Origin of the sequence: Streptomyces fildesensis, assembly GCF_016107395.1 — a bacterium.
Lineage (GTDB): Bacteria > Actinomycetota > Actinomycetes > Streptomycetales > Streptomycetaceae > Actinacidiphila > Actinacidiphila fildesensis.
In genome coordinates, this window is sequence record NZ_JAAIKO010000014.1 from 1 (window position 1) to 113,827 (window position 113,827).

Annotated in this window: 100 protein-coding genes, 3 tRNA genes and 3 pseudogenes (1 of these 106 cut by a window edge); 67 read left to right on the forward strand and 39 right to left on the reverse strand. The window is 72.4% G+C overall.

The window, feature by feature from the left end; all coding sequences use genetic code 11:
- Positions 1-114 precede the first annotated feature (114 nt).
- Entirely contained in the window at positions 115-1,341 is a 1,227-nt protein-coding gene (locus C6N31_RS20175) for an MFS transporter (RefSeq protein ID WP_198357939.1), read from the forward strand.
- A 131-nt stretch (positions 1,342-1,472) separates the two neighbouring features.
- On the forward strand, positions 1,473-1,934 hold the full coding sequence (locus tag C6N31_RS20180) for a hypothetical protein (RefSeq protein WP_138357437.1): 462 nt from the start codon (positions 1,473-1,475) through the stop codon (positions 1,932-1,934).
- Between the two features lie 70 nt (positions 1,935-2,004).
- On the opposite strand, the gene C6N31_RS20185 is transcribed toward C6N31_RS20180, so the two are convergent.
- From C6N31_RS20185 to C6N31_RS43950, 4 genes are all read right to left on the reverse strand, one after another.
- Positions 2,005-2,084 (reverse strand) — tRNA-Tyr (locus tag C6N31_RS20185).
- A 4-nt stretch (positions 2,085-2,088) separates the two neighbouring features.
- Positions 2,089-2,180: transfer RNA gene (locus tag C6N31_RS20190), tRNA-Ser, on the reverse strand.
- A gap of 19 nt (positions 2,181-2,199) precedes the next feature.
- Positions 2,200-2,284, reverse strand: a tRNA-Ser gene (locus tag C6N31_RS20195).
- A 260-nt stretch (positions 2,285-2,544) separates the two neighbouring features.
- Positions 2,545-2,766 carry a TetR/AcrR family transcriptional regulator gene (locus tag C6N31_RS43950; RefSeq protein ID WP_232485433.1) on the reverse strand — a complete coding sequence of 74 codons (222 nt, stop codon included), beginning with the start codon at positions 2,764-2,766 and terminating at the stop codon, positions 2,545-2,547.
- Positions 2,767-2,853: 87 nt separating this feature from the next.
- Between C6N31_RS43950 and C6N31_RS43955 the strand changes: the two genes are divergently transcribed.
- Both C6N31_RS43955 and C6N31_RS20205 read left to right on the forward strand, forming a co-directional pair.
- The gene (locus tag C6N31_RS43955) at positions 2,854-3,003 is read left to right on the forward strand and encodes a hypothetical protein (protein ID WP_232485434.1); all 150 of its coding nucleotides are present in this window, start codon (positions 2,854-2,856) and stop codon (positions 3,001-3,003) included.
- 205 nt (positions 3,004-3,208) lie between these two features.
- Complete coding sequence (locus C6N31_RS20205; RefSeq protein WP_138358080.1) at positions 3,209-3,523, forward strand: SAV_915 family protein; 315 nt, start codon at positions 3,209-3,211, stop codon at positions 3,521-3,523.
- Positions 3,524-3,560: 37 nt separating this feature from the next.
- Here the strand turns inward: C6N31_RS20205 and C6N31_RS20210 are convergent, their stop codons facing one another.
- On the reverse strand, positions 3,561-4,403 hold the full coding sequence (locus tag C6N31_RS20210) for a GntR family transcriptional regulator (RefSeq protein ID WP_138358078.1): 843 nt from the start codon (positions 4,401-4,403) through the stop codon (positions 3,561-3,563).
- Positions 4,404-4,703: 300 nt separating this feature from the next.
- Between C6N31_RS20210 and C6N31_RS20215 the strand changes: the two genes are divergently transcribed.
- The 5 genes from C6N31_RS20215 (at position 4,704) to C6N31_RS20235 (ending at position 11,009) form a co-directional block, all read left to right on the forward strand.
- On the forward strand, positions 4,704-5,978 hold the full coding sequence (locus C6N31_RS20215) for an extracellular solute-binding protein (RefSeq protein ID WP_198357941.1): 1,275 nt from the start codon (positions 4,704-4,706) through the stop codon (positions 5,976-5,978).
- 80 nt (positions 5,979-6,058) lie between these two features.
- On the forward strand, positions 6,059-7,039 hold the full coding sequence (locus C6N31_RS20220) for a carbohydrate ABC transporter permease (protein ID WP_381586134.1): 981 nt from the start codon (positions 6,059-6,061) through the stop codon (positions 7,037-7,039).
- On the forward strand, positions 7,036-7,866 hold the full coding sequence (locus C6N31_RS20225) for a carbohydrate ABC transporter permease (RefSeq protein WP_138358074.1): 831 nt from the start codon (positions 7,036-7,038) through the stop codon (positions 7,864-7,866). Before C6N31_RS20220 ends, C6N31_RS20225 begins: the two co-directional genes overlap by 4 nt.
- A 65-nt stretch (positions 7,867-7,931) precedes the next feature.
- Positions 7,932-9,512 carry a beta-N-acetylhexosaminidase gene (locus C6N31_RS20230; RefSeq protein ID WP_138358072.1) on the forward strand — a complete coding sequence of 527 codons (1,581 nt, stop codon included), beginning with the start codon at positions 7,932-7,934 and terminating at the stop codon, positions 9,510-9,512.
- A gap of 93 nt (positions 9,513-9,605) precedes the next feature.
- Positions 9,606-11,009: a cellulose binding domain-containing protein gene (locus C6N31_RS20235; RefSeq protein ID WP_138358084.1), complete on the forward strand. Its 1,404-nt coding sequence runs from the start codon at positions 9,606-9,608 to the stop codon at positions 11,007-11,009.
- 22 nt (positions 11,010-11,031) lie between these two features.
- On the opposite strand, the gene C6N31_RS20240 is transcribed toward C6N31_RS20235, so the two are convergent.
- The 6 genes from C6N31_RS20240 to C6N31_RS20265 form a co-directional block, all read right to left on the reverse strand.
- Positions 11,032-12,135, reverse strand: coding sequence for a winged helix DNA-binding domain-containing protein (locus tag C6N31_RS20240; protein ID WP_138358070.1), 1,104 nt, complete (start codon positions 12,133-12,135; stop codon positions 11,032-11,034).
- A gap of 61 nt (positions 12,136-12,196) precedes the next feature.
- The gene (locus tag C6N31_RS20245; RefSeq protein ID WP_138358068.1) at positions 12,197-13,363 is read right to left on the reverse strand and encodes an XdhC family protein; all 1,167 of its coding nucleotides are present in this window, start codon (positions 13,361-13,363) and stop codon (positions 12,197-12,199) included.
- Between the two features lie 14 nt (positions 13,364-13,377).
- Positions 13,378-14,844, reverse strand: coding sequence for an NCS2 family permease (locus C6N31_RS20250; protein ID WP_138358066.1), 1,467 nt, complete (start codon positions 14,842-14,844; stop codon positions 13,378-13,380).
- A 282-nt stretch (positions 14,845-15,126) separates the two neighbouring features.
- Positions 15,127-17,514 (reverse strand): xanthine dehydrogenase family protein molybdopterin-binding subunit, encoded by a 2,388-nt coding sequence (locus C6N31_RS20255; RefSeq protein WP_187145053.1) that lies wholly within the window; start codon positions 17,512-17,514, stop codon positions 15,127-15,129.
- A 2-nt stretch (positions 17,515-17,516) separates the two neighbouring features.
- On the reverse strand, positions 17,517-18,122 hold the full coding sequence (locus C6N31_RS20260; RefSeq protein ID WP_138358064.1) for a (2Fe-2S)-binding protein: 606 nt from the start codon (positions 18,120-18,122) through the stop codon (positions 17,517-17,519).
- Entirely contained in the window at positions 18,113-19,000 is an 888-nt protein-coding gene (locus tag C6N31_RS20265) for an FAD binding domain-containing protein (RefSeq protein ID WP_138358062.1), read from the reverse strand. The genes C6N31_RS20260 and C6N31_RS20265 overlap by 10 nt, the downstream gene beginning before the upstream one ends.
- Positions 19,001-19,264: 264 nt before the next feature.
- Here C6N31_RS20265 and C6N31_RS20270 point away from each other — a divergent pair, with 264 nt between their 5' ends.
- Complete coding sequence (locus tag C6N31_RS20270) at positions 19,265-20,935, forward strand: PucR family transcriptional regulator (protein WP_164295216.1); 1,671 nt, start codon at positions 19,265-19,267, stop codon at positions 20,933-20,935.
- Between the two features lie 140 nt (positions 20,936-21,075).
- Positions 21,076-21,813 (forward strand): hypothetical protein, encoded by a 738-nt coding sequence (locus tag C6N31_RS20275; protein WP_138358058.1) that lies wholly within the window; start codon positions 21,076-21,078, stop codon positions 21,811-21,813.
- A gap of 70 nt (positions 21,814-21,883) precedes the next feature.
- Here C6N31_RS20275 and C6N31_RS20280 read toward each other — a convergent pair whose 3' ends face one another.
- A complete protein-coding gene (locus tag C6N31_RS20280; RefSeq protein WP_138358056.1) occupies positions 21,884-22,657 on the reverse strand; it encodes a GntR family transcriptional regulator in 774 nt (257 codons plus the stop codon).
- A gap of 118 nt (positions 22,658-22,775) precedes the next feature.
- Here C6N31_RS20280 and C6N31_RS20285 point away from each other — a divergent pair, with 118 nt between their 5' ends.
- Together C6N31_RS20285 and C6N31_RS20290 are read left to right on the forward strand one after the other, a co-directional pair.
- On the forward strand, positions 22,776-23,600 hold the full coding sequence (locus tag C6N31_RS20285) for a (2Fe-2S)-binding protein (RefSeq protein ID WP_138358054.1): 825 nt from the start codon (positions 22,776-22,778) through the stop codon (positions 23,598-23,600).
- Between the two features lie 133 nt (positions 23,601-23,733).
- On the forward strand, positions 23,734-24,825 hold the full coding sequence (locus C6N31_RS20290; protein ID WP_164295219.1) for a DUF2637 domain-containing protein: 1,092 nt from the start codon (positions 23,734-23,736) through the stop codon (positions 24,823-24,825).
- 23 nt (positions 24,826-24,848) lie between these two features.
- On the opposite strand, the gene C6N31_RS20295 is transcribed toward C6N31_RS20290, so the two are convergent.
- Positions 24,849-25,331 carry an ATP-binding protein gene (locus C6N31_RS20295; protein ID WP_381586120.1) on the reverse strand — a complete coding sequence of 161 codons (483 nt, stop codon included), beginning with the start codon at positions 25,329-25,331 and terminating at the stop codon, positions 24,849-24,851.
- 183 nt (positions 25,332-25,514) lie between these two features.
- On the opposite strand from C6N31_RS20295, the gene C6N31_RS20300 reads away from it, so the two are divergent.
- A complete protein-coding gene (locus tag C6N31_RS20300) occupies positions 25,515-28,622 on the forward strand; it encodes an alpha-mannosidase (RefSeq protein ID WP_138358048.1) in 3,108 nt (1,035 codons plus the stop codon).
- 36 nt (positions 28,623-28,658) lie between these two features.
- Here C6N31_RS20300 and C6N31_RS20305 read toward each other — a convergent pair whose 3' ends face one another.
- Entirely contained in the window at positions 28,659-30,401 is a 1,743-nt protein-coding gene (locus C6N31_RS20305) for a pyruvate dehydrogenase (protein WP_198357942.1), read from the reverse strand.
- An 87-nt stretch (positions 30,402-30,488) separates the two neighbouring features.
- Positions 30,489-32,003: a protein phosphatase 2C domain-containing protein gene (locus C6N31_RS20310; RefSeq protein ID WP_198357943.1), complete on the reverse strand. Its 1,515-nt coding sequence runs from the start codon at positions 32,001-32,003 to the stop codon at positions 30,489-30,491.
- Positions 32,004-32,244: 241 nt separating this feature from the next.
- Here C6N31_RS20310 and C6N31_RS20315 point away from each other — a divergent pair, with 241 nt between their 5' ends.
- The 3 genes from C6N31_RS20315 (at position 32,245) to C6N31_RS20325 (ending at position 34,268) form a co-directional block, all read left to right on the forward strand.
- Positions 32,245-33,228, forward strand: a complete 984-nt coding sequence (locus C6N31_RS20315) for a helix-turn-helix transcriptional regulator (RefSeq protein ID WP_138358042.1) — start codon at positions 32,245-32,247, stop codon at positions 33,226-33,228.
- Positions 33,229-33,282: 54 nt separating this feature from the next.
- On the forward strand, positions 33,283-33,765 hold the full coding sequence (locus C6N31_RS20320; RefSeq protein WP_198357944.1) for a DUF456 domain-containing protein: 483 nt from the start codon (positions 33,283-33,285) through the stop codon (positions 33,763-33,765).
- A gap of 89 nt (positions 33,766-33,854) precedes the next feature.
- Positions 33,855-34,268 carry a PPOX class F420-dependent oxidoreductase gene (locus tag C6N31_RS20325; protein WP_138358038.1) on the forward strand — a complete coding sequence of 138 codons (414 nt, stop codon included), beginning with the start codon at positions 33,855-33,857 and terminating at the stop codon, positions 34,266-34,268.
- On the opposite strand, the gene C6N31_RS20330 is transcribed toward C6N31_RS20325, so the two are convergent.
- On the reverse strand, positions 34,251-34,784 hold the full coding sequence (locus C6N31_RS20330; protein ID WP_232485435.1) for a methylated-DNA--[protein]-cysteine S-methyltransferase: 534 nt from the start codon (positions 34,782-34,784) through the stop codon (positions 34,251-34,253). The two genes, C6N31_RS20325 and C6N31_RS20330, sit on opposite strands and share 18 nt — an antisense overlap.
- The gene (locus C6N31_RS20335) at positions 34,781-36,184 is read right to left on the reverse strand and encodes a bifunctional transcriptional activator/DNA repair enzyme AdaA (protein WP_198357945.1); all 1,404 of its coding nucleotides are present in this window, start codon (positions 36,182-36,184) and stop codon (positions 34,781-34,783) included. Before C6N31_RS20335 ends, C6N31_RS20330 begins: the two co-directional genes overlap by 4 nt.
- Positions 36,185-36,341: 157 nt before the next feature.
- On the opposite strand from C6N31_RS20335, the gene C6N31_RS20340 reads away from it, so the two are divergent.
- Both C6N31_RS20340 and C6N31_RS45200 read left to right on the forward strand, forming a co-directional pair.
- Complete coding sequence (locus C6N31_RS20340; RefSeq protein ID WP_138354343.1) at positions 36,342-37,388, forward strand: LacI family DNA-binding transcriptional regulator; 1,047 nt, start codon at positions 36,342-36,344, stop codon at positions 37,386-37,388.
- A 170-nt stretch (positions 37,389-37,558) separates the two neighbouring features.
- Positions 37,559-37,687 (forward strand): hypothetical protein, encoded by a 129-nt coding sequence (locus tag C6N31_RS45200; protein WP_269276532.1) that lies wholly within the window; start codon positions 37,559-37,561, stop codon positions 37,685-37,687.
- A gap of 87 nt (positions 37,688-37,774) precedes the next feature.
- On the opposite strand, the gene rsgA is transcribed toward C6N31_RS45200, so the two are convergent.
- Positions 37,775-38,881, reverse strand: a complete 1,107-nt coding sequence (rsgA, locus tag C6N31_RS20345; protein ID WP_232485436.1) for a ribosome small subunit-dependent GTPase A — start codon at positions 38,879-38,881, stop codon at positions 37,775-37,777.
- Positions 38,882-39,173: 292 nt separating this feature from the next.
- Here rsgA and C6N31_RS20350 point away from each other — a divergent pair, with 292 nt between their 5' ends.
- Positions 39,174-39,590 carry a VOC family protein gene (locus C6N31_RS20350; protein WP_381586108.1) on the forward strand — a complete coding sequence of 139 codons (417 nt, stop codon included), beginning with the start codon at positions 39,174-39,176 and terminating at the stop codon, positions 39,588-39,590.
- On the opposite strand, the gene C6N31_RS20355 is transcribed toward C6N31_RS20350, so the two are convergent.
- Both C6N31_RS20355 and C6N31_RS20360 read right to left on the reverse strand, forming a co-directional pair.
- The gene (locus C6N31_RS20355; protein WP_138354341.1) at positions 39,509-40,303 is read right to left on the reverse strand and encodes a helix-turn-helix domain-containing protein; all 795 of its coding nucleotides are present in this window, start codon (positions 40,301-40,303) and stop codon (positions 39,509-39,511) included. The genes C6N31_RS20350 and C6N31_RS20355 overlap by 82 nt on opposite strands.
- 4 nt (positions 40,304-40,307) lie before the next feature.
- A complete protein-coding gene (locus tag C6N31_RS20360) occupies positions 40,308-41,462 on the reverse strand; it encodes a YihY/virulence factor BrkB family protein (RefSeq protein ID WP_138354340.1) in 1,155 nt (384 codons plus the stop codon).
- Between the two features lie 122 nt (positions 41,463-41,584).
- Between C6N31_RS20360 and C6N31_RS20365 the strand changes: the two genes are divergently transcribed.
- On the forward strand, positions 41,585-43,222 hold the full coding sequence (locus tag C6N31_RS20365) for an acyl-CoA dehydrogenase family protein (protein WP_138354339.1): 1,638 nt from the start codon (positions 41,585-41,587) through the stop codon (positions 43,220-43,222).
- A 539-nt stretch (positions 43,223-43,761) separates the two neighbouring features.
- Positions 43,762-45,051: a GAF domain-containing protein gene (locus C6N31_RS20370; protein WP_381586102.1), complete on the forward strand. Its 1,290-nt coding sequence runs from the start codon at positions 43,762-43,764 to the stop codon at positions 45,049-45,051.
- A 560-nt stretch (positions 45,052-45,611) separates the two neighbouring features.
- Here C6N31_RS20370 and C6N31_RS20375 read toward each other — a convergent pair.
- A complete protein-coding gene (locus C6N31_RS20375; RefSeq protein ID WP_198357947.1) occupies positions 45,612-46,565 on the reverse strand; it encodes a carbohydrate kinase family protein in 954 nt (317 codons plus the stop codon).
- 177 nt (positions 46,566-46,742) lie between these two features.
- On the opposite strand from C6N31_RS20375, the gene C6N31_RS20380 reads away from it, so the two are divergent.
- The 13 genes from C6N31_RS20380 (at position 46,743) to C6N31_RS20440 (ending at position 57,713) form a co-directional block, all read left to right on the forward strand.
- Positions 46,743-47,393 carry a class F sortase gene (locus tag C6N31_RS20380; RefSeq protein ID WP_198357948.1) on the forward strand — a complete coding sequence of 217 codons (651 nt, stop codon included), beginning with the start codon at positions 46,743-46,745 and terminating at the stop codon, positions 47,391-47,393.
- 42 nt (positions 47,394-47,435) lie between these two features.
- Entirely contained in the window at positions 47,436-48,008 is a 573-nt protein-coding gene (locus tag C6N31_RS20385) for a GNAT family N-acetyltransferase (protein ID WP_198357949.1), read from the forward strand.
- Positions 48,009-48,100: 92 nt separating this feature from the next.
- The gene (locus C6N31_RS46115) at positions 48,101-48,184 is read left to right on the forward strand and encodes a putative leader peptide (RefSeq protein WP_331283982.1); all 84 of its coding nucleotides are present in this window, start codon (positions 48,101-48,103) and stop codon (positions 48,182-48,184) included.
- A gap of 167 nt (positions 48,185-48,351) precedes the next feature.
- On the forward strand, positions 48,352-50,049 hold the full coding sequence (locus tag C6N31_RS20390) for a nitrite/sulfite reductase (protein WP_198357950.1): 1,698 nt from the start codon (positions 48,352-48,354) through the stop codon (positions 50,047-50,049).
- Positions 50,046-50,240, forward strand: coding sequence for a hypothetical protein (locus C6N31_RS20395; RefSeq protein ID WP_138354334.1), 195 nt, complete (start codon positions 50,046-50,048; stop codon positions 50,238-50,240). The genes C6N31_RS20390 and C6N31_RS20395 overlap by 4 nt, the downstream gene beginning before the upstream one ends.
- Entirely contained in the window at positions 50,237-50,941 is a 705-nt protein-coding gene (locus C6N31_RS20400; RefSeq protein WP_138354333.1) for a phosphoadenylyl-sulfate reductase, read from the forward strand. Before C6N31_RS20395 ends, C6N31_RS20400 begins: the two co-directional genes overlap by 4 nt.
- A complete protein-coding gene (gene cysC / locus C6N31_RS20405; RefSeq protein ID WP_138354332.1) occupies positions 50,941-51,531 on the forward strand; it encodes an adenylyl-sulfate kinase in 591 nt (196 codons plus the stop codon). The genes C6N31_RS20400 and cysC overlap by 1 nt, the downstream gene beginning before the upstream one ends.
- Entirely contained in the window at positions 51,528-52,454 is a 927-nt protein-coding gene (gene cysD, locus C6N31_RS20410) for a sulfate adenylyltransferase subunit CysD (RefSeq protein ID WP_138354331.1), read from the forward strand. Before cysC ends, cysD begins: the two co-directional genes overlap by 4 nt.
- Positions 52,455-53,813 carry a sulfate adenylyltransferase subunit 1 gene (locus tag C6N31_RS20415; RefSeq protein WP_138354330.1) on the forward strand — a complete coding sequence of 453 codons (1,359 nt, stop codon included), beginning with the start codon at positions 52,455-52,457 and terminating at the stop codon, positions 53,811-53,813.
- A gap of 211 nt (positions 53,814-54,024) precedes the next feature.
- Positions 54,025-55,149 carry an aliphatic sulfonate ABC transporter substrate-binding protein gene (locus C6N31_RS20425; protein ID WP_138354328.1) on the forward strand — a complete coding sequence of 375 codons (1,125 nt, stop codon included), beginning with the start codon at positions 54,025-54,027 and terminating at the stop codon, positions 55,147-55,149.
- A 110-nt stretch (positions 55,150-55,259) separates the two neighbouring features.
- Positions 55,260-56,069 (forward strand): ABC transporter ATP-binding protein, encoded by an 810-nt coding sequence (locus C6N31_RS20430; RefSeq protein WP_138354327.1) that lies wholly within the window; start codon positions 55,260-55,262, stop codon positions 56,067-56,069.
- The gene (locus tag C6N31_RS20435) at positions 56,056-56,964 is read left to right on the forward strand and encodes an ABC transporter permease (protein WP_138354326.1); all 909 of its coding nucleotides are present in this window, start codon (positions 56,056-56,058) and stop codon (positions 56,962-56,964) included. Before C6N31_RS20430 ends, C6N31_RS20435 begins: the two co-directional genes overlap by 14 nt.
- Positions 56,964-57,713, forward strand: a complete 750-nt coding sequence (locus C6N31_RS20440; protein WP_198357951.1) for a sirohydrochlorin chelatase — start codon at positions 56,964-56,966, stop codon at positions 57,711-57,713. Before C6N31_RS20435 ends, C6N31_RS20440 begins: the two co-directional genes overlap by 1 nt.
- Before the next feature lie 4 nt (positions 57,714-57,717).
- Here the strand turns inward: C6N31_RS20440 and C6N31_RS20445 are convergent, their stop codons facing one another.
- A complete protein-coding gene (locus tag C6N31_RS20445) occupies positions 57,718-60,348 on the reverse strand; it encodes a fibronectin type III domain-containing protein (RefSeq protein ID WP_138354324.1) in 2,631 nt (876 codons plus the stop codon).
- Positions 60,349-60,717: 369 nt separating this feature from the next.
- Between C6N31_RS20445 and C6N31_RS20450 the strand changes: the two genes are divergently transcribed.
- Entirely contained in the window at positions 60,718-62,946 is a 2,229-nt protein-coding gene (locus tag C6N31_RS20450; RefSeq protein WP_138354352.1) for an MMPL family transporter, read from the forward strand.
- 109 nt (positions 62,947-63,055) lie between these two features.
- Here the strand turns inward: C6N31_RS20450 and C6N31_RS43960 are convergent.
- Positions 63,056-63,379 (reverse strand): annotated as a pseudogene (locus C6N31_RS43960) (CGNR zinc finger domain-containing protein); the annotation flags it as partial.
- Positions 63,380-63,665: 286 nt separating this feature from the next.
- On the opposite strand from C6N31_RS43960, the gene C6N31_RS20460 reads away from it, so the two are divergent.
- Entirely contained in the window at positions 63,666-64,625 is a 960-nt protein-coding gene (locus C6N31_RS20460; protein ID WP_138354322.1) for a phosphotransferase enzyme family protein, read from the forward strand.
- Between the two features lie 225 nt (positions 64,626-64,850).
- On the opposite strand, the gene C6N31_RS20465 is transcribed toward C6N31_RS20460, so the two are convergent.
- Positions 64,851-65,639 carry a 3'-5' exonuclease gene (locus C6N31_RS20465; RefSeq protein ID WP_198357952.1) on the reverse strand — a complete coding sequence of 263 codons (789 nt, stop codon included), beginning with the start codon at positions 65,637-65,639 and terminating at the stop codon, positions 64,851-64,853.
- A gap of 126 nt (positions 65,640-65,765) precedes the next feature.
- Complete coding sequence (locus C6N31_RS20470; RefSeq protein WP_187145341.1) at positions 65,766-67,007, reverse strand: SAV2148 family HEPN domain-containing protein; 1,242 nt, start codon at positions 67,005-67,007, stop codon at positions 65,766-65,768.
- A gap of 284 nt (positions 67,008-67,291) precedes the next feature.
- On the opposite strand from C6N31_RS20470, the gene glgX reads away from it, so the two are divergent.
- Both glgX and treY read left to right on the forward strand, forming a co-directional pair.
- Positions 67,292-69,412 carry a glycogen debranching protein GlgX gene (glgX, locus tag C6N31_RS20475; RefSeq protein ID WP_138354319.1) on the forward strand — a complete coding sequence of 707 codons (2,121 nt, stop codon included), beginning with the start codon at positions 67,292-67,294 and terminating at the stop codon, positions 69,410-69,412.
- 51 nt (positions 69,413-69,463) lie between these two features.
- Entirely contained in the window at positions 69,464-71,809 is a 2,346-nt protein-coding gene (gene treY, locus C6N31_RS20480) for a malto-oligosyltrehalose synthase (protein WP_138354318.1), read from the forward strand.
- Here the strand turns inward: treY and C6N31_RS20485 are convergent.
- A complete protein-coding gene (locus C6N31_RS20485) occupies positions 71,799-72,764 on the reverse strand; it encodes a LysR family transcriptional regulator (protein ID WP_138354317.1) in 966 nt (321 codons plus the stop codon). The genes treY and C6N31_RS20485 overlap by 11 nt on opposite strands.
- A 28-nt stretch (positions 72,765-72,792) precedes the next feature.
- Positions 72,793-73,554 carry an SDR family oxidoreductase gene (locus C6N31_RS20490; RefSeq protein ID WP_138354316.1) on the reverse strand — a complete coding sequence of 254 codons (762 nt, stop codon included), beginning with the start codon at positions 73,552-73,554 and terminating at the stop codon, positions 72,793-72,795.
- A 148-nt stretch (positions 73,555-73,702) separates the two neighbouring features.
- Here C6N31_RS20490 and C6N31_RS20495 point away from each other — a divergent pair, with 148 nt between their 5' ends.
- The 4 genes from C6N31_RS20495 (at position 73,703) to C6N31_RS20510 (ending at position 78,274) form a co-directional block, all read left to right on the forward strand.
- On the forward strand, positions 73,703-74,542 hold the full coding sequence (locus C6N31_RS20495) for a helix-turn-helix transcriptional regulator (RefSeq protein WP_138354315.1): 840 nt from the start codon (positions 73,703-73,705) through the stop codon (positions 74,540-74,542).
- 132 nt (positions 74,543-74,674) lie between these two features.
- On the forward strand, positions 74,675-75,598 hold the full coding sequence (locus C6N31_RS20500) for a zinc-binding dehydrogenase (RefSeq protein ID WP_138354314.1): 924 nt from the start codon (positions 74,675-74,677) through the stop codon (positions 75,596-75,598).
- Positions 75,598-77,025 (forward strand): MFS transporter, encoded by a 1,428-nt coding sequence (locus tag C6N31_RS20505; RefSeq protein WP_138354313.1) that lies wholly within the window; start codon positions 75,598-75,600, stop codon positions 77,023-77,025. Before C6N31_RS20500 ends, C6N31_RS20505 begins: the two co-directional genes overlap by 1 nt.
- 100 nt (positions 77,026-77,125) lie before the next feature.
- The gene (locus C6N31_RS20510; protein WP_164295243.1) at positions 77,126-78,274 is read left to right on the forward strand and encodes a low temperature requirement protein A; all 1,149 of its coding nucleotides are present in this window, start codon (positions 77,126-77,128) and stop codon (positions 78,272-78,274) included.
- Here C6N31_RS20510 and C6N31_RS20515 read toward each other — a convergent pair.
- Entirely contained in the window at positions 78,217-78,726 is a 510-nt protein-coding gene (locus tag C6N31_RS20515) for a GNAT family N-acetyltransferase (protein WP_138354311.1), read from the reverse strand. The two genes, C6N31_RS20510 and C6N31_RS20515, sit on opposite strands and share 58 nt — an antisense overlap.
- A 175-nt stretch (positions 78,727-78,901) precedes the next feature.
- Between C6N31_RS20515 and C6N31_RS20520 the strand changes: the two genes are divergently transcribed.
- The 3 genes from C6N31_RS20520 (at position 78,902) to C6N31_RS20530 (ending at position 81,902) form a co-directional block, all read left to right on the forward strand.
- Positions 78,902-79,810, forward strand: a complete 909-nt coding sequence (locus C6N31_RS20520) for a GNAT family N-acetyltransferase (RefSeq protein WP_138354310.1) — start codon at positions 78,902-78,904, stop codon at positions 79,808-79,810.
- A gap of 146 nt (positions 79,811-79,956) precedes the next feature.
- Positions 79,957-81,717 carry a malto-oligosyltrehalose trehalohydrolase gene (treZ, locus tag C6N31_RS20525; protein WP_187145048.1) on the forward strand — a complete coding sequence of 587 codons (1,761 nt, stop codon included), beginning with the start codon at positions 79,957-79,959 and terminating at the stop codon, positions 81,715-81,717.
- Positions 81,714-81,902, forward strand: coding sequence for a hypothetical protein (locus C6N31_RS20530; RefSeq protein ID WP_138354309.1), 189 nt, complete (start codon positions 81,714-81,716; stop codon positions 81,900-81,902). Before treZ ends, C6N31_RS20530 begins: the two co-directional genes overlap by 4 nt.
- Positions 81,903-81,938: 36 nt before the next feature.
- On the opposite strand, the gene C6N31_RS20535 is transcribed toward C6N31_RS20530, so the two are convergent.
- Together C6N31_RS20535 and zapE are read right to left on the reverse strand one after the other, a co-directional pair.
- Positions 81,939-82,883, reverse strand: coding sequence for a polyphosphate kinase 2 family protein (locus C6N31_RS20535; protein WP_138354308.1), 945 nt, complete (start codon positions 82,881-82,883; stop codon positions 81,939-81,941).
- Positions 82,884-82,902: 19 nt separating this feature from the next.
- Positions 82,903-84,027, reverse strand: coding sequence for a cell division protein ZapE (gene zapE / locus C6N31_RS20540; protein ID WP_138354307.1), 1,125 nt, complete (start codon positions 84,025-84,027; stop codon positions 82,903-82,905).
- 237 nt (positions 84,028-84,264) lie between these two features.
- On the opposite strand from zapE, the gene C6N31_RS20545 reads away from it, so the two are divergent.
- Positions 84,265-85,020, forward strand: a complete 756-nt coding sequence (locus C6N31_RS20545; RefSeq protein ID WP_138354306.1) for a pyrimidine reductase family protein — start codon at positions 84,265-84,267, stop codon at positions 85,018-85,020.
- 127 nt (positions 85,021-85,147) lie between these two features.
- The gene (locus tag C6N31_RS20550) at positions 85,148-85,615 is read left to right on the forward strand and encodes an indole-3-glycerol phosphate synthase (RefSeq protein WP_138354305.1); all 468 of its coding nucleotides are present in this window, start codon (positions 85,148-85,150) and stop codon (positions 85,613-85,615) included.
- Between the two features lie 54 nt (positions 85,616-85,669).
- On the opposite strand, the gene C6N31_RS20555 is transcribed toward C6N31_RS20550, so the two are convergent.
- Both C6N31_RS20555 and C6N31_RS20560 read right to left on the reverse strand, forming a co-directional pair.
- Positions 85,670-86,368, reverse strand: coding sequence for an ABC transporter ATP-binding protein (locus tag C6N31_RS20555; protein WP_138354304.1), 699 nt, complete (start codon positions 86,366-86,368; stop codon positions 85,670-85,672).
- Positions 86,365-87,435, reverse strand: coding sequence for an FtsX-like permease family protein (locus C6N31_RS20560; RefSeq protein WP_138354303.1), 1,071 nt, complete (start codon positions 87,433-87,435; stop codon positions 86,365-86,367). The genes C6N31_RS20555 and C6N31_RS20560 overlap by 4 nt, the downstream gene beginning before the upstream one ends.
- Before the next feature lie 191 nt (positions 87,436-87,626).
- On the opposite strand from C6N31_RS20560, the gene C6N31_RS20565 reads away from it, so the two are divergent.
- The 6 genes from C6N31_RS20565 (at position 87,627) to C6N31_RS20590 (ending at position 93,474) form a co-directional block, all read left to right on the forward strand.
- Positions 87,627-88,940: a sensor histidine kinase gene (locus C6N31_RS20565; RefSeq protein WP_244809487.1), complete on the forward strand. Its 1,314-nt coding sequence runs from the start codon at positions 87,627-87,629 to the stop codon at positions 88,938-88,940.
- A complete protein-coding gene (locus C6N31_RS20570; protein WP_138354302.1) occupies positions 88,937-89,572 on the forward strand; it encodes a response regulator in 636 nt (211 codons plus the stop codon). Before C6N31_RS20565 ends, C6N31_RS20570 begins: the two co-directional genes overlap by 4 nt.
- Before the next feature lie 104 nt (positions 89,573-89,676).
- Positions 89,677-91,104 (forward strand): UDP-N-acetylmuramate--L-alanine ligase, encoded by a 1,428-nt coding sequence (gene murC, locus C6N31_RS20575; RefSeq protein WP_138354301.1) that lies wholly within the window; start codon positions 89,677-89,679, stop codon positions 91,102-91,104.
- An 11-nt stretch (positions 91,105-91,115) separates the two neighbouring features.
- On the forward strand, positions 91,116-91,520 hold the full coding sequence (gene msrB / locus C6N31_RS20580) for a peptide-methionine (R)-S-oxide reductase MsrB (protein WP_138354300.1): 405 nt from the start codon (positions 91,116-91,118) through the stop codon (positions 91,518-91,520).
- A 182-nt stretch (positions 91,521-91,702) separates the two neighbouring features.
- Positions 91,703-92,521 carry a GNAT family N-acetyltransferase gene (locus C6N31_RS20585; RefSeq protein ID WP_198357953.1) on the forward strand — a complete coding sequence of 273 codons (819 nt, stop codon included), beginning with the start codon at positions 91,703-91,705 and terminating at the stop codon, positions 92,519-92,521.
- The gene (locus tag C6N31_RS20590) at positions 92,518-93,474 is read left to right on the forward strand and encodes a lysophospholipid acyltransferase family protein (protein ID WP_138354298.1); all 957 of its coding nucleotides are present in this window, start codon (positions 92,518-92,520) and stop codon (positions 93,472-93,474) included. Before C6N31_RS20585 ends, C6N31_RS20590 begins: the two co-directional genes overlap by 4 nt.
- On the opposite strand, the gene C6N31_RS43965 is transcribed toward C6N31_RS20590, so the two are convergent.
- The 3 genes from C6N31_RS43965 to C6N31_RS20600 are packed head-to-tail and all read right to left on the reverse strand — an operon-like array spanning position 93,463 to position 95,700.
- Positions 93,463-94,128: an ABC transporter gene (locus tag C6N31_RS43965; RefSeq protein WP_232485438.1), complete on the reverse strand. Its 666-nt coding sequence runs from the start codon at positions 94,126-94,128 to the stop codon at positions 93,463-93,465. The genes C6N31_RS20590 and C6N31_RS43965 overlap by 12 nt on opposite strands.
- Positions 94,125-95,021 carry an ATP-binding cassette domain-containing protein gene (locus C6N31_RS43970; protein WP_232485439.1) on the reverse strand — a complete coding sequence of 299 codons (897 nt, stop codon included), beginning with the start codon at positions 95,019-95,021 and terminating at the stop codon, positions 94,125-94,127. The genes C6N31_RS43965 and C6N31_RS43970 overlap by 4 nt, the downstream gene beginning before the upstream one ends.
- 1 nt (position 95,022) lies before the next feature.
- On the reverse strand, positions 95,023-95,700 hold the full coding sequence (locus C6N31_RS20600; RefSeq protein WP_198357954.1) for an AIM24 family protein: 678 nt from the start codon (positions 95,698-95,700) through the stop codon (positions 95,023-95,025).
- On the opposite strand from C6N31_RS20600, the gene C6N31_RS20605 reads away from it, so the two are divergent.
- Together C6N31_RS20605 and C6N31_RS43975 are read left to right on the forward strand one after the other, a co-directional pair.
- Positions 95,699-96,091: a hypothetical protein gene (locus C6N31_RS20605; RefSeq protein ID WP_138354296.1), complete on the forward strand. Its 393-nt coding sequence runs from the start codon at positions 95,699-95,701 to the stop codon at positions 96,089-96,091. The two genes, C6N31_RS20600 and C6N31_RS20605, sit on opposite strands and share 2 nt — an antisense overlap.
- Positions 96,052-96,516: pseudogene (locus tag C6N31_RS43975) on the forward strand (MFS transporter); the annotation flags it as partial. The gene C6N31_RS20605 and the pseudogene C6N31_RS43975, both read left to right, overlap by 40 nt.
- A 113-nt stretch (positions 96,517-96,629) precedes the next feature.
- Here the strand turns inward: C6N31_RS43975 and C6N31_RS43980 are convergent.
- Complete coding sequence (locus C6N31_RS43980; RefSeq protein ID WP_307811500.1) at positions 96,630-97,385, reverse strand: 4'-phosphopantetheinyl transferase family protein; 756 nt, start codon at positions 97,383-97,385, stop codon at positions 96,630-96,632.
- A 115-nt stretch (positions 97,386-97,500) separates the two neighbouring features.
- Between C6N31_RS43980 and C6N31_RS20615 the strand changes: the two genes are divergently transcribed.
- The 5 genes and pseudogenes from C6N31_RS20615 (at position 97,501) to C6N31_RS20635 (ending at position 103,182) form a co-directional block, all read left to right on the forward strand.
- Positions 97,501-98,190, forward strand: coding sequence for an aminoacyl-tRNA hydrolase (locus C6N31_RS20615; RefSeq protein WP_244809482.1), 690 nt, complete (start codon positions 97,501-97,503; stop codon positions 98,188-98,190).
- Between the two features lie 137 nt (positions 98,191-98,327).
- Positions 98,328-99,654 (forward strand): annotated as a pseudogene (locus C6N31_RS20620) (MbnB/TglH/ChrH family RiPP precursor modification enzyme).
- 5 nt (positions 99,655-99,659) lie between these two features.
- On the forward strand, positions 99,660-100,688 hold the full coding sequence (locus C6N31_RS20625; RefSeq protein WP_138354294.1) for a TIGR04222 domain-containing membrane protein: 1,029 nt from the start codon (positions 99,660-99,662) through the stop codon (positions 100,686-100,688).
- Positions 100,689-100,761: 73 nt separating this feature from the next.
- Positions 100,762-101,502, forward strand: coding sequence for a TIGR04222 domain-containing membrane protein (locus C6N31_RS20630; RefSeq protein ID WP_138354293.1), 741 nt, complete (start codon positions 100,762-100,764; stop codon positions 101,500-101,502).
- Between the two features lie 108 nt (positions 101,503-101,610).
- Positions 101,611-103,182 (forward strand): alpha/beta hydrolase, encoded by a 1,572-nt coding sequence (locus C6N31_RS20635; RefSeq protein ID WP_138354292.1) that lies wholly within the window; start codon positions 101,611-101,613, stop codon positions 103,180-103,182.
- 8 nt (positions 103,183-103,190) lie between these two features.
- Here C6N31_RS20635 and hemQ read toward each other — a convergent pair whose 3' ends face one another.
- Positions 103,191-103,925, reverse strand: coding sequence for a hydrogen peroxide-dependent heme synthase (gene hemQ / locus C6N31_RS20640; protein WP_138354291.1), 735 nt, complete (start codon positions 103,923-103,925; stop codon positions 103,191-103,193).
- A gap of 4 nt (positions 103,926-103,929) precedes the next feature.
- Positions 103,930-105,372 (reverse strand): protoporphyrinogen oxidase, encoded by a 1,443-nt coding sequence (gene hemG / locus C6N31_RS20645; RefSeq protein WP_138354290.1) that lies wholly within the window; start codon positions 105,370-105,372, stop codon positions 103,930-103,932.
- Positions 105,373-105,522: 150 nt separating this feature from the next.
- On the opposite strand from hemG, the gene C6N31_RS20650 reads away from it, so the two are divergent.
- Complete coding sequence (locus C6N31_RS20650; protein WP_187145047.1) at positions 105,523-106,491, forward strand: DUF4349 domain-containing protein; 969 nt, start codon at positions 105,523-105,525, stop codon at positions 106,489-106,491.
- A gap of 9 nt (positions 106,492-106,500) precedes the next feature.
- Here the strand turns inward: C6N31_RS20650 and hemE are convergent, their stop codons facing one another.
- Positions 106,501-107,553: a uroporphyrinogen decarboxylase gene (gene hemE / locus C6N31_RS20655; RefSeq protein WP_138354348.1), complete on the reverse strand. Its 1,053-nt coding sequence runs from the start codon at positions 107,551-107,553 to the stop codon at positions 106,501-106,503.
- A gap of 81 nt (positions 107,554-107,634) precedes the next feature.
- On the opposite strand from hemE, the gene C6N31_RS20660 reads away from it, so the two are divergent.
- The 5 genes from C6N31_RS20660 to C6N31_RS20680 all read left to right on the forward strand — a co-directional run.
- Entirely contained in the window at positions 107,635-108,261 is a 627-nt protein-coding gene (locus tag C6N31_RS20660; RefSeq protein WP_138354288.1) for a DUF3000 domain-containing protein, read from the forward strand.
- Between the two features lie 219 nt (positions 108,262-108,480).
- Complete coding sequence (locus tag C6N31_RS20665) at positions 108,481-109,146, forward strand: response regulator transcription factor (protein ID WP_138354287.1); 666 nt, start codon at positions 108,481-108,483, stop codon at positions 109,144-109,146.
- 86 nt (positions 109,147-109,232) lie between these two features.
- The gene (locus C6N31_RS20670; protein WP_138354286.1) at positions 109,233-110,495 is read left to right on the forward strand and encodes an HRDC domain-containing protein; all 1,263 of its coding nucleotides are present in this window, start codon (positions 109,233-109,235) and stop codon (positions 110,493-110,495) included.
- Between the two features lie 175 nt (positions 110,496-110,670).
- Positions 110,671-111,891 carry a thiolase family protein gene (locus C6N31_RS20675; RefSeq protein WP_138354285.1) on the forward strand — a complete coding sequence of 407 codons (1,221 nt, stop codon included), beginning with the start codon at positions 110,671-110,673 and terminating at the stop codon, positions 111,889-111,891.
- A protein-coding gene (locus C6N31_RS20680; protein ID WP_138354284.1) for a 3-hydroxyacyl-CoA dehydrogenase NAD-binding domain-containing protein crosses the window boundary here: on the forward strand, positions 111,888-113,827 show its 5' portion. It continues 187 nt past the right edge of the window; the window shows 1,940 of its 2,127 coding nt (coding positions 1-1,940); the start codon lies at positions 111,888-111,890; its stop codon lies beyond the right edge, outside the window. Before C6N31_RS20675 ends, C6N31_RS20680 begins: the two co-directional genes overlap by 4 nt.

Below are 113,827 nucleotides of genomic sequence, written 5' to 3' on the forward strand. Positions count from 1 at the left end.
CCCGCAGATGCCACTACCAACGCCGAGGCCACCACCCCCACATGCGGTTGCAGTACTAGGCCGCAGCCCGCCCTTCGCGCCGGCCTGCCCGCCTCTGCCTGAGGAACAAAACCCATGTCTTCGCCACGCCCGGCGGCGTCCTACGCCGCCGTCCTGCGGGTCCCCCATGCCCGCCGCACCTTCGCCGCCGCCCTGTTGGGCCGGCTCTCCTACGGGATCGTCTCCCTCTCCCTGCTGCTCTCGCTCGCCGCGGCGACCGGCTCGTACGCCGTCGCCGGCATGATCACCACGGTCTTCGCCGCGACCAGCGTCGTCCTCGGCCCGGCCCGTGCCGGACTCATCGACCGCTGGGGGGCACGGCGCGCCCTGCCCGCCCTCGCCACCCCGTACGCGGTGGCGCTGACCGCGCTCTGCCTGGCCACCTGGCGGCCGGGTGCCCCGCTCTGGCTGCTCACCTTCCTGTCGGCGGCCGCGGGCACCCTCACCCCGCCGCTCGGCCCGACCATGCGGGCGCTGTGGAGCGCCCTCGTTCCGGACAGGCGCCTGCTGCAGCGGGCGTTCAGCCTGGACACGGTGGCGGAGGAGGGCCTGTTCATGACCGGCCCGCTGATCGCCGTCGCCGTCCGCCCCGCGCTCGGCCTCGCCCTGTCCGCCGGCCTGGTCCTCATCGGCACTCTCGCCCTGGCGGCGTCCCCGGCCGCGAAGCTGCTCACCGCGCGCGAGCCCTCCGTCCCGGCCGCGCGGCTGCGGTCGGCGGGGGTCCGCAAGGCGGCGTACGCGGCGGCCGGGCTCGGCTGCTGCCTGGGCGCCCTGGAGTTGTACGTCGTCGCCTTCACCGACCACCACGACCGCGCCTCCGCCGCCGGCTGGATCCTCGCCGCGCACGCGGCGGGCAGCGCGATCGGTGGGCTCCTCTACGGCCGGATCGCCTGGCGGCGCCCGGCGGCCGGCCGGCTGCCGTATCTGCTCGCCGCCCTCGCCCTGCTCTTCGCCCTCACCGGCGCCGCCCCGACCGTCGTCCTCTTCGCCCTCGGCATCGCCGCCGCCGGCACCGTCGTCTCCCCCACCATGGCGACCGCGTACCTCGCGGCCGACGAACTCGCCCCGCCGGGGACCGCCACCCGCGCCACCGCCTGGGTCAACACGGGTGTCAACGCGGGCTCCTCGCTGGGCTCCGGCACCGCCGGGCTCCTCGTCGACCGGCTGCCGCTACCGCTGTGCTTCCTGCTGGCGGCCGCGCCTCCGCTGCTGCTCGCGCTCGGCGCGTATCCCCGGTCCGGGCGGGACGCTCGGGGCCGGAGCGAGGCGCCGCTCGCGAAGGCTTCCGAAGGCCGGGCGTAGCGGGTCCCGGGCCGATACCTCGCGTGTCCGCCCATACCTCGCCCGCCGCGTACTTCAATCGTCAACTTCCCTATGCCACAGGCATGTTGGCGCTTACTGTGGCCCGCAGTACCAGACGTCAAGGAGCTGCGGTGGGCAAGCGCCAATTAGGACAATATCCCCAGTCCCGGTACACACATCTGCTCTCGTCCGAACGTAACAGCAACTACACACAGCACCGGCCGGCGACCTTCGAGATTCCCGTCGAACGGCCCTCGAAGGGCTGCCAGTCGCGCACCCTCGCCTGTGAGACCTGCCGTACGTCGCTCACGTACACGGTCTTCAGCATCCCCGCGACCAGGGCCCGGCGCTGGGCGTGGCTGCTCACCACGCTGGCGGGCATCGCCTCGATGCTCGTCTCGGTCCTGGCCATCCACCACCTCGGCGGCGAGCACCCCGGCGAGCCCGGCGAGGGCGTCAGCGGACTCCTCACCCTCGGCTCGATCGGCGGCTTCATCGTCGCCGCCATCGGTCTCAGCTTCTGGTGGTACGAGGACGGTGTCCGCGGCCCCGGCCGGCTGATGGGCATCGGCGGCCACACCATCAAACGCTGACGGCGCGCCCCGGCCTCGTAACCGTGGCGCGCCGCAGTGGCGTGCGTCGTTCCGCGTGCGTCGTTCCGGGTGGGCGAAGGAGGATTCGAACCTCCACAGCCGAAGCGGGGGCTTTACAGGCCCTTGGGATCACCGATTCCCAGTTCGCCCGGGACGGAGGAGGTGGGGGTCGAACCCACACGGATGCTTGCGCACCCCAACGGTTTTCGAGACCGCGGCCGGCGCCGCCTTTCGGCTGGCTCCTCCATGAACTGCAGGACGTACGCGGAGAGTGCGCGGATCGAACGCGCGCGGGCTCGCACCCGACTACGGCTTAGCAAGCCGCTGCCTTACCACTCGGCCAACTCTCCCAGCTGCAAGGACACAGCAGACGGGCGGCCACGAAAAAGCCGCCCTGGCGGGAATTCCCGCGGGCGGCCCGGCGACATCCGTCACCGATGACTACGTGGCCTGCCCGGGGCTCCCCTGCTGGGAAGGGGTACTGGAAGAGCGCTGATACGCCTGCGACAGACCGGCCTGGACGTTCATCGTGCGCTCCCCTCTCGCCTCGTTGGTGATGCCACCACTGTGCCGGGCGCCGACCGCCAGGGCAACGGATTATCCGCCGGGCTCAGCCGAGCCCCAGGACGCCGGCGATCGCCGGCGCGTAGGCGGTCTCGATCTCGTCCGGGGTGAGGGCGGCGACGGCGGGCAGGCGCAGGAGGTAGCGGGTGAGGGCGAGGCCGAGGAGCTGGGCGGAGACCAGGCCCGCCCGGCGGGCGGTGTCGGGGCCCACGGGGGCCAACGCCGGGGCGAGGGCGGGGGCCACCTGCCGGGCGAAGATGTCGCGCATGCGGGCGGCGGCCCGCTCGGCCGGGCCATCGCGGAGGACCGGCTGGACGACTACGAGGCGCGGCGCCGCCCGGTCGCCGAGCGGGTCGTGGCGTTCACCGGCCGGACGACCCGGATCGCCACCACCCGGAGCCGCGTGCTCCGCACGGCGCGCAACCTGGCCCTGCCGGTCGTCAGCCGCATCCCGGCCTTCCGTACCCGGCCGGCCACCGAACTGGCCGAGCTGAACTACCGCTGACCGGTGGCCGGCCGGCGGATGGCGGCCCCGTGTCAATTCCCCCCGGTTCAGGGTCAACCGGGCATCGACGACCGGTTCGCGAGGTGAGTGCGCACCGTGGGGGCGATACCGTCGGGAACGTCGGGGCGGCATCCGCACCGATGCCCCCGCCCCGCCCGGCCGCCCCGGCGCCGGAACCACCCGTCCGCTCCCCCGGAGGACCGCAATGCCGCGCAGCCGCGCAGAAGAGCCCGGGAACGATCTCCCGGCGGGCCCGCTGTACGTACCCGTACGGCGCGGACCCGCCGGTTTCGCGCTGCGGCTGTGCCGTACGCCGCTCGGTTCGAGGACGGCCGTCGCCTTCACCAGCGAGCAGCGGCTGCGGTCGGTCATGGGCGCCGGGCAGGCGTGGATCCGGCTCTCCGAGCCCGCGGTCCGGGCGCTGTCGGCGCCGCTGGGCGCCACCACGGTGACCGTCGACCCACTGCTCACCGCCCGCCGGGTGCGGGACCCGGAGGCCGTCGCCGTCGCCCTGTGCTGACGACGGCCGCGTCCACCACCCCCGCAACGACCCGCGCTCACACCGCGGGCTGAACGTCGCCCACCATCGAGGAGGGGACGTCGCCGCGGCCCGCCAGATCGCCCGGCGGGATGCCGGGGTGGTGCCGGACGGCCGCGTCCGGCCCCGGAGCCCCGGCCTCGCCGAGAGCGAGCCGGGAGACGATCCGGTAGCGGTCACCGCGGTAGAGCGAGTGGACGTACTCGACCGGGCGGCCGGTCTCGTCCTTGGTGAGACGTTCGAAGAGCAGGGCCGGGGAAAGCAGCGGCACGCCCAGCAGCCGGGCCTCGACCTCGTTGGTGACGGTCGGCTCGATGGACTGGACCGCCTCGTGGACCCGCACCCGGTGCTTGTCGCGCAGGAACCGGTAGAAGTCCCCGGACTCCATGTCCGCCGGCCGCAGACCCGGCACGAGCAGGGCGGGCACGTGCAGGTACTCGATGGCCATCGGCTCGCCGTCGACGAGCCGGAGCCGGGCGATGTAGGTGATCTCGGCCGCGGGTGAGATGTGCAGCTTGCGGCCCACCCTGGCACCGGCCTGGACGGTGGTCAGCTCCAGGACCTTGCTGGACCAGGTGCCGTCGGCCTTCGGCAGCGAGAACGAGTGCTCGTCCGCCACCAGCTCCTGGGTGATCTTGGCGGGCGCGACGAACATCCCGCGCCCGTGCTCGCGGACGATCAGCCCGGTGTTGACCAGTTCGTCGACGGCGGAGCGCAGCGTCGGGCGGGAGACCGACAGCTGCTCGCACAGGGTCCGCTCGGAGGGGATCGGGTCGCCGGGCACATGGGATTCGACGAGCTCCAACAGGTAGTCGCGCACCCGTTCGCGCTTGAGCGCCGACCGTGGCGACTCGCTTCCCATACCTGACTCCTTCGTGCCGTCCGGGGTCCGCCCCGGCGCGTCCGGGCAGCGTTCTGTCTGCGTCCTGTCCAGTACCTCCCCTGAAGGCTATCCAGATCCTGACCAGTACGCCAGGCCGGCCCGCGTCACGTAGGCGGACCAGTTGCGGCCGGTACCGGTGATCCGGGGGAATCCGGGGGTCAGGCCTTTGCCTGCACGACCTCTTGACGGCAGCACTGGTCTATGCCACCTTCTCCAACCAGCACCAGACCAGTTGTGAAGTGGTAAGTTCCGCCGCTCCTATTCGAGGTGACAGACCCCGTGAGAACCAGACTCCTTGCAGGCACCGCGGCGCTCGCGATCGCCGTAGCCGGCCTGAGCGCCTGTAGTTCCTCCTCCGACTCGTCGGACACCGCAGGCGACGGCAAGAGCCCCGCCGAGCTCACCGTGTGGATCATGAAGGGCAGCGTTTCCGATCCCTTCCTCCAGCGGTTCAAGACGGATTTCGAGACGACCCACTCCGGTACCACCCTGAAGATCCAGATCCAGGAGTGGGACGGTATCGGCGCGAAGATCACCAGCGCTCTGGCCAGCAAGGACGCGCCGGACGTCATCGAGGTCGGCAACACCCAGGTCGCGCAGTACGCCGCCAGCGGCGGGGTCAAGGATCTGACCGGGAAGGTCGCCGACCTCAAGGGCGCGGACTGGATACCGGGCCTGGCCGAGCCCGGCAAGATCGACGGCAAGCAGTTCGGCATCCCCTGGTACGCCGCCAACCGTGTGGTGGTCTACAACAAGGACCTCTTCACCCAGGCCGGCATCACCACCCCGCCCAAGACGCGCGACGAGTGGATCGCCGACACCACCAAGCTCAACACCGGTGGCAACGACGGGATCTATCTGACGGGGCAGACCTGGTACGCGCTGGCCGGCTTCGTCTGGGACGAGGGCGGTGAGTTCGCCGTCAAGGACGGCGACAAGTGGAAGGGCACCCTCGACACGCCCCAGGCGCAGGCCGGGATGGCGTTCTACAAGAAGCTCCAGGCGCTGGGCAAGGGCCCGAAGGACTCCGACGAGGCCAAGCCGCTGCAGGCGGAGGTCTTCGCCAAGGGCAAGAGTGCGCAGATCATCTCCGTCCCCGGTGGCGCGGCCGCGATCATCAAGGCCAACCCGGCGATGAAGGACAAGATCGGCTTCTTCCCGATCCCCGGCAAGACGGCCGACAAGCCCGGCGCGGTCTTCACCGGCGGCTCCGACCTCATCATCCCGGAGGCGTCGCAGCACCAGGACGCGGCCTACGAGGTCGTCAAGGCGCTGGCCGGCGAGAAGTGGCAGACGGACATGGCCAAGGAGATGAGCTACGTCCCCAACAGGACGTCGCTGGCCGGTGTGCTGGCGGGCAACGAGGGCGGCGCGGTGATGGCGGTCGGCGCGGCCAACGGCCACGGCACCCCCAACTCCCCCAACTGGGCGGCTGTCGAGGCGAACAACCCCATCAAGCAGTACATGACGCAGTACCTCACCGGAGCGGACCCGGCCACGGCCGCCCGTACCGCGTCCGAGGCCATCACCAAAGCGCTGAACACCGCTTCCTGAACGGGGAGCGGTCCGCGCGGGCCCGCGTGGCCGCCCCCGCCTGACGAGTCGGACCCCAACAGGACAACAGGAGAAGTGCCGTGCCCGCTGCACCCCCCGCCGCCCGTCGGCGCCCCCCTCAACAGGCCTCCGTGGATCCGCCCCCGGCCCTCCGCCGCCGCCGGCGGCCCGTGCTCGGCGCCGTCTGGCCGTATCTGTTGATCGCTCCCACCCTGGTGGGCACGGCCTTCCTCCTGCTCTACCCGCTGATCCGCAACACCGTGATGTCCTTCCAGCACTTCCGGCTGGGCGAACTGATCCGCGGCGGCGCCACCTTCGTCGGATTCGACAACTACTCGGAGGTGCTCAACGACCCCGAGTTCTGGACGGTGGTCCGCCGCACCCTGTGGTGGACCGCGCTCAATGTCGTCCTCATCATGCTGATCGGCACCCTGGTCGCCCTGATGCTGGCGCGGCTCGGCAAGCGGATGCGGCTGGCCGTGATGAGCGCCCTCGTGCTGACCTGGGCGACGCCGGTGATCGCCGCCACCACCATCTTCCAGTGGCTCTTCCAGTCCCGCTTCGGAGTGGTCAACTGGGTCCTGGTGGAGCTCGGGTTCGACTCCTACCGCGACTACTCCTGGTTCGCCGACGGGAACTCGACCTTCTTCATCCTGGTCACCCTGGTCGTCTGGCAGTCGGTGCCGTTCGCCGCGCTGACCCTCTACGGCGGGCTCACCACGATCTCCGCCGAGCTGTACGAGTCGGCCCGGCTGGACGGCGCCGGCGGCTTCCAGGTCTTCCGCCACGTCACCTTCCCCATGCTGCGGCAGCTGTTCGCCCTGATCACCTCGCTCGAAGTGATCTGGTGCTTCAAGTGCTTCGCCCAGATCTGGGTGATCAGCGAAGGCGGCCCGAACGGGGCGACCACCACCCTGCCCGTCTACGCCTTCCAGATCGCGCAGTCGCTCCACAAGTACGACGTCGGCTCGGCGGTCTCCACGCTCACCGTGCTGATCCTGCTCGTGGCGCTCGTCCTCAATCTGCGCCGGATGTTCCAGCAGGAAGGAGCGGCCCTGTGACCCGGTCGCTGCGCAAGGTCCCGCTCAACCTCGCCGCGCTGTCCGTCGTGGCGGTGTCGGTCTTCCCCGTCTACTGGATGGTGCTGACCGCCTTCAAGCCGACCGTGGACATCCAGGCCGACACCCCGTCGTTCTGGCCCCGGCACCTCACCCTCGACCACTTCTCCACCGCCGTGCACGCCGACGGCTTCGGCACCTTCTGGCGCAACAGCCTCACCGTCACCCTCGGCGCGGTGCTGCTCTCGCTGGCCGTCGCGCTGCTGGCCGCCTTCGCGGTCGGCCGGATGCGCTGGCGCGGCAGGCGGGCGTTCATCCTGATGGTGTTCACCGCGCAGATGGCGCCCTGGGAGGCGCTGCTGATCCCGATGTACGTCATCGCCCGGGACACCGACATGCTCGACAAGCTGTCGATGCTCACCCTGGTCTACTTCATGACCACGCTGCCGTTCACCATCGTGACGCTGCGCGGGTTCCTCGCCGCGATACCGGTGGAGCTGGAGGAGGCGGCCCAGGTGGACGGCTGCACCCGGCCGCAGGCGTTCCGCCGGGTGACGTTCCCGCTGCTCGCCCCCGGGCTGCTGTCCACCTCGCTGTTCGGGTTCATCACGGCCTGGAACGAGTTCGCGTTCGCCAACACGCTGATCATCAAGAACCAGGATGCCAGGACGCTGCCGGTGTGGCTCTCCTCGTTCAGCAACGTCTTCGGCACCGACTGGGGCGCCACGATGGCCGCCTCCTCACTCTTCATGCTCCCCGTCCTCGTGGTCTTCCTCGCCCTGCAGAACCGGGTCACCTCCGGGATGACCGCCGGTGCGGTCAAGGGGTGACGCGTCATGCGGGAGACGCCGTGCGAGAGCTGCCCCGATGTCCGTCCGGGCCTGGAGGCCGAGCTGTGATCATTCCCCACCCCAGTCATCTGGTCCGTATCCCGGGCCACTTCACCTTCACCACCGACACCACCGTCCGGGTCACCGAGGGCGCGGAGGGCGCCGCCCGGCTGCTGCGCACCCTGCTGGGCCCCGCCACCGGGCTCCCGCTCCGCTCCTCCCCCGACGGCAACGTCATCCTCGCCCTGGACCCGCAGCTCGGCGGGCTGGGCGCGGAGGGCTACGGGCTGACCGTCGGCCCGGACGCGATCCTGCTGCGGGCGGCGCAGCCGGCCGGGCTGCTGAACGGCGTTCAGACGATCCGCCAACTGCTGCCGCCCGAGGCGCTGTCGGCGGTGCCGGTCACCGGGGTGCCGTGGCGGCTGCCGTGCGTCCAGGCCACCGATGTGCCGCGGTACCCCTGGCGCGGGGCGATGCTCGACGTCGCCCGGCACTTCCAGCCGGTGTCGTTCCTGCGGCGTTTCGTGGACCTGCTCGCCTTCCACAAGCTCAACGTCCTGCATCTGCACCTCACCGACGACCAGGGCTGGCGGATGCCGGTACCCGGGTATCCGCTGCTGACCGAGACCGGCGGCCACCGGGCCCGCAGCATGACCGGCCGGGCCGGCAGCGCCAGCTACGACGACACTCCGCACGGCGGTGTCTACACCGCCGCCCAGCTGCGCACGCTCGTCGGCTACGCGGCCGAGCGGGGGGTGACCGTCGTCCCCGAGATCGAGATGCCGGGTCACGCCCGGGCGGCGCTCGCCGCCTATCCGCACCTGGGGAACGTCCCCGGCCGGCAGCTGGACGTGTGGACCGAGTGGGGGGTGTGCGAGAACGTCCTGGGCGTGCACGACGAGGTGCTGGAGTTCTGCCGCGCGGTGCTCGGCGAGGTCCTGGACGTCTTCCCGTCCCCGTACATCCACATCGGCGGCGACGAGTGCCCCACCGTCGAATGGGAGGACAGCCCACGGGCGCGGCAGCGGGCCGTGGCCGAGCGGCTGGCGGGGCCGAAGGCGCTGCACGGCTGGTTCCTCGGGCGGATCGGCGACTTCCTGCTGCGCGAGGGCCGCAAGCCGGTGTGCTGGGCGGAGGACGGCGGAGTGCTGCCGCCGGAGTTCACCGTCATGCCGTGGCGGGACTCGGGCCACGGGCTGGCCGCCGCCCGGCGGGGCCATGACGTCGTGATGGCGCCGTACCGCTCCACGTATCTCGACTACCCGCAGACCGACCGGCCGGGCGAGCCCTTCGGGCAGGCCGGCGCCGTCGTCGATCTGCGGGCCGTGCACGGCAACGATCCCGCGCCGCAGGACTGGGAGCCGGCGGCGGCCGCCCGGGTGCTGGGCACGCAGGGGCAGTTGTGGACGGAGTTCGCCGCCACGCCCGCGCAGGTCGAGTACCTCGCCTTCCCCCGGCTGTCGGCCCTCGCCGACAGCGCGTGGAACCCCCGCAGCGACTGGACCACCGACTTCCTCCCCGCCATGCGCCACCACGAGGCCCGGCTCGCGGCGCTCGGCACCCACGCTGACACCCGTCCCGGCACCGCCGTGCGCCTCCCCCACAGATGTTCCACCGCGCACCACCCGCAGTCGCACCAGCAGTAGTTCCTTCCAGCACTTCCCCCTGCGACACCCCCACCTGGAAAGGGATTCACCGTGTCCGCAAGATCACGTATACCCGTCCGCGTGCGTACGGCGATGGCCCTGTGCACCTCCGCCGGGCTGGCCTGCGCCGCGCTGACGGCCATGCCCGCCTCGGCCGCCCAGGACTCGCTCAGCGCGCAGTACCGCACCAGCGCGACCGGGGCCACCGCCGACCAGTCGGAACCGTGGCTGAAGGTCACCAACACCGGCAGCACGACCGTGCCGCTCAGCGGTGTGACGGTGCGCTACTACTTCAAGGCCGACACCGCCGACTCCTCGTACCGCTTCGCCTGTTCCTGGGCGGTGCGCGGCTGTGCCAACATCACCGGCACGTTCGGCACCCTGGCGCACCCCACCGCCACCGCCGACCGCTATCTGGAGATCGGCTTCACTTCGGGCGCCGGCTCGCTCACGCCCGGCGCCGACACCAGCGACATGCAGCTGCGGTTCTACCGGTCCACCTGGGCGACGCTCCGGCAGAGCGACGACTACTCGTTCAACGGCGCCCAGACGTCGTACGCCAACTGGTCGAAGGTCACCGTGCAGCGCGGCGGGACGGTTCTGTGGGGCACCGCGCCCGACGGCAACGACCCCACGCAGCCGCCGACCGACCCGCCGACGACGCCCCCCACCACACCGCCGAACCAGAACGGCCCGGCGCTCTTCGACGACTTCAACTACACCAGCAGCAGCGACCCGCTGGTGCAGCAGCACGGCTGGACCGTGAAGTCGGGGCAGGGCGGGCCCGGTGTCCCGGGGGCCACCTGGTCGCCGCAGGACGTCACCTTCGCGCCGGAGAACGGCAACAGCATCATGAACCTCAAGCTCACCACCGACGGAACGGCCGCCGGCACCAAGGAGACCGAGATCCAGACCACCGCGCGCAAGTTCCGCAACGGGACGTACGCGGCCCGCGTGAAGTTCAACGACACCCCCGCCACCGGCCCGGACGGGGACCACGTCAACCAGACGTTCTTCGCCTTCACACCGCTCGCGCACGACATGGACCCCGACTACGGGGAGCTGGACTTCGAGTACCTGCCCAACGGCGGCTGGGGCGAGACCGGCAACATCATGTACACCACGTCCTGGGAGACCTACCAGAACGACCCCTGGAACGCGGTCAACACCCACACCGAGAGCCGGCAGAGCTACGACGGCTGGCACGACCTGATCGTCACCGTCGACAACACGAACATCAAGTACTACATCGACGGGCAGCTGTTCGGGACGCACGGCGAGCCGTATCTGCCGGAGACGCCGATGTTCATCGACTTCAACCACTGGCTCATCGACCTCGCGGGACAGACCGGCAGCACGCCGCGCTCGTACAACCAGAAGGTCGACTACGTGTACTTCGCCAAGGACCAGGTGCTGAGTCCGGCCCAGGTGCAGGCCCAGGTGGCCGCCTACCGGGCGGCCCATGTCACCCAGGTGGACACCGTCCCGGCGGGCTGAACCCGCCGGAGCGGCGGCACCGTCAGCCCGCGGGTTCGATCCGGACCTCGTGGGTCTCCGCCGACGGATCGCTGACGGCCAGCAGCCGCGCGCCCTCCGCCATGAGGGCGTCGCGGTCGCCGGCCGTCAGCCGTACGAAGGGCGTGACGCTCACCACGGCGCCGGCCTTCGTACGATCGAACCGCCAGGTGCCGCCGACGAAGCCGTCGACCAGGATCGTGCCGCGGATGATGCCGTTGACCGTCATCACCCGCTTCCGGTACTCGTCGGCGAGGATCCGGGTCCGGTCGGCGTGCGACAGCAGCAGGTTGTCGAAGTCGGCGACGAAGCGGGCCGGTACGGGGACGTCCGGGTCGGGGAGCACCGCGCCGGGCAGATCGTGGAGCTCCCGGCCGTCCTCGTCACGGTATGGACGAAGGTCCAAGCCCGCCACGACCGAGCGCAGCCCGGTCAGTCCCGACCACTTCTGGATGTCGGCGACGGTCGCGGGACCGAACGCCGCCAGGTAGCGCTCGACGACGGGCCCGGGGTCGGGGTCGGCGAGCGGCGCGCCGAGATACTCCTCGACGGTGGCGTAGGTGGGCTGCCCGCTCTCTCCCCACAGCCCGCGCGGCGGCAGCTGCACCAGCGGGGCCCACAGACGCAGCGCCTTCTCCAGCGCGTCGGGCTCGACGCCGGGCCAGCGGACGGCGAGCAGCTCGCGCAGCTCACGGGGGTTGCGCGGGCGCTCGGCGAGGAGTTCGCGGCCGGCGGCCACCAGCTCGTCGCGGTCCACGTCGCGCAGCGCCGCGCCTCCCCAGGCCGCGCTCCTGACCATCCGGTCGAACACCGGCTGCAGCAGGGGCCGCAGGAGCAGCGCGTCCGCCGCGCTCACCAGGTGCACGGTGCCGCGCATGAGCGTCAGCCGCACCGCGCCACGGTCCTTCATCAGCTGCGCCAGCTCGTCGAAGGAGAAGTCCCGCAGCCGGGTCCACAGGCCGATGTACGGGGCGTTGGACGCCTGGGACTGCATGCCGAGCAGCCGCTCGATCACCTCGATCGCGGGCACCTTCGCCCGCTCCAGGAGGAGTTGGCGCTCCAGCAGAGCGCGGTTGAGCGTACGGCGGTCCAGAGTCGTCGTCGGCATACCGCCTACGCTACGACGCCTTGCGGACGGTTCCGGTCCTCAACGACGACACGAGCAGGAGCTATGCCGCGGAGGAGCCGACCCGCCGGGCTATCGGGGGTTCGGCCTCGTGGTGGATCGGCGTGTGCGCGCCCGTCAGCGGTACGCCGCTGCCGCCGCGCCGGTGGGCGACGATCTCCGCGGCGATGGACAGCGCGGTCTCCTCAGGCGTCCGCGCGCCGAGGTCGAGGCCGATCGGCGAGCGCAGCCTGGCCAGTTCGAGTTCGGTGACGCCGACCTCCCGCAGCCGCTCGAGGCGGTCCAGGTGGGTGCGGCGTGAGCCCATGGCGCCGACGAAGGCGATGGGAAGCTTCAGGGCCCGCTCCAGCAGCGGTACGTCGAACTTGGCGTCGTGGGTCAGTACGCAGATGACCGTGCGGCCGTCGACGCGTCCCGCGGCGGTGGTCTCGTCGAGGTAGCGGTGCGGCCAGTCGACGATGACCTCGTCGGCCTCCGGGAAGCGCGCGCGGGTGGCGAAGACGGGGCGCGCGTCGCAGAGCGTCACCTCGTAGCCGAGGAACTTGCCGACCTTGACGACGGCGCCGGCGAAGTCGATCGCGCCGAAGACGATCATGCGGGGCGCCGGCACGCTGGACTCGACGAGCAGCGTGAGCGGTTCGCCGCAGCGGCTGCCGTCCGCGCCGATCCCGATGGTGCCGGTCCGGCCCGCTTCCAGCAGGGCGTGGGCCTCGGCCGCCGCCGTGCGGTCCCGCTCGGGGTCGCCGAGGCTGCCCTCGTACCGTCCGTCGGCCCGCAGGGCCAGGGCCCGGCCGAGCAGCCCGGCCGGTCCCTCGACGATCCTGGCCACCGCGGCCGTCTCTCCCGCTGCGGCGGCGGCCAGGGCCGCCGTGAACTCCGGCCGCACGCCGGGGTCCACTCGCTGGACGAAGATGTCTATGACGCCGCCGCAGGTGAGTCCCACGGCGAACGCATCGTCGTCCGAGTATCCGAAGCGCTGGAGCACGGGCTCCGCCGAGTCCCCTGACTCCAGCGCTTCCTTGCAGAGCTCGTAGACAGCTCCTTCGACGCACCCTCCGGACACGCTGCCGATCGCGGTGCCGTCGGAATCGACGGCGAGCGCGGCACCGGGCTGCCGGGGCGCACTTCCGCCCACCGCGACCACGGTCGCGACGGCGAACGGACGCCCCTGGCGGCACCAGCGGTGCAGCTCGTCAGCGATGTCCAGCATGGTGAACAGCTCCTCTACTTGACGCCGAGCCAGCTCTCGATGGGGTGGAGAGCGAAGAAGACGAAGAACACCGCCGTGAGCACCCACATGAAGATGCCGGGCTCACGCCACTTGCCCTGCGCCGCCTTGATGGCGGTGTAGGAGATGACGCCCGCGGCGACACCTGCGGTGATGGAGTACGTGAAGGGCATGAGGACCACGGTCAGGAAGACCGGGACCGAGACCGAGCGGTCCGACCAGTCGACGTGCCGGGCGTTGCTCATCATCATCGCGCCGATGACGACCAGCGCCGCCGCCGCGACCTGGCCCGGGACGATCTGGGCCAGCGGGGTGAAGAACAGGCCGGCCGCGAAGAGCAGACCGGTGACGACGCTGGACAGACCCGTACGGGCGCCCTCGCCGACTCCGGTGGCCGACTCGATGAAGACCGTCTGGCCGGAGGCACCTGCGACGCCGCCGATCGCACCACCCGCACCGTCGATGAACAGTGCCTTGCTGAGGCCGGGCATCCGGCCCTGCTCGTCGGCGAGCTTGGCCTCGGTGCCGACGCCGATGATGGTGGCCATCGCGTCGAAGAAGCCGGCCAGCACCAGGGTGAAGACGATGACGCCGACGGTCATACCGCCGATGGATCCCCAGCCGCCGAACTCGACGTGTCCGAAGAGCCCGAAGTCGGGCATGGAGACCGCGCTGCCGTTCAGCTTCGGGGCCGCACCGCCCCAGTCCTTGTCGGTCAGGCCGCCGACGGAGTTGACCACGACCGAGAGGATCGTGCCGACGACGATGCCGATCAGGATCGCGCCGGGGATGTTGCGGGCCTGCAGCATGAAGATCAGGAGCAGCGTGACGCAGAAGAGCAGGACCGGCCAGCCGGAGAGCTGTCCGCCGACGCCCAGGGCGACCGGGGCGGTGCCCTTCGCGTCACCCTTGCCGACGAATCCGGCGTTCACCAGGCCGATGAGGGCGATGAACATCCCGATGCCGATGGTGATGCCGTGCTTCAGGGCCAGCGGTATCGCGTTCATGACGATCTCGCGGAGCCCGGTGACCACCAGCAGCACGATGATGGCGCCGTAGATCACACACATGCCCATGGCCTGCGGCCAGGTCATGTTGGGGGCCACCTGGGTGGCCAGCACGCCGGAGACGCTCAGTCCCGCGGCGAGTGCGAGCGGTACCTTGCCGAGGAATCCCATCAGCAGGGTGGAGACCGCCGCGGCGAGGGCCGTCGCGGTGATCAGTCCCGCATGGCTGAGCTTGTGACCGCTGGCGTCCGGGCCGGACAGCAGGAGCGGGTTGAGCAGCAGGATGTAGCACATCGCCATGAAGGTCGTGATGCCGCCGCGGACCTCGCGGGGAATCGTCGACTCTCTCTCGGAGATGTGGAAGTACCGGTCGAGCCAGGACCGTCCGGCCGGCGGGCGCGAGCCCGCGCCCGCGTCCTCCGCCGTGGTCTTCAGCTCTACAGGGGTTTGGGTCATGGTGCCGACTCCCAAGGTTCAATGGGACACCCGCACATGGTGTGCGGATTTTGGGATGCTGCTATGGCTGCACGACCCGGGGGACGGCCCGAGGCGAACGGGATGAAACGGTTTGGCCGGTGCGCGCGGCGGAAGCCGGGCAGGGGCCGGGACGGTGTCCGTCCGGCGGCCGCGGGTGCGGCCGGTCCGGTCGGATGCCGTTGCCACGGAGGCCGAGTGGTGGCGCCTGGGTGGCCCCGGACGGGGCGGGGATCGTCATTCCCCCACCCCGTCCGGAGGTCGTCACGTGCCGGTGAGGTGTTCGGGCCTGACCGGTACGCGCTTGAGTGCCAGGCCGGTCGCGGCGCGGATGGCGGCGACGACGGCGGGCGTGGAGGAGAGCGTCGGGGCCTCACCGATGCCGCGGAGCCCGTACGGGGCGTGCTCGTCCGCGAGTTCCAGCACGTCGACCGGGATGGTCGGCGTGTCGAGGATGGTGGGGATCAGGTAGTCGGTGAAGGACGGGTTCCGTACCTTCGCGTTCTTGTCGACGATGATCTCTTCCATGACGGCCAGGCCGAGGCCCTGGGTGGTGCCGCCCTGGATCTGGCCGACGACCGACAGCGGGTTGAGCGCCTTGCCGACGTCCTGGGCCGCGGCCAGCTCGATGACCTTGACCAGGCCCAGTTCGGTGTCGACCTCGACGACCGCGCGGTGGGCGCAGAACGAGTACTGGACGTGGCCGTCGCCCTGCCCGGTGACCAGGTCGAACGCCTGGGTCGGGCGGTGCCGCCACTCCAGCTCGAGGTCGATGGTCTCGCCCTCGATGACGTCCACCAGATCGGCGAGCACCTCGCCGCCGTCGGTGACGACCTTGCCGCCCTCGAGGAGGAGTTCGGCGGTGGCCCACGCGGGGTGGTAGGTGCCGAACTTCGCGCGGCCGAGTTCCAGGACCTTCTCGCGGACGGCCTCGCAGGAGTTCTTCACCGCGCCACCGGTCACGTACGTCTGCCGGGAGGCGGACGTGGAGCCGGCGGAGCCGACCTGTGTGTCGGCGGGGTGGATCGTCACCTGCGTGACGCCCAGCTCGGTGCGGGCGATCTGGGCGTGCACGGTGACGCCGCCCTGGCCGACCTCGGCCATCGCGGTGTGCACCATGGCGACCGGTTCGCCGTTGATGACCTCCAGCCGCACGCGCGCGGTGGAGTAGTCGTCGAAGCCCTCGGAGAAGCCGACGTTCTTGATGCCGACCGCGTAGCCGACCCCGCGCACGACACCCTCGCCGTGGGTGGTGTTCGACAGGGCGCCGGGCAGGTCACGGATGTCGATGGACCGGCCTTCCGCGTCACCGGCCAGCCACTGCTGCTCGGGCGGCATCGGCAGCGCCTTGACGCGGCGCAGCAGTTCGGCGACCGGGGCCGGGGAGTCGACCTTCTGGCCGGTCGGCATGATCGTGCCCTGGCTCATCGCGTTGAGCTGGCGGAACTCGACCGCGTCCATGCCGAGCGCGGCGGCGAGCTTGTCCATCTGCGCCTCGTAGGCGAAGCACGCCTGGACGGCGCCGAAACCGCGCATCGCGCCGCAGGGCGGGTTGTTGGTGTAGAGCGCGACGGCCTCGATCTCGACGTCGTCGATCACGTACGGGCCGACCGCCAGCGAGGAGGCGTTGCCGACGACGGCCGGGGAGGCCGATGCGTAGGCGCCGCCGTCCAGCACGATCCGGCACTTCATGTGCGTGATCTTGCCTTCGCTGGTGACGCCGTGCTCGTACCAGAGCTTCGCCGGGTGGCGGTGCACATGGCCGAAGAAGGACTCGAAGCGGTTGTAGACGATCTTGACCGGCTTGCCGGTGCGGAGCGCCAGCAGGCACGCGTGGGCCTGCATCGACAGGTCCTCGCGGCCGCCGAACGCACCGCCGACGCCGGACAGCGTCATACGGATCTTGTCCTCGGGCAGACCGAGGACCGGGCTGAGCTGGCCGAGGTCCGAGTGCAGCCACTGGGTGGCGATGTACAGGTCGACGCCGCCGTCCTCGGCGGGCACGGCCAGGCCGGACTCCGGGCCGAGGAAGGCCTGGTCCTGCATGCCGACCTCGTACTCACCGCTGATGACGATGTCGGCGCGTTTGGCCGCCTCGTTCGCGTCGCCGCGGATGATCGGCTGGCGGTGCACGATGTTCGGGTGCGTGACGTGGTCCGCGTGGTGGTCGTCGCGGTTCGGGTGCAGGATCGGCGCGCCGTCCGCGAGCGCCGTCTCCTCGTCGATGACCAGCGGCAGCAGCTCGAACTCGACCTTGATCTTGGCGGCCGCGCGGCGGGCGGTCTCCGGGTGGTCGGCGGCGATGATGGCGATCGGCTCACCGTGGTAGCGCACGACGCCGTCGGCCAGGACCGGGGTGTCCTTGTACTCCAGCCCGTACTTGGTGAAGGCGGGCAGGTCGTCATGGGTCATGACGGCGTAGACGCCGGAGGTGGCGAGCGCCTCGCCGGTGTCGATCGAGAGGATCTTGGCGTGGGCGTGCGGGCTGCGGAGCGTGAAGCCCCACAGCATGTCCTCGTGCCACATGTCCGAGGAGTACGCGAACTCACCGGTGACCTTCAGGGTGCCGTCCGGGCGCAGCGTGGACTCGCCGAGGCCGCCCTTGGTCTTGCTGCCCTGGGTGATGTTCGTGGGATTGCGGGTAACGCCCATGATCAGACGCCCTCTCCGGCTGTGACGGACGCGCCGCGCGCTGCCGCGAGGCGGACCGCGTCGAGGATCTTCTCGTAGCCGGTGCAGCGGCACAGGTTGCCCGAGAGGGCCTCGCGGATGTCCTGGTCGGACGGGGACGGGTTGCGCTCCAGCAGCTCGTCGGCCGCGACGAGGAGGCCGGGGGTGCAGAAACCGCACTGCACGGCGCCGGCGTCGATGAACGCTTCCTGGATCGGGGACAGGTCCCCGGCCTCGGTGCTCTCACCGGTCTGCCCGTCGGCCGGCTTGGCGGCCCACTTCTGGGCCTCGCCGAGGGGGGTGCCGCAGGCGCCGGTACCGCAGCGGCCGGCCGCGCGGTCCTTGGCGTAGTCCGCCAGGCCCTCCACGGTCACGACGTCGCGGTCCTGGACCTGAGCGGCGGCCACCAGGCACGCACACACCGGAACACCGTCGAGGCGGACCGTGCAGGAGCCGCACTCGCCCTGCTCACAGGCGTTCTTCGAGCCCGGGAGTCCCATGCGCTCGCGGAGGACGTAGAGAAGGCTCTCGCCTTCCCAGACGTCGTCGGCCTCCTGCGGGCGGCCGTTGACATTGAAGGTCACGCGCATGACTGCGTCCTCTCGTTCCCACGGTACTCGTCCCAGGTCCAGCCGAGCGTGCGGCGGGCCATGACGCCCAGCGCGTGACGGCGGTACGAGGCGGTGCCGCGTACGTCGTCGATGGGGTTGGCGGCCCCGGAGACCAGCTCCGCGAACTGCCGCGCCACGGCCGGCGGGATGATCTTGCCGTTCTCCCAGAAACCGCCCTCTTCGAGCGCGGCGGTGAGGAAGTCCTCGGCGACGCGGGCGCGGAGCGGGGTGGGAGCGGCCGAGCCGATGCCGGTCTTGACCGTCCTCGTCTCGGGGTGCAGCGCCAGGCCGAACGCGCAGACCGCGATGACCATCGCGTTGCGGGTGCCGACCTTGGAGAACTGCTGCGGCCCGTCGGCCTTCTTGATGTGCACGGCGCGGATCAGTTCATCGGCGGCGAGCGAGTTCCGCTTCACGCCGGTGTAGAACTCCTCGACCGGGATCAGCCGGGTACCGCGGACGGAGACGGCCTCGACCTCGGCGCCCGCGGCCAGCAGGGCCGGGTGCGAGTCGCCGGCCGGGGAGGCGGCACCGAGGTTGCCGCCGACGCTGCCGCGGTTGCGGATCTGCGGGGAGCCGACGGTGTGGGCGGCGAGCGCCAGACCGGGCAGCTCGGTGCGCAGGTGCTCCATGATCCGGGTGTACGGGACCGAGGCACCCAGGCGGACGGTCTCCTCGGTCACCTCCCACTCCTGCAGCTCACCGATCCGGTTCAGGTCCAGCATCACGTCGGGCCGGCGGTGGTCGAAATTGATCTCGACCATCACGTCGGTGCCGCCCGCGATGGGCACAGCTGTGGGGTGCTCGGCCTTTGCGGCGAGCGCCTCCTCCCAGCTTGCGGGGCGCAGGAAGTCCATGGGGGTTCTCTTCTCGAATCTCGAGCGGGGCTGTTCACGTGTTGTTAACGCTGCGTGGGGCCCAGTACACGGCCCACCACCCTTCCGGGTGCAGTCACTGAAAACATGAAGGACTTGGCTGGCCAGTACTCATGTCTTGTAGATTCCTATGAAAGGGCGCCGTCCGAAACCTCGCGGCATCGGACCGGCAACACCAATGGAACGAACCAGGCGCCACCCTGGTAGGGCTTTGACCAGGCAAGCGTTCGAGACAAGGCGACAACGATGCGGCTGCGCGCACTGCTGGACACCGAGGTTCTGGGCCTGCGCCTGCTCGGTGGTGAGGACGAGCTGGACCGCACGGTCCGTGGCGTGATGACCACGGATCTTCGCGATCCGAGCCGTTATCTCACGGGCGGTGAGCTGGTGCTCACAGGACTCGCCTGGCGGCACGAAGCGGAGGACTCCGAGCGATTCGTACGAATCCTCGCCTCGGCCGGTGTAGCGGGACTCGCGGCGGGCGAGGCCGAGCTGGGCTCCATCCCCGACGATCTGGTGGCGGCCTGCTTCCGCCACCGGCTGCCGCTGTTCGCCGTGGACGAGAACGTCGCCTTCGCCTCGATCACCGAGCACGTCGTCCGGCAGGTCTCCACGGAGCGGGCCGGCGATCTGGCCGCGGTCGTGGACCGGCACCGGCGGCTGATGTCGTCGGGCCCCGCGGGCGGCGGCCCCGACGCCGTGCTGGATCTGCTCGGCACCGACCTGGACCTGCGCGCCTGGGTGTTGTCCGCCACCGGACGGCAGATCGCCGGTTCGGAGCATCCGCTGCCCACCGCGGTGCGTGCCGAGCTCGCCGGCGCCCATCTGGCCGCCATGCGCACCGCCCGGCCCTCCCCGCACCGCACGTCGATCGCGTCCGGCGGCACCACCAACACGTACTCGCTCTTCCCGATCCGCACCGGCGGCACCACCCCCGTGGCCGATGTCCGGGCCACCCTGCTCTCCGACTGGTTCCTCGCCGTCGACGCCGACGCCGGGGACTGGCCCGCGGAGCGGCTCGACCTGCTGCAGGGCGTCACCCAGCTGATCGCCGTCGAGCGGGACCGCCACGACGCCGCGCGCACCGTGCGCCGCCGGCTCGCCCACGAGGTGCTGGAACTGGTCCAGGCCGGCTCGCCGCCGGCCGAGATCGCCGCCCGGCTGCGGGTCGCCGCCCCCGTCCTGGTCCCCGGGCTCAGCGCCGCGCCGCACTGGCAGGTCGTCGTCGCCCGGGTCGACTGGGCGGGCGGCGAGGTGCCCGCGGGGCCGGCCGCCCAGATGCTGCTGGAGGAGGCGCTGGTCGACCCGGCCGCCATCGGCCCCGACCCCACCGACCGCATCGCGGTGGCGCACGCGGGCGACGAGGCGATGGCCCTCGTACCGCTGCCGCCCGCCGACCCGTCCGACGGCGGCTTCACCGACGACTGGCGCGCCGACGGCCTGCTCGACACCCTGCGGGGCCCGCTCAGCAGGGGTCTGGCCGACGACGGACGGCTCACCATCGGCGTCAGCGCCACCGTGCACTCCGCCGAGGGACTGCGCGGTGCCCTGGAGGAGGCCCGGCACGCCCGCCGGGTCGCCGCCGCCCGCCCCGGGCGGGTCTGCGTGGCGGGGCACGAGGAGCTCGCCTCGCACGTCCTGCTGCTGCCCTTCGTGCCGGACGACGTCCGCCGCGCCTTCACCGCACGGCTGCTCGACCCGCTGCGCGCCTACGACCGGCGGCACCGCGCCGAGCTCATCCCGACCCTGGAGGCGTTCCTGGAGTGCGACGGCTCCTGGACCCGCTGCGCGACCCGGCTGCATCTGCACGTGAACACTCTGCGGTACCGTATCGGCCGGATCGAGCAACTGACCGGGCGTGATCTCGCGCGTCTGGAAGACAAGTTGGACTTCTTCCTCGCGCTCCGCATGAGCTGACGCCGTCCCGGCGGACCCTCGATCACTCGGATCAGGAGCAATTGATCACCGCCCTCTTGGCGCGGGCCCCTGCGGCATGCTGGACTTCGACCACTTGGCTCGACGATGCGCTTGGGGGGTAGGTTGTGGCGGATACCGCCATGCCGGAATCTGTGGTGGGCACGCCCGATGTGTGGCGCCTCAGGGCCCGCGGCTGCTGGGCGGAGGCGGCGGCGATACTCGCCCCGTACTGCGCCGACAGCCCGGATACGGCGCTGCGCCGGGCCGCCCTGCTCGTCGAGGGCTGCATGTTCACCCTCGACGGCTGGTCCGAGGCGGAGGACGCGCTGCGCTCCGCCGAGGCGCTGGCCGGGAGTGACGAGGAGCGGGGCGCCGCCGCGTGCGAGCGCGGCCATCTCGCCTACGCCGCCACGCTCTTCTCCGTCCGTGACCGCGCCGACGAGGCCCGGGCCGCGTTCGGCCGCAGCGCGGCGCTGCTGAGCCAGGTGTCGCCGGGAAGGCCGCTGCTCGACTTCCGCCGTGGTCTGTTCGCCGAGAACGTCGCCCAGAACCCCACCGCCGCCCGCGCCGCCTACCGGCGCGCCCACGCGGGCGCCGTCGCCCACGGCGACGCGCTGCTGACCTCGTTCACCTGGCGCCATCTGGCCGGACTCGCCGCCGCCGACGGCGATCTCGCCGAGGCGCACCGGGGCTTCACCGAGTCGCTCCGCATCCGCGTGGACATCGGCTATCTCGTGGGCACGGCCCCGGCCATGCTCGCCCTCGCCGAGGTGGAGCCGGAACCCGCAGCGACGGCGCTGCGGGCCGAGGCCGCCCGCCTGCACGCCCTGCTGGGCGGAATCCCGGTCTGGCTCCCCCACCCGGCGGAAAGCGCCTGATCCGGGGACCGGCTGGTCCGGAGTCCGGCTGATCCGCAGTCCGGCTGATCCGGCGGGACCGGCCGGCCCGTTAACCCCAGGCGGAGCCGGAGAAGTGTTCGCGGACGAGCGATTCGACCGTGACCACGTCTCCGGCCACCAGCGCTTCCAGCAGCACGGCATGTTCCGTCGCGTCGGCGAGCAGTTCCGCCGGGCGCGACGGAGTGCGGGACGGTCCGGACACCGGCCACTGGGAGCGCCGGTGCAGCTCGTCCGCGACGGCGACCAGTTGGTGGTTGCCGGAGAGTTCGAGCATCGCGCGGTGGAAGAGCCGGTCGGAGTCCGCGTAGGCGGCCCGGTCGCCGCGTGCGGCCGCGGCGACGGTGGCGGCGGCGAGCGGGCGCAGCGCCTCCCACCGTTCGGGGGCGATGGTGCGGGCGAGGCCGAGGACGACGGGCACCTCGATGAGGGCCCGGACCTCCGCCAGTTCCGCGAGGTCGTGCGCACTGCGTTCGGCGACCCGGAATCCCCGGTTGGGCATGGCCTCGACGGCGCCCTCCCGGGCGAGCAGCTGCATCGCCTCGCGGACCGGTGTGGCCGACACGCCGTAGCGCTCGGCGAGCGAGGGCGCCGAGTAGACGGCGCCGGGCCGCAGTTCACCGCTGACCAGGGCGCTGCGCAGCGCGTTCAGCACCTGGTCGCGCACCGAGTACCGCTCGGGCAGCCGCCGCTCGGCGGGGACGGTGTCATCGGCCGGCCCGGCGCATGCCGCGGCATGCGGGTGAGTTCCGCGGACCTGCCCGGGACGGCGGGGCGGCGGGACGGACGGGGTTCCCGCAGGGCGCGCGGCGGCGGTGTCGTTCACCGGGTCCTTCCCTCTTGGACGGCACCACTCGTGTGGCGTAGTGCCGTTAGGTTAAACCCCCACCCCATCGGATAAGGTAAGCCTTACCTCCCTTGGAACCCTTTCTGGACGGTCCGCCATGCTCGCCATGCCTGTCACCGCGCCCGCCTACGCACGCCTGACCGGGGCGTATCCCTCGCTGCGCGTGACCGAGGAAGCGCCCCGCAGCGGGGACGGCTGGGTGCGCGCCGACGAGCTGGCGGCGGGCGGAGCGGCCCTGGACGCCTTCCTGGTCTGGGACGAGCAGCAGGTGCTGCGCGACCACGGGAAGCGCGCCCGCCCCGATGTGATCGCCGGCTTCGGCCTGCACCGCTACGCCTGGCCGGCCTGTCTGCTCTTCACCGTCCCCTGGTTCCTGCACCGCAGGGTCCCGTGGCTGCCGGTGTCAGATGTGTCGTTCCACCGCACCCAGGGCCGGCTGACCGTCCGCACCCACGACTTCAGCTGCCTGCCGGACGACCCGGCCGCCGTTCTCCCCGGAGCCCGCGTCGTGCACTCCGAGGAGGCGCTGCGTTTGGAACTGCGCTCCGCGCTCGCCGAGCACCTCGGGCCGCTGCTGGACGGCTTCCAGCCCCGGCTGCGGCGCGGCCGGCGCGCCCTGTGGGGCATGGCGACCGACGAGGTCACCGAGGGACTGTGGCGGGTCGGGCAGCTGCTCGGCGAGGGCGAGCGGGCGATGTCCGAGCTGACGGCCCTGCTGCCGGGCACCAGCGCCCCGTACACCGGCGGCGCGGGCTTCCGCGAACTGCGCGCACCCCGGCCGCTGCCGGACCGCGTGCCGTCCGGCACCCGGGACCGGGTCACCTGCTGCCTGTTCTACACGGTGCGCCCCACGGAGACCTGCGGCACCTGCCCGCGTACGTGTGACGCCGATCGGATCGAACGTCTGGCCGTCGCAAGCTGACCTGTTCGACCTTTCCATCCATAGGCGTGTTATTCCGGCGAAACCTCTTCACGTCCGTGCGCCGTTCGCCAAGATGGCGCCCGTAAGCCGTCCCGCGGCCCGAGCGCGACGGAAGCGACGCTAGGAATCGCACATGAGACTTACCGACATATCGCTGGACTGGACGCTCTCGGGGGCCGTGGGCCTGGCGGTCCTCGCGGCCTCGGCGGTCGCGCTCCGCAACCGCCGTGCGCGCGGCGGCGACGAGAACGTACCCGGCAGCGATTCATGGGAGCGCAGCGAGGAACGCCGGCGCCGCAAGGAAGCGGTCTACGGAAGCGCGTCGTACGTCCTGCTCTTCTGCTGTGCGGCGGTCGCCGCGGCGCTCTCCTTCCACGGACTGGTCGGCTTCGGCCGGCAGAACCTGAACCTCGACGGCGGCTGGGAGTACCTGGTCCCGTTCGGCCTCGACGGCGCGGCGATGTTCTGCTCGGTGCTCGCGGTGCGCGAGGCCAGCCACGGCGACGCGGCGCTCGGCTCCCGGATGCTGGTGTGGATGTTCGCGGGCGCCGCGGCCTGGTTCAACTGGGTGCACGCGCCACGCGGTATCGAGCACGCCGGCGCTCCGCAGTTCTTCGCCGGGATGTCCCTGTCGGCGGCGGTGCTGTTCGACCGGGCGCTCAAGCAGACCCGCCGGGCCGCGCTGCGCGAACAGGGCCTGGTGCCGCGTCCGCTGCCGCAGATCAGGATGGTCCGCTGGATGCGCGCCCCGCTGGAGACCTACGGCGCCTGGTCGCTGATGCTGCTGGAGAACGTGCGCTCGCTCGACGAGGCGGTGGAGGAGGTCCGCGAGGACCGCAAGCAGAAGGCAGTGAACGACGTCCGCCGCCGCGACCACGACCGGCTGGAGCGGGCCCGGGTCAGGGCGCTCAACCGCCAGCACCGCGGCTGGAGCCGGGACCGGGGCGACCGTCGCCCGGAACTGCCCGGCGGAGGCGCGGGCGGCGGAGGTCAGGGCGGCACCACGGAGCCCGTCATAACCGCCGGGACGGCCGAACTGCCGGTGCGCCCGCGTCCCCCCTTCCAGCCGGAGCGCTCGGAGCGGTCCGAACTGCCGGCGGCGTCACCGGTGCCGGCGGAAGCGCCGCTCACCGTCGACCTCACGGCCGAGGACGACACGCTGACGATCCCCCGGCTGGATTCACTGGAGCGCAAACTCCAGGACCTGGAACGGCAGTTCGGCTGATCCTCGGGCGACACATCGTCATGTCAGGCGGTGTCGACGGCCAGCTCGAACCAGACGATCTTCCCGGTGCCCAGTGAGCGCACACCCCAGGAATCGGCGAGCGCCTGCACGAGCAGCAGCCCGCGGCCCGACGTGGCGTTCTCGCCCGGTGTGTGCAGCCGGGGGCGCCTGGCCGCGTGGTCGTGCACCTCGACGCGCAGCCGGTGCACCGGCCCGCCGGAGAGCGTCGCGGTGAGCACCGCTCCCTCGTCCGTGTGCTGGAGCGCGTTGGTGACCAGTTCGCTGGCCAGCAGTTCGGCGATGTCGACCAGTCCCGGCACACCCCAGTGCCGCAGCTGCTCGCGCAGCAGCCTGCGCGCCTCGGCTATCGCCGAGAGATCCGCGTGGCGCAGGGCGTGCCGCAGTTCCCGCACCTCGACGGTGCCTCGTGGTCCGTGGCCGCATTCTTCCTTCGGCTGACGCTCCATCGCTCCGCTCCGGCCGCCGCCCTCATCCCCGTCGAACATCCTGTCGGGATGCATGCCCACCGCAGGGCCATCCAGTCATGGGCCCGGGTTCCGCCGGGGGCACGGCAGTGCTGCCCACCACCGGCCGGACGGACCCTTGTTGCGGACGCGGGGGGAACGGGTAACCCCTCGCATGAGCCGATTCCGCCGGGGGGTGACCCCCGAACCCCCTCAGGAGCCGCGATGCACGACGACCGGCAGTTGGTCGAAGGACGTCTGGACCGGGCGGTCACCCAGTTCATCAGGCCCGCCCAGTACGCCGCCCGGGTGCCGCTGACCCTGTCCGTGTGGCAGGTGGCGGGTGAACCGGTCCCGGTGGAACAGGCGCTGCAGGGGGTCTTCGAACCCTTCGCGCCCGGCACCGAATGGGGCACTCCGTGGTCGACCAGCTGGTTCCGGCTGGAGGGCGCCGTGCCGCAGAACTGGGTCGGGCAGCGCGTCGAGGTGGTCATCGACCCCGGGTTCACCGGCGAGGGACCGGGGTTCCAGGCCGAGGGACTGGTCCACGACGCGGCGGGGGTGCCGGTGAAGGGCATCCATCCGATGAACCGCCATGTCCCGGTGACCGCTTCGGCGCTGGGCGGCGAGCCGGTGCACCTGCTGCTGGAGGCGGCCGCCAACCCGGCCGTGCTGCACGGCTTCGCCCCCACCCTGCTCGGCGACGTGCTGACCGCCGGGGACCGGCCGCTGTACCGTTTCGCCTCCGCCGACCTGGCGGTCCTCGACGAGCAGGTCTGGCATCTGCTGCTGGACATCGAGGTGCTCTCCGAGCTGATGGGCGAGCTGGCCCCGCACGAACCGCGCCGGCACGAGATCCTGCGGGCGCTGGAGAACATGCTGGACGCCCTGGACCTGCACGATGTGCGCGGCACCGCGCCCGCCGCCCGTGCCGAACTGGTCGAGGCGCTGTCCCGGCCCGCGCACGCCAGCGCCCACCGGATCTCCGCCGCCGGGCACGCCCATATCGACTCGGCCTGGCTGTGGCCACTGCGCGAGACCGTCCGCAAGGCGTCCCGGACGTTCGCCAACGTCACCGCGCTCGCCCAGGAGTACCCCGAGCTGGTCTTCGCCTGCTCGCAGGCCCAGCAGTACGCCTGGGTCAAGGAGCACCAGCCGCACATCTGGCAGCGCATCCAGCGGGCCGTGCGCGACGGGTCCTGGGCGCCCGTCGGGTCGATGTGGGTCGAGCCGGACGCCAACATGCCCGGCGGCGAGGCGCTGGCCCGCCAGCTCGTGCACGGCAAGCGGTTCTTCCTCGACGAGCTGGGAGTGGAGACCGAGGAGGTCTGGCTGCCGGACTCGTTCGGCTACACCGCCGCCTTCCCGCAGCTGGCGGAGCTGGCCGGGGTCCGCTGGTTCCTCACCCAGAAGCTGTCGTGGAACCAGTCCAACAAGATGCCGCACCACACGTTCTGGTGGGAAGGCATCGACGGAACGCGGGTGTTCACCCACTTCCCACCCGTCGACACCTACAACTCGCACTTCGCAGGCCACGAACTCGCCCGCGCGGTACGGAACTTCGCCGAGAAGGGCCGCGCCACCCGTTCCCTGGTGCCGTTCGGCTGGGGTGACGGCGGCGGCGGCCCGACCCGGGAGATGATGGAGAAGGCCCGCAGGCTGCGGTCGCTGGAGGGCTCACCGCGGGTCGACATCGAGAAACCGGCCGCCTTCTTCGCGGCGGCGGAACGCGAGTACGCCCGCGAGGCGCCGGTCTGGTCCGGCGAGATGTACCTGGAGCTGCACCGGGCCACGTACACCACCCAGGCGAAGACCAAGCAGGGCAACCGGCGCAGTGAACACCTGCTGCGGGAGGCCGAGCTCTGGGCCACCACCGCGGCGCTGCGCGACCCGTCGTACGGCTATCCGTACGACGATCTGGACCGGATCTGGAAGACGGTGCTGCTGCACCAGTTCCACGACATCCTGCCGGGCAGCTCGATCGCCTGGGTGCACCGCGAGGCCCGCGACACCTACGAGCGGGTGCGCGAGGAGCTGACGGGGATCACCACCGCCGCCGTCCGGTCGCTGGGCGGTGGCGCCCCCGCCGTCCTCAACGCCGCACCGTACGGCCGGGACGAGGTGGTCGAGGCCGACGCCGCCGGGCTGCCGGACGGCATCGGCGCCCAGCGGCTGGCGGACGGCCGGGCGGCGGTCGCCGTCCGGGTGCCCGCGCTCGGCTCCGCGCCGCTGGCCGGTACCGACCCCGGGCACACCCCGGTCACGGTCACCGTCAGCGGTGGCACGCACGTCCTCGACAACGGCCTGCTGCGGGTCGTCGTCGACGCGGACGGGCTGCTGGCCTCCGTCGTCGATCTGCGGGCCGGCGGACGCGAGGTGCTGGCGCCCGGCACCCGCGGCAACCTGCTGCAGCTGCATCCCGACCACCCCAACAAGTGGGACGCCTGGGACATCGACCGGCACTACCGCCGGCGGCGCACCGATCTGACGGCCGCCGAGTCGGTCGCGGCGACCGCCACCGGCCCGCTGCTCGCGGTGGTGCGCACCGTACGGGCCTTCGGATCGTCCCGGGTACGCCAGGACCTCCGGCTGCGCGCCGGCAGCTCGCGGCTGGACTTCGTCACCGAGGTGGACTGGCACGAGTCCGAGAAGGTGCTCAAGGCGGCCTTCCCGGTCGATGTGCACGCCGACCGCAGCGCGTCCGAGATCCAGTTCGGCCATGTCTTCCGCCCGACGCACACCAACACCAGCTGGGACGCGGCGCGTTTCGAGATCTGCGCGCACCGCTGGCTGCGGGTCGCCGAGCCCGGCTACGGCGTCGCGGTGCTCAACGACTCGACGTACGGCCATGACGTGACCCGCACCGTGCACGCGGGACGTACCGGAACCACCGTCCGGCTGACCCTGCTGCGCGCTCCGCACAGCCCCGACCCGGAGACCGACCAGGGCACGCACCGCTTCACCTACGCGCTGCTGCCGGGCGCCGGGACCGGCGACGCGGTGGCCGAGGGGCTGGCGCTGAATCTGCCGCTGCGGATCGCCGGGGCGCCGGCGGTGCCGTCACTGGTGTCCGCCGATCACCCGTCGATCACCGTCGAGGCGGTGAAACTCGCCGACGACCGCTCGGGCGATGTGGTGGTGCGGCTCTACGAGTCGCGCGGCGGCCGGGTGGCCGGCACCCTCTCGACGGCGTTCCCGGTCGCCGACGCGACGGTGACGGATCTGCTGGAGCGTCCACTGCGGGCCGCGGAGCGGGCCGGGGACGGCGGCGTCGCGCTGGAGCTGCGCCCGTTCCAGATCCTGACGCTGCGGCTCCGGCCCGCGCGTTCCTGAGCAACCACCGCCAGGGGCCGGGGTCAAGGGCCGGGGTCAGGGCCGCGGCACGTTGCGCAGGTTGGAGCGCGCCATCTGCAGCATCCTGCCGACCCCGCCGTCGAGCACCGTCCTGCTCATCGACAGCGCGAAGCCGCCGATCTGCTCACCCGTGATCTTCGGCGGGATGGACAGCGCGTTCGGGTCGGTGACCACGTCCACCAGTGCCGGCCCCTTGTGCCGGAACGCGCCGCGCAGCGCGTCCCGCAGCTCCTTCGGCTTCTCCACCCGGACCCCGTAGGCCCCGCACGCCCGCGCGACCGCCGCGAAGTCCGGGTTGTGGTTGGCCGTTCCGGACGCCGGCAGACCCGCCACCAGCATCTCCAGCTCGACCATGCCGAGCGAGGAGTTGTTGAACAGCACGATCTTCACCGGCAGTTCGTGCTGCACCAGGGTCAGGAAGTCACCCATCAGCATCGAGAAACCGCCGTCGCCGGACATCGCGACGACCTGGCGGCTGCGGTCCAGGAACTGGGCGCCGATCGCCTGCGGCATCGCGTTGGCCATCGAGCCGTGGGTGAACGAGCCGATCACCCGGCGCTTGCCGTTCGGGGTGAGGTAGCGGGCGGCCCAGACGTTGCACATGCCGGTGTCGACGGTGAAGACCGCGTCGTCCGCGGCCTCCTCGTCCAGGACCGAGGCCACGTACTCGGGGTGGATCGGGACGTGCTTCCCGACCTTGCGGGTGTACGCCTTGACGACGCCTTCCAGGGCGTCGCTGTGCTTCTTCAGCATCCGGTCGAGGAACTTGCGCTGCGTCTTGGCCCGCACTTTGGGCGTCAGACAGCTCAGCGTCTCGCGCACATCGCCCCACACCGCCAGATCCAGCTTGGAACGGCGGCCGAGGTGCTCCGGGCGGACGTCCACCTGCACGATCTTCACGTCGTCGGGCAGGAAGGCGTTGTACGGGAAGTCCGTGCCGAGCAGGATCAGCAGGTCGCACTCGTGCATCGCCTCGTACGCGGCTCCGTAGCCGAGCAGTCCGCTCATGCCCACGTCGTACGGGTTGTCGAACTGGATCCACTCCTTTCCGCGCAGGGCATGGCCGACCGGCGCCTTCACCCGCTCGGCGAAAGCCATCACCTCGTCGTGCGCGCCGGCCGTGCCGCTGCCGCAGAACAGCGTCACCTTGTCCGCGGCGTCCACCATCCGGGCGAGCGCGTCGAGCTCGGCGTCACCGGGCCGGACCGAGGGCCGGCGGGTGACGAGGGCGTGCTCGATGCTGCGCTGCGGGGCCGGCTGCGCCGCGATGTCGCCGGGGAGGCTGATGACGGAGACGCCACCGCGGCCGATCGCGTGCTGGATCGCGGTCTGCAGCACCCGGGGCATCTGCTGCGGGTTGGAGATCAGCTCGCTGTAGTGGCTGCATTCCTTGAACATCTGGTCCGGGTGGGTCTCCTGGAAGTAACCGGTGCCGATCTCGCTGCTGGGGATCTGCGCGGCCAGCGCCAGCACCGGGGCCATCGAGCGGTGCGCGTCGAACAGGCCGTTGAGCAGATGGGCGTTGCCGGGGCCGCAGGAACCGGCGCAGGCCGTCAGCTTCCCGGAGATCTGGGCCTCCGCGCCCGCGGCGAAGGCCGCCACCTCCTCGTGGCGCACATGCACCCATTCGATGGCCGCGTTGCGCCGGATCGCGTCGACGACGGGGTTGAGGCTGTCGCCGACGACGCCGTACATCCGCTCCACCCCGGCTCGCACCAGGACGTCGACGAACTGCTCGGCCACGGTCTGCTTCGCCATCGGGCGCACCAATCGCTCGTCGCGGGGACTTCGCTCCATCTCCCCACGACGAGGACGGGTCCGCCACTCAGGCGCGCGCGGTCGCGTTCAGGCGTCCCAGACGCCGACGGCGGTGCGGTCGTCGGCGTAGCCCTTGACGCGGGTCTGCGCCTCGGCCAGGAACGCGGTGAGGCCCGGCGGGCGGCCGCTGCCCCACTGGTGGGCCAGCCGGGCGGCGAGGGCCGGCTCGCCGCGCAGCGGTTCGGCGAGGCCACCACTGCACAGCAGCAGCGCGTCGCCGGGATGCGCGACCGAGGCCCGGAAGCGGAAGCGCTCGCCGGGCTCCGCGTCCTTGCCGACCGGGTCCAGGTCCTGCCAGCTGCCGTCGCGGATCCGGAACAGCCCGCCGTCCCCGACGCCGAAGAACAGCCGGATGCGGCAGGACGGGTCCACCGGCAGCAGCAGGCAGCGCAGCGAGGCCGTGTACTGGCCCTCCTCCAACCCGAGGTCCTCGCCCCGGGCGCGCAGCCGCCCGTAGCAGCGGTCGGTGAGCCGGTGCAGCCCGGACTTGAGCGAGCCGCGGCGGGCGGCGCGGATGTCCTCGGACAGCCGCAGCTGGCTCCGGCCGACCGCGCCGGCGATCCACCGGCAGGCGTCCTGCGCGGCCCGGGGCGCGTCATCGGCGGCCCGCGCGCCACTGGCGACCGCCAGCAGCAGGAGGCCGTCGTCGCCGGTGCCGAAGCGCGCCGTCAGCAGCGCGTCCCGCCGGGGCTGGCCCCGGTACCGCGCGGAATCCCCGCGTACGGAGGCGGTCCGCAGCGTCAGGACGCCGTACTGCGCCCCGTCCAGCACCGTGTCGGGTACGAGGCTGTCGAGCTCGTCCGGGTGCGCCACCGGCCAGGCGGTCGGCTCCGCCGCGTACGTCGGAGGGCCGTCGCCCACGAACGGGGGCGCCGCCTCGGCGGCCGGCTCCGCCGCCGCCCATCCGGGCGGCAGGTCCGGCGCCGGGCCGGGATCAGGATCGCTCCACGTCACCGGGCCTTCGCCGAAGGCGGTCGGCGCCGGTGCCTCGTAGGGCGGCTGGTACGCCTGCCGCGGTTCCTCGTAGGGCTGCTGATACGCCTGCTGCGGTGTCTCCCGCGGCCCCCACGCCTCGCCCGCGGTGGGGATCACCCCGCCGCGCGGCGGCCGGTCCGCCGGAGCCGGCTGCGGAGCCGCCTGCTGGGACGGGACGGTGGGCGATGGCGGTGCGGGCGCCGCGGGCGGTGTCTGCGGCGGTGCGGCCTGGGCGGCCGTCCGGCCGGTCCGGCGGAGCCGGAGGGTGTCCGGCGGTCCGGGGTCGTCGTGCTCGGGCGCATCCTGGTCGTACGGGCTCCGGTCGTACGGGCCCTGTGCGTACGGATCCCGGGCGGGCGGCACCCGGTCGGCGGGCGGTTCGTCCCGAACAGGTGGATCGTCCCGGACCGCCGGTTCGTCCGGGGCGCCCACGGCGGACAGGGCCGAGGCGTAGTGGTCGTCGACCGTTTCGGCCGACTCCTGTGGATCGCCCGGTTCCGGGCTCCCGTACAACTGGCGCCACCACTCGTCCTCTTGACGAGGGTGCGTCTCCCCCTGCTGGCTCATGCCCTTATTGTCCACCGCGAAAGGCCTTCGGAAACGGTGGACGGCATACCTGACGCGGGTCCGTCGGCCGGCCCTCCCCCCACGGTGGGGTCGGCCGACGGCGCTCGAGCGAAACGACCCAAGTCGTGCCAAGTCATGCCCGCATCGCCGCCACACTGGCAGAACAGGGGGGTGAGCAGGGAAGATGTCCGCGGCGGGAAACCGCCGTGGCTCATTCCCGCCACCTTGGGGAGGGGGCGCCGTGCTCGGTGCCATAGGACTCGACGACGTCCAGGAGTCCGCTTACCGCGCGTTGATCGGTCTCGGTGCGGCCGAGATATCCGACCTCGCGCAGCGCCTCGGCACGTCCGAGGAGGATGCGGCTCGCACACTGCGACGGCTGGAGGGACACGGACTGGTGGCCCAGTCCTCGGCCCGGCCGGGCCGCTGGGTCGCCGCGCCACCGGGCGTCGCGCTCGCCGCGCTGCTCACCCAGCAGCGGTATGAACTCGAACAGGCGGAACTCGCGGCGGCCGTGCTCGCCTCGGAGTTCCGGGCCGAGGCCACCGAACCCGCCGTCCACGACCTGCTGGAAGTGGTGACCGGCGCGAACGCCGTCGCCCAGCGCTTCCTGCAACTGCAGCTCGGCGCGGAGAAGGAGGTCTGCGCCCTGGTCACCGGCACCCCCGTCGCCGTGACCGGCATGGACAACAGCGCCGAGGAGCAGGCCGCCGAGCGCGGTGTCGCCTACCGCGTGGTGATCGAACGCGAGATCCTCACCAGCGCGAACGGCATCACCGAGCTCTCCGCCGCGATGAACCGCAGCGAGCAGGTACGGGTGATCGACAGGGTCCCGACGAAGCTGGTGGTGGCGGACGCGTCGCTCGCCATGGTGCCGCTGACCCGCCGCACCGGACAGCCCGCCGCGCTGGTCGTGCACGCCAGCGGTCTGCTCGAATCCCTGATGGGGCTCTTCGAGGGGGTGTGGCGCACCTCGATGCCGCTGCGGCTGAACGGCCTCGGCGTCGACGAGGTGCCGCTGGACGCGCCCGACTTCGTCGATCTGCAGATCCTCTCGCTGCTCCTCGCCGGGCTCACCGACGCCAGCGTCGCCAAGCAGCTCGATCTCGGGCTGCGCACCGTGCAGCGCCGGGTGAAGCACCTCATGGAGATCGCCGGGGTCACCACCCGGCTCCAGCTCGGCTGGCACGCCTACGAACGCGGCTGGGTCGCCCGGCACGGGTGACCACCCGGCCGATATCCGGGGGCGGGCGCGGCGACTATCCGGCAGGGTGAGCTCATGGGGACACCACAGCTGTGCCTGATCGGCCTCGTGATGCTGCTCGGGCTGCTCGGCGTACTGGTCCCCGGTGTGCCCGGATCGCTGCTGTGCTGGGGCGCCGTCCTGTGGTGGGCGACCAATCTGCACACCACGCTGACCTGGGGGGTCCTCGCCGCCGCCACCGGTCTGCTGGCGCTCAACCAGGTGGTCCAGTGGCTGCTGCCGGCCCGCCGCATCCGCGATTCCCAACTCACCTGGCGCAATGTCTTCGCCGCCGGTTCCACCGCCATCGTCGGGTTCTTCGTCCTCCCGGTGATCGGCGCGCCCATCGGCTTCGTGGCGTACATCTACGCCGTGGAACGCGTCCGGCTCGGGTCGCACGGCGGCGCCTGGACCGCCACCCGCACCGCCATGCGCGCCATCGGCCGCTCCGTCCTCGCCGAGCTCTTCGCCTGCCTCCTGGTGGCGGGCGCGTGGCTCGGCGCCGTCGTCTTCGGCTGACAGCCGGGACCGGCGCCCGGTGCCCTGGGCCCAGCGGCCTAGGTCCAAGAGCCGATGCCCCGGCGTCACCCCGGTGTGAGGCTGGCCGTATGACGATTTTCAGTGCGGGCGAGCGGGCGTATCTGGACGGGCAGAAGCTGGGCCGGCTGGCGACGGTGGACGGGAAGGGGCAGCCGCAGGCGAACGCGGTGGGGTTCGTGGTGCGGGACGACGGCTCGATCGACATCGGCGGGTATGCGATGGGGACGACGAAGAAGTGGCGGAACATCGCGGGGAATCCGCTGGTGTCGCTGATCGTCGACGACATCGTCAGCCGGCATCCGTGGGCGGTGCGCGGCATCGAGATCCGGGGGGACGCGGAGCAGCTGACCGGGGCGCACGATCTGGGGGCCTACCTCAGCCCGGAGGTGATCCGGATCCGGCCGCGCCGGGTGATCACCTGGGGCATCGAGGGCGAGGAGCCCGGGATGCACGGGCGGACGGTGTCAGAGGACGCCCTCTAGCGTGAGCAGGGTCCGCTTGCGCTCCAGTCCGCCGGAGTAGCCGGTGAGGCTGCCGTCCGCGCCGATCACCCGGTGGCAGGGGCGGACGACGAGCAGCGGGTTGGCGCCGACCGCGCCGCCGATGGCACGTACCGCGCCGGGCGATCCGGCGGCTTCGGCGAGCCCGCGATAGCTGACGGTCGCGCCGTACGGAACGGTGTCGAGGGCGTTCCACACCCGGAGCCGGAAGTCGGAGCCGGCGGGGGCGAGCGGGAGCTCGAACGTCCGGCGCTCGCCCGCGAAGTACTCCTTGAGCTGGCGCTCGGCCGCGGCGAACGCGGTGGGCTCACGGCGCCAGCCGGGCAGGGCGGTGGCGCCGCCCCGCTGGCCGGGGACCGAGAGCGAGGTGAGGGCGGTGCCGTCACCGGTGAGGAGCAGCTCCCCGAGGGGGCTGTCGACGGTGGTGTAGAGGGTCACCGGGCCGGCCGCGGGGGTCGCGGAGCTCACGGGCGTTGCGGGGCTTACGGGGCTGGTCATGCGGTTGTCATCTCCAGTCGGGGTCGGGCGCGGTGGCCCGCGGCCCAGAGGTGGTGCAGGGCGTAGCTCCGCCACGGGCGCCACGCGTCGCTGAGCGGTGGTTCGTTGGGCAGTGCGACGTCGGGGTCGCCGAGGGCGCGGAGCCGGATGTATCCGGCCGTCCGGGCGTCGACGCCCGGCAGGGCCAGCAGCGCGCGGCCCGCCTCGTCGCGGTCGGTGCCCGGGTCGAGGCGCAGGGTGCCGGCGGCGAGCGCGCCGGTCAGCGGGCGCAGGGCGGGGTCGTCGATGCGGGCGGGTTCCGGGAAGAGGTGGGTGAGGCCACCGTCGGGGGCGGGGAGCGGATCGCCGCAGGCCGTGACGAGCGCGCCTGCGGCGGCCGGGTCGGCGAGTACGGCGCGCACGGCGAGCTCGTCGGGGTCGGCGGCGCCCGGTGAACGCAGCCCCGGCCGGGCGGCGATCAGCGGCCCGAGCAGCGGGTCACCGCTCAGCGAGTCCGCGACGGCGTACGGGTCGGCGTCCAGGTCGAACAGCCGGCGTACCCGCTGGACGGCGGTGGTCAGGTCCCGCAGGTCGGCGAGGCGGAGCCGGCAGTCGAGCCAGCCGGCCCGGCGGCGCTCGTCCACCTCGGCCACGCCGGGGCCGTGCGGCAGCCGCAGGGTCCGCCGGTAGGTGCGCCGGCCGGGCGGCCCGGTGATCTCCTCGATCCCCGGCACCAGCTCCGTGTGCAGGAAGTCGAAGACCCCCTGCGCGTCGTAAGGGCCCCGGTAGGCGAGCCGCAGGGGCACCCCGGAGGCCGAGCCGGGCTCCGCCGCCCGCCCGGTGGTGGCGGTGCCGGTGCCGGCCCGCGCGGCGGCGCGCAGTTCGCTCGGGGTGCGGGCGTAGATCTCGCGGATGGTGTCGTTGAACTGGCGGACGCTGGCGAAACCGGCCGCGAACGCCGTGTCGGTGACGGACAGGGTGGTGGTCTGGAGCAGGACCCGTGCGGCCAGGGCGCGCTGCGCGCGGGCCAGTGCCACCGGGCCCGCGCCGACCTCGGCGGTGAGCTGGCGGTGGACCTGGCGGGAGCTGTAGCCGAGCCGGTCGGCCAGGCCCGCCACGCCCTCTCGGTCGACCACGCCGTCGCCGATCAGCCGCATGGCGCGGCCCACGACGTCGGCGCGGACGTTCCACTCCGGCGAGCCGGGCACCGCGTCCGGGCGGCAGCGCCGGCAGGCGCGGAAGCCACCGCTCTGGGCGGCGGCGGCCGTGGGGTAGTAGCGCACGTTCCGCTGCTTGGGCGTCACCGCCGGGCAGCTGGGACGGCAGTAGATGCCGGTCGTCGCGACCGCGAAGAAGAAGACGCCGTCGAAACGGGCATCGCGGCCGCGTACCGCCGCATATCCGGTCTCTTCGTCAATCATGTTCCCCAGTCTGCGGCATCGGGCGGCCCTTCACTGGCGGAAATCGGACACGGAGATCAGCGGGGGATCAGCGATACGCGGCAACCTATGAGAGCGCTCTCCCGAGGCTGGACCAGGGAGATACCCTGTCCGCATCCAGCTCGCAGAGGAGCGTGCAGTGTCCGAGCAGACCTTCCCGTCCCGTCCCACCCTGGAGGCCGTCGCCGAACGGGCCGGGGTGTCACGGGCCACCGCGTCACGTGTGGTCAACGGTGGTGCGGGGGTGCGCGCGCCGCTGGCCGACCGGGTGCGGCAGGCGGTCGACGAGCTGGGCTACGTACCGAACCAGGCGGCCAGGACACTGGTCACCCGCCGCAACGACGCGGTGGCCGTCGTGGTCGCGGAACCCGAGACCCGGTTCTTCTCCGACCCGTTCTTCGCCCAGCAGGTGCGCGGCATCAGCAAGGAGCTGACCGCGCACGACAACCAGCTGGTGCTGCTCCTGGTCGAGGGCACCGCCGACTACGACCGGGTCGGCCGCTATCTCGCGGGCGGCCATGTCGACGGTGCGCTGATCTTCTCGCTGCACGCGCACGACCCGCTGCCCGAGCTCGCCCGCAAGGCGGGCATCCCCACCGTCTTCGGTGGGCGGCCCGGCTGGGCGGAGACCGACCGGGACCGCAACGCGCTCTACGTGGACTGTGACAACCGGGGCGGGGCGCGGACGGCCGTACGCCATCTGACGGGGCTCGGCCGCCGCCGGATCGCCCACATCAGCGGGCCGCTCGACCAGACCGCGTCCGTCGACCGGCTCGACGGTTTCCGCGACATCCTGCCGGACGCCGATCCGGCGCTGATCGCCGAGGGCGACTTCACCCCCGACGGCGGCGAGCGCGCGATGGCCGAGCTGCTGGACCGCTGCCCGGACCTGGACGGGGTCTTCGCCGCCTCCGACCTGATGGCCTCGGGGGCACTGCGGGTGCTGCGGGAGCGCGGGCGGAGCGTGCCGGGCGATGTCGCGCTGGTCGGCTTCGACGACATGGTCCAGGTCGCGCAGTTGACCGATCCCCCGCTGACGACGGTCCGTCAGGACATCGAGGAGATGGGCCGGCTGATGGCCCGGCTGCTGCTGCGCAGCCTCGACCCGCGGCGCGACGCCCCCGGTGCCCTGCCGCTGTCCTCCGTGGTCACCCCCACCCACCTGGTCAGACGGCGCTCGGCCTGACGCGGTGGGCGCGGGTGGTCCGGCCGTGGTTCCCGGGGGTGGGATCCGGCCGTCGAAGTACTGGTTCCTGTTGGGACGGTTGGGAACGGAAGGCAACGGGAAGGCCACGGAACGACAGCGATTGTGAAGGTGCGGTGATGGTACGCACCCCCGCCAACAGGAGGACGCTCATGGTCTACACGATCATCCTCGGCATTGTGATCGTGGCCCTCGGGATCGCGAGCGTCGTGGCCACGTTCTGGAGCGAGGGAAGCCCGATCGCGATCCGGCGCCGTCATCGTCACAACGGCGCCGGCTGAACCCGCGCTCACCGCAGCCTCGTTGAAGGACATGGCGGGTCCGTCACCGGACCCGCCACCGGACCCGTCTCAGGCCTGCGTGCGGTCTCAGGCCTGCCTGCGGTGGCCGCCGCCACCACCGCGCTTCGCCTCGTACATCGCCCGCCCCGCCGCCGACTTCATCTTCCAGTCACGGCGCATCTCGGCGCGCAGCCGCTGGTCGGTGCGGGAGGCGATCCAGGCGTTCTCGCGCAGCAGTTTGCGGTAGCTCTCCAGCCTGCGGTGCGGCAGCGTGCCGTCCTCCAGGGCGGCGAGCACCGCGCAGCCGGGCTCCGCGACATGCGAGCAGTCGTGGAAGCGGCAGTCGGCGGAGAGCGCCTCGATCTCCGAGAAGACCTGTGAGAGCCCGGACTCGGCGTCCCACAGCCCGACCCCCCGCAGCCCGGGGGTGTCGATGAGCACCCCGCCGGTCGGCAGCGGCAGCAGATCCCGCGTGGTGGTGGTGTGCCGCCCCTTGCCGTCGGCGTCACGGATGGCCTGGACCTCCTGGATCTCCTGGCCCAGCAGGGCGTTGGTCAGGGTGGACTTGCCCGCGCCGGACTGGCCGAGGAGCACGGAGGTGCTGCCGGCCAGCACCGCGGAGAGCACATCGATGCCCTCACCGGTGCTGGCGCTCACCACGAGCACCTGGACGCCGGGCGCCGTGCTCTCGGCGTCGGCGAGCAGATGCGTCGTGTCGGCCACGAGGTCCGCCTTGGTCAGGACGACGAGCGGCTGCGCGCCGCTCTCCCAGGCCAGGGACAGGAACCGTTCCAGCCGGCCCAGGTCGAGTTCGGCGGCCAGCGACACGGCGATCACGGCGTAGTCGATGTTGGCCGCCAGCACCTGTCCCTCGGAACGGCTGGACGAGGTCGAGCGGACGAAGGCCGTGCGCCGCGGCAGCAGCGCGCGCACCGCGGGACCGGTCGGCGCGTCCGGGTCGACGGCCACCCAGTCGCCGGTGCAGGCCAGCTTCATGGGATCGGAGGAGGAGTTGACGAAGGTGGTGTCCGCGCGCAGCGTGCCGTCAGGGGTGACGACGTCGCAGAGCCCGCGGTCGACCCGCACGATCCGGCCCGGCAACAGGCCCTGGGCGGCGTACGGGGTGAATTCGGTGTCGAGAATGGAGTCCCAGCCGAACGTGGTGAACGGGAGGGAAGCAGATCCGTTGGTCAACGGAATGCCCTTCGAAAGGGCGGCCCCGGAGCTGAGGGTCTGGGAGAGGTCAGCCGGCGACCGCGGAGATAAGGATGCTGTGCGACGGGATGAGGGCAGCGCCCTGCGCAATGACAGTCATCGAAAAACACCTCCGCGTATGTGTGCCGGCCGCGGTCTTCCACCGCTGCGGTCCTGAGGACCGTACGACAGGGCCCGAAGCGCTGTCCACCGATTTATCGCGACGTGGCGAAGCGGTTCGATGTCCGATTCGTTCAAGACCCCGGGCCCGCGGCGCACCTACCGTGGCGGCATGACTCCTCGATTCGCGTTCATCGGTCTGCTCGCCTCCGACATGGCCGCGTCGCTCGCCTTCTACCGCCGGCTCGGCCTGGACATCCCGGCGGAGGCCGACACCCAGCCGCACGTCGAAGCGGAGCTTCCCGGCGGTCCGCTCCTCGTCTGGGACACCGAGGAGGTCGTACGGTCCTTCACCCCGGACTGGCAGGCCCCGCCGCAGGGCAGCGGCCGGGCCGGGCTGGCCTTCACCTGCGACGGCCCGGCGGCGGTCGACAAGGTCTACGCCGACCTCACGGGCGCGGGCCACACCGCGCACCTCGCACCGTTCGACGCCCCGTGGGGCCAGCGTTACGCCACCGTCCTGGACGCCGACGGCAACCACGTCGACCTGCTGGCGGCGCTGCCGGCCGAGCCGGGCCCTGCTGCTTGACCGACTTGACCGACGAGCTCGCCGAGCGGTACTCCGGCCAGCGCTTTCACCTCGCGCGCGAGATGGGCCTGGTCGGCGTACCGCGCCGCCACCGCGACCTCGGCGAACGGGGTGCCGCGCCGGGCCAGTTCCAGCGCCCGTTGCAGCCGCAGGACCCGCGCGAGCGTCTTCGGGCCGTAGCCGAACGCCGCCAGGCTGCGCCGGTACAGCTGCCGTTCGCCCAGCCCGGCGGCTTCCGCCGCGGCGGCCACGCTCCCGCCGGAGGCCAGCCGGGACGCCGTCGCGGCCAGCAGCGGATCCGCGGCTCCGGGCCCGCGCCGGGCGCCGGTCCCGGGTACGGACCCGGTCACCGCGTCCTCGAGCGCGCTCCCCGGATCGGCCGCGTCCCCGATCCGCTCGGCGATCCGCCGCGCGGTGCCGCCGGGCCAGACCGCGGCCAGCGGCACCCGCAGATCACGCAGTTCGTACGCCGGAACGCCCAGCACCCCCGGCCCCTGCCCGGGCGCGAACCGCAGCCCGGCGAAGCGCGCGCCCGCGGGGGTCTGCGCCACATGGGCGCGGGTGTCGGGGCCGGTGACGATCAGTTCCCCGTCGCACCAGATCACGTCCATGCAGCCGTCGGGCAGCACCCGGTAGGGCCCGCCCTCCCCGGCCCCGACGGTCCGGGTCCAGAGCACCGCGCCCGCGACCCGGGACAGCCTCTCCTGGTACACAGCTCTATTCTGCGCCGCGCCGGTCGCGGCGGCGAAGGCGTGCGCGGACGTCCGACGGCGGCAGGAAGCGCGTCCAGCGTTCGGGGAACTCGGCGGGCGGGGGGTCGTCCGGGCCGAGATCCGCGTCGTCGTCGAAGTCGTCGTCGCGGCCGTCCTCCGCGGCACGCCGCCTGGCGGCGTCGGCGACCACCCGGACCGCGGCCGCCTCCAGGGCGCGGGCGTTCTCGGCACGGGCGGCGGCGGTGGCGAGCGACGGCCAGATACGGTCCACGGCCGCGTTGACGGCGGCGCCGACGAGCACCGCGAAGGCGGAGATGCCGATCCACAGGAGCACCGCGACGGGCGCGGCCAGCGAACCGTAGATCGTCGGGCCCTCGACGGTGTTCGTGAGGTAGATGCGCAGCAGGAAACTGCCGAGGACCCACATCATCAGCGCGATGAGCGCGCCCGGCACGTCCTCGTACCAGGGCGACCGCACGGGCACCGACACGTGGTAGAGCGTGGTGAGGAAGGCGATCGACACCAGCAGGACGACCGGCCAGTAGAGGATGTGGATGGTGCCCTGGCTGCGCGGCAGCACCGAGACGAACGCGTCAGGGCCGGCGACCATCAGCGGCAGCACCAACGCGCCGACGACGAGCGCGACGATGTACAGCAGCAGGGCGAGCAGCCGGGTCTTGACGATCCCGCGGTGCCCTTCCAGGCCGTACATGATCGTGATGGTGTCGACGAAGACGTTGACGGCGCGGGAGCCCGACCAGAGCGCGATCACGAAGCCGAGCGAGATGAGATCGGGCCGCCGCCCGTGGAAGACGCTGTCCACCAGTGGCCGGACCAGCTGGTTCACGCCCTTGTCCGACAGCACCGTCGCGGACGCGGTGAGGATGTTCTCGCGCAGGTGCGCGATCGTGTCGGTGCGGATGACGGTGTCCACGTAGCCGAGCGCGCCGACCAGGCCGAGCAGCAGCGGCGGGAGGGACAGCAGAACGAAGAACGCCGCCTCCGCGGCGAGCCCGGTGACCCGGTACTCGATGGAGGAGTTGACGGTGTCCTTCAGCAGCAGCCAGCCGACCTTGCGCTTCGACACATTCCGGTACAGAGCCCGGGCCCTGCCCCAGCGGCCGGGAGGCCGCCCTTTTCTTCCATCCGCTGCGTGCACCCGCCTACGGTATCCGCCCCGGGCGGGCCCGGTCCCACCCCCTGCCGGGCGCCAGGACCGGCCCGCCGGCGGCGGGTGCGGCGCCTTCCGTACGGCGCGCGCGGGCGCCTACGGTTGCTGCCATGAGCGCCCCCACGCACACCGTGACCAACCAGCCTCCGCCGCTGGTCGGATATGACGTCCACGCCTCCGACGCCGCGCTCGTCGAGGCCGTCGAACGCCATGCGGCCCCGGAGCGGCTGACGGAGATCCAGGACGAACTGGGTGAGCTGGGCCGGGCCGCGGGCTCGGCCCAGGCGCAGCGCTGGGGGGACGCGGCGAACAGCAGTCCGCCGGTGCTGCGCACCCATGACCGGTACGGCCACCGGATCGACGAGGTCGACTTCCATCCGTCCTGGCACCGGCTGCTGGGCCACGCGGTGTCGGCAGGGCTGACCGACGCCTGGTCCCGCCCCGACGGGCATCTGCGCCGCGCGGCCGGGTTCCTGGTGTGGTCGCAGGCCGAGGCCGGGCACGGCTGCCCGGTGTCGATGACGCACGCGGCGGTGCCGGCCCTGCGCGCCGATCCGGCGCTGGCCGCCGAATGGGAGCCGCGGCTCAGCTCCCGGATCTACGATCCGCTGCTCGCCCCGGCCGGTGCGAAACCCGGCGCGCTGTTCGGCATGGGGATGACGGAGAAGCAGGGCGGCTCCGACGTCCGGGCCAACACCACCCGCGCGGAACCACTCGCCGAGGACGGCACCTACGCGCTGACCGGCCACAAGTGGTTCTGCTCCGCGCCCATGTCGGACGGCTTCCTGGTGCTGGCCCAGGCCCCGGACGGGATCAGCTGCTTCCTCCTGCCGCGGGTGCTGCCCGACGGGACCCGGAACGTCTTCGCGATCCAGCGGCTGAAGGACAAGCTCGGCAACCGTTCCAACGCCTCGTCCGAGGTGGAATTCGACGGGACGTGGGCGCGCCGGGTCGGGGAGGAGGGCCGGGGGGTGGCGACCATCATCGAGATGGTCGCGGCGACCCGGCTGGACTGCGCTGTCGGTTCCGCGGCCATCATGCGGCAGGCGGTCGCCCAGGCGGTGCACCACGCCACCCACCGCGGCGCGTTCGGCGGTCCGCTGATCGACAAGCCGCTGATGCGCAACGTCCTGGCGGACCTGGCCCTGGAGTCGGAGGCCGCCACGACCACCGCGATGCGGCTCGCCGCCTCCTACGACACCGGCACGGAACAGGAGCGGCACTTCCGGCGGCTGGCGGTGGCCGTCACCAAGTACTGGGTGACGAAGCGCTGTCCGGCCGTCGCCGTGGAGGCGCTGGAGTGCCTGGGCGGCAACGGGTACGTGGAGGAGTCGGGGATGCCCAGACTGTTCCGCGAGTCCCCGCTGAACTCGGTCTGGGAGGGGTCGGGCAACGTCCAGGCGCTGGACGTGCTGCGGGTGCTGCGGCGCGACCCGATGGCCCTGAACGCGTTCCTCACCGAGATCGGCCTGGCCCGCGGCGCGGACCACCGGCTCGACGGTGCCATCAAGGGGCTGCTGACGGAACTCGCCGACCTGGACGGGGTGGAGGCCCGTGCCCGGCGCATCGTGGAACGGATGGCCCTGATCCTCCAGGGCTCCCTGCTCGTACGGTTCGCCCCGTCCGCCGTGGCCGACGCGTTCTGCGCCTCACGCCTCGGCGGCGACTGGGGAGCCACGTTCGGCACCCTTCCGCACACCCTCGACCTGGCCTCGATCGTGGACCGCGCCCGGCCGCTCACGGACTGAGCGGCGCTGTGTGCGGGGCGCTGGGCGACTGGGCTCTGGGGTGGCGCGGCGGCGGCTCTCACCCTCGGAGGGGGGCCTGGAAAGGTGAGCGGCCGCCACCGCGCCGGCAGAGGGTGGCGCCGCGCCGACTCGGCACCACCCCCGGTCCTGGTGCCCTCGATGCCCGAGGGCAGCCGTGCCGGAATCACGAGGTCGGCCGGGACGGCGAGCGACGCCGACAGCCCGTCCACACAGGCTACTTGGGAGCGTGAAGAAGGGGACCCGTCACGCAGGTATCCGGCGTCGGGAGCGCCACCGACGACCACCCGGGACGGTGTGGTCGACATGGCGGGATTCCCCCCTTGTGTGGCGCGTCGGACGGTGCAACGGATCTCCCAGGAGACCGGGTGCGGCATCGCCGCGTCACTGTCCGTCGGGCCCCCGCGCACCCGCAACAGTTGCAGCTCGTTGCAATGGATATGCCGGTTGCCGGGGCACCGCGGACGTAGCGGCGGCACCATGGGCAGCAGGACGTGAGAAGCAGTCAAACCGGGGGCAATGTGACAGACCCACCGATCGGTCTCGGCCGTCTCGGGGCCATGGGCGTCCGCGAGTCGGCGCGGTTGCTCGCCGGCGTGCACGAGGCCGCCCTGGCGGGTGACGCCCCGCCCGCGGCGCCCCGCACGGTGATCAGCGAGTCCTGGCTCCGGGTCAGGAACCACGGGGTGGATCCGGACATCGGCCGGCACGCCGGCCTGCTCTCCACGGAGGAGCTCGAACACCGCCGGCAGTCCTCGCCGCTGGGCGACGTCATGCCGCTGCTGCGCGAGGGACTGGTGACGGTCGCCGACGTCGCCTGGCACATCATGGTGGTCACGGACGGCGAGGGCCGGGTGCTGTGGCGGGACGGCAGCCTCGCGGTGCGCAGGAGTGCGGACCGGCTCGGTTTCGCCGAGGGCGCGTCCTGGGCCGAGGACGTGGTCGGCACCAACGCCATCGGCACCGCGCTGGTGACGCGCGCGCCCGTCCAGGTGCACTCCTCCGAGCACTTCGTACGCACCCACCACGCGTGGACCTGCGCCGCCGCGCCCCTGCACGATCCGCGGGACGGCCGGCTGCTCGGCGTCGTCGACATCAGCGGCCCCGCCGCCACCATCCACCCGGCCACCCTGTCCCTGGTGACCGCCGTGACCCGGGTCGCCGAGGGCGAACTCCGGCGGCGGCACTGGGCCTCCATCGAACGGCTGCGGGCGATCGCGGCACCGCTGCTGGCGCGGATGGCGGGGGCGGACGACCGGGCCGTTGCGGTCGACCGCAACGGCTGGACCGCCGCGGTCACCGGCATGGCGCCCCCCGACCGGGTGGCCCTGCCGGCCTCCGTACGGTCCGGCGAGATGTGGCTGCCGAGCCTGGGCAGGTGCACCCTGGAGCCACTGCCCGGCGGCTGGCTGATCCGGGTCGGCGCCGACCGTGACCCGGCGGCCCCCATGAGCCGGGTCGTCCTGGACGTCAGCCGGGCACGCGCCTGGACGGTGACGGTCTCGGGCGCGGCGGGCAGCTGGGCACAGCAGCTCAGCCCGCGCCATGCCGAGCTGCTCTTCGTGCTGGCGCTGCACCGGGGTGGGCGCAGCGCGGCAGAGCTGGCGCAGGACCTGTTCGGGGACGCGGGACGGACGGTGACGGTCCGCGCGGAGCTGTCGCGGCTGCGCCGCAACCTTGCGGGGGTGCTGGCGCATCGGCCCTATCGGTTCGCGGACGGGGTGGAGGTGGAGTTGGTGCGGCCGGAGCGGGGGGCCGATCTGCTGCCGCATTCGGTGGCGCCGGCGGTTCTGGCTGCGCGGCACGGCTGATCGGGTCGTTCGTGGGTCGGGGGCCGGGCCCTCCGGGGCGGGGCTTCGAAATCGACTCTTTACGGGCGTGGCCGCCCACAAATAGCTCGGCAGCATGTCGAAACCCCACCCCTGCGGACCCGTCCCCCTCACGTCACAGCCGGCCTGCGGGAGCGCGGGTCGCGGGGAACGCCCGGCTGAGCAGCGAGGCGGGCGCCGCCGCACCGACACACGCGCATCCGTCCTCCGCCCCTCACGTCCGCGGATGCCCACGCACGTGCATCCGTCCTCCGCCCCTCACGTCCGCGGATGCCCACGCACGCGCATCCCTCCCCCACCCCTCACCTCCGCGGGTGCCGACGCACGTGCATGCGTGACTGGTAAGGGCGGGTGGGTGGGGAAAGCCCGCCGCAGGCGCAACGGCGCGGCAGGGGCCGACGTACCCCCACCACCGCCGGAGGCGCGTGGCGCAACGGCGCTGCGGGCGCCGACGTACCCGCACCCCCGCCGGAGGCGCGTGGCGCAGCGGCGTCGCGGACGCTGACGTACCCCCACCACCGCCGGAGGCGCGCGGCGCAGCGTTAGAGCTGATGCGGCCAGGGCGGGTTCGCGCCCTGTACCGCGCAGGTGGCGGCAGCCACTGCGGTCCCCAGGGTGACCGCCTTCTGGACGTCCGCAGGAGTGAGGGCGGTGAGGCGGCCGCCGAGGTGGCCCGCGCCGTGCAGATGGTGCAGCAGGCCCGCCATGAACGCGTCGCCCGCTCCGACGGTGTCGACGACGTCGCACCGCTGGGCCGGTACGTGGAGTCGTTCGCCGTCGAGGGAGGCGAGGGCGCCCTCGGGGCCGAGGGTGATGACGACGAGGGGGACGCCGAGGGCGTGCCATTCGTCGCAGGCCTTTTCCAGCGGGGTGCCGGGGTGGAGGTGGGCGAGGTCGTCGTCGCTGAGGCGGAGGATGTCGGCCGCCGCGCACCAGCGGGACAGCCGCTGCCGGTAGCGGTCGGGGGGTACGAGGCCCGGTCGGACGTTCGGGTCGATGCTGATGGTGGTGCGGGGGCGGAGGTCGTCGAGGAGCTCTTCGACGCGGCCGGCGCCGGGGTCGCGCACGAGGGCGAGGGAGCCGGTGTGCAGACAGGCCGGGTCGGCGGGCAGCCCGGCCGTCAGCTCGGCCGCCGTCCACTGCCAGTCGGCGGTGCCCTCGGCGTGGAAGGTGTAGCGGGCCCGGCCGGCCGCGTCGAGGTCGGCGACGGCGAGCGTGCTGGGCTCGGCAGCGTCGGGGCAGCCGGTCAGGTCGACGCCGGAGCCGGCCAGTCGCTCGCGGAAGAGCCGGCCGAAGACGTCGCCCGACAGCCGGCCGAGGAACCGGGTGGGCGTGCCGAGCCGGGCCAGCGCGACCGCGGTGTTGGCGGGGCCGCCGCCCGGTGCGACGGTCAGGTCGAGCCCGGCGGCCGGCTCGCCGGACCGGGGGGCGGCGAAGGCGTCGGCTACGCATTCGCCGAGGACGACGACGGGACGGCTCGGACTCGTGCGGGACATGCGGGACAGCGTACGAGGCTCTGCCGGGTGGCGGCAGGGCGTGGAGGGGGCCGGCTCCGGCGGCCCTGGGGCGCGCGCCCCGCACCACCCGATCGCCTGCCAGCTGTCGCCGCCCGCCCGCCCCGCGTCTAGCGTTTCGGAGGGTGGTCCCCCGGGGCCCCGAGCGGGAGGAAGGCCATGGCCACGGAGCAGCCGGCGCGCAAGGGCCTCGCCGCACCCGTCGCCGTCGCTCTGATCGCTGTCGTCGGGGTGGCCCTGATCCGCAGCGGTTCCGAGGAGCGGGCTCTTCCTCCGCAGCCCGCCGCGGCGGCCGCCGTCGAAACGATTCCGGGTGTCGTCCCCCCTGCCGCCCGGAAGGTCCCGCCGCCGTTGCCGGCCTCGCCGCCGGTCCGGGTCAGGATTCCGTCGATCGGGGTGAACGCCCCGCTGATCACCGTCGCGCTCGACAAGGACGGCTGGGTGGGCTCGCCGCCGGCGGCGGAGAAGAACCTGGCCGGCTGGTTCAGGAACTCCCCCACGCCGGGCGCGGCCGGCACCTCGGTCATCGACGGGCATGTCGACAATCTGGCGGGGCCCGCCGTGTTCTACGGTCTCGGCGCCCTGAAGAAGGGGGACCGCGTCGAGGTGACCCGCCGGGACGGCCGCACCGCGGTCTTCGACGTGTACGGCGTCGAGGCCTTCGCCAAGGACGCGTTCCCGGCGAAGCGGGTGTACGGCGACACCGGCGCGGCCGAGTTGCGTGTCATCACCTGTGGCGGCGGCTTCAGGGAGAAGGGCGGATACGACGGCAATGTCGTCGTCTTCGCCCGGATGGGCGCGGTGCGCTGATCCGGTCGCGGCTGTGCGGCGGCGGCGAATTAGGCTGGTGGCATGAGCATCAGCGTGACCACCTGGTCCCTCGAACAGACCGCACCGGCGGATCTGCGGCCCTCGGCCGTGCCCGCCGCCGGGTCGGGGGTCCGGATCGTGGCCGCCGAGGTGCCGTCGCCCGACTTCAGCCGCTTCCTCTATGCGTCGGTCGGCGCGGACTGTCTGTGGACCGACCGGCTGGGCTGGACGTACGGGCGCTGGCAGGCGCATCTGGACCGGCCGGGCTCGGAGACGTGGGTGGCGTACGACCGGGGCACCCCGGCCGGGTTCGTGGAGCTCGACCCGCAGGACGACGGCGTCGTGGAGATCATGTACTTCGGGCTGCTGCCGGCGTTCCGGGGCCGCGGCATCGGTGGCCATCTGCTGTCGTACGGGACCGCGCGCGCCTGGGACCTGGCCGGCCGGTGGCCGGGGCGGGCCGCGACGAAGCGGGTGTGGGTGCACACCTGCAGCCTGGACGGGCCGCACGCGATGGCGAACTACGAGCGGCGCGGGTTCCGGCTCTTCGACACCAGGACGGCGGACGAAACGGATCAGCCGGTCCCCACCGGCCCGTGGCCCGTGGAGCAGTGACGCAGAGCACAGCGTCTCACCAAATGGGATAATCTGGTCCACATGCTGGACGACGGTGGACTCGTCCAAGACCCTCATGCCACGCTTCCGACATGTCCCGCACTGGAATCGCCTTGGTAGGTCGGCCGCACGTCGACTTCTGCCGCGTGTCCAGCGCCATCTGTCCGGCGAGCTGATCGCGCCGCGCCGGTTGGCGCCGGCACCCCCGCCACCCTCTCGCGCCGTGGTCGCGCATGCGCCCCGGCGCCGCCAACTGCCCTGATCGATTTCAGGTTTCCGCAGGCCATAGGGTGCATCCGCGCTACTACCGACGTATTCGCCCCTGCCCGAAGGACGCATCGCCATGGCCTCCACTCCTGATCAGCCAGCCGACACCACGGCCCGCCGCAAGGCCGGACGCCACCGTGGTGAGGGCCAGTGGGCCATGGGCCACTTCACGCCGCTCAACGCCAACGAGCAGACGAAGAAGGACGATGACGGTCTCAACGTGCGGACACGCATTGAGACGATCTACTCCCAGCGTGGTTTCGACTCGATCGACCCCGCCGACCTCCGCGGCCGCATGCGCTGGTGGGGTCTCTACACCCAGCGCAGGCCCGGGATCGACGGCGGCAAGACCGCCATCCTCGAGCCGCACGAGCTCGACGACGAGTACTTCATGCTGCGGGTCCGCATCGACGGCGGCCGGCTCACCACCGAGCAGCTGCGCGTCATCGGTGAGATCTCGCAGGAGTTCGCCCGCGGCACCGCCGACCTGACCGACCGGCAGAACGTCCAGTACCACTGGATCCGGATCGAGGACGTTCCGGAGATCTGGCGCCGGCTGGAGGCCGTCGGCCTGTCCACCACCGAGGCGTGCGGCGACACCCCGCGCACCATCCTCGGCTCGCCGGTGGCGGGGATCGCGGCCGACGAGATCATCGACGGCAGCTCCGCGATCGACGAGATCCACTCGCGCTACATCGGCTCCAAGGACTTCTCCAACCTCCCGCGCAAGTTCAAGACGGCGATCTCCGGGTCGCCGCTGCTGGACGTGGCGCACGAGATCAACGACATCGCGTTCGTCGGGGTGCACCATCCCGAGCACGGCCCCGGCTTCGACCTGTGGGTCGGCGGCGGGCTGTCCACCAACCCCAAGCTCGGCGTACGGCTCGGCGCGTGGGTCCCGCTGGACGACGTCGCCGACGTGTGGGCCGGGGTCATCGGCATCTTCCGCGACTACGGCTACCGCCGGCTGCGCACGCGCGCCCGGCTGAAGTTCCTGGTCGCCGACTGGGGCCCGGAGAAGTTCCGGCAGATCCTGGAGGACGAGTACCTCCAGCGCAAGCTCACCGACGGCCCCGCCCCGGAGTACCCCGAGCAGCAGTGGCGCGACCACGTCGGCGTGCACCGCCAGCAGGACGGCCGCTTCTACGTGGGCTTCGCGCCGCGGGTCGGCCGGATCGACGGCTCGACGCTCTCCAAGATCGCGGACCTGGCCGCCGAACACGGCTCGGGCCGGCTGCGCACCACCGTCGAGCAGAAGATGATCGTGCTGGACATCGAGGAGACGCGGGTCGAGTCCCTGGTGGCCGGTCTCGAGGCGCTCGGCTTCCAGGTGAAGCCGTCGCCGTTCCGGCGCGGCACCATGGCCTGCACCGGTATCGAGTTCTGCAAGCTGGCCATCGTCGAGACCAAGGCGCGCGGCGCCTCGCTCATCGACGAGCTGGAGCACCGGCTGCCGGACTTCGACCAGCCGCTGACCATCAACGTCAACGGCTGCCCCAACTCCTGCGCCCGCATCCAGGTGGCGGACATCGGTCTCAAGGGCCAGCTCGTCACCGACGAGAACGGCGAGCAGGTCGAGGGCTTCCAGGTGCACCTGGGCGGCAGCCTCGGACTGGAGCCCGGCTTCGGCCGCAAGGTGCGCGGTCTGAAGGTCACCTCCGCCGCGCTGCCCGACTACGTCGAGCGGGTGCTGCGGCGCTTCGAGGAGGAGCGCGAGGACGACGAGCGCTTCGCCACCTGGGCCGCCCGCGCCTCCGAGGAGGCACTGTCATGACCGAGCGCGCCGCGCCGTTCTACTGCCCGTACTGCGGGGACGAGGATCTGCGCCCGTCCGAGGAGAAGGTTCCGCACGGATCGGGAGCCGCGTGGGAATGCCGGGCGTGCAACCGGGCCTTCCAGTTGAAGTTCCTCGGTCTGCTGACCGAGGGACTCCGGAAGAACCCCCCGACTGGAGGCGAGTCGTGACCACCGCACAGCACACCGCCGAGGACCTGCGCAGTCTGGCCGAACAGGCCGGCCGCGACCTGGAGGACGCGGCCCCGCTGGACATCCTGCGCTGGGCCGCCGAGACGTTCGGCCCGCGCTTCTGCGTCACGTCCTCGATGGAGGACGCCGTCGTGGCGCACCTCGCGTCCCGCGCCTTCCCGGGCGTGGACGTGGTCTTCCTCGACACCGGCTACCACTTCCCCGAGACCATCGGCACCCGTGACGCGGTCGGCGCGGTGATGGACGTCAACCTCATCACGCTGACCCCGGTGCAGACCGTCGCAGAACAGGACGCCGAGTACGGGCCGAAGCTGCACGACCGCGACCCGGACCTGTGCTGCGCGCTGCGCAAGGTCAAGCCGCTGGAGCAGGGCCTGACCGGGTACGACGCCTGGGCCACCGGGCTGCGCCGCGACGAGTCCCCGACCCGCGCCAACACGCCGGTCGTCGGCTGGGACGAGAAGCGCCGCAAGGTGAAGATCTCCCCGATCGCCCGCTGGACGCAGGCGGACGTGGACGCGTACGTCGCCGAGCACGGGGTGCTGACCAACCCGCTGCTGATGGACGGCTACGCGTCCGTCGGCTGCGAGCCGTGCACCCGCCGGGTGCTGGAGGGCGAGGACGCCCGCGCCGGCCGCTGGGCCGGGCGCGGCAAGACCGAGTGCGGACTGCACGGCTGATGACCACTCAGATATCCCAGGAGCGAACGATGAGCGTGCCGGCGAGCCCGCGGCAGGCGGGTGCCACGGTGTGGCTGACCGGTCTGCCGAGCGCGGGCAAGACCACGGTCGCCTTCGCGCTGGCGGACCGGCTGCGCGAGGCCGGCCACCGGGTGGAGGTGCTGGACGGCGACGAGATCCGCGAGTTCCTCTCCGCCGGACTCGGGTTCACCCGTGAGGACCGGCACACCAACGTGCAGCGGATCGGCTTCGTCGCCGAACTGCTGGCCTCCAACGGCGTCAAGGTCCTCGTCCCCGTGATCGCCCCCTACGCGGACAGCCGCGAGGCGGTCCGCGGGCGCCACCGGAAGCAGGGCACCCCGTACTTGGAGGTGCATGTGGCCACCCCGGTCGAGGTGTGCTCCGAGCGCGATGTGAAGGGCCTCTACGCCAAGCAGGCCGCGGGTGAGATCTCCGGTCTCACCGGGGTCGACGACCCGTACGAGGCGCCCGAGGCACCGGACCTGCGCCTCGAGACCCACGGGCGCACCGTCGAGGACTCCGCCGCGGCGCTGGAAGCGCTGCTCGTCGAGAGGGGACTGGCACTGTGACCACCGTCGCCGCACCCAATGATTCCGCGTACGCGCTCAGCCACCTGGACGCCCTCGAGTCCGAGGCCGTGCACATCTTCCGCGAGGTCGCGGGCGAGTTCGAGCGGCCGGTGATCCTCTTCTCCGGCGGCAAGGACTCCATCGTCATGCTGCACCTGGCGCTGAAGGCGTTCGCGCCCGCCGCGGTGCCGTTCTCGCTGCTGCACGTGGACACCGGCCACAACTTCCCCGAGGTGCTGGAGTACCGGGACCGTACGGTCGCCGAGCACGGACTGCGCCTGCACGTGGCGCGGGTGCAGGACTACATCGACGACGGCCGGCTGCGCGAGCGCCCCGACGGGACCCGCAACCCGCTGCAGACGGTGCCGCTGCTCGACGCGATCGGCGAGGGCACGTACGACGCCGTCTTCGGCGGCGGCCGCCGCGACGAGGAGAAGGCCCGCGCCAAGGAGCGCGTCTTCTCCCTGCGCGACGAGTTCGGCGCCTGGGACCCGCGCCGCCAGCGCCCCGAGCTGTGGCAGCTCTACAACGGCAAGCACGCGGCCGGCGAGCACGTCCGGGTGTTCCCGCTGTCCAACTGGACCGAGCTGGACGTGTGGCAGTACATCGCCCGCGAGGGCATCGAGCTGCCGCAGATCTACTACGCGCACGAGCGGGACGTCTTCGCCCGCAGCGGCATGTGGCTGACGGCGGGCGAGTGGGGCGGCCCGAAGTCCGGGGAGACCGTCGAGAAGCGGCTGATCCGCTACCGAACCGTCGGTGACATGTCCTGCACCGGCGCGGTGGACTCCGACGCCTTCACCATCGACCAGGTCATCGTGGAGATCGCCGCGTCCCGGCTCACCGAGCGGGGCGCGACCCGCGCCGACGACAAGATGTCCGAGGCCGCGATGGAAGACCGCAAGCGCGAGGGGTACTTCTAAATGACCACCATCAGCGACGTCACCAGCGCCGAGCAGATCGCGGCCACCTCGCAGCTGCGCTTCGCCACCGCCGGCTCCGTCGACGACGGCAAGTCCACCCTGGTGGGGCGGCTGCTGCACGACTCCAAGTCGGTCCTGACCGACCAGCTGGAGGCCGTCGAGCACGCCTCGCGCCGCCGCGGCCAGGAGGCGCCGGACCTGGCGCTGCTCACCGACGGCCTGCGGGCCGAGCGCGAGCAGGGCATCACCATCGATGTGGCGTACCGGTACTTCGCCACACCGCGGCGCCGGTTCATCCTCGCCGACACGCCGGGCCATGTGCAGTACACCCGCAACATGGTCACCGGGGCCTCGACCGCGGAGCTGGCCGTGGTGCTCGTCGACGCCCGCAACGGCGTCGTGGAGCAGACCCGGCGCCATGCCGCGGTGGCCGCGCTGCTGCGCGTCCCGCACGTGGTGCTGGCCGTCAACAAGATGGACCTGGTGGAGTACGCGGAGCCCGTGTTCGCCGCCATCGCCGAGGAGTTCACGGCGTACGCGGCGTCGCTCGGCGTCCCGGACATCACCACGATCCCGATCTCGGCGCTCGCCGGGGACAACGTGGTGACGCCGTCCGCGAACATGGACTGGTACGGCGGCCCCACTGTCCTGGAGCACCTGGAAACGGTGCAGGTCGGCACCGACCTGACGGACGCGCCGGCGCGCTTCCCGGTCCAGTACGTGATCCGTCCGCAGACCACCGAGCACCCGGACTACCGCGGCTACGCGGGCCGGATCGCCTCCGGCATCCTCCGGGTCGGTGACGAGGTGACGGTCCTGCCGTCCGGCGCGACCAGCACCATCACCGGCATCGACGCCCTCGGCGAGCCGGTCGACGTCGCCTGGGCGCCGCAGTCGGTGACCGTGCTGCTCGCCGACGACCTGGACATCTCGCGCGGCGACCTGATCGCGCCGACCGCCTCGGCGCCGGCGACCACCCAGGACGTCGAGGCGACCGTCTGCCATCTGCACGAGCGGCCGCTGAAGGTCGGCTCGCGGGTGCTGCTCAAGCACGCGACGCGCACGGTGAAGGCCATCGTCAAGGCGCTGCCGTACCGCATCAATCTCACGGCCGGGCTCGCGCACGAGTCCGGGCCGGCGCAGCTGGACGTCAACGACATCGGCGCCGTCGTGCTGCGCACCGCCGAGCCGCTGCCGCTGGACGCCTACGCGGACTCGCGCCTGACGGGCTCCTTCCTGCTGATCGACCCCGCGGACGGCACGACGCTGACCGCGGGCATGGCGGGCGAGGCGTTCGCCGAACCCGCGGCGGCCGGTGCGTCCGCCGTGGAGAAGGAACAAGAGGGGTGGGACTTCTGATGGTCAACGATGCCTATTCGGGCTTCGCGAAGGAGGGCGGCCGCGTCGGCGGCGGCCTCCTCGGCGCCGGCACGGGCGGGGTGGCGCGATGTGCGCTCTAACCGCTGAACCCCGCAGCTGTAGGCGAGTACGCCCGTACCACCGAAGACCTGACGACTTTCCGGCAGCGCCCAGATAGGCGCGCTCCGGCTCTCCGAGAGGAACACCTCCCGTGTCTGCCGCAACCACCCGCAGCCTGAAGCGAACGATCGCCGCTGCCGCGACCCTCCCGCTCCTCTTCGGCGCTCTCGCCGCCTGCGGGTACGGCTCGAAGTCCGACGACACGAAGGACAGCAACGCTGCCCCGGTGGCCAGTTCGGGTGCGAAGAAGCTCTCCGCCGACGAAGTGAAGATCGGCTACTTCCCGAACCTCACCCACGCCACCGCGCTCGTCGGCCTCAACCAGGGCCTGTTCGCGAAGGAGCTGGGCGGCACCGCCATCAAGACCCAGACCTTCAACGCGGGCCCGTCCGAGATCGAGGCGCTGAACGCCGGCTCCATCGACATCGGCTGGATCGGCCCCTCGCCGTCCATCAACGGCTACACCAAGTCCAAGAGCACCAACCTGCGGATCATCTCCGGCTCCGCCTCGGGCGGCGTGAAGCTGGTCGTCAACCCCGCGAAGATCAAGACCCTGGACGACCTCAAGGGCAAGAAGATCGCGACCCCGCAGCTGGGCAACACCCAGGACGTGGCGTTCCTCAACTGGATCGCCGAAAAGGGCTGGAAGGTCGACGCGCAGAGCGGCAAGGGCGACGTCTCCGTCTTCCGCACCGACAACAAGGTCACGCCCGACGCCTACAAGTCCGGCTCCATCGACGGCGCGTGGGTGCCGGAGCCGACCGCGTCCAAGCTGGTCTCCGAGGGCGGCAAGGTGCTGCTCGACGAGCGCGACCTGTGGCCCGACAAGAAGTTCGTGATCACCAATGTGATCGTGTCGCAGAAGTTCCTGTCGGCGCACCCGGACGTCGTCGAGGCGGTGCTGCGCGGTTCGGTGAACACCAACGCGTGGATCACGGCCAACCCGGACAAGGCCAAGGCCGCCGCGAACGCCCAGCTCAAGAAGGACACCCAGAAGGCGCTGCCGGCCGAGATCCTCGACCCGGCGTGGGCGAGCATCCAGGTCCTCGACGACCCGCTCGCCAAGTCGCTGACGTCCGAGGCCGACCACGCCGTCAAGGCCGGTCTGCTGAAGAAGCCCGACCTCGCCGGGATCTACGACCTGACGCTGCTCAACAAGGTCCTCACGGCCGCGGGCAAGCCCACGGTGGACGCGGCAGGGCTCGGCAAGCAGTAGCAGCACCGCGCCACGGAAACACCCGGAAGCAGCCGCTGTCCGGCCCGCAGGGGCCGGACACCGGCGGCCCGCAGCACGCACCGCCCGCCCACGTACCAGGAGGTGACCGGATGGCCACGGCAGTCAGGACCACCGAGCAGCACAGCGCGGACACCGCCGTCGCAGACGGCGCGCCCGCCGTTCGCATCGACCACGTCCACAAGGTCTTCGGCCGTCCGGGCTCCGCCCAGGCGGTGCTCGACGACATCACCCTCGACGTCCGTCCCGGTGAGTTCGTCTGTCTCCTGGGTGCCTCCGGCTGCGGCAAGTCGACCCTGCTCAACCTGGTCGCGGGCCTCGACCGGCCGACCGCCGGCACCATCACCGTGCCCGGCGGCGGCCGTCCGGCGCTGATGTTCCAGGAGCACGCGCTCTTCCCCTGGCTCACCGCCGGCAAGAACATCGAACTGGCGCTGCGGCTGCGCGGTGTGCCGCGCGCCGAGCGCCGCCCGGAGGCCGAGCGGCTGCTGAGCCTGGTGCGCCTCGACGGGTCCTACGGCAAGCGGGTCCACGAGCTGTCCGGCGGTATGCGGCAGCGCGTCGCGCTCGCCCGTGCGCTGGCCCAGGACTCCAACGTGCTGCTGATGGACGAGCCGTTCGCGGCGCTGGACGCCATCACCCGGGACGTCCTGCACGGCGAGCTCACCCGCATCTGGGCCGAGACGGGCGTCTCCGTCCTCTTCGTCACCCACAACGTCCGCGAGGCCGTCCGGCTCGCGGAGCGGGTGGTGCTGCTGACGTCCCGGCCCGGCCGGGTCGCCCGCGAATGGGCCGTGGACATCCCGCAGCCGCGCCGTATCGAGGACGCCGCCGTCGCCGAGCTGTCCATCGAGATCACCGAAGAACTGCGTGGGGAGATCCGCCGACATGGCCAGCACTGAGACCGTTCCGGCCGATAAGAAGGGCAGTGCGGGAGCCCAGGACCTCGCGGGTCTGGAGGCCGGGCTCGACGCCCTGGACGCGGTCCAGGTCCGGCGCACCCCGTTCACCCAGGTCCTGGTCAAGAAGGTCCTGCCGCCGGTCTCGGCGGTCCTCCTGGTGCTCGTGGTGTGGCAGCTCGCCGTCCTGGCCGGCTTCGCGCCGGAGACCAAGCTGCCCGCCCCGCGGGCGGTCGGCAGCAGCTTCATGACGCTGTGGAACGAGGGCCAGCTCCTCGACATCATCTGGACCAGTGTCGAGCGCGGGCTGCTGGGCTTCCTCGCCGCGGTCGCCATCGGCACCCCGGTCGGCCTCGTCGTGGCCCGCGTCCCGTTCGTCCGGTCCGCGATCGGGCCGATCCTGTCGGGCCTGCAGTCGCTGCCGTCGGTGGCCTGGGTGCCCGCCGCGGTCATCTGGCTCGGCATCACCGACTCCGCGATGTACGCCGTCATCCTGCTCGGCGCGGTGCCCTCCATCGCCAACGGGCTGATCTCCGGCATCGACCAGGTGCCGCCGCTCTATCTGCGCGCCGGCCGCACGCTCGGCGCCAGCGGGGTGAGCGGTGCCCGGCACATCCTGCTGCCGGCCGCGCTGCCCGGCTACCTGGCAGGCCTCAAGCAGGGCTGGGCGTTCTCCTGGCGCTCCCTGATGGCCGCCGAGCTCATCGCCTCCTCCCCCGACCTCGGTACCGGCCTGGGGCGCTACCTGGAGAACATGCGCGAGGGGTCCGACATGCCGGGCATCTTCCTCGGCATCATCCTCATCCTCGTCGTCGGTATCGCCATCGACCTGCTGATCTTCAGCCCGCTGGAGCGCCGTGTGCTGCGCACCCGCGGCCTGGTGTCCCGGAGCCAGTAATGAACGGTCCTGTCCTCCTCGTCATCGCCCACGGCAGTCGCGATCCGCGCCATGCCGCGACCGTCCACGCGCTGACCGAGCAGGTACGGGCCGCCCGGCCGGGGCTCCGCGTCGTCACCGGATACCTCGACTTCTGCGCGCCGACCGTGGCGCAGGTCGTCGACCGCCTCGCGGCGGAAGGGGTCCGCGACATCGTCGCGCTGCCGCTGCTCCTCACCCGCGCCTTCCACGCGAAGGCCGACATCCCCGCCGTGCTGCGCGAGTCGACCGCCGCGCACCCCCGGCTGAGGGTCGCGGTGGCCGATGTCCTCGGCCCCTCGCCCCTGCTGACCGCAGCCCTGGAGCGGCGGCTGGCCGAGGCCGGGGTCACCCCCGGCGACCGCTCGACCGGGGTCGTCCTGGCCTCGGCGGGCTCCACCGACCCGGAGGCGATCGCAGTGATCGCTGAAATCGCGCGGGAGTGGCGGCACACCGGTTGGTGCGCCGTGCGGCCTGCGTTCGCCTCCGCATCCCTTCCCCGGACCGAGGACGCGGTCCGGCAACTGCGGGCCGAGGGCGTCCGCCGTATCGCCGTCGCCCCGTACGTCATCGCGCCGGGCTTCCTGCCCGACCGCATCGTCCGCGGTGCCCGCGAGTCCGGCGCCGACGCCCTCGCTCCTGTGCTGGGCGCGGCCCCGGAACTCGTCGAGCTGCTGCTGGAGCGTTATGCGGGGGCCCTTCTCCCCCGCCGGATCCTGCTCTCGGCCTGACGCGTCAGGCGGCGGGTGTGGTGCCGTTCGCGGTCACCGAAGGACCGGTTCCCGCGGCGGTGACCGCCGCGATGGTGACCTGGTACGCGGTGCCCGGGGTGAGACCGCCGATGACGCGGAACATCCCCTTGCCGGACGGCTGGGTGACGAGCGTGTCCCGGCCTGCGACCTCGATCGTGCGGCCGTCGGAGACGGTGATCAGATAGCCCGTGACCTCGGCGGCGCCGGTGTTCACCGGCGGCGTCCAGACGACGGTCGCCGCGTGCGCCTGGGCGCGCAGTTTCGCCCCGGTGGGTGCGGCGGACAGCGTCGTCACGGCGGCGGGCACCAGAGGATGCGACGGCAGCGAAGCCGCCCCGCTTCCAAGGGAGTTGGCCGCGCTCACGGCGACGGTGTACGGCTCACCGGGCCGCAGCCCCGTGACGCGGAGGTAACCGCGGGTGCGGAACTCCGCGGCCGTGACCGGCACCGTCGCCGCCTCATGGCCCGCGGCGTCGTACACATGCGCCGTGTAGGACGTCACGGGCGCTCCGCCGTCGGCGAAGGTGGGGTTGAAGGTGACGACCAGCGCGGTCGTGCCACCGGAGCTGGTGCCGACGCGTGACGGTGCCTCAGGGGTGCTGAGGGCGCCGATCCGCCGGTTGAGCAGCCCGCGGTAGGCGGGTTCGAGGCCCGCGTTGGCGACGATCGCGGCGGGGGCGTCGGACGGGGCGGCGATGATGCGGTTGCCGGTGGTGACGAGTCCCTTGTTGTCACCGTCGCCGGTGCCCTCCTCCCACCAGTTGTCCTTGACGAGGGTCGGGTCGTTGTTGCCGAGCGCGTCGCGGAAGTCGGTGTGGCGGCTGGCGACGTTGGCGTACGAGGCGCCGTAGAGGACGTTGCCCTGGACCGTCTCGTACGTGCAGCCGTTGTCGGTGTAGACGCTCTTGCCCAGGCCCCACTGTCCGTGGATGACGTTGCCGGTGACCTTCTCGCCGTCGGCGATCGAGGTGCCGGTCAGCCCCTGCGTGTAGATGCCGCCGCCGTCGTCCAGCATCTGCATGTAGTCGAAGATGAGGTTGTCGCGTACGGCGTTGTCGTGGCCGGCGTTCGGGGTCGCGGGCGAGCCGATCTTGTCGGGCCAGCCGCCCCAGCCCAGCGAGATCGCGGAGTAGCCGACGTGGTCGATCTGGTTGTGGGCGATCGTGGTGTGCTGGGTGTAGCCGTTGAGGATCGCGACCCCGCCGTGGAATTCGCGGGGCAGCGCGTAGAGGTGGTTGTCGGTGACCTGGACGCCGGTGGCGGGTTCGGCGCCGTCGACGCCGCCGATCTCCAGGCCGTTGCCGGAGATGTCGGTGAAGATGCTGCCGCTGACCCGGGCGTCCTGCGTCCCGGTGCCCAACTCCAGTCCCGCCGCGCCGAGATGCGCGAACACATCACCGGAGAACTCGACGCCTCGGCTGTACGCGAGCGAGACGTTGCCCGGCATCTTCGTCCAGTCGGCGAACGGGCAGGTACCGCCCTCGACGAAGTGGCAGAGACCCTGGGTGGCCCAGCCGGTCGGCCCGGTGATCGTGTAGCCGGCCTGGATCTCGGAGAATCCGCCGGGACCCGACGGGGTCAGCCAGGTCGCGTAGCTGAACTGCAGCCCGCGGAAGGAGACGTCGCGCAGGGGCGCGGCGGCCGTTCCGCCGCCGTCGATCAGCTTCTGTGCGACCGGGGCCTCGACATCGGCGTGCCGTGGGTCCTCGCCGGGGCGCGGCAGGTAGTAGACGGTGTGGGCCTTGCGGTCGAAGTACCACTCGCCGGGCTGGTCGAGCAGCTCGTAGGCGTTCTCGATGTACGAGGCGTGGCCGCTGTTGGTGAGCTTGCCGGGGCCGACCATGCTGACGGTCCGGCCGGGGATGTCGGGGAATTCAACACGTCTGTTGGAATTGTCCCAGCAGGGCTGGGCCATCGTGATCGTGGTGCCGGTGGCCGAGGCGAGGGGGCAGCGTGGCTCGGTCCACTGGCCGAGGCCGTCGCGGTCGATGTTCCACAGCGACTCGCCGCTGGTGTAGACGAACTCGGCGTCGCCGATGTTCCGCCAGCCGGCGAGCGTGCCGGCGGAGGCCGTGTAGCCGGTGGCGGTGGCGGTCAGTCCGACGGGCACCTGGCCACGGGCGCGCTGGGCGCGCACCCCGTCGACGTACAGCTGCCGGGTGTTGGTGAGCCCGCTCGGCGCGGGCGCGGACCACAGTCCCGGCCGGCCGGCGACCTGGTGCCAGCCGGTCACCTGGCGGCCACCGCTGATGACCGCGGACCCGGCGCCGTCCCAGATCACCCGGTGGCCGTTGCTCCCGGAGTCGCGGGCGTCGAGCACGAGGGGCTTGGACTGCCGGTAGGTGCCCGGGGCCAGATGGACGGTCAGATCGGCGGTGAGGTGCCCGGCGCGTGCGCGGGCGAGGTCGCGGGCGTGTTCCAGGGTGCGGACGGGGTGCTTGGTGGTGCCGGGGGCGTGGTCGTCACCGGCCGGGGAGACGTAGACATCGCGTGACGCGGCCGCCGGTGCTCCGGCGGCCGGGGATATTCCGGTGGTGGCGAACGCGGCGACGGCCGCCAGCGAAGCGCAGACGGCTGCGGCTCTGCGGCGAACGGGCCTCAGGGGTGCGGGCATGGTCCCTCCCGTGGGATCGGCCTCGTAAGTGCCGGAAACATACGACCACTGACAGTCCATGGTCAAGGAAATACGCAGCAATCACCGCTTCACTGCAGGGAAGTTGGCTGATTCATCGGAGCACTGGATGATGGTTTCCTTAGTCGATCTTTATAGATGTAAGGGACCGGCGTCCTCTGGGGGTGGGGATAGCCTCCCCTGGATGGGGGAGAACCCCCACCGCCAAGTCACCTGGAAGCCTGATGGGTCGGCCGCCCCTCAGCCCCTAGCGTCATGGGTGAAGCAAGCGGTGCGGTGCCGCTGCCATGACGAGGGGGAACCGTGAGTCGCGGACGCGCACACGGCAGCAAAATGGGAATCGCTGCGGCAATGGGTGGCTGGAGCGCCCGGCACCGCTGGACCGCCGTCATCGGCTGGCTGGTCTTCGTGGTCCTCGCGCTGGCCATCGGGCAGATGGCCGGCCGGGTGGACGCCAGCCAGGAGGAAGGCCTCCCGGGTGAGGTCAGCCAGGCGGCGGGGATCATCGACGACGCGGGCATCAAGGGTGCCGCCGGCGAGATGGTGCTCATCCAGGTCAAGTCCGGCGGCACGGTCGCGGATCCCGCGGTCCACACCGCCGTGGACGCCGTCATAGCCGCGGTCAAGAGCACCGGCCAGGCCACCAACATCACCTCGCCCTACGACACCAAGGCGATCTCCGCGGACCAGAAGTCCGCACTGGTCCGGTTCGAGATGACCGGTGACAAGAAGACCGCCAAGGAGCGCGTCACCAAGGTCACCGACGCGGTCGCGGGAACGCAGGCCAAGTACCAGGACCTGCGGATCGAGGAGTTCGGCGACGCGAGCTCCGAGAAGGTGCTCGGTGACGCGTTCGGCGACGACTTCAAGACCGCCGAGTTCTCCGCGGTCCCGGTCGCCCTCGGCATCCTGCTGATCGCCTTCGGCGCACTGGTCGCCGCCCTGCTGCCGGTCCTCCTCGCGGTGACCGCCTTCGTGGCGACCACCGGTCTGGTCGCGGTCGTCAGCCACCTGGTGCCGATGAGCGACACCGCCAACTCCGTGATGCTGCTGGTCGGTCTGGCCGTCGGCGTCGACTACTGCCTGTTCTACCTGCGCCGCGAGCGTGAGGAGCGGGCCGCGGGACACGACGCGCAGACCGCCATCAAGATCGCCTCGGCGACGTCCGGCCGCGCCATCCTCATCTCCGGCATCACCGTGATCGTCGCGATGGCCGGCATGCTCTTCACCGGCATCGCGGACTTCAAGGCCATGGGCGTGGCCACCATGATGGTCGTCGCGGTCGCCATGTTCGGCTCCGTGACCGTCCTTCCCGCGCTGCTCTCGCTGCTCGGCCACCGGGTCGAGAAGGGCCGCATCCCGTTCCTCAACCGCGCCCGGAAGAACACCCCGCAGCGCTCCGCCACGAGCAACAGCCGCTTCTGGACGGCAGTTCTCACCCCCGTGCTGCGCAACCCGAAGACCGCCACCGTCATCGCCGGCGGCGCGCTGATCCTCATCGCCTCCCCGGCGCTCGGGCTGCACACCGCGAACCTCACGATGAACCAGGAGCTCGGCGACGACCTGCCGATCATCCAGACCTACGACCGCATCAACGTGGCGTTCCCCGGCGGCCCCGACCCGGCGCACGTGGTCGTCAAGGCCGACGACATCAACGCGGCACCCGTCAAGCAGGCGATCGAGGACTTCCGCGCCAAGGCCGTCTCGAAGGGCGCCAGCAAGGGCCCGGTCACCGTGGTCGTCCACGCCAAGGAGAACATCGCGCAGATCGACGTCCCGCTGGCGGGTGGCACGGACAAGACCAAGGCCGAGGCCGGACTGGTCCAACTGCGGGACGAGATACGGCCCGACACGCTCGGCAAGGTCCCGGGGCTCGAAGCGCCCATCACCGGTCAGACGGCCGGCTCGATGGACTTCACCAACAAGATCACGAGCAGCGTCCCGCCGGTCTTCGCCTTCGTGATCGTCTTCGCCTTCCTCCTGATGCTGCTGTCCTTCCGCTCCCTCACCATCGCCGCCACCTCCATCGTCCTCAACCTGCTGTCGGTGGGCGCGGCCTACGGTGTCCTCGCCGCCGTCTTCCAGCACGGCTGGGGCGCGGGGCTGGTGGGTGCCACGGGAACCGGCGCGGTCGTCGCCTGGCTGCCGCTCTTCCTCTTCGTGATCCTGTTCGGGCTGAGCATGGACTACCACGTCTTCGTGGTCTCCCGGATCCGCGAGGCCAAGATGCGCGGCCTCAGCACCCAGAGCGCCATCCAGCACGGCATCACCACCACGGCGGGCGTCGTCACCAGCGCGGCGGTCATCATGGTCGCGGTGTTCGCCATCTTCGGAACGCTCTCCATGCAGAGCATGAAGCAGATGGGCGTCGGCCTGGCGGTGGCCGTCCTCATCGACGCGACCGTCATCCGCGGGGTCCTGCTCCCCGCCGTCATGGCCCTGCTCGGCGAGCGCAACTGGTACCTGCCCAAGTGGCTCGGCTGGCTCCCGGACATGACCCACGACGAGGCCGTGCTGGCCCCGCCGGTGCCCGCCCCGGCCGGCCGCCCGGCCGAGGAGTACGACGCGGCCCGCGTCTGACCTTCTCCCGCTCACTGCCGGCCCGGTCTCTCACGGGGGAGACCGGGCCGGCCCATGTCCTCTTCCGCACAGCGCCCAGGGGCGCCGCACCCCTGCCACCGCCGGTCCCTCAGCCGACCGCGCCGGCGTGCTTGGCCGCGTACCGCCGCGCCTTGGTGCGGTTGCCGCAGACCCGCAGGGAGCACCAGCGGCGGCTGCGGTTCTTGGAGACGTCCCGGAAGACCCAGGCGCAGGCGTGCTCGGCGCAGCGCTTGAGGCGGGCGGCCTCGCCGGTGATGACCAGTTCGGTCCAGGCGACGGCGATCAGAGCCAGCGCGTTTCTGGCGGGCGGCAGTTCCGGCGCCGGGAGCAGGGCGGCGGAGGTGCCGCGCCGGACGGTGCTCAGCAGCGGGAGTTCGCGCAGCGCCTCGTCCGCGGCGAGGATCAGGGCCGGGAGGACGAGGAACCACACGCCCCGGTCATGACGCCGCGGGCGGGTCCTGGGTGGCGCGGTGGCCAGGGTCACGGCAGGCGGGCTCCTTCGCGCGGCTCCGTCGGACGGTCCGCCCGGCCGGCGTGGAGCCGGCCCCGGCGGGCCCCCGTCATGGTCCGGACCCCCGGGCGGCCCGTCAAGACCATGTGACGGCACGTCGGCTCCGGGCCGGCGGCGCGGGCACCTGCCCGCGGGCAGGTGCGAGACTGTCGGTGATCATTCGAACGGGGAACGGCGGAGGGCAGTCGTGGGGCAATCGGGCACGGCGTTCACGGAGGAACGGGCACGGGCCGTCCTGGCGGCAGCGGCGAGGCCCGCGGCGGCTTCCGCTGCGGCCACCACTACGGCCTCCGCTACGGATCCGGCGGGCTCCGGGGCGCCGGACGCCGCCGGGGTTCGGCTGCTGGCGCTGGGCGAGAACGCGGTGTTCGCGGTGGGCGACGGTCTCGTCGTCAAGATCGGCCGCAGCGCCGAACTGCTCGAGCGCGCCGAGCGCGAGGTGCGGATCGCCGGCTGGCTGGCGGAGCACGACGTGCCGGCGGTCCGGGCGGCCACGCCGCAGGCCCGGCTGGTCGATGGCCATCCCGTCACGTACTGGGTGCGGCTGCCCGAGCCGGTACGCCCCGCAGGACCCGCCGACCTCGCCGGACTGCTGCGGCTGGTGCACGCGCTGCCGGAACCGTCGGGGCCGTCCGCTCCGGTGCTGCCGCCGCGCGATCTGCTGGGCGGGGTGGAACGCTGGCTGCGGCTCGCGGGCGACGCCATCGATCCGGCGGACGCCGCGTACCTGCGCGACCGGCGGGACGGATTCGCCGCGGCCGCCGCCGCGCTGACGCCCCGGCTGCCGCGCGGCCCGGTGCACGGCGACGCGCTGCCGCGCAACGTCCAGGTCGGCCCCGACGGGCCGGTGCTGGTGGACCTGGAGACGTTCTCCACCGATCTGCGCGAACACGATCTGGTGGTGATGGCGCTCAGCCGGGACCGCTACGGTCTCGACCCGGCCGCCTACGACACCTTCACGGCGGCCTACGGCTGGGACGTGCGCGAGTGGGACGGCTGCGCCGTGCTGCGCGGCGCGCGGGAGACCGCCAGCTGCGCCTGGGTCGCCCAGCACGCGCCCGCGAACCCCGCGGCTCTCGCCGAGTTCCGCCGCCGCGTCGCGTCGCTGCGCGACGGCGACCCAGAGGTCCGCTGGTACCCGTTCTGACGCACGGGCCCTTCGGACCGCAACCTTGACGACAGCCCCGGCCGGTCCACGCGCTCCGGCACGCCGACCCCGTCCGACCGCCCGGCCCGAAGCCCGAGCCCCGGACCGCGCAGCTCCCGCGGGTCAGCTCCCACCCTCGAAGTCCGCGCGGCGCGCGCGGGATGCCGGCGCGGCCCGGTGCGCCGTCGGCGCCCCGACCCCGACGACCCCTCGGCGGCCGAGCGGTCAGCGCGACCCGCGGCCGCCCGGAACATCCGGTTCGTCCAGCAGCTGAACGTCGGACGGGCGGGTGCGCTGCTGCGGCAGCAGCGCGTCCAGCCGCAGCGGCCAGGACGCGTCGACGACGGCCTCCGGGTCGCGGTCGCGGCGCAGCCACTTCTGGTAGCCGGTGGCCCAGTCGGTGTACCAGCGGATCTGGGAGCGGTGCAGGTCCCAGAGGTCGGCGTCGCCCGCCTCCGCGTACCGCTCGCCCAGCGCGCGGGCGACCCGGACGGCGGCGAGTGCGTCGGCGCCCGCCTCGTGCGCGTCGTCCAGCACCACCCCGTACACCGCGCAGGCCGCCTCCAGATTGCGCTTGCCCTTGCGGTACTTGTCCAGCGCCCGGTCCATGACCAGCGGGTCCAGGACCGGTCCGACGGCCGGGCCGGGGGCGCCGCCGAGGCCCGGCAGCTCATGGCGGCGCAGCTCGGCGGCGAGCAGGCTCAGGTCGAAGGGGGCGTTGTAGACGACGACCGGTACACCGTCCGCCCAGTACTCGCGCAGCGCGCGGGCTATCTCGGCGACGGCCTCCCGGGCAGGACGGCCCTCAGCCACGGCCCGCTCGGTCGTGATGCCGTGGATCGCGGTCGCGCCCTCGGGAATGGCCACGCCGGGATCGACGAGCCACTCCCGGTGCCGTATCGGCTCACCGCCCTTGACCTCGGTGACCGCGGCCGTGACGATCCGCGCCTCGTGCGGATCCGTCCCCGTCGTCTCCAGGTCGAAGCCGACCAGCAGCTCCCGATGCCATGCCATGCGCCTACCTCCCACTGGTCCCCCGTGTGCTCTGCCATCCTCTCGTGCACCACTGACAGTGGGTCCCCCGGGTGTCAGGAGACCGCCCCGGGTGTCACGACACCGCCCCGGGTGTCACGACACCGGTCAGGACACCGGCCGGGAGTCGGCCCAGACTCCTTCGAACTCCTCGCGGTAGACGTCGAAGAGTCCGCTGTGCTCACCGCGCCGGTCGTCCTTGACGACATGGCGCGAGGGACCGCGCAGCACCATCACCGGGACCTCCATCCCGCGGGCCTTGCGCAGATAGGACTGGACGACCGCGAGTCCGTCGGCGCTGTCGCCGTCGACGAGGTACGCGGTGAAGCGCGGGGTCTCGTCGAAGACCCGGATCTCGAAGGCCGCGGGATCGCGCAGCCGGGCCCGGACCCGGCGCATGTGCATGATGTTCATCTCGACGGAGCGGCTCAGCTCGCCGCGCCCGAGCCCGAGCTCGCGCTCCCGGCGGCGGACCGCGCTGCTGGCGGGGTTGAGGAAGAGCAGCCGGATACGGCAGCCGGACTCCGCGAGCCGCATCAGCCGGCGGCCGGAGTAGTTCTGCACGAGGAGGTTCAGGCCGATGCCTATCGCGTCCAGCCGGTGCGCCGAGCCGAAGAGGTCCTCGGCGGGCAGCTGGCGCTGGAGCCGGACCCGGTCGGAGTAGACACCGACGACATCGGCGTAGCGGTCGGCGACCAGTTCCTCGACGACGTCGACGGGGAGCCGGTCGGCGGCGGCGTAGCCGGAGCCGGAACCGAGGATGTCCAGCAGCCGGGCGGCGGCCCGTTCGGCCTGCGCGAGGACGGTGCGGGACAGCGCGCGGTTGCGGGAGACGACATGCCGGGCGACCTCGAGCTCGTCGAGCGCGAGTTCGAGATCGCGGCGCTCGTCGAAGTACGGCTCGAAGCACGGCCAGTGCTGAACGACGAGTTCCCGCAGCTGCGGGAGTGTCAGGAAGCTGAGGATGTTGTCGTCGGCGGGGTCGAGCAGGAAGCCCTTGCGGCGGCTGACCTCACGGACGGCGGCAGCGCGCTGCACCCATTCGTGTCCGGCCGGGCCCGCGGCGGCGACCACCCACTCCTCGCCGTGCACGGGCTCGTAGATCGGGCGCAGCACGGCGTTCACGACGGCGCGCAGGCGCTGCTCGACGAGGTTGAGCCAGACGTATGCCCGCCCGGCGCGGCTGGCACGGGTGCGCACCTCCGCCCAGGCGTCGGCGCCCCAGTCCAGTTCCGCTCCTATCTCCAACGGCTGCGCGAGCGTCACCGCGCCGGGCGCACCGTCGGCAGTGGCGCCGCTCTGGTCTCCCTGATCTCCGCCACTGGGGAGCACAAGGCCTCCCGACGTCACCACGCCACCGCCTCCCTCCCCGTCCACGATCAAGGAAGGCTACTGCCCACCGGGTGGCACCGCAGCCCTATCGACCCTACTTGACTACAACCGCACCGCGTCATCACCCTTACGGTTGCTGGCCGTTGGGACACCGGGTGACGTACGGAACCCTTTCCGGCGAAGATCCGATCTTCGCAAATGGCACTTTTGCTCCCACATCTACGCGAAGATACAGCGTTGACAACGATGTGACCGGGCGAGCGGCCTACCGTCATCCGGTCCCGGAGTGGAAGAGTCGCGACATGCAAGTCTGGCCGGGTACGGCATATCCCCTCGGCGCCACGTACGACGGCGCGGGCACCAATTTCGCCCTCTTCTCCGAAGTAGCCGAGCGCATCGAACTGTGCCTGCTGCACGACGACGGCTCCGAGACGGCCGTGGAGCTGCGGGAGGCCGACGCCTTCGTGCGGCACGCCTATCTGCCGGGCGTGATGCCGGGCCAGCGGTACGGATTCCGGGTGCACGGCCCGTACGAGCCGGCCAAGGGCAACCGCTGCAACTCGTCGAAGCTGCTCATGGACCCCTATGCGAAGGCCGTGAGCGGGTCGATCGACTGGGACGAGGCGGTGTACGGCTACCAGTTCGGCCAGCCGGAGACCCGCAACGACCAGGACTCGGCACCGCACACCATGACCTCGGTCGTGGTGAACCCGTACTTCGACTGGTCCGACGACCGGCCGCCGCGGATCGACTACCACCGCATGGTGATCTACGAGGCCCACGTCAAGGGCCTGACGATGCTTCACCCCGATCTGCCCGAGGAGATCCGCGGCACCTACGCGGCCCTCGCACACCCGGCGGTCATCGGCCACCTGGTGGAACTCGGCGTCACCACGCTGGAGCTGATGCCGGTCCATCAGTTCGTGCTGGACCACCGGCTGGCGGACGCGGGGCTGAACAACTACTGGGGTTACAACACCATCGGTTTCTTCGCCCCGCACAACACGTACTCCTCGCTGGGCGACCGGGGCCAGCAGGTCCTGGAGTTCAAGACGGCGGTGCGGGCGCTGCACGCCGCCGGCATCGAGGTGATCCTCGACGTGGTCTACAACCACACCGCAGAGGGCAGCCATCTGGGGCCGACGCTGTCCTTCCGGGGGCTCGACAACGCGTCGTACTACCGGCTGGGCGACGACAAGCGCTATTACATGGACACCACCGGCACCGGCAACTCGCTGCTGATGCGCAGTCCGCACGTACTGCAGATGATCATGGACTCGCTGCGTTACTGGGTCACCGAGATGCACGTGGACGGATTCCGCTTCGACCTCGCGGCGACGCTGGCCCGGCAGTTCCACGAGGTGGACCGGCTGTCGTCCTTCTTCGACCTGGTGCAGCAGGACCCGGTGGTCAGCCAGGTCAAGCTGATCGCCGAGCCGTGGGACGTCGGCGAGGGCGGCTACCAGGTCGGCAACTTCCCGCCGCTGTGGGCCGAGTGGAACGGCAAGTTCCGCGACACCGTCCGGGATCTGTGGCGGGGCGAGAACGCCACCCTCGCGGAGTTCGCCTCCCGGCTGACCGGCTCCTCGGACCTCTACCAGGACGACGGCCGCCGCCCGCTGGCCTCCATCAACTTCGTGACCTGCCACGACGGCTTCACCCTCAACGACCTGGTCTCGTACAACGACAAGCACAACGAGGCCAACGGCGAGGACAACCGCGACGGCGAGAGCCACAACCGCTCGTGGAACTGCGGCGAGGAGGGCGAGACCGAGGATCCGGGCATCCTGGCCCTGCGCGGCCGCCAGCTGCGGAACTTCATCGCCACCCTGATGCTCTCCCAGGGCGTGCCGATGCTCTCGCACGGCGACGAGTTCGGCAGGACCCAGCGCGGCAACAACAACGCGTACTGCCAGGACAACGAGCTGGCCTGGGTGCGCTGGCCGAAGGCGGGCGAGACGGGGGCGCAGCGGCTGCACGAGTTCATCCGCACCATGGTCTGGCTGCGCCGCGACCATCCGGTCTTCCGCCGCCGGCGCTTCTTCCACGGCCGTCCGGTGGAGGGCACCCACGACGAGCTCTCCGACATCGCCTGGTTCACCCCCGAGGGCGAGGAGATGGCCCAGCGGGACTGGCAGGCGGCGCACGCCAAGTCGCTGGTGGTGTTCCTCAACGGCAGCGCGATCTCCGAGCCGGGCGCGCGCGGCGAGCGGATCACGGACGACTCCTTCCTGCTGCTGTTCAACGCGCAGGCCGAGGAGCTGGAGTTCGTGGTTCCGGTCAACCACGGCAAGGAGTGGCAGCTGGTGGTGAACACCGGCCGGGCCGAAGGGGTGGAGCCGGGCAGCGGGCGGAAGGTCAAGGCCGGCGACCGGCTGCAGCTGACCGACCGGAGCCTGGTGGTGCTGCAACGCCCGGCGTAATCGATGGACTGATGTGATCGTAGGACCGTGCGGCGGGGTACGCACTCCTGCATGACCCCGCCGACGGCCGACGTGCCCACTGCCACCTACCGGCTGCAGCTGCAACCGGACTTCACGTTCACCGACGCCGAGGCGGTGGTGCCCCGCCTCGCCGCGCTCGGCGTCTCCCATCTGCATCTGTCCCCGGTGCTCCAGGCCGCGCCCGGCTCCACGCACGGGTACGACGTGGTCGACCACACCCGGATCAGCGAGGTGCTGGGCGGTGAGGAGGGGCTGCGGGCGCTGTCCCGCACCGCCCGCGCGCACGGTCTCGGCCTCGTCCTGGACACCGTGCCCAACCACATGGCGGTGCCGGCTCCGGAGTACCTCAGCCGCCCGCTGTGGTCGGTGCTGCGGGAAGGGACGGACTCCCCCTACGCCCGGTGGTTCGACATCGACTGGGCGGCGCTGGACGGCAAGCTGCTGATGCCGGTCCTGGGGGCCCCGCTCGACGAGGTGCTGGGCCGGCTGCGCGTCGAGGACGACAAGGCGCTCGGCGAGCCGGTGCTGCGCTACTACGACCATGCCTTCCCGCTGCGCGCCGGCACCGAGGAGCTCCCGCTGCGCGCGCTGCTCGACGCCCAGTGGTACCGGCTCGCCCACTGGCGGGAGGCCAGGACCGATCTCAACTACCGGCGTTTCTTCACGATTTCCGATCTGATCGCGGTCCGGGTCGAGGACCCTGAGGTCTTCGACGCGACCCACGCCAAGCTGCTGGAGCTGCTGCGCGAAGGCGTCGTGGACGGTCTGCGCATCGACCATCCCGACGGTCTCGCCGACCCCGCCGGATATCTGCGCCGGCTCGCCGCCGCGACCGGCGGCCGCTGGACCGTGGTGGAGAAGATCCTCGGCCACGACGAGCGGCTGCCCGCCGACTGGGCCTGCGCCGGGACCACCGGGTACGACTCCCTGGACCGGGTCGACGGGCTGTTCGCCGATCCGGCCGGGGTGGAGCGGATCACGGCGGGGTACGCCGACTTCACCGGCCAGGACGCCGACCGGGGCGGCGAGTGGGCACCGACCGCGCGGCGCGCCGCGTACAAGATCGTGACACGGGACCTGGCCGCCGAGGTGAGCCGGCTCGGGCGCACCGCCGCCCGCGCGCTGCCGGACCGGGATCCGGCGGTGCTGCGCCGGGCCATCCGCGAGCTGCTGGTCCGGCTGCCGGTCTACCGCCCGTACGTCGTGCCGGGCGAGGACGCGCCGGCCGAGGCGGTCACGATGCTGGAGACCGCGGCCCGTGAGGCGGGGGTGCCGGCCGCGGCGGAGATCCGTGATCTCGCGCTGGGAGCGGACGCCGGGTTCGCGGTCCGCTTCGCCCAGGTCGCCTCCGCGCTGCACGCCAAGGCCGTCGAGGACACCGCCTTCTACCGCTGGTACCCGCTGCTGCCGCTCAACGAGGTCGGCCGGGACCCCGCGTACCCCACCACCACTCCGGAGGAGTTCCACGCCTTCTGCGCCCGCCTCCAGCGCGACTGGCCCGCCACCGGCACCGTCCTGTCCACCCACGACACCAAGCGCAGCGCCGACGTCCGCGCCCGGCTCGCCGCGATCTCGGAGCACCCGGCCCTGTGGCGGTCCTGGCTGCGCCGTGAATCGGACCATCTGCGCAGCTACTTCACCCGTGCCGGCATTCCGCTGGTCGACCGGCACGCCGAGTACCTGGCCTGGCAGTACGCCGTGGTCTTCTGCAGCTACGGCGCCGAGGACGTGGTCGCCGCGACACTGCTGAAGTCGGAACGCGAGGCGGGGCTGCGCACCAGCTGGACGGAGCAGGACACGGCGTACGAGAAGCGGCTCGACACCTTCACCCGCGAGCTGATCACCGGGCCGACCTACTACGCGACCGCCGATATCTCCCGCGCGATCGAGGCTCCCTCACAGGTCAACCGGCTCGGCGCGGTGCTGCTGCATCTGACGATGCCGGGCGTGCCGGACATCTACCAGGGCGACGAGCACCCCCAGCTGCTCCTCGTCGATCCCGACAACCGCCGCCCGTACCGGCCGGGCGTCCGGCGGTCGGGCGGGCCGGACGGACCGAAGGAGCTGGTGACGACGACGGCGCTGCTGCTGCGCCGCGAGCACCCCGGCTGGTTCGGCCCCGAGGCGACGTACGAGCCCCTGCACGCCACCGGTCCGGCCGCCGCCCACTGTGTCGCCTTCGTCAGGACCGGCCGCTCGATCACCGCCGTCACCCGGCTCTCGCACGGCCTGGAGCAGGCGGGCGGCTGGCGTGACACCGAGCTGGCGCTGCCGCCGGGCGACTGGACCGACCGGCTGACGGGCACTCACCACCGCGGCACCGTACCCGTCGCGGACCTGTTCGCGACGCATCCGGTGGCGCTGCTCACGGCGTAGCGCCACCGGCTCCGAGAGCTCCCCGGTCGGTGTCGGGGAGCCAGTGCCTGGCGGGGTCGTAGGCCAGCCAGTCGTGGGTCCGCGCGGTGCGCGCGAAGGCGTCGAGGAGCGGTGCCAGCGCCGGGTGGCTCTCGCTCGCGCGCCAGATGACGTGCCAGGCGTAGAGCGGCGTCGGGTCCACGACGGGGATCTCGACCAGGCCGGTGCCGGGCGGGATCTCCACATCGGTGGGCAGCAGCGAGAAGAGGTCGGGGCGGCCGCGCAGGTGGTCGAGGAAGGGTTCGAGACCGAGGTTGATCCCGCCGAAGTCCCCCGGGATGTCGAAGCGTTCCACGAAGCTCCGGAGGAATTCGAGCTTCTCCATCGCGGCCGGGAACCACAGCCGGCCGGCCCGCAGATCGTCCGGCCGCAGCGCCGATGCGACGGCGAGCGGGCTGTCCCGGCTCAGCACCGCCTTGACCGGGTCGAGGCGCACCAGCCGGCGGGTGAGGGTGCGTGGCCACGGCTCGTCCAGGCCGTGGGTGCGGCCGAGCGCGAAGTCGATCTCGTCGGCCCGCAGACCGGCCAGCGCCGTCACGAGTCCGGGCCGCAGGCTCAGCTCGATGTCCAGGTCCGGCTGTTCCCCGACGACCAGCCGGATCGTCCGCAGCGGGACGAACATATGGCCCCACACGGTCACCCGCAGCGGGCGCTCGCTGTGCCGGGCGGCCGCCACCGCCGCCTCCCCGGCCCGTACGACGTCCTGGGCGGGCCCGAGGAACCGCTGCCCGGCGGGGGTCAGTCCGACGCTGTGCCCGGTGCGGTCGAAGAGCCGCACGCCGAGCGCGTCCTCCAGGCGGGCGATGCGCTTGGACAGCGCCTGCTGGCTGAGGAACAGCTCGGCGGCCGCCTGCCCGAAGTGCAGCCGCTGCGCCGTGACGACGAAGGCCCTGACCTGCGCGAGATCGAGATCCACCGCCGACGTTCCCCCGTTCCGGTACGGCTCATGCCTGCCGGGTCGGCTGCACGATCACCTGGCGCAGGTTAACGTGCGCGGGGCGGCTGGTGACAAACCCGATGATGTCGGCGATCTCGTCCGACGACAGCGTGCCCATCGCCTCGTACATGCCCCCGAGCTGCGCCGACAGCTCCTGGTTGTCGATGTGGTGGCCGAGCTCGGTGTCGGTCAGCCCCGGCTCGATGTTGGTGACGCGGACGTCGCGCGGACCGAGTTCGGAGCGCAGCAGCGCCGACAGATGGGTGAGCGCGGCCTTCGTCGCCCCGTAGACGGCGTAGTTGGGGAAGATCAGGTGCGCACCGATCGACGAGATGTTGACCAGGTCGGCGGGCCGGTGCTCGGCCGCGGCGGCGACGAGGTCGGCGGTGAAGGCGCGGATGATCCGCAGCACGCCCGTCACATTGGTGTCGATCATGCGGGACCATTCGTCGATCCGGCCGTCGTCGAGCGGGTTGGGCAGCATGACGCCGGCCGAGTTCACCACCAGGTCGACGGGTCCGTACGCCTGGTGGATCCGGTCGGCGGCCGCGTCCACGGACGCGCCGTCGGTGACGTCGACCGGTACGGCCAGCGCTTGGCCGCCGGCCGCGGCGATCTTCCCGGCCAGCTCGTCCAGCCGGTCCGCGCGGCGGGACAGCAGCGCGACCCGGGCGCCGTGCGCGGCGAGCAGCCGGGCGGTGGCCTCACCCATGCCGCTGGCGGCTCCGGTGACGACTGCGGTGCGGCCGGCGAGGTTGTCGTAGCTCATGAGGAAGTGCTCCCTGAAGTGGTGGTGCGGGGGTGTCCTGCTGACGGGCTCCACTCTGCGACCGTTCGCGAGGGCCACCCAGGGCTGTGCTTTTCCTGGGTCCGGCAGTACCAGGCTGGCTTTCCGGCAGCGCTCTAGGCTGCTGTCCATGGACAGTGATCTGAGCGGTTTCCTGCAGTCGCGCCGCGCCCGTATCCAGCCGGACGACGTGGGCCTTCCCTCGCACGGCCGGCGGCGGGTGCCGGGGCTGCGCCGCGAGGAGGTCGCCCAGCTCGCCGGGGTGAGCGTGGACTACTACATCCGGCTGGAGCAGGGCCGCGGCCAGAACGTGTCCGACGCCGTCCTCGACGCGATCGCCCGGGTGCTGCGGCTCGACGAGACCGAGCAGGAGCACCTGCGGGCGCTGGCCCGGCCGGCCCGTACCGCCCGCACGGCGTCGCGCGGCAGCCGGCGGGTACGGCCGGGACTGCGGCTGCTGCTCGACTCGATGGGCGGGCCGGCCTTCGTCCTGGGGCGGCGGATGGACGCCCTGGCGTGGAACGCGCTCGGTGACGCCGTCTGCGGGTTCTCCGCATACCCGGACGGCGAGTGCAACATCGCCCGGTCGGTGTTCCTGGACGAGCAGACCCGCGGCCTGTACCCGGACTGGAACGCGGTGGCCGCCGAGACCGTCGCGTATCTGCGGCTGGACGCGGGGCGGCACCCGGACGACCAGCGGATGGCCGCGCTGATCGGCGAGTTGTCGCTCAAGAGCGACGAGTTCCGGCGGCTGTGGGCCGATCATCTGGTCAAGGAGAAGACCTACGGGGTGAAGCGGATCGCCCACTCCGTCGTCGGGGAGCTGGACTTCGGCTACGAGACGCTCACGCTGCCCGGTGATCCGGACCAGACGCTGGTCGCGTACACCGTCGCGCCGGGCTCGAAGACGGCCGAGCGGCTGGCGCTGCTCGCCAGTTGGATCACGGAGCCGACCGTCCGGACCCCGTGACGCCCCCTGGAGTGCACTGACAACCGACGGTTGTCGAGACCGCCAAAAGGCTGTTGGACACACCCTCTGACCTGCGGCTTTTCTTGATCTCAGCGCGGCACACCCGCACCGCGCCGGATCGAGGAACAGACGATGAAGGCACTGCTGCCCACCGGGCGTCCCGACGGCCTGGTGGTCCTGGGCGACACCGAGGAGCCCCGGCCCGCGCCGGACGAGGCGCTGGTCAAGGTCGAGGCGTTCTCCGTCAACCGGGGTGAGGTCTTCCGGCTGCACACCCCGCAGCCGCGGCAGCGGCCCGGCAAGGACATCGCGGGCCTGGTCGTCCAGGCCGCGGCCGACGGGTCCGGGCCGCGGGCCGGACAGCGGGTCGTCGGTCATCCGGTGGGCGGCGGCTGGGCCGAGTACGCGGCGGTCCGCACCGACGCGCTCGCCGTCCTGCCGGACGGCGTCTCCTCGATCCGCGCCGCCGCGCTGCCGCTGGCCGGGCTCACCGCGCTGCGGCTGCTGCGCACCACCGGCTGTGTGTCCGGGCATCCGCTGCTGCTCACCGGCGCGTCCGGCGGCGTCGGCCACTACTTCACCGAACTGGCCATCGGCGCGGGCGCCGAGGTCACCGCCGTCACCGCGACGCCCGAACGCGGCAAGCGTCTGGCCGAGTTCGGCGCGACCGTCGTCCATGACCTGGCCGACGCCCGCGGGCCGTTCCACACGGTGCTGGAGTCGGTGGGCGGCGCGACCACCGCCCGGGCGCTGGCGCTGCTGCGGCCGCGCGGCACGATGATCTGGTTCGGCCAGGCGTCCCGCGAGCCCGCCGAGCTGAGCTTCTTCGGGTTCTTCAAGGGCCCCCGCTCCGGCACCGTGCGGCATTTCCATTACGAGCACTTCGACGAGGCGTTCGGCCCCGACCTGGCCGCCCTCGTCCGGCTGGTGGCGAACGACCGGCTGCACCCGGAGATCGGGCGCCTGACCGGCTGGCAGGACACCGCCGCCACTCTCAACGACCTCCGCGACCGGCGGATCACCGGCAACGCCGTACTCACGATCGGACAGCAGTGATGACCACCCTCACCAAGTCACCCGCCACCGAGGCAGGGGCCGCCGCCGGCCAGGACGGCATCCCCCGGATGACCCCCCGCCAGCGCCTCGTCCTCCTGCTGCTCCTCGGCTCGCAGTTCATGCTCGCCGTCGACTTCTCGATCCTCAACGTGGCGCTGCCCGACATCGGCCACGGCCTCGGCTTCTCGCTCGCGAACCTGCAGTGGATCGCCACCGCGATGATGCTGCCCGCCGCCGGGTTCACCCTGCTCTTCGGCCGGCTCGCCGACCTCGTGGGCCGCCGCCGGATGCTGCTGGCCGGCATGGGCCTGCTGGCCGCCGGATCACTGGCCGGCGGGCTCGCCACCGGTCCCGAGATGCTGCTCTGCGCCCGCGTCGCCCAGGGTCTGGCCTCCGCGATGGCCACCCCCGCCGCGCTCTCGCTCCTGACCACCTCGCTGCCGGAAGGCCCGCTGCGGGCCAGGGCGCTGGGCCTGAACGGCACCCTCCTGTCGGCCGGCTTCACCATCGGAGCGATCTTCGGCGGTATCCTCACCGACCTGCTGAGCTGGCGCTGGGCCTTCTTCCTCAACGTGCCCGTCGCGCTGGTCATCCTCTTCACCGCCCCGGCCGTGATCGAGGAGAGCCGCGGCGCCCGCTCCAAGCTCGACGTCCCCGGCGCGATCACCGTCACCGGCGGGCTGCTCGCCCTGGTCTACGGCGTCACCCTGGCCGGCCAGCACGGCTGGACCGACACCACCGCGCTGGGCTGCCTCGCCGCCGCCGCTCTCCTGTTCCTCGCCTTCTGGCGCATCGAGCTGCGCGCCGAGGCCCCGCTCGCCCCGCTGCGGGTCCTGACCCGGCACACCGTCAAGTGGGGCAACTTCGGCGGACTGATCACCTTCACCATGGAGAGCTCGGTCGTCTTCCTGCTGACGCTGTACATGCAGCAGGTGCTGGGCTACTCACCGCTCCGGACCGGCCTGTCGTTCTGCGGTATCGGTGTCGCCGCCTTCGTCGGCGGGATGGCCGCCCCGCGGCTCATCGGCCGCCACGGCACCCGTACCGTCCTGTCCTGCGGGCTGCTCGTCCAGGCCCTCGCCACCGCCGCCTTCTTCTGGCTGGGCACCGACGGCGGCAGCGCCCTGACGCTGCTCCTGGCAGCCTCCGCGGCGGGCGCGTTCGGCCATATCGCGGCGATCGTCGGGTACATGGTCACCGCGACCTCGGGTCTGCCCGACGACGAGCAGGGCCTGGCCACCGGGCTGACCTCGATGACCCAGCAGGTCGGCATCACGATGGGCATCCCGGTGCTCAGCGCGATCGCCACCGCCCGCACCACCGCCACCGGTTCGGTGCTGAGCGGCATCCACACCGCGCTGCTCGTCGACGCGGTGATCGTGCTGGCCGGCTCGGCCCTGGTCTTCGCCGGACTGCGCCGCCGGTAGACCCACAGCGGAACGGTGGAGTCCCGGTAACGGCCGGTGCCGTACAGGGACTCCACCGTTCCGCGTTCGAACACCTCGGCGATCACTCATACTCACCGGCGTGACCACCGACTTCATCGACTCCGCCGAGCAGGAGACCCTGCGGGTCAGCCCGCTGGAGCTCTTCTTCGACCTCGTCTTCGTCTTCACCATCACCCAGCTCACCGCCAGCCTCGCCCACCATCTCGACGGGGGCGGGCTGCTGCGCGTCGTGATCATGCTCGCGGTGATCTGGTGGATGTACGACGCGTTCATCTGGCTCACCAACGCGATGCCGCCCACCACCCACAGCCGGCGCGGGCTGATGCTCGCCGGCATGGCCGGCTTCCTGATCATCTCGCTGGCGATCCCGCACGCCTTCGACGGCAGCGGTGTCGTCTTCGGCCTCGCCTATCTCTTCGTCATAGCCGTGCACACCGGCACCTTCGCCGCCTCGGGGGTGGACCTGAGCTCGGTGGCCCGGATGGGCGCCCTGAACGTCCTCAACGCCGCCCTCGTCGTCATCGGCGGCTATCTGGAGGGCAGTGCGCAGCTCTCGCTGTGGGCGGTGTCCCTCGTCATCCAGCTCTCCACGCCCCGTCTGGTGGGCCTGGGGGAATTCACCATCCGCTGCGGCCACTTCGTCGAGCGGCACGGCCTCGTCATGATCGTGGCGTTCGGCGAGTCCGTGATCGCGATCGGCGTCGGAGCGGGCGACGCGCCGCTGACCGCCGGACGGGTCAGTGCCGCCGTCCTGATGCTCTGTGTCTGCCTCGGGCTGTGGTGGGCGTACTTCGGGCACGGGGACGACGAGCGGGGCGAGCGCGCCCTGGCGGAACTGCCCGCCCGGCAGCGGAACTTCGCGGCCGTGCGGATCTACAACCTCGGCCACTACGGCCTGCTGCTCGGTGTCCTGCTCTTCGCCGCGGGCGTGAAGTCCGCCGTCGGCCACGCCGGGGACCAGCTCGGCGACGCCCAGGCCTGGGCGCTCGCGGGCGGCATCGCGCTCTTCCTCACCGCCGACACCGCCATCCGCCGCGCCATCCGCCTCGGGCCGCTCCTCCCCCGGCTCTGCGCGGCGGCCCTGCTCGCCGCCACCGTCCCGCTCGGCACCCGCCTCACGGCGCTCGCCCAGGTCGGCGGCGCCGTCCTGGTGCTGGGTCTGTGCTTCGGCTACGAGGAGCTGACCGCCCGCAGCGCGCCCGCGTCGGCCGGCACCGTCCAGGCGTAGCGGCGCTTCTCCCGGGAGGTGGCGCCGAGGCGGTCGTAGAACCGGATGGCGCCCTCGTTCCAGACCGGGGTGTTCCACTGCACCTCCTGCAGACCGAGCGCCGCCGCCTCGGCCGCGACCGCGTCGATGAGCAGCCGGCCGAGGCCCAGGCCGCGGTGCTCGCCGTCGAGGAAGAGGCAGTCCATGTGCAGATACTCATGGCCGGACCAGGTGGCGAACTCGGGGGTGCAGGTCGCGTAGCCGGCCAGCGAGCCGTCCCGGAGCTGCGCCACGAGGCAGATCAGCCGGGGCTCGGCACGGTCGAAGAGCGCGTCGGCGAGCCGTTCCGCGAAGCCTGCGGCGGGCGGGTCGGCCTGCTCGTAGGCGGCATGGGAGATGGCGAGTTCCGCGACGCGCGGCAGGTCGGACCTGGTGGCATGCCGGACGACGGGTACTTCCTGGCGCTGGATCATCCGGCCAAAATAGTCCCTGGACAGCCTCTCCGGGACCGGGCTACGGTGTCCGCACGCCCAAGATGATCACGGAAGGAGGCGAGAGCGATGTCCGTCACGACCTCCCCGCGCTCCCGCCCTGACCACCGGGCGTCCCACATCTGACCGGGAGCGCGTCACTCTCCCGAAGGACCTCATGTCTGATCTGGTCATCCGTCCGCTCGTCGCGGGCGAAGCACATCTCTTCGCCTCCCTCGCCGATCCCGGTCTCGTCGGCCGCGCCATCCTCGGCGACCCGTACAGCATGGTCGGGGACGGCGGCGACTACCGCCCCGAATGGACCTGGGTCGCCCTGCGCGACGGTGTCGTCGTGGCTCGCGCCGCCTGGTGGGCGGGTGCCGACGACGAGAAGCCGAAGGCGCTCGACTGGTTCGACTTCGCCGAGGGCGAGGCCGACGCGGGGGTGTGGCTGCTCAGGACCGCCCCGCTGTACGGCGAGTACGACCTGCTGCTGCCGCCCGGCTGGCGCGAGCGGCCGGAGCTGCTGGCCGCCGCGCAGTCCCGGATCGACGCCGTCACCGCGGCCGGCCTCAAGCAGCTCGTCGAGCGCTACCGCTACACCTGGACCGCAGGCGACCCGCTCCCCGCGCGCACCGGTCGCCTGGAGTACCGGCCCGAGCCCGACGACGCGGTGATCCTGGACGTCGTGCGCCGCATCCAGCAGGACACCCTCGACGCGCACGACCGCGAGGAGATCGACAAGACCGGGGGCGAGGCCGCCGCCGGCGCTTTCCTCGGCTGGCTCAACTGGCTGCCCTCACCGCGCGACTGGTGGCGGCTGGCCTTCACGCCCGAGGGTGAGCTGGCGGGCCTCCACATCCCGGCCCACAACCCGGCGGGCCCGACCATCGGCTTCATCGGCGTCGTCCCGGAGCAGCGCGGCCACGGCTACGCCTACGACCTGCTCGTCGAGTGCACGCAGGACCTCGTGGAGCAGGGCGCGGACCGTATCACGGCCGCCACCGACCAGGGCAACTTCCCGATGGCGGCGAACTTCGCGAAGGCCGGCTACCCCGTCTCCCAGGAGCGGATCAACTTCATCTGATCCCGTCGGCGAGCGCTGGGCTCCACAGGGCGGTGCGGCGTGCCGGGCGGCCGGGCCCTGATGCCCGGCCGCCCGCCGGACACTAGGGTGCGAAGGTCCGCGAAGGCCGAAGAACGTCCCCGAGGGACCGATCCGAGGAGCCGCCAGTGCTGTTCGAGGTGTGGGCGCCGAACGCGGCGCGCGTCGAGGTACTGACCGGGGACCGCACCCGTCCCCTGGCGCCGGATCCGGCCCGCGGCGGCTGGTGGCGTACCGAGGCGCCGGCCGGCCCGGACGGCCGTTACGCGTACGTCCTCGACGGCGGCCCACCGCTGCCGGACCCGCGCTCCCGGCGCCAGCCGGACGGCCCGGACGGCGCGAGCGCCGTCGTGGACCATGACGCCTTCGACTGGACGCTGCCGTGGGACGGCTGCCCGCTGCCGGGCGCGGTGCTGTACGAGCTGCACATCGGCACGTTCACCCGCGAGGGCACCTTCGACGCCGCGATCGGGCGCCTGCCGCATCTGGCCGCGCTGGGCATCACCCATGTGGAGCTGATGCCCGTCTGCCCGTTCCCCGGCACCCATGGCTGGGGCTACGAGGGTGTCTCGCTGTGGGCCGTCCACGAGCCCTACGGAGGGCCCGACGGGCTCAAGCGGTTCGTGGACGCGGCGCACGCGCACGGCCTCGGGGTGGTCCTGGACGTGGTTCACAACCATCTCGGCCCGTCGGGGAACCATCTCCCGCCGTTCGGCCCGTACTTCACCGACCGGCACCACACCCCGTGGGGCGACGCCGTCAACCTCGATGCCCCGGGTTCCGACGAGGTGCGCGCGTTCCTCATCGGCAGCGCGCTGGCCTGGCTGCGCGACTACCACCTCGACGGGCTGCGGCTGGACGCCGTGCACGCGCTCGTCGACACACGGGCGCTGCACTTCCTGGAGGAGCTGTCGGCGGCGGTCGACGCGCTGTCGGACTCGCTCGGCCGTCCGCTGTTCCTGATCGCCGAGTCCGACCTCAACGACCCGCGCACCACCACCCCCCGCGAGGCCGGCGGGCTCGGTCTGACCGCGCAGTGGAACGACGATCTCCACCACTGTCTGCACACCGCGCTGACCGGTGAATCCCAGGGCTACTACGCCGACTTCGCGCGTGAGCCGCTCACCGCGCTCGCCAAGACGCTGACCCGCGTCTTCTTCCACGACGGCACGTACTCGTCCTTCCGCGGCCGCCGCCACGGCCGGCCGGTGGACCGTGCGACGACCCCGGCACACCGTTTCCTCGGCTACTCGCAGACCCATGACCAGATCGGCAACCGCGCCACCGGCGACCGGCTCACCCCGGAGCAGCTCGCCCTCGCCGCCGCGGTCGTCCTCACCTCGCCCTTCACCCCGATGCTCTTCATGGGCGAGGAGTGGGGCGCGGCCTCGCCCTGGCAGTTCTTCACCGATCACGACGACCCGGAGCTCGCCGCGGCCATCACGCGGGGCCGCCGCCGGGAGTTCGCCGGGCACGGCTGGGCCGCCGAGGACATCCCGGACCCCCAGGACCCCGCCACCCGCCTGCGGTCCTGCCTCGACTGGTCGGAGCCCGACCGTGATCCGCACGCCCGGCTGCTGGGCTGGTACCGCGAACTGATCGCGCTGCGGCGGGCCGAGCCGGAGCTGTCCGGCGCCGGGCTCCTGACGCCGCCGCCCGACATCGGCATCACCGGGGCGGTGCTCACCGTGCGCCGCGGGCGTTTCCTGACCGCGGTGAACTTCTCGGACGCTCCGGCGGCCGTCCCGCTCACCGGCCCGTTCGCCGCCGAGCCGAAGGGGACCGCGGTCGCCGCGGCCTGGCCTCCCTGCGAGCCGCCCGGCCCGGACGGTGTGCTGCACCTGGCCGCCCGCGCGGCCGTGGTCCTGCGCAGTACGGTGGACGGGTGACCGAGTGCTACGCCGACCCCGGCGAACCCGAAGCGGCCCCCGCCCCGCCCCTCACGCAGCACGGGCCGCGCGCCGCCTGTGTGCTGTGCGGCAAGCCGACGGAGTATCCGGCCTCGCTGCCCGGCCTGACGATGTGCCCGGTCTGCGAATGGCAGGAGGCGCAGCGCACCGCCTGCTCCGGCTAGGGAACGACAGGCCCTGGCTCCGCACAGGACTCGCGGTCAGGATTCGAGCAGCCGTGCCCGGCACTCCTCGACGTCGAAATCGGCCTTCGGGTAGGCCGGGTCCATCAGCTCCAGGTGTTCCAGCAGCAGCTTGCTGATCGCCCAGTTCCGGTACCACTTGCGGTCGGCGGGGACCAGGTACCAGGGCGCGGCGTCGGTGGAGCACTTCTCCAACGCGACCTCGTACGCCCGCTGGTAGTCGGGCCACAGGGCCCGTTCCTCGATGTCGCCGACGTTGAACTTCCAGTGCTTCTCGGGGTTGTCGAGCCGCTCCAGCAACCGGTCGCGCTGCTCGTCGTGGCCGATGTGCAGGAAGACCTTGACGATGGTGACTCCGTCGTCGACGAGCGACTCCTCGAACGCGTTGATGGTCCGGTAGCGCTTGGACCAGGTGGCGCGCGGCACCAGGTTCCGGACCCGGACGATCAGCACGTCCTCGTAGTGCGAGCGGTCGAAGATACCGACCTCGCCGGGGTGCGGCAGCGCCCGGCGGATCCGCCAGAGGAAGGGGTGCTGCTGCTCCTCGTGCGTCGGCGCCTTGAAGGCGCGCGTCCGCAGCCCGGACGGGTTGAACTGGCCGACGACGTGCTTGACCGTGCCGCCCTTGCCGGAGGTGTCCATGCCCTGCAGCACGAACAGCAGGGCGCGCGGGTCGCCCGCCGTGCTCTGCGCGAAGAGCCGTTCCTGCAGTTCGGCCAGGCGTACGCCCATCTCCGCGGTCTCGGCGAGCGCCTGCTTCTTGCCGGACGGCCCGCCGGGCGTGCCGGAGGTGTCGTGCGCCTTCAGCCGGACCGGGCCGCTGCCCGGTGTCACCCGCAGGAGTGAGCGGAGGTCGGCGACGGGCGCGTCCGCGTCGCCCTTCTTCGCGCTTTTGCCGCTCTTCGAGCCGGGTTCGTCCTTGCCGTGCTTGCCGGCCTTGTCGCTCCTGCCGTCCTTCGCCATGCCTCGATCCTGCGACGGATCAGGCGGTGGCGCCAGCGCCGGGGAGCTGCTTCGCGTCACGGGCGAGCGCGGTGAGCCGGGATATGGCGCGGAAGTACTTCTTGCGGTAGCCGCCGGCCAGCATGTCCTCGCTGAAGATCTGGTCGAACGGGGTGCCGGAGGCCATCACGGGCACCTCGCGGTCGTACAGCCGGTCGGCGAGGACCACCAGGCGCAGCGCCGTGGCCTGGTCGGTCACCGGCCGCACGTCCCGCAGGAAGACGGCGTCGACGCCGTCGCACAGGGCTCCGTAGCGGCTGGGGTGGACCCGTGCCAGGTGGTCGAGGAGCGGGCCGAAGTCGTCGAGCGAGGCTCCCGGGGTACGGTCCGCGGCCTCGGTGACCTGCCGGTCGGAGGACGGGGACGGGGCCTCGGGCAGCCCGCGGTGCCGGTAGTCCTGGCCGTCGATGCGCAACGGGAGGAAGCGTGAGGACAGCCCCTGGATCTCCCGCATGAAGTCGGAGGCGGCGAAGCGGCCCTCGCCGAGCTTGCCCGGCAGCGTGTTCGACGTCGCGGCGAGCTTCACGCCCGCGTCGGAGAGCTTGCCGAGCAGGGAGGAGACCAGCACGGTGTCGCCCGGGTCGTCCAGCTCGAACTCGTCGATGCAGACCAGCCGGTGGCCGCTCAGCGCCTGCACCGCCTGCTGGAAGCCGAGCGCCCCGACGAGGTTGGTGAGCTCCACGAACGTGCCGAACGCCTTCAGCTCGCGCGGCGCGGGGGCCGCGTGCCAGAGCGAGGCGAGCAGGTGGGTCTTGCCGACGCCGTACCCGCCGTCGAGGTAGACCCCGCCGGGCCCGGCCGATGCCTGGGTCTCGCGGCGGAACCAGCGCTTCTTGCCGCCGTTGACCGCCGTCGCGCCGCCGAGGGTCGCCGCGAAGCCGCTGAGCGCCTTCACCGCGTCCGTCTGGCTGGGCTGATCGGGGTCCGGGAGGTAGTTGTCGAACCGGACGGTGTCGAAGCGCGGCGGCGGCACCATCTCGGCGACCAGCCGGTCCGCGGGTACCTGGGGCGTCCGGCCGCACAGGGTCGCCGGGCCTCCGGCGACGGAGGCGGAGGCGGAACCGGCGGTCTGGGCGAGGGCGGAGACAGGGGTTGACACAACCATTCAGCCTAGTCCCTCCGGCACGCAGTGCCACGGCAGTGTGGCGGACCCCACTCCCGGCCCCGGCCGGCCGGGCGGGCCGGGCCCGGCCCCGATCGCCGGCCGGATCGGACCGTTCCGCTCAGGTGCCGGGCGGGCTGAATCCGGGCCGGGGGCTGCTCCCGGACGACGGACGGGCGGGGGTTCCGCCTCGGGTGACGGGCGGGCTGATCCGGCCGCCGGCGTGCCAGACTGCGGGACATGCGCCGCCTGTATCCCGTGCTCCGGGCCGATGAGACCCTCGACTCCCTCGACGCGCTCGCGGATGCGTACGCGTATCCGGACCGGGCGGGAGGCCCGTGGCTGCGGGCGAACATGGTGGCGTCCCTGGACGGCGCCGCGTGGCACGACGGGAAGTCGCAGGGGTTGTCCTCGGCGGCCGATCTGCGGGTGTTCGGAACGCTGCGGGCGCTGGCCGATGTGGTGGTCGTCGGCGCGGAGACGGTCCGGCAGGAGGGCTACCGGCCGGCGAAGGCGCGGGAGGCGTTCGCGGAGCGGCGGGCGGCCGCCGGCCAGTCGCCGGCGCCGGTCATCGCCGTCGTCACCGCGAGCCTGGACCTGGACTTCACGCTGCCGCTGTTCACCGCGCCGCTGACCCCGACGCTGATCCTGACCGGCGCCACCGCGCCCCGCGACCGGGTGGCGGCCGCCAAGAAGGCCGGCGCGCACGTCGTCACGGCGGGCGACGGGGCCGGCGCCGATCCGGTGCGGGCCGTCCGCGAACTGACGGAACTGGGGCTCACCAGGCTGCTGCACGAGGGCGGTCCAAGGTTGTTGGCACAGTTCGCCGCGGCCGGGGTAGTCGATGAGCTGTGTCTGACCATCGCTCCACTCCTGACCGCGGGGGATGCCCCGCGGATCATGAACGGTCCCGGAGTCACCGTGCCGGAACGTTTCTCCCCGACCTCGATCCTCGAAGAGGACGGTTTCCTGTTCACCCGTTACACCCGCGGCTGACAATCTGCGGAATATGTCGTTCCGTTTGCTGTCGTGCGGGAACACTTACACCGCGTGCCCCGTACGGAGTCGGGGCAGGATGGTTTCTGTGCCGGCCCGGTGGCCCACGAGAAAGAAGGACGCGTCCGTGTTCACGACCGTACTCATGATCGAGAAGCCGCTCGCCCCCGCCGATGTGGAGCTCGTGACCACACTCCACGGCGACGAGCCCGTCTCCTTCGTCGTACTCATGCAGCCGCGCGGCGACCAGGACCGGCTTCTGCGGGCCGTGGACGATGTCGCCCTCGGCTACCTGGACGACGCCACCAAGGAACGCGAGGTGCCCGAGGGGCAGGAGGCCACCCTTCCGGCCGAGCGGGCCCTGAGCCACTCGCTGGCCGCGCTGCGCGCCGCCGGCGTGGAGGCGATCGGCGAGGTGGTCGAGGACCACCCGCTGGACCTGCTGAAGTCGGTGGTCGAGCAGACCCATGCCGACGAGGTGATCGTGCTGACCGCTCCGCACTTCGTGGAGGAGTTCTTCCACCGCGACTGGACGTCGCGGGCGCGGCACAAGGTGGGGGTCCCGGTCCTGAAGCTCTTCGCTCAGCACGACTGAGAATCGACGGAACAGCGCGCCCCCCGGCCGGAACGGCCGGGGGGCGCGCTGTTCTCACGACCGGACGGCCGGCGTCGGAACCACGGCCAGGCGGCCGTCCGTCATGTCGAGGAGGCGGTCGGCGCGGGCCATCAGGGCTCGGTCGTGGGTGACCATGACGGTCGCCGTGCCGTGCTCGGCGGTGACGCGGGCCAGCAGGTCGACGATCTGCGCGCCGCGTTCGTGGTCGAGGGCGGAGGTCGGTTCGTCGACCAGCAGGACCGCCGGGCGGCCGAAGAGCGCGCGGGCGATGTTCACCCGCTGGCGCTCCCCGCCGGACAGCTGGTGCGGCCGCCGGGCGCGCTTCGCCGCGTCGAGGCCGACCGAGTCGAGCAGCGCCCCGGCCCGCTCCCGGGCCGCCCGCACCGGCCCGCCGCGCAGGTGCTCGACGACGAGCAACTGCTCCAGCGCGGTGAGCGAACCGAGCAGGTTCGACTGCTGGAAGACGATCCCGATGTGCTCGCGGCGCAGCGCCGTGCGCTCCTTGTCGCTCAGCCGGGTGGTGTCCCGGCCGGCCACCACGACCTGCCCGGAGTCGGGCCGCGACAGGGTCGCGGCCACCGCGAGGAGGCTGGACTTGCCGGAGCCCGACGGCCCGGCCACCGCCAGCAGTTCACCGGCGGCGACGTCCAGGGACACGGCGTCGAGCGCGGTCAGCCGGCGGTCCCCGTCCGGATAGGTGAGCCGGACGGAGTCGAGCGCGAGGACGGTCATCGGTTGGCTCCCAGCGCGGTCAGCGGGTCGACGGAGGTGATGCGGGCGATCGCGAGGGCCGAGCCGGCCAGGCCGAGCAGCACCATGACGGCGACGGGCACGGCGACGGTGGCCGGGCCGACGGCAAAGGGCACCGCCGACGCGGCGACCGCTCCTCCCCCGGCCCCGATCGCACCGCCCAGCAGCGCCCCGCCGCCGAGCACGGCCAGCGCCTGCGCGAGCGCGTCGCGCACCAGGTAGCCGCTGCTCGCGCCGATGGCCTTGAGCACCGCCACGTCGGGCTTGCGCTGCACCGTCCAGACCGTGAAGAACGCGCCGGTCACCAGGGCGCTCACCGCGAACAGGAACACCTGGATCATCTGCAGGCTGAGGTGCTCGGCCTGGTAGCCGTCGATCCCCACGAGCGCGTCGCCGCGCGCGACGGTCCTGGTCCCCCGCGCCGCGTCGGCCGCCCCGAGGTCCGCCCCCGACCGGCGGACGGCGAGCACGGTGGGCTGCCGCTGGCCGCTGATCCGCTGCCAGGTGGCGAGGGTGGTCCAGACGGTCGCGGCGTGCCCGTACGAGCGGGTGGCGGTGATCCCCGACACCGTCACCTTCTCGGTGCCGAGCCCGAGCGTTCCGCCGGGGCCGACGCCGTAGGTGTCCGCGACCGACCGGCTCACCGCGACCTGGCCGTCGCGCGGGGCGCTGCCGGAGAGCAGCGGCGGCAGCAGGTCCGCCGAGCCGCCGAAGAGGCTCACCGAGCCCGCCGCGGTGGCGCCGGCGGCCCGGGTCATCGCGACGCCGAGCGGCTCGGCGGAGCCGACCCCGGGGGTACGTGCCCAGGCCGCGGCCTGGGCGGCGCTGATCGTGCTGCTGCTGAACGACACCTCGGCGGCGGCCCCGGCCGGGGCGCCGAACACGATGTCGGTCACGGGCAGCTCGTCGACGGCCGACGAGGCGTCGCGGCCGAGCCCGCCCGTCAGGCCGTAGAGGAACACGACGAGCGTGGTGATGAGCGTGACGACCACGCCCATGAGGGCGAACCGCCCCTTGGCGAATCTGATGTCACGGAGTGCGACGAACACCTTCTGGACCCTCCTGGGTCGGACTGCTCGGTTCCGCCGGGTCGCCCGGCTGCGCCTTCTCCCGGCTCTCCCTCAAGGCTGTCCGGCCGGGCCGCCGCTGCCATCAGGGAGAGGAGCGGTACCGGAATCCATCGAAAGGTTGATGCCAGGCCCCCGCTGAGGGCGTCCGGCTCCCCGTACCCTCGGTAGATGTGAGCAACTCCGGCATATCCCTGTCCCCGGGCCGGCCCACCGGCTCCCGTACGCCCGAGGACACCCCCGCACTGCGCCTGATGCGCGCCGCCCTGCACGGCACGTTCTTCGTGCTGCTCGCCGTGGCGCTCGGCCCCGTGGCGTTCGGTGGTAAGTCGGCCGCACTGCTGGTGCCGGGCCTGCTGCTCGGGCTGGTCTACGGCGCGGGCGTGCTGCGCGAACGCCGGGAGCCCTCGCGGTCCTGGGTGCTGGGCTGGCTCGCCGCCGTCACCGCACTGTGGATCGGACTGCTGCTCGCCGACCGGGACTTCAGCTATGTCGTCTTCCCGCTGTTCTTCCTGTATCTGCACGTGCTGCCGCGGCGCTGGTCGCTGCCGGCCGTCGGCGCCGCGACCGCGCTGATCGTCGTCGCGCAGTCGCACGGGCCGGACGGTCTCACCGCCGCGAAGGTCATCGGACCGTCCGCGGGCGCGGCCGTCGCCGTGCTCACCGCGTTCGGGTACGCGGCCCTGTACCGCGAGAGCAGGCAGCGCCAGCGGCTGATCGACGACCTGACGAGGACGCGGGACGAACTGGCGGCCGCCCAGCGCGAGGCGGGCCGGCTCGCCGAGCGGCAGCGGCTCGCCCGGGAGATCCACGACACGCTGGCCCAGGGGCTGTCCAGCATCGTGCTGCTGGCCCGTGCCGCGGACAGCGCGCTGCTGCCCGGCGGCGCGGGCCCCGGTACGGCGAGCGAACGGATCCAGGAGGCCGGGCGCACGGCGTCGGAGAACCTCGCCGAGGCCCGTCGCTTCGTACAGGACCTCACGCCGCCCGCCCTCCAGGACGCCGCGCTGCCGGAGGCGCTGCGCCGCATCACGGCCGGTTTCGGCTCAGGACCGCAGGCGTCCGCGCAGCCCGCGCCGGAGATCGTCTTCCGGCTGGACGGCGATCCGTACCCGCTGCCCATCGAGGCGGAGGTCGCCCTGCTGCGGCTCACCCAGGAGGCGCTGGCCAACGTCGCCCGGCACGCGCGGGCCCGCAATGCCGCCGTGACGCTGGTCTTCCTCGACGGCCAGGTGACGCTGGACGTGTACGACGACGGGGTCGGGTTCACCCCGCAGGACCCCGGCGCCCCGCCCGCGGCCGGCGAGCGTGTCTCCTTCGGCCTGCACGGCATGCGCGAGCGCATCGCCGGGCTCGGCGGCACCCTGACCGTGGAGTCCGCGCCGGGCGAGGGCACGGCGGTCGCGGCGGCACTGCCGGTGCCCGCGGCCGACGCGGCCGCCCCGGAACCGGACGCTCAGCCGGCGCCGGCCACGGTGCCGAGGTGATCCGGATCCTGATCGTCGACGACCACCCCGTCGTACGGCGCGGTCTGCGCGCCATGGTCGACGACCTGCCGGAGCTGGAGGCGGTCGGCGAGGCCGCCGACGGCGCCGAGGCGCTGCGGCTGCTGGCCGGCGGGACCGTAGCGCGTCCTGACGTGGTCCTCATGGATCTGCAGATGGGCGCCGGCATGCACGGGGTGGAGGCCACCCGGCGGATCACCGCGCTGCCGGACCCGCCCGCCGTCCTCATCCTGACCACGTACAGCACCGACGCCGACATCCTGGCGGCCGTCGAGGCCGGCGCCACCGGCTATCTGCTCAAGGACGCACCTCCGGAGGAGGTCGCCGCCGCCGTGCGCTGCGCCGCCCGGGGCGAGACCGTGCTGGCCCCGCCGGTCGCCGCGCGGCTGCTGGGCAGGGTCCGGTCGGGGCGGCCCACCCTGTCACCGCGCGAGGCCGAGATCCTGCAGCTGCTCGCCGAGGGGCTGGCCAACAAGCAGATCTCCCGCCGGCTCTTCATCAGCGAGGCCACCGTCAAGACCCATCTGGTGCACATCTACGACAAGCTCGACGTCGACAGCCGCACCGGCGCCATCGCGGCGGGCCTGAGCAGCGGCCTGATCCGGGCCTCCTGAGGGACCCGGCTTTGGTGCTGACAACGCTGCGCCGGGCGAGCGAAGGAAGGTGCGAGAATCGGGGCTGCAGGCAAGCCGTTCGAGACGTCCCGGGAGATCCACGTATGAGCCCCACCATTCCCTCCACGATGGACCGACCGCACTTCATCGGCATCGGCGGAGCCGGAATGTCGGGGATCGCCAAGATCCTCGCGCAGCGCGGCGCCAAGGTCGCGGGCAGCGACGCGAAGGACTCCGAGACGGCCGAGGCGCTGCGGTCCCTCGGGGTCGCGGTGCGCATCGGCCATGACGCCCGGCATCTGGCTCCGGACGCCTCCTGCGTGGTCGTCTCCAGCGCCATCCGCGCGGAGAACCCGGAACTGGCGGCCGCCGCCGAGCGCGGTATCCCGGTCGTGCACCGGTCCGACGCGCTCGCCGCGCTGATGGACGGCACCCGCCCGATCGCGGTGGCCGGCACCCACGGCAAGACCACCACCACCTCGATGCTCGCGGTCAGCCTCACCGCGCTCGGCCTCGACCCCTCGTACGCCATCGGCGGCGACCTGGACGCGCCCGGCTCCAACGCCCACCACGGCGGCGGCGAGATCTTCGTGGCGGAGGCGGACGAGAGCGACCGCAGCTTCCACAAGTACGCGCCCGAGGTCGCGATCATCCTCAACGTGGAGCTGGACCACCACGCCAACTACGCGTCGATGGACGAGATCTACGACTCCTTCGAGACGTTCGTCGGCCGGATCCGGCCCGGCGGCACGCTCGTCATCTCCGCCGACCAGCCGGGCGCCGTCGAGCTGACCTCGCGGGTCCGCGACATCGGCGGGCTGAACATCGTCACCGTCGGGGAGTCCGAGGGCGCCGACCTGCGGATCACCAAGATCAACCAGCGGGGTCTGACGAGCGAGGTCACCGTCCTGCTCGACGGGCGGATGCTCACCTTCACCGTCTCCGTGCCCGGCCGGCACTACGCGCACAACGCGGTGGCCGCGCTCGCCGCCGGTATCGCGCTCGGCACGCCCGCGCGCAATCTCGCCTCGGCGCTCGCCAAGTACACCGGCGTCCGGCGCCGGCTGCAGCTCAAGGGCGAGGCGGCCGGCGTCCAGGTGATCGACTCCTACGCCCACCACCCGACCGAGATGACCGCCGACCTGGAGGCCATCAAGGGCGCGGTTGGGGGCTCCTCCCGGCCGGAGGTTGGGGGAGGGTCGCGGGTGCTGGTGGTCTTCCAGCCGCACCTGTTCAGCCGCACCCGCGAGCTGGGCGTCGAGATGGGCCAGGCGCTGGCGCTGGCCGACGCCTCCGTGGTGCTGGACATCTACCCGGCCCGCGAGGACCCGATCCCCGGCGTCACCAGCGCCCTGATCATCGACGCTGCCACCGCCGCGGGCGCCGATGTGACGGCCGAGCACGACAAGGACGCGATCCCGGACGTGATCGCCGGAATGGCCAAGCCCGGCGACCTTGTTCTCACTATGGGCGCGGGCGACGTGACCGACCTCGGTCCGCTCATCCTGTCCCGCCTGGAGAGCCAGAACTGAGGAGCAACGGCATGCCGTACGAAGTCGAGAAGTCCGACGAGCAGTGGCGCGAGGAGCTGTCCTCCCAGGAGTACGCGGTCCTGCGCGAGGCCGGCACCGAACGGCCCTTCGTCGGCGAGTACACCGACACCAGGACCACCGGTGTCTACTCCTGCCGTGCCTGCGACGCCGAGCTGTTCCGCTCGGACACGAAGTTCGAGTCGCACTGCGGCTGGCCGTCCTTCTACGACCCGGCCGACTCCGCCGCCGTCGAGCTGATCGAGGACCGCAGCATGGGCGCGGTCCGCACCGAGGTCCGCTGCGCGAAGTGCGGATCCCACCTCGGCCATGTCTTCGAGGGCGAGGGCTACGCCACACCCACCGATCAGCGCTACTGCATCAACTCGATCTCGCTGCGGCTGGCCCCGCAGGAGTGATCCCGACCTCCCGGGAGTGACCCACCGGGAGTGATCCCGCGGGCACGGGCCGTGCATCCAGGGGGTGCGCGGCCCGGCTGCCGCCGTGCTTCGAGCCGTGGCAGGCAGGCATTCAGGCACCTCACATCACGACGCCTCGCAATGGTCACGTCAAGTCCAGCCGGCGCGGCGATGAAGTACCCATGACGACCCTGGAATCCTTCGCCACCGCCGTCCCCGACTCCCCCGCCACCCCTCCCCCCGCCTCTCCCACCACCGCCGTGAGCCCGCGCTACTCCGTGTCGCTGGCCCGGGACGCGGCGGACGTACGGGCCGCGCAGCGCCTGCGCCACCAGGTCTTCGCCGGTGAGATGGGAGCACTGCTCGACTCCCCCGAGCCCGGCTGGGACATCGACTCCTTCGACGCCCACTGCGACCACCTGATCGTCCGCGAGGAGACCACCGGCGCGGTCGTCGGCACCTACCGGCTGCTGCCGCCGGAGCGCGCCGCCGCGGCCGGGCGGCTGTACGGGGAGAGCGAGTTCGACCTCTCCCGGCACGCTGCGATCCGCGGTGACCTGGTCGAGGTCGGCCGGTCCTGCGTCCACCCCGACCACCGGGACGGAGCGGTGATCAGCCTGATGTGGGCGGGTATCGCCCGCTATCTGGTACGCACCGGCCACAACTGGCTGGCCGGCTGCTGCTCGGTGCCGCTCACCGACGGCGGGACCTCCGCCGCCGGGGTGTGGGACACCGTGCGGGCCCGCCACCTGTCGCCCGAGGAGTACCGGGTGCGCCCGCTGCGCGCCTGGGACCCGACGGGTATCGAGCGTCCGCGTCCCGGTGGCCGCAACGCCCTCCCGCCGCTGCTGCGCGGCTATCTGCGGCTGGGTGCCTGGGTCTGCGGGGAGCCCGCGCACGACCCGGACTTCGGCGTGGCCGACCTGTACATCCTGCTGTCGCTGCGCCGGACCGACCCGCGCTATCTGCGGCACTTCCTCTCGCTCGCCCCCGCGCAATGAGACTCCTCACGCGCCCGGCGCCCGGCCCGGCGGCGCTGCCCGCCGCGACGCCTCCCCCCGCGGTGCCGCCGACCGGTGTCCCGCACTGGCTGCCGAGTGCGCCCTGCACCCCCGGGCACTGTCTGGCCGGGACCTTCGCAACCGTGGGCCGGCCACGCCAGGCGGCGCGCTGCGCGGCGGGGATCGCGCTGGTGGCCGTCGGGCTCGCCCTGGCGCCGCTGGTGCGCTGCTGCCGTCCGGCACTGCGGGGCCGGCTCACCCGGGCCTGGGCCCGGACGGTGCCCGCCGCCTTCGGGGTGCGGGTGCGGATCCGGGTGTCCGGTGCGGCGGGGGGCGTCCCCGCGGGCGGTGTGCTGGTGGTGGCCAACCACATCTCCTGGCTGGACATCCCGCTGGTCGCCGCCGTGCGCCCGGCCCGGATGCTCGCCAAGAGCGAGGTCGCGTCCTGGCCCTTCCTGGGGGCTCTGGTGTCCCGCGGCGGCACCCTGTTCATCGAACGCGACCGGCTGCGGGCGCTGCCCGGCACCGTCGCCCGGATCGCCTCGGTGCTGCGCGCGGGCACCCCGGTCGTCGTGTTCCCGGAGGGCAGCACCTGGTGCGGCCGGCGGCAGGGCCGTTTCCGTCCCGCCGTGTTCCAGGCCGCGCTGGACGCGAGGGTCGCGGTGCAGCCCGTACTGATCCGGTACCGGCTCGGCGCGGGTCCGGCCACGGCGGCCGCGTTCGTCGGCGAGGACACCCTGGTGGCCTCGCTGCTCCGGGTGACCGCCGCCCGCGGCCTCGTCGCCGAGGTCAGCGTGCTGCCCCCGATCCCGCCCGGTGCCCACCACGACCGCCGTTCGCTGGCACGGGCGGCCCAGCGGGCGGTGACCGGGCCGGAGTTCGGCCCGCCGGACCGGCACGGCCCGCCCCCCGGGCCCGGCCGGCGGCTGGAGGCCGGATCGTCAGCGGCGTGAACCGAGCGCACAGGCGACCGCGGTCGCCGCGGCCGCCGCGACTGCCGCCAGGCACAGGGGCACCAGCGGCAGCCCGACCGTGCCGGTCTGCGAGCCGCTGACCAGTCCCGACACGGCGGCGTTGGCGGGCGAGCCGCCGATGACCAGCACCAGCAGGGCACTCAGTCCGGAGACCGGGATCGCCCAGCCGGCGCGGCGCAGCACCGGCGGGTTGGTGAGCGCGCCGACCGCGAGGCCGAGCAGCGCGGAGACGAGCACGGCCAGCAGCCCGGCCGTGACCGCCGGTCCGAGCGGGACCACGTGCCGGCGATCGGCGGTGTGCGCGTCGCTGATCACCGCGACCACCGCCACCCCGGCGGCGCCGAGGGCACCGGCCGCGAGCAGCGCCGTCAGCACGCTCGACAGATGCACGCGGCCCGGTCCGGCCGCCGCGGCGGCACAGGCCCGCGCGGCGGGCGGCTCGTTGGTGACGCACACCCGCACCAGCCAGGCGGCGACGGGGAGCATTCCGGCGGCGGCGAAGGCCAGCGAGTCGAGCAGCGGCTGCCCCGACGAGATCCCGATGGCCATGATCACCCCGTAGAGCAGCACCGGCGGCAGCCAGCGCTGGGAGCGGATCAGCAGCGCGGCCTGGTAGCGGACAAGGGCGGTCATCCGGTGTCTCCCCGGGTGTCGGCGGGCCCCGTTCCGGAGCCGGGACCGGTCTCCGGGCCCGCGGCCCCCGGTCCCGGCTCCGGCCGGACGGCCCGGATGTGCCAGGGCGGGTCGGCTGTGAGCAGCGCGCGCAGGACCGCGTCGGACTCATGGGCCGGGACAGTGATCCGGATCCGGCCCGGTGCGGCGGGCCCGTAGCCGGGAGTGCCCGGAAGGGCGGGCGGTTCACCGGGGCCTGACGCTTCGACGACCACCCGTGGGACGTCCGCTTCCGCGCCGGCCGCCGCTACGGCGGTGAGCCGGCCGTCCGCGAACCGGTGGACGCCGGACGGCTCGCCCGCGAGCCGCCACGCGTCGTGGTCGACGAAGACGACGGCACCGCCCGCCGCGACCCGTTCGCGCACCGCGTCGTCGAGGACCGTGCGGGCCGCCTCGTCCAGGCCCGTCCACGCCTCGTCCAGGACCAGCAACCGCGGCTCGGCGAGCAGCGCCTGGACGACGGCGATCTTCTGGGCGGTGCCCTTGGACAGCTCGTCCATCGGGGTGCGGGCGTGGCCGGCGGCCCCGAACCGCTCCAGCCACTCCCCCGCGCGCCGGCCTGCCGTGGTGCGGCGCAGCCCGTGGATCGCGCCGAGGTGGACGAGGTAGCCATGGGCGTCGAACGGCAGCGCGGGCGGGAAACGTTCGGGCACGTACGCGGTCGCGGGGCGGCCGGTGATCCGCCCCGTGGACGGCCGGTCGACGCCGGCGACGATGCGCAGCAGCGTCGACTTCCCACTGCCGTTGGCGCCCTGGACGCGCAGCAGCGAACCCGGTGGCACGTCGAGGTCCACGTCCCGCAGCACCCAGGGCCCGCCGAGGCCGTAGCGCCGGCCGACGCGCTCCAGCCTCATGTCAGTGGGCGGCCGGCTGGACGGGTTTGGCCTCGCTCGGACGGACGATGACGAACCCGTCGCCCTGCAGCATGAGCTGCACCGCTTCCCCGGACCCGCCGCGCAGCATCGAGCCGAAGCTCTGCGAGCGGTGCACGGAGGTCTCCAGGTGGGCGCTCCAACCGACGACCGCGTCGGTGTCGACGTAGACCGGCGACTGCGGGCTGACGGGGATGATGATGGGGTTGCCCTCGCAGATCACACCCAGCCGGCCGTGGCCGGTGAAGACGCTGTTGAAGAGGCCGCCGCCGACCATGCCCGCGCCCTTCACCACCTTGATCTCGTAGTCGAGCGTGGTGTCGAAGCAGAGCACGTTGCGCCCGTTGATCGTGATGGCGTCGCCCTGATCGAGGCTGATGATGAAGCAGTTGGCCGCCTCGTGCGCGAACCACGCCTCGCCCGTGCCGCGTACGGACATCAGGGGCAGTCCCTCGCCGGTGAAGGCGCGCTTGAGGAACTTGCCGACGCCCTGGCCCTTCACCTCGAACTGGAGGTTGCCGCGGAAGGCGATCATCGCACCCTGGCGGGCGTAACACTCGCCGTTCACCGCGTACTTGACGGACTTGGCGTTCTCCAGGGTCATACCGGGCTCGGTGGCCGGCTTGGCCATGTTCTCGGCCGCGAAAAGGTCACTGTTCATGATCGCCATCCTCGCCCGCCGACCCCCTCCCCGCCAAGGCCCTGGGGCCCATGGCCTGCACGGGCACCCGCTGCAGAGGGTCGGTGCGCACCTGGTGCGGCTGCTGCCGCCCGGCACGCCGGCCGAACAGGCGCGCGGCGGCGCGGTCGTCGACACCGAGGGCACGTACACGGCGTATCTGAACGGCATCGGGGCGCGTGCCGTCCTGGTCCGCCCGGACTTCTACGTCTTCGGCGGCACCGCGGACACGGAGGGCACGCCCGCTCTCGTGGACGCCCTGCGCGACGCCCTTCCCGAGGCGGCGCTCACCGGCAGCGCAGCGGGGCCGCGCGGGTGCTCGGTTTCGACTCCATGCAGACCGGACTCGCCTTCCTGCCCGCACCGCTGGTGATCGGCACGATGTCGCTGTTCTTCTCCGTGAAGCTCACCATCCGCTACGGCACCCGCCGGGTCCTGCTGACCGGACTCGCGGCCCTCGCCATCGGCCTGGTCCTGCTCAGCCGCGCACCGGTCGACGGCAACTACTGGCAGCACGTGATGCCGACGCTCGTCATCCAGGGCTTCGGTATGGGTCTCGCGGTCCCGGCCGTGATCATGCGGGCGATGTCCGGCGCCGCTCCCGAGGACGCCGGTCTCGCCTCCGGCCTCAACAGCACCGCCCAGCAGTCCGGTGCCGCCGTCGGCCTCGCCGTCCTGGCGACCGTGGCCACCTCGCGCAGCAACTCCCTGCTCGACAAGGGCGCGGAGAACATCTCGGCACTGCGGGACGGCTACAGCCTGGCCTTCCTGTTCTCCGCCGGGTTCGTGGCGCTGGGCTTCCTGGCGACGTACTTCATCCTCAAGGACGCCCCGAAGACGGAGCCGGCTCCCGAGGTGGAGACGGCCCAGGACCAGCAGGACGCCGGTCCCGTCCAGAACGGAGCGCCGGTTCAGTGCGCGGTGGCTGCGGAGGGCGTGATGTCCGCCGCGCCCGGGTCGGCCACGGCGACCGCGGCGGCGCGGTTCTCCCCCACGGCCACGTCGGCGATGGACCAGCCCGCCGGGCCGGCCGCGGGCGTCTCGCCGGTCCCCACGTAGTCCGCCGAGGGGTCGCGGCCGAGACCGATGCCCAGCCCCTTGAGGTACGCCTCCTTCCGCACCCACGCCCGCGCGAAGGCGGCGGGCCGCTCCGGCGGCTCCAGGGCGCCGAGTTCGGCGATCTCCACCCGGTGCATCACGGAGGCGATGTCCGCCACCGCGTCATCGGACGGGACGGTCTCCACATCCACCCCCACCGGGGTCGCGGCGAACGCCAGGAGGGCGAAGCTGCCGCTGTGCGACAGCGAGAAGTGCACACCGCCGCCCGCCACGGCGGGACGGCCGTGCGGCCCGCCGCACCCCGGGCAGTCCTCCCGGACCAGCCGTACGTTTCCGGGGGCGCTGCCGAGCTGGGCGCCGAGCAGCAGCCGCAGTCCGACGTGCACGGCGCGGTAGCAGTCCCGGTCGGCGTCGGCGCGGAACGCCGCGGCGCTGCGCAGTTCCTGCGGGTCGAGGACGTCGGACGCCAGCCGCGCCGCGAAGTCGGCGTGCCGGGCCGCGTTCACCAGCCACAGCCGCGGCGGGTCGCCGGGGGCGGGAAGCGCCATCCGCTCGACCCGTGCCACCGGGTCGAGCTCGCTGGGAACGCGTATCGCGGCCGTATCCACCCGGTCATCGTAGATCGTCGGCGGTTCCCGGCTGGGCGGACCCGATGGCGGGCGCGGCGGCGAGCCCCGGCGGACCGAACGCGTCCGGCGCCCTGCTCGGTGGCAGACTGTGGCCGTGACCAGCATCGACCGCGACGCGGCGCCCCAGTTCGTCCTCCCGCTCGTCGTCCGCATCGAGAAGGACGACCCGCCGGCGCGCACCGACGCCCTGGAGACCGCGGCGCGCGCCGTGCTCACCCTGCTGTCCGACGAACGGGCCGCGGGCGACGGCGAATGGGCCGAGGCGGTACGCGACTGGCAGGACGCCCGGATCCGCAAGGTCGTCCGCCGGGCGCGCGGCTCGGAGTGGCGCCGGGCCGGATATCTGCCGGGCATCACCGTGACCGGGCTGGAGGCCGAGGTACGGGTCTATCCGCCGGTCCCGCTGGACGGCTGGCCCAAGGTGCTGGCGAAGCTCCAGGTCTCGGGCACCGAACTGGACGATCCGGAACCCCCGCCCGTGGCGGAGGCCGGGCTGCCGGTGCTCTGGATGAACCCGGAGCTCGACATGTCCGCGGGCAAGGCCATGGCCCAGGCGGGCCACGGCGCGCAGCTCGCCTGGTGGGAACTGACGGACGCCGAACGCACCGCGTGGCGCGACGCCGGTTTCCCGCTCGCGGTCCGCACTCCGGCGCCCGCCCAATGGCCGGCGCTCACCGGCTCCGGCCTGCCCGTGGTGCGCGACGCCGGTTTCACCGAGATCGTCCCCGGCTCCTGCACCGTCGTCTCCGACTACCTCCCGCTGCGCCGCACCACCAGCGCGTGACACCGGGCGGGCGACGGGCCCGCACCGGCACGGGAACCTCAAATCAAGCTCTGAACCGGCCACCCACAGGGTTCGCCCGGTCCCGGCGGGGCCATCACCCCGGCACGGCGTGTGCGGGAAACGCGGAGGGGGACGGCATGAAGGACTTGGGTACAGGTATCGGCTGGCGGCCGGAGATCGCGGACGCGATCGCGGAGCTGCCCGGTGTCGACTGGGTGGAGGTCGTCTCGGAGAACCTCTGCGCCGATCACCTCCCGGAACCGCTGCGGCGGCTGCGCGAAAGCGGCACGACGGTGATCCCGCACGGGGTCTCGCTGGGCCTGGGCGGCGCGGAGCGCCCCGACCCCGGCCGGCTGGCGGCGCTCGCCACGCGGATCGGGCTGCTGGGGGCGCCGCTCGTCAGCGAGCACATCGCGTTCGTGCGGGCCGGCGGGCCGCTGACCGGTTCGCCGCGGCTGGAGGCCGGGCACCTGCTGCCCGTACCCCGCACCCGCGACGCGCTCGACGTGCTCTGCGCGAACGTCCGCATCGCGCAGGACGCGCTGCCCGTGCCGCTCGCGCTGGAGAACATCGCGCCGCTGCTCGGCTGGCCCGACGAGGAGTTCAGCGAGGGCGAGTTCCTGTACGAGCTGGTGGAGCGCACCGGCGTACGGCTGCTCATCGACGTCGCCAATCTGCACACCAACCATGTGAACCGGGGCGAGGACCCGGTCGCGGTGCTCGACGAACTGCCGCTGGAGGCCATCGCCTACGTCCATGTGGCGGGCGGGACCGAGAAGGACGGCGTCTGGCACGACACGCACGCCCATCCGGTGACCCGGCCGGTGCTGAACGTGCTCGCGGCGCTGCGCGAGCGGATCCGGCCGCCGGGCGTCCTGCTGGAGCGGGACGACAACTTCCCGTCCGCGGCCGAACTCGCCGCGGAACTCGCGGCGATCCGCGGTGTCCCGTCGGCGGAGCGGCCCCAGGAGGCGCACTGTGTCTGACGCCGACAGCGCCGCCGCACGGCAGCGGCTCGCGCTCGCGCAGACGGCGCTGCTCTCCGCGCTGGTGGCGGGCACCCCCGTCCCGGAGGGTTTCGACCGCGGCCGGATCGGCGTCCAGTCGCGGGCCCTCGCGGCCAAGCGCGCCGATGTGACCGCCAAGGTGGCCCCGGAACTGCCGGAAATCCTCGGCGACCGCTACCGTCCCGCCTTCCTGCGGTACGCGGCCACGCACCCGCTGCAGGGCGGCTACCGCCTCGACGCGCTGTGCTTCGCGGAGCATGTGCTGGACGATGACGCGGAAGCGCTCGACGACGCCACCCGCCGTCTGCTGGACGGCTGGTGGCGGGAGCGCTCGGGTCCCGCGCCGCTGTCCGCGGCCGCCCGCCCCGGCCGCCTCGTGCGGACCGGACGGTTCGGCCGGTTCGGCCGGTTCGGCCGGATCATGGACGCCGCGCGCACCGCGCTGCCGGGAAGGTGACCTCGATGAACGTCATGACCGGCCTCATGCTCACCGTGTACCTGCTGATCGCCGCCACCTCGGCGTACCTCGTCGGGGAGAAGATCCGCGCCCGCCGCTTCACCCGGCCGTACCACGGCGACATCCCCCGGGATCCGCTGGAGACCGCCTTCCTGGCCGGCGGTCCGGGCCGGGTCGCCGACACCGTGATCGCGGCGATGCACGCGGACGGCCGGATCGCCGTGGACGCTTCAGGACAGCTGACCGTGCTCCGGCCGGTCGCATCGAATCCGGTCGAGACCGCCCTGCTGGAGGCCTGCGGCGCCGAGTGGGGCGGCGGCCTGCGCCAGGTCCGTACAGCGGTGCTGACCGGATCTCCGGTGCAGTCGATCGGCGACCGGCTCGCCCGCCGCGGCCTGTTCTTCCAGCCCGAGGTGCACCGCAGATGGCGGCGGGTGTCGACGCTGCACAAGACCGTCTGGTGCCTGCTGCTGTTCCTGTCGCTGGCGGAGGTGATGCCGCACCTCGTCGTCGGTTCAGGGCTGCCGCTGTTCGTCCGGGTGCTGCCGGGGCTCGCCGTCGGGCTCTTCGTCCTCCTGACGTGCTCGGCGCCGCGCGGCCGGCTCACACCGGCCGGCAAGCGGGTGCTGCACGGGCTGCGGCTCAGCAACCGTCCGCTGCTGGCCTCCCGCACCGCCTCCACCGGCTCGGACGCCACCATGCTGTTCGCGCTGGCCGGTGCCGCCTCGATCCAGGACACCGTCCTGCGCGACCAGTTGGCGCAGTCCTCGCAGCCGTCGTCCGACGCGTCCGACCCGGGCTCGTGGGGCGATGCCGCGGGCGGCTGGGCCGGCGGCGGCACCAGCTGCGGTGGTTCCGCTTCGAGTTGCGGAGGGTCGTCGTCGAGCTGCGGTGGCGGGGGCGGATCCGCGTCGAGCTGCGGCGGCGGCTCGGGATCCGGTTGCGGTTCGAGTTCGGGGTCGAGCTGCGGTTCGAGTTCCGGTTCCAGCTGCGGATCCAGCTCGGGATCCAGTTGCGGCAGCAGCAGTTCGTAACGGGCCGGCCGCCGCACGGGTCGATCCGCGAAATTCCCGGCGGAGTGTCACTACCGTCGAGTAGAAATCCCTTATGTGGATGCTGTTCCTTCTCGTCGCGTGCGTCGCGGCGGTCGTCTCCTGCGCGCGTCTGTGCCGGGCCGCGATCGCCGCGGGCGCTCTGCCCGCAGCCGGGCCCGGCGGCCGGCCCCAGGTCGCCGGACTCGGGCTGTACGAGACGGCGTTCCTGTCCGGCGGACCGCGCCGGGTCACCGATCTGACGCTGGTCTCGATGGCGGGCGAGCAGCGGCTGCTGCTCGCGCACACCGGGTGGGCGACAGTGGTCGACGCCGAGGGCCGTGACGATCTCGAACGGTCGCTGATCGCCTCCATCGGGCCGGACGGCCAGTCCCCGGTCGCCGCGATACGGGTGGCGCACGCCGCGGCCGGCGCCATCCGCGCCCTCGGGGAACGGCTCGTGGGCGACGGCCTCGCGGTGCCGGCGGCGGCCCGGGAGAGCGTCACCGCCGGGATCCGGCAGGTGCGCGGCGCCATACTCCTGAACCTGCTGATGGCCGGCGCCGCCCTGGTCCTGTCGGCGGGCGGGCAGCCCGACGGTGGCCAGGCGCAGGCCTGGTTCGCGCTGCCGCTGCTGCTGACCACCGGGTGCTGGATCATCGCCCGCGTGGAGGTCCATCCGTACACCCGCTGGGCCTCCCCTGCCGGGCAGGACGCGCTGCGCGCCGTTCCGGACGGCCCCGGCCCGCTCAGCGCGCTGGCGGTGCGCGGCCCGGCCGCGCTGCTGGACCCGGCGCAGCGGGCCGCGCTCGGCTGACCACCCCGGCCGGGGTGGTCGGGGACGACACCCGCCGCTTGTCCTTTACTTCATCCACCACCGCCCCAAGGATCCCTTTTGTCATGACCTGACACGAGAGGATCATCGGTGCGATCAATTGCCCTGTACGGCGTCGCAGGAACCCTGGCGCTGAGCACCCTGGCCATCGCTCCCCCCGGATCGGCGGCGCCGGGACCGCCGCACGGCGACCGGGTGGCCGAGGCGCGCGGCGCGGCCGTCGCCGCCGAGCGCGCCGCTCTGGCCGGGGTGACGTTCGGCAGGTGCGCCGGCGCGACCCGGCTGCCCGCCTCGGTCCGGTGCGGCACCGTGTCAGTACCGCTGGACTACGCCCGGCCGGACGGCGAGCGGATCAACCTGGTCATCAGCCGGGTCGCCGCCACCGGGCCGGCCGGCGAGCGGCAGGGTGCCCTGGTCTACAACCCCGGCGGACCCGGCGGCTCGGGGCTGTACTTCCCGCTGTTCAGCGTCCTGAAGGTCAAGGAGTACGCCAAGGCCGCCCGCGCCTACGACTTCGTGGGCTTCGACCCGCGCGGGGTCGGCCGGTCCGCGCCCATCTCCTGCGAAGCCCCGGCGGACTACGTCAAGGCCCCCACCCGCGACCCACGGCCGACGAGCGAGCGCGACAAGCAGGCCCGGATCGAAGACGCGAAGGCGTACGCCGAAGGCTGCGAGCGGCGCTCCGGGCATCTGCTGCCGTACCTCACCTCGCTCAACAGCGCCCGCGACCTCGATGTCATCCGCGCCGCGCTCGGCGAACGCAAGCTCAACTTCTACGGCGCGTCCTACGGCACGTACCTCGGCGCGGTGTACGCGACGCTCTTCCCCCGGCATGTGCGCCGCATGGTCTTCGACAGCGTCGTCGATCCCGACCCGCGCCAGATCTGGTACCAGGCCAACCTGGAGCAGGACGCCGCCTTCGAGATCCGCTGGGCCGACTGGCGCGACTGGGTGGCCAAGTACGACTCCGCGTACCACCTGGGCACCGACCGGACGCAGGTGCAGGAGGCCTACGACGCGGTGCGCGCCGAGCTGGCCGTGCGGCCGGCGGGCGGCGTGGTCGGCCCCGGCCAGCTGCAGGCCGCCTACCTGGGCGCCGGGTACTACGACGACACCTGGCCGGAGCTGGCCGCAGCCCTGTCCGCGTATGTCCACGGCGACCCGAAGCCGCTGATCACCGAGGCCTCCCCCAACCCCGCCAGGGCCGTCGAGAACGAGAACGGCAACGCGGTCTACACGGCCGTCGAGTGCGCCGACTCGCCCTGGCCGCGCGACTGGTTCACCTGGGACCGCGACAACACCGCGCTGGCCCGCACCGCCCCCTTCGAGACCTGGGACAACGCCTGGATGAACCTGCCGTGCGCCTTCTGGAAGGGACCGCACCGGCAGCCCCTGGAGGTGCGCACGTTCGGCCATGAACTGCCGCCGGTGCTCCTCGTCTCCGCCGAGCGCGACGCCGCGACCCCGCACGCGGGCGCCGTGGAACTCCAGCGCCGGCTGCCCCGTTCCGTGCTCCTCACCGAGCGCCGCTCCGGCTCGCACGGCGTGGCGTACGGCTCCAACACTTGCGTCAACAACCGCGTCGACGCGTATCTCCTGCGCGGTGAAACGGGAACGGACCGCACGCCGACGTGCGGTCCGCATCCCGAGCCCAAGCCGTAGCGCCAGCCTTACGCCAGGCCGGCCACCAGCTCGCCGATCTCCTTGCGCCGCCCGGTGTAGAACGGCACCTCCTCGCGTACGTGCATCCGTGCCTCGGATGCGCGGAGGTGCCGCATCAGGTCGACGATGCGGTGCAGTTCGTCCGCCTCGAAGGCGAGGATCCACTCGTAGTCGCCGAGCGTGAAGGCCGGGACGGTGTTGGCCCGCACGTCCGGGAAGCCGCGCGCCATCTTGCCGTGGTCGGCGAGCATCCGGCGGCGGTCCTCGTCGGGCAGCAGGTACCAGTCGTAGGAGCGCACGAACGGGTAGACGCTGACGTACTTGCGCACGGTCTCGTCGGCGATGAACGCCGGGACGTGCGACTTGTTGAACTCCGCGGGGCGGTGCAGCGCCATGTTCGACCAGACCGGGACCATCGCGCGGCCGAGCCGGGTGCGGCGGAAGAGGTTGTAGGCCTCCTGCAGCGCCTCCGCGGTCTCCGCGTGCCACCAGATCATGAGGTCGGCGTCCGCCCGGAGCCCCGACACGTCGTAGGTGCCGCGTACCGTGACGTCCTTCGCGGCGAGCTGCGCGAACAGCTCCTCCACCTCGTCGGCGTATCCGGAGCGGTCCTCGGGCAGCACGTCGCGCAGCCGGAAGACGGACCAGAGGGTGTAGCGGATGATCTCGTTGAGATCCTTCGCCTTCTTGCCGGCGTTCGGAGTCCTGTCCGGGGCGTCGGGAGCAGCAGTCGAGTCAGTCATGCCGTCATTCTCCCGTGTCCCGCGCGCCGCCTGTCGCCAGGGTCGTGGCCAGGGAGGTCAGTACCTCGTCGGCCGCCTTGCGGGCGCTGGCGACACAGGCCGGAATCCCGACCCCGTCGTACACCGCGCCGCAGACCGCGAGCCCCGGCAGCTTCCCGACCTGCTCGCGGATCCTGGCGACGCGCTCGACATGACCGACCGGGTACTGCGGCAGTCCGCCGTCCCAGCGGGTGACACGGGCCGCGACGGGCGCCGCGGACAGCCCGATGGCCTCGCCCAGGTCGCGCCGCGACAGGCGGACGAGATCGGTGTCGTCCCAGGCCAGGTCCGCCTCGTCGCCGTGCCGGCCGACGGAGGTGCGCAGCAGGAAGGTGTCGGGTCCGGCCTCGTTGATCCATCCCCACTTGTGGGAGGAGAAGGTGGACGCCTTGATCGTCTTTCCGTCGACCGGCGGCACCAGGAAGCCGGTGCCCTTCGGCATCCGCAGCACGTCGCGCCGCCGGAACGCCATGGTGACCAGCGCCATGCTGGCGTACTCCACCGCCGACAGCTCCGCGGCGGCGACGGGTGACTCGGCCGCCAGCAGCCGGGCGGCGGCCGGGGCGGGCGCGGCGATCAGGACGGCGTCCGCGTCGAGCACCCGGTCGCCGACGGTGACCTGCCAGCCGCCCGCGGTGCGCCGCAGCTCCCTGGCCGGCGCGCCGGTCTCGATGGTGACGCCGGCGGCCCGGCACGCCTCGGCGACGGCGACCGGCAGCTGACCGACGCCCCCGCGGATGCCCATGAAGACCGGTCCGTCCGGGGCGGCCTTGGCGGCGCGCCGCTGGACACCGCGCACGGCCTCGATGAGGGAGCGTCCCGACCGGGCCGCCTCGAAGAGCTGCGGCATGGCCGCGCGCAGCGAGATCTCGTAGGCGTTGCCCGCGTACACCCCGCCGAGCAGCGGCTCCACCAGCCGGTCGACGACCTCGTGGCCGAGCCGCGCGGCGACGTACTCACCCACGGCGACGTCCTCGCCGATCTTCGTCCGGGGCAGTACGTGGTCCAGCGGCAGCCTGGCCAGGCCCGCGGGTGACAGCAGGCCGGAGGCCGCGAGAGGGCCCAGATCGCCGGGGACTCCCATGACGTGCCCCTGGGGCAGCGCCCGCAGCCGGCCCCGGGTCCACACGGCGGCACCCGACACCGCGGGCGGCTCCAGCCGGTCGCCGAGCCCCACCTCGCGGGCCAGCGCGACCGCTTCCGGCCGGCGCGCGAGCATCGACTCGGCGCCCAGGTCCACGGGCACGCCGGCGATCTCGTCCGCGTACAGCTTTCCGCCGAGCCGGGCCGATCCCTCCAGCACCGTCACCCGCGCGCCGCCTCCGGCCAGGAAGTGGGCGGCGGCGAGTCCGGAGACGCCGCCGCCGACGACGATCACATGCCCTGTTCCGCGGTGTGTGTCGGTCATGCCTCCACTGTCCCAGATTCCCGAACGAGCTCTAAACGTGACCGCTTCGGAACCGGGGATCCGAAACCCCGGCCGCCCTCTCCACGTCGTATCGCCAACACCGGTTCCATCACCGGTTTCCTGCCGGTGAACGATCTCTGGGGGAGTTCGATGCGCCAGCCGACCACCATCCGCCGCAGACCTTTCGCGGCCCTCGCCGCCGCCGCGCTGACAGCCACGCTCACCGTCTCGGGGTGCGGTGCCGCAGGCTCGTCGGCGAAGGACGACAGCGCGGACAAGGCCGCCTCGGCCCCGCACCAGGCGGACGCGAAGGGTGCGGTGGACGCGCCGTCCGCGGCTCCGGGCACCGCGAAGGGCGCCACCACCAAGACCCCCGTGCCGTCCCAGAACTACGTGGTGCGCACCGCGACGCTCAGCGTCGAGGCGAAGGACAGCGTCGCCGCCGCCCTCGCGTCGGCACGGACCACGGTCACCGGCGCGGGCGGCTACGTGGGCGACGAGAACACCAGCCGCGACAGCCAGGGCCTGGAGCACTCCACCATCACCCTGCGGGTGCCGCCGGACTCCTACGACAAGGTGCTGAACGATCTCGCCGGCCTCGGCAGGCTGATCGAACGCAAGGTCAGCACCGAGGACGTCACCAGCCAGGTGGTGGATGTGGAGAGCCGCATCCGCTCGCAGCAGGCGAGCCTCGCGCGGGTGCGGGAGCTGATGAGCCGGACCACGCAGCTCAGCGACGTGGTCACTCTTGAGGGTGAACTCAGCACCAGGGAAGCCAATTTGGAAGCGTTGCAGGCCCAGCAGGCGTCGTTGAAGGAGCGGACGAACCTGGCGACCGTCACGCTGGTGCTGTCCGAGCCGGAACACCCCGCCTCCGCGCCGCCGCCGAAGAAGGACGACGGTTTCTGGGAGTCGGTCGGGAACGCGCTGGGCACCGGCTGGCACGCCTTCTACGTGACGCTGCGCGGGATCCTGATCGTGCTCTCGGTGGCGCTGCCGTTCGCCGCTCTGGGCCTCGCCGGCTGGTTCGTCTTCGTCGTCGTCCGCCGCAGGCTCGCCCCGCCGGCCGTGGTGCCGGACGGGGAGAACGTGACGGCGGAGGCCGTGACCGAGGAGTAGAGAGCCCCGTCAGACCTCGGTGGTGCGGTGCACGAAGTCCACGAGGCGGGTGAGCGCGTCGGGGTCGGTGCTGGGCAGGACGCCATGGCCGAGGTTGAAGATGTGGCCGGGCAGATCGGTCGCCGAGTAGAGCACCTCGCGGGTCTTCGTCTCGACGGCGGACGTCGGGGCGAAGAGCACCGCCGGGTCGAGGTTCCCCTGGAGCGCCTTGTGGGGGCCGACCCGGCGGGCCGCCTCGTTGAGCGGAACGCGCCAGTCGACCCCGACGACGTCCGCGCCGGCCTCGCCCATCAGCCCGAGCAGTTCGCCGGTGCCGACACCGAAGTGGATCCGCGGTACGCCGTAGCCGGCGACGGCCTCGAAGACCTTCACCGAGGACGGCATGACATAGCGCCGGTAGTCCTCGGGCGAGAGCGCGCCGACCCAGGAGTCGAAGAGCTGGACGGCGCTGGCGCCGGCCTCGATCTGCACCTTGAGGAAGGCGGCGGTGATGTCGGCGAGCCGGTCCAGCAGATCGGCCCACAGTTCGGGGTCGCCGTACATGAGCGCCTTGGTGCGCTCGTGGTTGCGGGACGGGCCGCCCTCGACGAGGTAGCTGGCGAGGGTGAAGGGCGCGCCCGCGAAGCCGATGAGCGGGGTCTCGCCCAGCTCTCCGGTGAGCATCCCGATGGCCTCGGTCACGTACTTCACGTCGTCCGGCTCGAGCGCGCGCAGCCGGCCGAGGTCGGCGCGGGTACGGATCGGCTGCTCGACGACCGGACCGACGCCGGGCTTGATGTCGAGATCGAGGCCGATGGCCTTGAGGGGGACGACGATGTCGCTGAAGTAGATGGCCGCGTCGACCTTGTGGCGGCGCACCGGCTGGAGCGTGATCTCGGTGACCATGTCGGGCCGCATGCAGGACTCCAGCATGGCGGTGCCCTCACGGAGCTTGAGGTACTCGGGCAGCGATCGGCCGGCCTGCCGCATGAACCACACCGGGGTGTGCGGCACGGACTGACGCCGACAGGCGCGGATGAACGGGGAAGCAGCGGTCTGCTGGTGCGCACTCACGCGTTGAATCTTCGCACGCGCCGGGATGCGACCCACGCGCCCGGGTGTTGCTCCACCCGTGGAGGCCGTGGGCGGCCTAGTCTTCCGGGCATGGCAGCGGTTCACGGGCACCTTGCGGACGGGGACGGCGCACCACTCCCCTTCCAGCGCGCGGTAGACGCGTTGAGTTCCGCGCGGGTACAGCCCGAAGTGGAGATCGATACGACAGCTCCGCCCAAGCGTCTCGCGTCGTACGCGTACGCGCTGGAGGCCGCGGTCGTGGTGGACGGCGAGGAGCTGGCCGACGGCCGGCTCATCCTGCTCCACGAACCGGACGGCCATGAGGCCTGGAACGGTACGTTCCGGCTGGTCACGCTGGTGCGCGCCGATCTGGAGCCGGAGATGGCGGTGGACCCGCTGCTGCCCGAGGTGAGCTGGTCGTGGCTGACCGGCGCCCTGGAGGCGCGCGGCGCGGAGTACACCGAACCGAGCGGCACGGTCTCGCGCAGTTCCTCGCACTACTTCGGCGGGATCGCGGAGCGGCCCGACGCGACGGCGATCGAGATCCGGGCGTCCTGGACACCGACCGAGGGCCCGGACGGGATCCCCGCCGTCGTGGACCACCTGGCGGCCTGGTGCGATCTGCTCTGCGCGTGCGCGGGGCTGCCGCCCACCGAGGGCCATGAGTCGCAGGACCTGCCCGGCGGCGTCGTGCCGATGCCCAAGCGGCGCGGCTGACTGCCCGTCCGGTATCCACGTACTTCCGCCCGTTTTCCCGGTATTCCGGCGCGGTTCCGCCGCGCACCCACCCGCCGCTCAACATGATCTTGTTCGAGTGAGCGTCCGATTTGCCGGAATTGTTACTCAACAAATCGTGATCATTCCCTAAAGGCCGGGGCAATTGCTGCCGAAGGAGACTGTGACCCTCTCAGTCCCCCCTTCGCCACAGGAGGCCCGGTGTCAGTTCTTCTCGAGCAGCCCACGAGCCTGGTCGCCTACCGTCCGAACAAGCCGACGGCCATGGTCGTCGTCGCCGACCCCCGCGTCCGATCCACCGTCACCCGGCACCTGTGGGCGCTCGGTGTGCGCGATGTGATCGAAGCCTCGTCGATCGCCGAGGCCCGGCCCCGGGTCAGCAGCCCCCGCGACATCTGCGTAGCCGATGTCCACCTCCCCGACGGTTCCGGCCTGACCCTTCTCGCCGAGACCCGCGCGGCCGGCTGGCCGAACGGCCTCGCGCTCTCCGCCGCCGATGACATCGGCGCCGTCCGCAACGCACTCGCGGGCGGCGTCAAGGGATACGTCGTCACCGGTACCCGCAACAACCTCGGCGGCATGCCGGGCCGTCCCGGCGCCGCGCCGGTCGGTTCGGCGGGCGCCCGTATGCAGCGCCGCCCGCCCGGCACGCCCGGCCACCCCGGTGGCTACCGCGAGCTCTCCGGCCGCGAGGTCGAGGTGCTGCGACTGGTCGCCGAAGGCCAGTCGAACAAGGCGATCGGCGTCTCGATGGGCCTGTCCGCGCTCACCGTGAAGAGCCACCTGGCCCGTATCGCCCGCAAGCTCGGCACCGGCGACCGGGCCGGAATGGTCGCTGTCGCCCTGCGTACGGGCATCATCCACTAGCCCTCCCACACCCCCGCATGACCACTGCGCCCGTCGACGGAACGTTCCGTCGACGGGCGTTCGCGATACACGGATACCCTTAGGGGGTGACCGACGCCCGAGAGACCGCAACAGAGGCTGCCCCGGCGCCGGTCCCGCTGCTGGACCCGCGCGAGGGAATCCCGCCGGTGACCGCCAGCCCGGAGGCCCTCGCAGACATCGTCGCGGCATTCGCCGCGGGCTCCGGTCCGGTCGCCGTGGATGCCGAGCGCGCGTCCGGATACCGCTACGGACAGCGGGCCTATCTGGTCCAGCTGCGCCGTACGGGAGCCGGGACCGCGCTGATCGACCCGGTCGGCTGCCCCGACCTGTCCACCTTGGGCGCTGCCCTCACCGACACCGAATGGGTGCTGCACGCCGCCACCCAGGACCTTCCGTGTCTCGACGAGATCGGTATGCGGCCCAAGAGCCTGTTCGACACCGAGCTGGCCGGCCGGCTCGCGGGCTTCCCCCGGGTCGGACTCGGCGCCATGGTCGAGAACGTCCTGGGGTTCGCCCTGGAGAAGGGCCACTCGGCCGTCGACTGGTCGACCCGCCCGCTCCCCGAGCCCTGGCTGCGGTACGCCGCGCTCGATGTCGAGCTGCTGGTCGACCTGCGGGACGCGCTCGAGGAGGAACTGCGCGAACAGGGCAAGCTGGACTGGGCGCTGCAGGAGTTCTCCGCCATCGCCACCGCTCCGCCGCCCTCGCCCCGGGTCGACCCGTGGCGGCGTACGTCGGGCATGCACAAGGTCCGCCGCCGCCGGCAGATCGGCGTGGTGCGCGAGCTGTGGCAGGCCCGCGACCAGGCCGCCCAGGAGCGGGACATCTCGCCGGGCCGCATCCTCACCGACGCCGCGATCGTCACGGCCGCCCTGGAGGGCCCGCCGAACGTGACGGTGCTCGCGACACTGCCCGGTTTCGGGCACCGGATGGGCCGCCGCCAGCTCGACCAGTGGCAGGCCGCGATCGACCGGGCCCGCGCCCTGCCGGAGCGGGAGCTGCCGCAGCCGGGACCGGCCTACGTCGGTCCCCCGCCGCCGCGCGCCTGGGCGGACAAGGACCCGGTGGCGGCTGCCCGGCTGTCCGCCGCGCGGGCCGCGGTGGGCAAGCTCGCCGAGGAGCTGAACCTGCCGCAGGAGAACCTGATCACCCCGGACACCGTGCGCCGGCTGTGCTGGGACCCGCCGGCCGAGGCCACCACCGAGGAGGTCGCGGCGGTACTGACCGGCTACGGAGCGCGCGCCTGGCAGGTCGGGCTGACCGCGCCGATCCTCACGGCGGCCCTCGCCGCCCAGCCCCCGGCGGCTCCGGAGGCCCCTGCGCCGTAGGGCCCGTCCGGGTCGGCACCCCCGCGGAACCCGGCCGGGAACGGCCTCGTCGCATGTGACGTTCGCCGCTCCGGGCGGGGGGACTGTCCCCGTTGGTTACTGGCTAGTAGCATGGGTGTCGTAGCCGCAGCCTCGCGCCCAGTGGCAGCGAATCCGCATCTGGAGGAGAGCCAACGTGCCTCGTACCGCTAGGGACGTCGTCTTTGTCGACGGCGTCCGCACCCCGTTCGGCAAGGCGGGCCCGAAGGGCATTTACCACGAGACCCGTGCCGACGATCTCGTGATCAAGTGCATCCGGGAGCTGCTGCGGCGCAACCCGGAACTGCCCGCCGAGCGGATCGACGAGGTGGCTCTCGCCGCCACCACGCAGATCGGCGACCAGGGTCTGACCCTCGGCCGCACCGCCGGCATCCTGGCCGGCCTGCCGACCACGGTCCCCGGGTACTCGATCGACCGCATGTGTGCCGGCGCGATGACCGCGGTGACCGCGGTCGCCGGCGGCATCGCCTTCGGTGCGTACGACGTCGCCGTGGCCGGCGGTGTCGAGCACATGGGCCGTCACCCGATGGGTGAGGGCGTGGACCCGAACCCGCGCTTCGTCTCGGAGAAGCTGGTCGACGAGTCCGCCCTCTTCATGGGCATGACCGCGGAGAACCTGCACGACCGCTACCCGGCCATCACCAAGCAGCGCGTCGACGAGTACGCCGTGCGCAGCCAGGAGAAGGCCGCCAAGGCGTACGCCAACGGCAAGATCCAGCAGGACCTGGTGCCGGTCTCCGTGCGCAACAGCAACCCCGAGGCCGGCGAGACCGGCTGGGGTCTGGCGACCGCGGACGAGCCGATGCGCCCGGGCACCACCCTGGAGCAGCTGGCCGGCCTCAAGACGCCGTTCCGCGCCCACGGCCGGGTCACCGCGGGTAACGCGGCGGGCCTGAACGACGGCGCGACCGCGTCGCTGCTCGCCGCCGAGGACGTCGCCGTCGAGCTGGGCCTGCCGGTCCGGATGCGTCTGGTCTCGTACTCCTTCGTGGGTGTCGAGCCCGAGGTCATGGGCATCGGCCCGGTCCCGGCGACCGAGAAGGCGCTGGCGCAGGCCGGTCTGACGATCGACGACATCGGCCTCTTCGAGGCCAACGAGGCGTTCGCCGTCCAGGTGCTCGCCTTCCTCGACCACTTCGGCATCGCGGACGACGACCCGCGTGTCAACCAGTACGGCGGCGCGATCGCGTTCGGCCACCCGCTGGCCTCCTCCGGCGTCCGGCTGATGACGCAGCTGGCCCGCCAGTTCGAGGAGCAGCCGCACGTCCGCTACGGCCTGACGACCATGTGCGTCGGGTTCGGCATGGGCGGAACGGTCATCTGGGAGAACCCGCACTTCGACGGAGGCAGCAAGTGACATCCACCGCCGAGCTTTTGAAGGGTGCGGCCGAGCTGTTCCCCGATGAGGTCGTAACGAGCGCGCACGTGCGCCACCTCGACCTCCCGGGCGCCGGACGCTTCGCGCTCATCACGCTGGACAACGGCCTGGACCACACCAAGCCGACCACCTTCGGCCCGCAGTCGCTGGCCAACCTCGACGCGGCGATCGACCAGGTCGAGGCCGAGGCCGCCGAGGGCACCATCACCGGTATCGGTGTCACCGGCAAGCCGTTCATCTTCGCGGTCGGCGCCGACCTCAAGGGCGTCGAGCTGCTGAAGCGCCACGAGGACGCGCTCGCCATCGGCAAGGGCGGCCACGAGGTCTTCAAGCGGCTCTCGCACCTCGCCGTCCCGACCTTCGCGTACTACAACGGCGCGGCGATGGGCGGCGGTGTCGAGGTGGGCCTGCACTGCGCCTACCGCACCGTCTCCGCGGCGCTGCCGGCGTTCTCGCTCCCCGAGGTCTTCCTCGGTCTCGTTCCGGGCTGGGGTGGCTGCACCCTGCTGCCGAACCTGATCGGCGCGGACCGCGCGGTGACCGTCGTCATCGAGAACTCGCTGAACCAGAACCGTCAGCTCAAGGGCCGGCAGGTCTTCGAGCTCGGCATCGCCGACGCGCTCTTCGAGGGTGCGGACTTCCTGGAGCAGTCGCTGGCGTGGACCGCCGCCGTACTGCGCGGCGAGATCGTGGTGGACCGCCCCGAGATCGACCGCGGTACGGCCTGGGACCAGGCCGTCGAGCGCGGCAGGGGCATCGCCGACTCCAAGGTGCACGGCGCCGCCCCGGCCGCGTACCGCGCGCTGGAGATCATCGCCAACGCCAAGGACGGCGACCTGCAGGCGGGCTTCGACGCCGAGGACACCGCTCTCGCGGACCTCATCATGGGCGGCGAGCTGCGCAGCGGCATCTACGCCTTCAACCTGGTGCAGAAGCGCGCCAAGCGCCCGGCCGGTGCGCCGGACAAGAACCTGGCCCGCCCGGTCACCAAGGTCGGCGTCGTCGGCGCGGGCCTGATGGCCTCGCAGCTGGCGCTGCTCTTCGCCCGCCGTCTGGAGGTGCCGGTCGTGCTGACCGACATCGACCAGGAGCGCATCGACAAGGGCGTGGGCTACGTCCACGGCGAGATCGACAAGCTGCTCGGCAAGCGCCGCATCAAGCAGGACCAGGCCAACCGCCTCAAGGCGCTGGTGACCGGTTCGCTCGACAAGGCCGCCGGTTTCGGTGACGCGGACTTCATCATCGAGGCCGTGTTCGAGGAGATGGGCGTCAAGCAGCAGGTCTTCGCGGAGGTCGAGGCGGTCGCCCCGGCGCACGCGATCCTCGCCACCAACACCTCCTCGCTGTCCGTCACCGAGATGGCGTCGAAGCTGAAGAACCCCGAGCGGGTCGTCGGCTTCCACTTCTTCAACCCGGTCGCGATCCTCCCGCTGCTGGAGATCGTGCGCGGCGAGTCGACGGACGACGCTTCGCTGGCCACCGCGTTCGGTGTGGCACGCAAGCTCAAGAAGACCGCGGTGCTCTGCAAGGACGCCCCGGCGTTCGTGGTGAACCGGATCCTGACCCGCTTCATGGGTGAGATCCAGAACATCATCGACGAGGGCACCCCGGTCGAGGTCGCCGAGAAGGGCATCGACCCGCTCGGCCTGCCGATGTCGCCGCTGGTGCTCCTGGAGCTGGTCGGCCCGGCCATCGGGCTGCATGTCTCCGAGACCCTCAACCGGGCGTTCCCCGACCGGTTCACCGTCTCGAAGAACCTGGCCGCGGTGGTCAAGGCCGGCAAGCGCGGCTTCTACGTCTACGACTCCGGCAAGCCGGAGCTGGACCCCGAGGTCGCCGCGCTGCTGGTGCAGGGCGACTCGGTGCTCACCGAGGAGCAGGTCCGCGCCCGGGTGCTGGACGCCGTGGCGCAGGA

Excerpts from the sequence above, each read along its gene's own strand:
- C6N31_RS20450 (WP_138354352.1), top strand. The coding sequence starts at position 60,718 with ATGGGTGGCTGGAGCGCCCGGCACCGCTGGACCGCCGTCATCGGCTGG.
- C6N31_RS43950 (WP_232485433.1), bottom strand. The coding sequence starts at position 2,766 with ATGCGCGACATCTTCGCCCGGCAGGTGGCCCCCGCCCTCGCCCCGGCG.
- C6N31_RS20600 (WP_198357954.1), bottom strand. The coding sequence starts at position 95,700 with ATGAACAGTGACCTTTTCGCGGCCGAGAACATGGCCAAGCCGGCCACC.
- C6N31_RS20260 (WP_138358064.1), bottom strand. The coding sequence starts at position 18,122 with ATGCGCGTGACCTTCAATGTCAACGGCCGCCCGCAGGAGGCCGACGAC.
- C6N31_RS43970 (WP_232485439.1), bottom strand. The coding sequence starts at position 95,021 with ATGAGGCTGGAGCGCGTCGGCCGGCGCTACGGCCTCGGCGGGCCCTGG.
- C6N31_RS20265 (WP_138358062.1), bottom strand. The coding sequence starts at position 19,000 with ATGGACTTCCTGCGCCCCGCAAGCTGGGAGGAGGCGCTCGCCGCAAAG.
- C6N31_RS20505 (WP_138354313.1), top strand. The coding sequence starts at position 75,598 with ATGACCACCCTCACCAAGTCACCCGCCACCGAGGCAGGGGCCGCCGCC.
- C6N31_RS20325 (WP_138358038.1), top strand. The coding sequence starts at position 33,855 with ATGACGATTTTCAGTGCGGGCGAGCGGGCGTATCTGGACGGGCAGAAG.
- zapE (WP_138354307.1), bottom strand. The coding sequence starts at position 84,027 with ATGGTTGTGTCAACCCCTGTCTCCGCCCTCGCCCAGACCGCCGGTTCC.
- C6N31_RS20330 (WP_232485435.1), bottom strand. The coding sequence starts at position 34,784 with ATGACCAGCCCCGTAAGCCCCGCAACGCCCGTGAGCTCCGCGACCCCC.
- C6N31_RS20175 (WP_198357939.1), top strand. The coding sequence starts at position 115 with ATGTCTTCGCCACGCCCGGCGGCGTCCTACGCCGCCGTCCTGCGGGTC.
- C6N31_RS20630 (WP_138354293.1), top strand. The coding sequence starts at position 100,762 with ATGTGGATGCTGTTCCTTCTCGTCGCGTGCGTCGCGGCGGTCGTCTCC.
- C6N31_RS20300 (WP_138358048.1), top strand. The coding sequence starts at position 25,515 with ATGCACGACGACCGGCAGTTGGTCGAAGGACGTCTGGACCGGGCGGTC.
- C6N31_RS20415 (WP_138354330.1), top strand. The coding sequence starts at position 52,455 with ATGACCACCATCAGCGACGTCACCAGCGCCGAGCAGATCGCGGCCACC.
- C6N31_RS20555 (WP_138354304.1), bottom strand. The coding sequence starts at position 86,368 with ATGACCGTCCTCGCGCTCGACTCCGTCCGGCTCACCTATCCGGACGGG.
- C6N31_RS45200 (WP_269276532.1), top strand. The coding sequence starts at position 37,559 with ATGGTCTACACGATCATCCTCGGCATTGTGATCGTGGCCCTCGGGATC.
- C6N31_RS20490 (WP_138354316.1), bottom strand. The coding sequence starts at position 73,554 with ATGAGCTACGACAACCTCGCCGGCCGCACCGCAGTCGTCACCGGAGCC.
- C6N31_RS20380 (WP_198357948.1), top strand. The coding sequence starts at position 46,743 with ATGGCCACGGAGCAGCCGGCGCGCAAGGGCCTCGCCGCACCCGTCGCC.
- C6N31_RS20245 (WP_138358068.1), bottom strand. The coding sequence starts at position 13,363 with ATGCTGGACATCGCTGACGAGCTGCACCGCTGGTGCCGCCAGGGGCGT.
- C6N31_RS20535 (WP_138354308.1), bottom strand. The coding sequence starts at position 82,883 with ATGGCGAAGGACGGCAGGAGCGACAAGGCCGGCAAGCACGGCAAGGAC.
- C6N31_RS20605 (WP_138354296.1), top strand. The coding sequence starts at position 95,699 with ATGATCGCCATCCTCGCCCGCCGACCCCCTCCCCGCCAAGGCCCTGGG.
- C6N31_RS20275 (WP_138358058.1), top strand. The coding sequence starts at position 21,076 with ATGCCGGAATCTGTGGTGGGCACGCCCGATGTGTGGCGCCTCAGGGCC.
- C6N31_RS20235 (WP_138358084.1), top strand. The coding sequence starts at position 9,606 with ATGGCCCTGTGCACCTCCGCCGGGCTGGCCTGCGCCGCGCTGACGGCC.
- C6N31_RS20335 (WP_198357945.1), bottom strand. The coding sequence starts at position 36,184 with ATGATTGACGAAGAGACCGGATATGCGGCGGTACGCGGCCGCGATGCC.
- C6N31_RS20465 (WP_198357952.1), bottom strand. The coding sequence starts at position 65,639 with ATGGCATGGCATCGGGAGCTGCTGGTCGGCTTCGACCTGGAGACGACG.
- hemQ (WP_138354291.1), bottom strand. The coding sequence starts at position 103,925 with ATGACTGACTCGACTGCTGCTCCCGACGCCCCGGACAGGACTCCGAAC.
- C6N31_RS20395 (WP_138354334.1), top strand. The coding sequence starts at position 50,046 with ATGACCGAGCGCGCCGCGCCGTTCTACTGCCCGTACTGCGGGGACGAG.
- C6N31_RS20250 (WP_138358066.1), bottom strand. The coding sequence starts at position 14,844 with ATGACCCAAACCCCTGTAGAGCTGAAGACCACGGCGGAGGACGCGGGC.
- C6N31_RS20515 (WP_138354311.1), bottom strand. The coding sequence starts at position 78,726 with ATGATCCAGCGCCAGGAAGTACCCGTCGTCCGGCATGCCACCAGGTCC.
- C6N31_RS20295 (WP_381586120.1), bottom strand. The coding sequence starts at position 25,331 with ATGTTCGACGGGGATGAGGGCGGCGGCCGGAGCGGAGCGATGGAGCGT.
- murC (WP_138354301.1), top strand. The coding sequence starts at position 89,677 with ATGAGCCCCACCATTCCCTCCACGATGGACCGACCGCACTTCATCGGC.
- C6N31_RS43965 (WP_232485438.1), bottom strand. The coding sequence starts at position 94,128 with ATGACCGCCCTTGTCCGCTACCAGGCCGCGCTGCTGATCCGCTCCCAG.
- C6N31_RS20435 (WP_138354326.1), top strand. The coding sequence starts at position 56,056 with ATGGCCAGCACTGAGACCGTTCCGGCCGATAAGAAGGGCAGTGCGGGA.
- C6N31_RS20650 (WP_187145047.1), top strand. The coding sequence starts at position 105,523 with ATGCGCCAGCCGACCACCATCCGCCGCAGACCTTTCGCGGCCCTCGCC.
- C6N31_RS20445 (WP_138354324.1), bottom strand. The coding sequence starts at position 60,348 with ATGCCCGCACCCCTGAGGCCCGTTCGCCGCAGAGCCGCAGCCGTCTGC.
- C6N31_RS20660 (WP_138354288.1), top strand. The coding sequence starts at position 107,635 with ATGGCAGCGGTTCACGGGCACCTTGCGGACGGGGACGGCGCACCACTC.
- C6N31_RS46115 (WP_331283982.1), top strand. The coding sequence starts at position 48,101 with ATGTCCCGCACTGGAATCGCCTTGGTAGGTCGGCCGCACGTCGACTTC.
- C6N31_RS20585 (WP_198357953.1), top strand. The coding sequence starts at position 91,703 with ATGACGACCCTGGAATCCTTCGCCACCGCCGTCCCCGACTCCCCCGCC.
- hemG (WP_138354290.1), bottom strand. The coding sequence starts at position 105,372 with ATGACCGACACACACCGCGGAACAGGGCATGTGATCGTCGTCGGCGGC.
- C6N31_RS20270 (WP_164295216.1), top strand. The coding sequence starts at position 19,265 with ATGCGGCTGCGCGCACTGCTGGACACCGAGGTTCTGGGCCTGCGCCTG.
- C6N31_RS20285 (WP_138358054.1), top strand. The coding sequence starts at position 22,776 with ATGCTCGCCATGCCTGTCACCGCGCCCGCCTACGCACGCCTGACCGGG.
- cysC (WP_138354332.1), top strand. The coding sequence starts at position 50,941 with ATGACCACTCAGATATCCCAGGAGCGAACGATGAGCGTGCCGGCGAGC.
- C6N31_RS20240 (WP_138358070.1), bottom strand. The coding sequence starts at position 12,135 with ATGCCGACGACGACTCTGGACCGCCGTACGCTCAACCGCGCTCTGCTG.
- C6N31_RS20365 (WP_138354339.1), top strand. The coding sequence starts at position 41,585 with ATGAGCGCCCCCACGCACACCGTGACCAACCAGCCTCCGCCGCTGGTC.
- C6N31_RS20430 (WP_138354327.1), top strand. The coding sequence starts at position 55,260 with ATGGCCACGGCAGTCAGGACCACCGAGCAGCACAGCGCGGACACCGCC.
- treY (WP_138354318.1), top strand. The coding sequence starts at position 69,464 with ATGACCCCGCCGACGGCCGACGTGCCCACTGCCACCTACCGGCTGCAG.
- C6N31_RS20375 (WP_198357947.1), bottom strand. The coding sequence starts at position 46,565 with ATGTCCCGCACGAGTCCGAGCCGTCCCGTCGTCGTCCTCGGCGAATGC.
- C6N31_RS20350 (WP_381586108.1), top strand. The coding sequence starts at position 39,174 with ATGACTCCTCGATTCGCGTTCATCGGTCTGCTCGCCTCCGACATGGCC.
- C6N31_RS20495 (WP_138354315.1), top strand. The coding sequence starts at position 73,703 with ATGGACAGTGATCTGAGCGGTTTCCTGCAGTCGCGCCGCGCCCGTATC.
- C6N31_RS20255 (WP_187145053.1), bottom strand. The coding sequence starts at position 17,514 with ATGGGCGTTACCCGCAATCCCACGAACATCACCCAGGGCAGCAAGACC.
- C6N31_RS20390 (WP_198357950.1), top strand. The coding sequence starts at position 48,352 with ATGGCCTCCACTCCTGATCAGCCAGCCGACACCACGGCCCGCCGCAAG.
- C6N31_RS20500 (WP_138354314.1), top strand. The coding sequence starts at position 74,675 with ATGAAGGCACTGCTGCCCACCGGGCGTCCCGACGGCCTGGTGGTCCTG.
- msrB (WP_138354300.1), top strand. The coding sequence starts at position 91,116 with ATGCCGTACGAAGTCGAGAAGTCCGACGAGCAGTGGCGCGAGGAGCTG.
- C6N31_RS20305 (WP_198357942.1), bottom strand. The coding sequence starts at position 30,401 with ATGGCGAAGCAGACCGTGGCCGAGCAGTTCGTCGACGTCCTGGTGCGA.
- C6N31_RS20385 (WP_198357949.1), top strand. The coding sequence starts at position 47,436 with ATGAGCATCAGCGTGACCACCTGGTCCCTCGAACAGACCGCACCGGCG.
- C6N31_RS20205 (WP_138358080.1), top strand. The coding sequence starts at position 3,209 with ATGCCGCGCAGCCGCGCAGAAGAGCCCGGGAACGATCTCCCGGCGGGC.
- C6N31_RS20590 (WP_138354298.1), top strand. The coding sequence starts at position 92,518 with ATGAGACTCCTCACGCGCCCGGCGCCCGGCCCGGCGGCGCTGCCCGCC.
- C6N31_RS20520 (WP_138354310.1), top strand. The coding sequence starts at position 78,902 with ATGTCTGATCTGGTCATCCGTCCGCTCGTCGCGGGCGAAGCACATCTC.
- C6N31_RS20625 (WP_138354294.1), top strand. The coding sequence starts at position 99,660 with ATGAACGTCATGACCGGCCTCATGCTCACCGTGTACCTGCTGATCGCC.
- glgX (WP_138354319.1), top strand. The coding sequence starts at position 67,292 with ATGCAAGTCTGGCCGGGTACGGCATATCCCCTCGGCGCCACGTACGAC.
- C6N31_RS20320 (WP_198357944.1), top strand. The coding sequence starts at position 33,283 with ATGGGGACACCACAGCTGTGCCTGATCGGCCTCGTGATGCTGCTCGGG.
- C6N31_RS20310 (WP_198357943.1), bottom strand. The coding sequence starts at position 32,003 with ATGAGCCAGCAGGGGGAGACGCACCCTCGTCAAGAGGACGAGTGGTGG.
- C6N31_RS20440 (WP_198357951.1), top strand. The coding sequence starts at position 56,964 with ATGAACGGTCCTGTCCTCCTCGTCATCGCCCACGGCAGTCGCGATCCG.
- C6N31_RS20290 (WP_164295219.1), top strand. The coding sequence starts at position 23,734 with ATGAGACTTACCGACATATCGCTGGACTGGACGCTCTCGGGGGCCGTG.
- C6N31_RS20210 (WP_138358078.1), bottom strand. The coding sequence starts at position 4,403 with ATGGGAAGCGAGTCGCCACGGTCGGCGCTCAAGCGCGAACGGGTGCGC.
- C6N31_RS20545 (WP_138354306.1), top strand. The coding sequence starts at position 84,265 with ATGCGCCGCCTGTATCCCGTGCTCCGGGCCGATGAGACCCTCGACTCC.